The organism is Eubacterium sp. BL-380-WT-2B (genome assembly GCF_009696115.1).
Lineage (GTDB): Bacteria > Bacillota > Clostridia > Eubacteriales > Eubacteriaceae > Eubacterium > Eubacterium callanderi.
Window position 1 is genome coordinate 229967 of sequence record NZ_VUMP01000007.1, and the last position, 96026, is coordinate 325992.

Here is a 96026-nt window from a genome sequence, read left to right on the forward strand (position 1 = left end):
GTCATCCCCAGATCGCCGCAGGGTGACAGAACAGAGTGCATATGCAGATCAATGGCAACTGTGCTCATTTTCAGATGCCTTTTTCTCCCAGGAAGGTACAGACCTGATAGGCGTTCATTTCAGTGGTAATGATCGGAATATTTTCCTCCGTGGCCTTTGCCAGGGTATCTTCTTCAATTTCCGCGCCCTCGGGAATAATAATACAGGCCATTTCTAAAAGTGTGGCCACAGCGATGATGTTCATGTGCGTCTGGATGGTTACCCAAGCACAGTTGTTGTCCGCGTTGGCCATCACCCAGCTCAGCAGGTCGCCCACATAACCGCTCTCAATCTCACGGTCCAGGGATACAGTGTTGTTGGCGCAGGCAAAGCGTGCGTCCGCCAGCAGTTCTTTTACTTTCATTTTTCCTCCTCGGTTTCCTCATTGTTTTCATTTTTATTCTTCATGGGATGTCCCACTTGAAGCAATTCACTGGTGAGCTTTGAAAGCTCCAGAACACGGTCCTTCAGCACAAAGACACAGTCGATCTCACGGGCATTGCCCATGACGATGTCCTCGGCCAGCGCCCGGCAGCCCGGCGCGCCGCAGGAGCCGCAGTCCAGCCCCGGAAGCTTGGCCTCCAGTTCCTCGATGGCGTGCATTTTTTTGATGGCCTCCCCCATATCCTCGTCAAGAGGCTTGGGCCCGCGCGGCACCAGCTTTTCCTTCTGATGCATCATGCCGGTGTTGTACAGGTTTTTGATATAGGCTTCCTCCAGGTGCTTATGGGAATCCATGCGCTCCAGCTTGGCCCTTTCCTCAATGTACATTTTAGCCACAAAATTATTCTCTACGGTCAGGCAGCCGCCAACGCAGCCCCCGATACAGGCGAGCCCCTCGAAAAAGTCGATGTTGTCAAGCTTGCCATTCTCAATCTCCTCAAGCACCTTGATGACATTGGAGATCCCGTCCACATGCAGTACTTTTTTGTTCTTCAAATAGCTGCTCTCCCCACCGGACACTGCCCAGCTGAAGCCCTCAGCCGATGAATTATGAATCCCATCCTCCACCTCGACGGTTTTCATCGCGCCCATCAGCGGCGCGTAGATATCCTTGATGGCAATGGCGCCGTCAATGGTTGAAAACAGGTCGTCGCTCGGCAGCGGATTGCTCACCTCTGTGGCCTTGGCGGCACAGGGGGTTATAAAAAAGATACCGATATCCTCACTCTTGAGGTTTTTACTCTCAATCAAACGTTTTCGCGTAATCCTCGCGGTCAGCCCCATGGGCGCCTTCAGCCGGTTAATGTTGCCTGTAAGCTCCGGAAAGCGCACCTGGATCAGCTTCGCCACCGCCGGACAGGCCGACGAAATCATCGGCTTGGGATAGTGCTTGGCTGTAAACTCATACTTGATGGCCCGGCCGATGATCTCAGCGCCAAAGGCCACCTCCACAATTTCGTCAAAGCCCAGTGATTTGAGCGCTGATAAAATGCGGTCGATGGAGTATTTCATCTTAAACTGCCCCAGCAGTGTCGGCGCCGGAATGGCGACCGTGTACTTATAATCTTTGATTTTGGAGAGCGGATCGGTTTTTGCCATTTTCGCGTGGTGCGGGCAGACCCGGATACACTCGCCGCAGTCAATGCACTTTGACTCGATGATTTTGGCCTTGCCCTCGCGCACACGGATGGCGCCGGTCGGGCAGGATCTCAGACAGGTCGTGCACCCCAGGCACTTGTCTTTATCCAGATACACCGAATGCATTAATTTATCCATCAGTTTCACCTCATCCCCCAGATTTTACAATTTGAAATACATCTTTATTTTTGTTCCTTCTCCTACCTTTGAATGTATCTCAAAGTCATCTGCATTTTTTTCCATATTCGGCAGACCCATCCCTGCGCCAAAGCCCATTTCCCGGACCTTGTCACTGGCGGTTGACCATCCCTCTGTCATCGCCAGATCCACATTGGGTATTCCTGGCCCTACGTCCTCCAGACGCAGGGTTACAGCGTTTTCATCTACCTCTAAAATGATCTGCCCGCCGTCGGAATGGATGGCGATATTCATCTCACCCTCGTATCCGGCAATGGCGATATGGCGGATCACCTTGCTGCTGATGCCGAGCTGCTGGAGGCTCCGCTTTATTTTGCGCGAAGCCTCGCCGGCTTTTTCAAAATCTCCCTTTTCTACATCAAATACCATTTCATAGCTCATTTTTCGGTATTGCCCCCTTAAGTCCGTTGTGGTATAAGATTCCGCAGGATTCAAACAGCGGATAATCGGTGGTCATGATCAGCATGTCAATATCCTCGGCCATTTCCAGCAGTTCCTCACCTGGCACCTTGCTTCTGACAAAAACAATGCTGTGCATGTTCGCCATGTCCACTGTGTTAAAAACCTGTTTGTTCACAAGCCCGGTGAGCAGTATGCCGTCCTCCTTGGCATACCGCAGCACATCGCTCATGAGGTCGCAGCCGCAGGCCACATAGACATCCTCATCCAGATGTTCTTCTCCTGTTAAAACCCGTGCGTTCAGTAGTTCCTTGACTTCCCGTAACTTCATTTTTGTTCTCCCCTCAAAAATTACTTATAATATGATACCACTGTAGCAAAACTCATTGTGGTCCAGAATCCGTTTTTCATCGCCGCTGCAGGTAAACAGCAGGACCTGCTGCCCCTTGCTGATGTTCCAGAGAAAGCGTACCGCTTCGGTTTTTCTCGCCAGATCGTACTGCACAAACGGGTCGTCCAGCACAAAAGGCAGGGATTTGTCAAATTCAAGCATATTGCCCACGCCAAAGCGCAGCGCAAAGTAAATCTGGTCGATGGTGCCGCCGCTCAGCTTTTCGATATCCAGCAGATCGCCGTTTTCCGGGCTCACGACCTTTACCTGAAGCTTGTCGTCAATTTTGACTTCCTTATATTTGCGGGTAATGCTGTACAGCACATCGCCGATTTTATCATTGAGCACCGGCGCGGAATCGTAATGCGTTTCCTTGGAGAGCCGGCCGAAAATCTCAAGCGCCATATCACAGGCCCTGAGGTCTTCCTCATATTCACTGATCTGATTTTTAAGGGTTTCGATTTTTTCCCGGGTTTCCACCGGATTGCTCACACTGCTGATGAGCATGCTGTTTTCACCCTGAAGCCTGGAAACTTCCTGGTTAAAGGCCAGCAGCGCTTCGCGGGCACGGATCTTCTCGCCGTCCGGCGCCACCATGATGACAGGATTGTCATCCTCCCCGGCGTCGGGGTCTACCTTGATCATGTTGCCGCCGCCCAGCTCATCGTACAGGCGCTTGTTGGCCGCGAGCTCTGCCCGGACCTTTTCCAGCTCGTTTTTATACTGGCAGCCTTCGTTGTAGGCTTCGATGTTTTCTACCCCCGCCTTTTCAAGCTCTTCGCTCAGCTCCGTTTCAAAGCTTATCTGGTTGTGGGTAACCTCTTCCAGCTCTTTTTTCTTGTTCTCTACCTGGGTAAGGAACACATTCTCGTCCATGGTCAGTTTGTCAAGCCGGTTAAAGATTTCTTCGGCCTTGTCAACAAAGGCTTCGTATTCCTCCCGTGTGTTTTTGCCATATTTCTGTAAAATGGCTTCCACAGCAGTCAGCGGCATCTCGTCGTATTCCTCCTGCCCGTCCTCTGCGGTTTCCGGCTCCAGCCCGCCCGGTGATTTCATTTTATAGATCATCAGGGCCGCGCCGCCTAGTCCTAAAAACCACCCCAGAAAGTTCACAAACACCAGCACTGCGCCGGCAAGGAAGTTCCCCGGATTAATGGCGGTGACCAGCACCAGAATGGCGCCCAGCACCATGAGCAGGATAAGCATGCCGTTAGATACCCGGTTCAGGGTTGAGACCTGCACCTCAATATGCTCCTGCTCCCGCTCGATCACACTGGGGTTTTCCAGCGCATACTGGTACTTCTGATAATCCATCTGTACCTCGTTGCGGCTCAGCCCTTTCAGGCTGCGCTTGATGCGGTTGCACCGGCCGGTGATATCCCGGCATTTACCCTCAAGCGTTTCAATCTCTCGGGACAGGGTCTTGATGCGTTCTTCTGCTCCCTCCAGATTGCTCTGTAAAATTTTAAGACGCCCGTAGGTCCGGGTATCGAAGTCCCCGTATTTCTCAAGCTCTGCCAGGCGGCTGCTGAGCGCCTCGCCCTCGCTCTTGATCTGGCGGACCTTTTCCCGCATGTTTTTAAGCTCCTCACGGGTCTTGGCCTGTGTTTTTTCGGACTGGTTCCGGCACTTGCTCTGGGCTGCCTCAATTTTTTTCTTATACTGCTGGATGCGCTTCTGGTTTTTCTGGATCACGTTGTAGACGCGCTCGCCTTCGTCCAGTGCCCGCTCCAGATCCTTAAGCTCCCGCACCGCCATCCCATAGTTGGACTTGCTCTGCCCGTAGTTGCCGATGGATTTTTTCTTGTTCTCAAGATAACCAATGACACGGTTGAGCGAGACCTCTTCCTTCTGGGCGGTTCCCAGCTCAATGAGGCGGTCGTTCACTTCCTTTGCCAGGTCGGCGTCGGAGGCGGAGGCCATCTGCTTGATGTTTACAGTGTTGTTGTACACCACGGAGTTGACCTTCAGATCGCCCAGCGGCAGATTCTGCCGGGTGACATTATCGTAAGGATAAAGGGCGGTGATATCCTCCCCGGTGACATTGTCATAGATCTTTACCCCGTCCTGTTTTTTCAGAAAATCGCGCTCAATCCGGATTTCCCGGCCGTCGTCCTGCTCCATGACCATGGCGCCGCAATAGGTATCGCTGCCCCAGGGCTTAAAGCGCTCAAAATCCTCGGAGTAGGTCCGCTTTTTGCGGTAGGGTTTGTAAAACCCGAACAGCATTCCCTCAATGAAGTGCTGTACTGTGGATTTACCCGCCTCATTTTCACCATAGACCAGGTTAAACCCATCGTCAACCTCGATGACCCGGTCTTTGAATTTTCCAAAAGATGTCAGTATCAGTGTTTTTATTTTCATAGAATTACCTTTTCCTTTAAGATCCCTTCCAGACCGTAGTACAAGGCCTTTTTAGTGATGGGGGACACTTCCTCAAGAAGCATCTCCTGTATAAATTTACCGATCATGTTGTCCCTGTTTTCCTTGAGCAGCAGGTCGATGTCCAAGTCGACTTCGAGCGCCTTGTCGTTCAGTTCAAAATAGTAAAAGGACGGCTGTAATTCATCCTTAAGCCAGTCCACAGAAACCTCCGGATCCACATAGCCCTTCAAGGTGACCCGGTAGTAGTTCTTCATCCGGTTTTCCTCTGTATCGCAGGCGAGAATCTGTTCCTTGATCGTATCAAAGCTCATCTCAGGTGTTACCTCAAATTCCAGGTCCACGTAGCGGCGCTTCTGGATGGGGACAAATTCACTGACACATTTGTGCGCGTCAATCTTGCCGACAATGACGCCGTGGTCACCGCTCTCGCCAAAGCTCAGTCCCTCGGGGCTGCCGCAGTAGGCGGCGGTTTCACTCAGATACTCAGGCTTGTGGATATGGCCCAGGGCCACATAATCAAAATTGGAAAAGTCCGATACGTCAATGGGCAGGTAATCGGTCTGCCTGCTGTAGGCGTCGCCGTGGAGCATCAGAATATTGTTACACTCCGGATTAACGGCGATCCCCCGCGGAAAGGGCAGGTCGGTATAGGCCTTTTTCACCCAGGACATGCCGTAAACTTCGGTTTTAAGGTCTGGAAAATAGACAGATTCCAGCTTGCCGGTTTTAAACAGGGTCACGTTGTCCGGCCAGTCCACCAGCCCGAAAAGGGACAGGCTGCTGTAGCAGTCATGGTTGCCCGCGCAGATGACCACCCGGGTGGTGGTGAGGCGTGAGAACTTTTCTGCCACCCGCTCAATTTCCATAATGTCCACTTCATCGGAGTCGAAAAGATCCCCGGCGATCAGCAGCAGGTCGATCTGGTTCTTTTCTGCGGTGTTGAGTATTTTTTCAAAGGTCTCCCAGAGGTCCAGCCGTTTATTCTTCCCGTATATGTCTCCACGCCGGTTAAAATGGAACTGGCGGCCCATGTGCAAATCACCTGTATGTATGAAAGATACCTTCATCTAAGTTGCCTCCAATGCGAATATTTGTTCTTAAATTATATCATGATACAAGGCAATTGAAAACGAAAAAGTTCAAAATTGCCCAGGTTTCCGATGTTATTCTTTACTATTATAAAATAAAGCGGCTTTAAAGGCAAATTTCAACGCTATTTCCTTAGACTGGCCTTTGGCGCAACCGTCACTTTATTTTATATTTAAAAAAGTCTCCCGGTCGGGGAGACTCAGAAAAGGCTGTTGATGCTCAAAGCAACATGGCTGACGGCCGCTGCGCTCTGACCGTGACACGCCGTTTAGTCATACAGGGTTCCCAGCATCATTGCCAGGGCCATGGAATTGACCTTCGCGTCGGCGGAGTCGGCTCTTGAGGTGAGCACTGCAGGCTTGGATGTTCCCATGATGACCGCGCCGCTCTGGGCGCCGGCCATGTAGGTCATGGTTTTCCAGAAAATATTGCCTGCCTGCAGATTCGGCATGAGCAGGATATCCGCGTGTCCGGCCACCGGGCTGATAACGCCCTTATGTTTGACAGAATGCTCGGAGATAGAAAGGTCCATGGACAGGGGGCCGTCGATCACACAGCCTTTAATCTGGCCGCGCTCATTCATTTTTGACAGGATGGCCGCATCGATGCCGTCAGGCATATTATCGTTGACGGTTTCTACTGCGCTCACGCAGGATACCTTGGGGTGGCGGCAGCCCAGTGCGTTTGCCAGCCGGGTAGCATTGCCGATCATCTCGATTTTATCCTTCAGGCTCGGCTCCACGATCATGCCGCAGTCTGTTGCCAGAATCATCCGGTCCAGGTGCGGCGCTTCAAAGGCGGTTACCGCGTTTAAGAGCTTGCCGGTCCGCAGCCCGTGGTCACGGTTCAAAATCGCCTGCAAATAGGTTTTGGTCTGAAGAAGCCCCTTCATCAAAATATCGGCCTCACCGTCTCTTACCCTGGCCACTGCCAGCGCCGCGGCGCGCTTTTCATCCTTTTCGTCCACAATGGTGTTTTCACTGAGGTCACAGCCAACCTCCTTGGCATATTGCTTGATCTTATCGGCGTCGCCCACCAGAATCGCCCGGCCAAAGCCGTGGTCATTCATGATCTTTATGGTCTCCAGAACCACCTTATCCCCTGCGGCTGCAACTGAAACCACCTTTTTACGCACTCTGGCCATCTCAGTCAGCCGATCTTTTATTTCATCAAAACGGTACATTGTAAAACCTCGCTTTCATTCGATATGTAATGTCTTTCGATGTAAAAATTGAAGAGTCATGTTATAATGTAATCTATACCCAATTTTAAGCGAAAAAGTAAAAAAGACGCAAAAAAAATAAAACGAAGGAGCGAAAAATGCAATACCGACCATTTAAAGAACTCAAACTCTCCCAGCTGGGCTTTGGCACCATGCGTTTTCCCATTAAATACAACAATGAAAAGCTCATTGACGAAAAGGCAGCCGGCCAATGCCTTCAGACCGCCATCGACGCCGGCGTCAATTATTTTGACACCGCCTGGCCCTATCACAAGCAGGCCAGCGAGCCCTTTCTGGGGAAATTCCTGGCTGAGACCGGGCAGCGGGACAAAGTACAGCTTGCCACCAAGCTCCCCTGCTGGCAGTGCCACGACCCGGCCGATGCCGACCGATACCTGGATGAGCAGCTAAAGCGCCTTCAAACCAGCCACATTGATTTTTATCTGCTCCACGCGCTGGATGGCTATCGCTTCAAAAAGCTTCTTGAGCTCGGTATTATCGATTTTATGAACCGGGCCAAAACCTCTGGAAAGGTGCGCTATCTCGGGTTCTCCTTCCACGACCTGGGCGCAGAATTCGAACCAATTCTAGACGCTTACCCCTTTGATTTTGTCCAGATTCAGCTCAATTACATGGACGAAAACTTTCAGGCGGGACTCGCTGGCCTGAAGGCCGCCCATGAGCGCGGCATGGGGGTCATGATCATGGAACCCCTGCGCGGCGGCCAGCTGGCTGCAAAGCCAGAGGGCGATCTGGAAAGGCTCTGGCAGGGCTTTGACACCATCCTCACCCCGCCGGAGCTTGGGTTTAAATATTTATACAATATGCCGGAGGTCACCTGTGTGCTCAGCGGAATGTCGGACCTCCGCCAGGTACAGGAAAACATCGCCACCGCCGGAAAATACACCACTGGCTGCCTGACAGAGGACGAAAAGGAGATGATCCAAAAGCTCCGAAGCTTTTACAGAAGCCGAATGAGGGCAGACTGCACGGGCTGCCGCTACTGTAACGGCTGCCCGCAGATCATCCCGATCCCCTCCATTTTCAAATATTATAATGAAGCCTTTATGTACGGCGACGTGGCCGCCTGCCGGAAGAAATACCGGACCAATATCAAGAACAAGTTCAAGGCCGACCAGTGCACAGGCTGCGGCCAGTGTGAGGAGCACTGCCCCCAGAACCTTGAAATCCGGGCACTGCTTACGAAAGCCCATGCCTTTTTGATGGATGAGGGTTAAAATGGGATTTTTATTGCTGCTTCCCTTTCTCTTTATCCGGTTTGGGCTTTTGGCCCTGCTGGGTAAAGGCGCTGTGGCCCGGGCCGCCTATTTTGCGCCGCTCATAGGCAAGGAAAAAGCAGCCTATTGGATTTACCAGGCCTCTAACGCCGCCATTTTTCTTTACCTGTTCTTTCTGAAAATCACAGCGGCGCCGGTACCACTGTTTTACACCGGCGCTGTTGTCTATGCCACGGGTCTTATCCTGCTCGCTGTGTCCGTCATCAATTTTGCGTCCCCGTCGGAAAGCGGTATCAATCAGAATGGCCTTTACCGGCTGTCCCGCAACCCCATGTATGTGGCGTATTTCATTTTCTTTCTTGGCTGCGCGCTGCTCACCCAGTCCTGGCTACTGCTTGGCTTTGTCCTTATTTTCGAGGCTTCTTCCCATTTCATTATCCGTTCAGAGGAGCGCTGGTGTCTCGCGCAGTTTGGAGACGCGTACCGCCAGTATATGAAAAAAGTCCGGCGTTATCTGTAAAAAACCAACCCGTATCGCAGCGATACGGGTTGGTTTTTCTGAGGACGTAACTTTTGGTTGTGTCTTTGTTTTTTTATAAATGATAATCTGTATTTTGAAACAGTATCGTCTGCCAGTCCTGCCGGTCCTTTAAAACACGCAGAATAATAATCCATTCTCTATATCAACTGTAAAAAAGATATTGTAAGATTTAAAAGGCTTTAAGCGAATTTCATGCCTACGGTACTCAAAACTTACACTGCTATAACCAAAAGGAAAGGTTTTTAACGATTCTACAGATTTGTCATAATCTTTTAAAAAATCAATGACCGCCTTTTTACTTTTAAAAGCCTCCATCATATACATCACAAAATTTTCAACATCTCTGCCTGCCTCAATGGTTTCCACAATTTTACAGGTCGTGGCGCTCAATTTGCTTTCGGATCTGCTACATCAGTTCTTCGTACGGCATGGTGCGGCCATTTTCAGGATCATCGAGGCCTTTATCCAGCGCCTTAATAATTTTCTTTTCATTTTTCTTCCACTGTTTGCCAGTATCTTCAGATAACGATGTTGTTTCAGCTATTTCCCTTGCTTTTTTATTGATTTGACAGACGAAAATCATCTTATATCTTCTCGTAAGCCTTTAAACAAAAACAGTGAAATCCTTGTAGAATGGGGTCTTTGCCGCTTCTGTTATTGTTGACAAAAAGCGACTGGCTCTGCTGCTTCCATTGTATTATGTTTTCATTTTATTCGTCTGAGCAAACTCAAAACTTCCTTTTCATTTAACAAATCATAGTCACCCATAACCCCTGATCGGTGATATACGATTCCATCTTTTTCGTTTCGCTCCAGGTAACTGATAAACTTTTGAATGCCATCTTCTTTGATACACTGAATAAATGCCCGCATTTTGATTTTGTCAGGTGCAAGCATATCTTTATCGCAAGGAGAATCCGAACATTCCCAACAGCCTTTTATACCTTTTGCCGTGCAGCAATTATACTGATAACATCCTTGTGGAGATAATCTCTTCCCGCAACTATTTTCCGATTTACAACTGCACTTTCCGTCAGGAAAGCAAAAGCTGCACACTAAACCACAATATGCTATTGAATTTTCATTCATTGAAATAATCCCTCCTGTTCTTCAAAAAACGTTACCTCTCTGATACTCAAATTGTATCATATTCCACATTGCTTTTCTACATTATGTAAGCATCGTATGAGCACCTATTCAGAAAATTGGTAGAGGGCTTGGGAAGCTTCTCAACAAACATTTTTACGGAAAAGGGAAGCCTCTTTTTATGCTTCCACTTTCTTTTCTCAGACTCAAAAATCAAAATGGATGCCGCCGTTTTTTCCAACAAGGCGTTTGTATTCTTCAACGCCCCAATCGGAGCTCGGTTTGATTTTTGGCATCTTCACATCTCCATCTATCGTTATAATGCTTTTAGTATATCATAATACCGTCAAACAACATTGTTCTGGCGGTTCAGCTACAAATCCTTATAATCCAACCAACCCGTATCGCGGCGATACGGGTTGGTTTTCCCGGGACGTAAGGTTTCGTGACGCCCTTCAGCGTGTCAAAAAATTCAAGAGACGGAGCCTTTTACCTAAGGAAGAAAAAAGTGTCCTGCGGGCGCTGTCTTTACACCTGTATCTTCTTCAATAAAACGGGCGTCTGGTCTCTCCAGTGTCCGGCTTTTCCTTAAAAACGGCACGATTCCTGGCCGTTTGCCGCAGCGCCGGGGCTTTTTTTATCTGAATAAAAGGCATAGTCTCGGACTGCACCACTTTTCTGACACTCTGAGGACGTAACGTTTGGTTACACCCTTATTTTTTACCGGTCCACCTTTATCTGCTCTCCCATGGCCACCAGGCAGAGAATCCGCTCGGCAACGGGCATACCGGTCAGGTTTGCCAGGGCTTCGGCGTAGAAATTAATCTGAAGACGGTACTGGTCAATGAGCTGTTTCCGGCTGGCTTCACCAAAGTAGCGGTCAGTCTTGTAGTCTAACAAAATCCATTTTCCATTTTCCTCAAAGCAGCAGTCAATCATCCCCTGCACTACCAGCGGGGTATCAGCATGCTGCCAGTCCGGCAGCACCTTTCTGGGGTCATACTGGTAATTGAAGGGCACCTCCCGCCGCACACGCTCTGCGGCCAGCATGCGCCTTCCCAGCTCAGACTGGAAAAACCTGCGGATGACCTCAAGGTCGATGGTCTCAGCCAGCTCTGGCAGTAGGAGTTCTTCGGTGACGAGCCTTTGCCGCTCCTCCGTAAGCAATCCATCAAGGGCCCCGGTATCCGCTGCCACAGCGCGCAGTTTATCAAGGGGCAGGCTCTGCATCATAAAATGCAGGGCGGTTCCCTTTTCTGCGCCGGTAATTTCCCGGGCATCGGCCACCATAAAGGACGGCAGCGCCACACGTTCAGGGATTTCTGGAACGCCCAGGGCCTCGGCCTGGATTCTCAGCCGTTTGACCTCGGTGACGGTCATTTTACCTGGCAGCTCCTGTTGTCCCTCAAAGGGATAGCGGTAGCTCAGGCGGCGGCAGACCTCCTGCCACATGGCCTCTGAGGGCGCCTGGGCCTCCTCCATCAGCTCCTCGACCGTATCCTCTGAGACATGGTGCTTCAGGCTCTGCTCAGCCGTATAAAAATAGACATCGTAGCTTGGCAGACTCAGGTGGCGCCGTTTTTCCTCCCCGGCGATTTCCGGCGCGCTGTTTCTTAAAAGCGCCTGCATGATCCAATCCAAAAGCCCGCCCGCTTTCTTGAGGTGATACAGATCGCCTGGGCCTGACCAGGCGGTCAGCCTGGATTCCAGATTTTTGACCATGCCCACCACCACCAGGCTTTCACGGGCGCGGGTCATGGCGACATAGAGCAGCCGCATTTCCTCGGACAGGGTTTCCATCTCGTTTTTTTCAAGGCAGATGTTCTTGGCCAGTGTGGGCATTTTTGCCCTCAGCTCCAGATTAATGTAATCCGGACAGATGCCCAGATCCTTGTGGAACAGGATATCCCGGTTGCGGGTGCGCTTGTTGAACAGCTTGCCAGTACCAGACAGAAAAACCACTGGAAACTCCAGCCCCTTGCTCTTGTGGATGGTCATGATGCGCACCACATTCTCGCTCTCACTGAGCACACCAGGCGGCGACAAATCGTACTTGTGCTTTTTCATGCGCTCGATAAACCGGATAAAATAGAACAGGCCGCGCAGGGTGGAGCGCTTATAGTCTTCGGCGCGTTTCAGGAGCACCCGCAGATTATTCTGCCGCTGCTCGCCGCCGGGCAGAGCGCCCACAAAATGGTAGTAGCCTGTGTCCAGGTACAGCTTCCATAAAAAATCCTCGATGTCCATGACCCGCGAATCCCACTGCCAGGCGTCAAGCCTTTGGTAGAAGGCTTTCAGCTTGGCAGCCAGCGCGTCCTCGCGCTCATCTTTGTATTTTTCCGCTGCGGCGTAGTAGCTTCCCTCTTTTTGAAACAGGCGGATTTCGGTGCACTCTTCGGTGTCAAAATCGCCGATTGGCGAGGTCATCACGCTGAGCAGGGGCAGGTCCTGATGGTGGTTGTCAATGAGATTCAGAAGGTTCATGATCACACCGATTTCCATGGACTCGTAATACTGCTCGCCGCCGTCAAAATAGGCGGGAATCCCCAGCTCTGAAAAGATTTTGGCGTAGACATCGCCCCGGCCGGCCACTGAACGCATCAGCACGCCGATATCACGGTACTGAAGCAGGCGTTCTTCGCCGGTTTTGGTGTCATAAAAAGGCTTGCCCACCCGGCTCTGTATTTCCCGGGCAATGAACCGCGCCTCCATCTCCACTGCGGGCATCTCGCCCACAATGGGGTCGGTATCCTCATCGGTTTTATTTTCGATGACATGCACCTGGGTTTTGACATAGGGCCCCTCATTATCCAGTCCCTTGTAAAGACGCGCCCGTTCATCATACGCGATCTCGCCCAGCGCTGGGCTCATAATGGCCTCAAACACTGTGTTGACGCCGTCCACCACGCCCTGGCAGCTTCTGAAGTTCTGGCTCAGGGTAATGAGGTCGTTGAGCGCGTCGGTCTCCTGGCTGAAGGCGCGGTATTTTCCGATGAAAATCGTGGGGTCAGCCAGACGGAAGCGGTAAATGCTCTGTTTGACGTCCCCGACCATAAAGTAATTATCGTCCCGGACAATCCGCTTGATGATGGCCTCCTGCATATCGTTGGTATCCTGGTATTCGTCCAGAAATACGTACGCATACTGCTCGCGCACCTCGGCCGCAATGGCTGGATTCTCTAAAATGCGCAGAGTGCTCTGCTCAAGGTCGTTGAAATCCAGCAGGTTTTTTTCCGCCTTTTTAAACTGATACTTTTTCTGGAAATCCCTTGTCAGCCCCACCAGGTCTTCCATGGGGCGTTTCATCTCCGCCAGCTGGGCAAGAGCCTCTGTGAGGTCAAGATTCAGCCGTTTCTGCAGTCCCTGAATAATGCCCTTGGCTTCGTTTCGCAGATCCTTGATGTGGTCGCTGGTCTCGGCGTCGGCTTTTTTATTGCCACTGTAGCGGGCAAAGCGGATACCGGAAAGGGCGTTTCTAAAATCGTCATAACCCTCCTCCAGCGCGTCAATGGCAAGCCCCACCGCAAAGAAATCCTCCTGAAGCTGGGCGGCGGTTTTCTCAAAGCCCTCGGTGTCCCGGCACAGGGCGTATGCGCTCTCCAAAAGCTCATACGCCCCCTCCATATCGGTGCGGATCAGGCTGTCCAGCTCCCGCCCCCAGGGGCTTTGCCAAAAGCCCTCAGCGTCCAGCTCAAAATAGGACAGGGCCCGCGCGCACCACGCCTCAGAATCCGGCTGCGTCACGAGAAAATAGTGGAAATTTTCCACCAGACTCTTGAGCTCCCGGTCGTCCCGGTTGCCGGTAAACATATCCACCAGGCGGCTGAAGGGTGTCTCGCCATCTGCTGGTATCTCCTGGTATTTTTCCTCAAAGAGGTCCTCCAGGGCTTCCTGAACCATGATGGAGAGCTCGGTCTCGTTGCCCAGCTTAAATTCCGGGTCGATGCCGCCCTCCTGAAAGTAGTCCCTGACCAGACGGCTGCAAAAAGCATGAAGGGTGGAGATGGAGGCCGCGCCCAAGCGGCTGATCTGCGCGATGACAAAATCCGAATCCACGTCCTCCTTCTCAAGCTCCGCCATGAGAGCAGCGCTCAGCCGCTCCTTCATTTCCGCTGCCGCGGACCGCGTAAAGGTAAGCACCAGCAGGGCATCCACACTGGTCTTTTCCTCCACCACAATACGGCGAATACGCTCGATGAGCAGCGCTGTTTTGCCCGAGCCGGCCGCCGCGGATACCAGCAGGTTTTTTTTTCTGGTCTCAATGGCTCTCAGCTGATCCTCAGTCCATCTCATTGTCTTTTCCTCCTTCCTTTATTTTCTGGATAAACTCATCCCTCGGAATGCTGGTGCGCAGCACATCATAGGACGCCTTGCCGATGCTCTCATCGAACTGGCAGATACCCTTGTAAGGACAATACTCGCAGCCGGTTTCCTTGCCCTTTTTATAGGGGCGGACCGCAATATCGCCGCCCAGTATTTTTTCGGTCATCTCGATAATCACGCGCTTCACGTAGTCCAGCAGATCCTCAAACTCATCCCGGCTCAGCCTGGAGTTCCGGGATTTCAGGCTGATGACCTCAGAATCCTTATCGGCCTCTGCATCCATGGCCTTGGTGAAACGCGGGTCATCCAGATAGATGCCGTTAAGCTTAAAGGAATCGTTGAGGGCCGCGGTCAGTGTTTCCGGGTCGAGCTTGTTTACCTGGAGCATGGGATCGTCCACATGAAAATAGAAGGTGCCGCCTGGTATCAGGTTATCGCCCTCCAGAACCTCAAGCCCGGCCTCCATGTAGACAGCTAGCTGAAGCGACAGGCCGTAATAAATCTCCGCCAGATTCAGGGTCTTGTTGCCGGATTTATAGTCAATGACCTTCACAAAGGTGTCGCCCTCGCGCTGGTAGACGTCGATGCGGTCAATGACGCCGCGTACCCTAACAGTCTCCTCAAAGCTCGGCAGCTCCAAAATCTGGCTGAACTGCTGCTCACTGTATTTAAAGTCAAATTCACCGCGGCGCATATGGTCCACCAGCACACGGACCGTGCGCTTGCTCACCCGGCGCAGCTTGCGGCCGAGATACTGGTACTGGCCTGTGCTGTTAAACACCTGATGCCTTACCTGCGGCAGGGTTTCATCCAAAATGGCGTCCACCATGGCGTCGGTCTTTTCCTGACTCAGATCCTTGACGGAAACCTGCTCCCGCTCAGCCTCCTTATAGACCGCGTCGATGAGATGATGCAGCACGGTGCCGATGTCCGGCGGCTCGACCTCGTATTCCTGTCTGGGCACGGGCCTCAGGCCATAGGCCACATAGTGGGAGAAGGGACACTTGCGGTAGAGCTCCAGACGTGACACGCTGGCCTGAATGGGCGGCTCAAAAAGACGGATGGCCTGCCCCTGGCTCAGACGGTCATCCACACCATCGTAATCCAGAGCCTCCTGAATCTGCCGGAAGGCTTTGTGATAACGGGCGTCTTCATCATACCATTTACCGACAGCCTGCCAGAGACGCTTGGTCTCCTCTGGCATCACCGTGCCCTTTCCATAGCGCAGCTCCCGCAGATGGTCGATAAGGCTTGAGATGGTGCCTCTCGGGGTCGCCACGGCTTCCCATTCCTTTGAGAGGGTGTTTTCCAGAGCGCTTGTAACGGTCAGCTTTGGAAAAACCGCCTGTATCCTGGGGATGAGCGGCGATACCGGAATGGTGCTGCCCTCGGCGTCCGCCATGGAATAGGACAGGTACAGATAATCGCTGGGCGCGGCGAAAAGGCTGTAGAGCAGAAAATCCTCCTGGGCCCGTCTGAAATCACTGTTGTCCTGGAACACCATCTCCTGTTTTCGCAGCTGACTGCGCTCACGCTCCGACAAAAGGTTGAAGGAGGGGCTGTTGGCCGGGATGACGCCCTCATTCATGCCAAAGACCAGCAGGGCCTTCATCTCAGAATGGCGGCTGCGCATCAGGTCGGTGATGTTGACCACATCCTGGCGGTTTGGGATTACGCCCACGGTGTAGGACTGGAAGCCCCCGCTCAGCACCGAAATGTATTCCTCCAGGGTGGTGCTCTCACCACCCATGGTGCTGTTGATCTGGTCAAACACCTCCATGAGAATGTTCCAGATCTGGTTGTAAAGGCCCATGCTGTCAAAATCGCCCCGCTCCCGCAGCGCTTCGCTCAGACCGTCAATGGTTTCCGGCGCTTTGATATCCTCTAAAAAACGCACCAGACTTCTGGTCTTATCCGCATAGGTTCTTGATTTTCTCAGGCTTTTGCGCAGCGTCATAAAAGGGGCCATGAGCCGCTCACGGCTCGCGTTCAGCGCCTCCAAAGACACCGCCTCATTGGCGCTTGGGCGATCAAAGGGCTTCTCCCAGGCGCTTCCGCGGATGCCATACTCGATCACATAGTTCTCAAGCTCCTGGGCTTCCTCTGGCGTGATGGGCGCAAACCCGGTTTTGACAAAGGTGAAGATATCCTCATAGGCATAGTGGCTCCGGTTTGTCTCAAGGGCTGCCAGCACCGCCTCCAGAAAGTTGTTCTCTGTGACCTTTTTCACATCGTCCATAAAAAAGGGGATGCCATACTCCGAAAAGGCCCGCTTGATGGCGCCTCCGTAGGTCTCCATATCGCCGGCGAGCACCACGATATCCTGATAGCGGAAGTCCCGCTCCCGCACCAGCTCCACGATTTTCTGAGCGCCCTTTTCCACTTCGTTCCAGATGTTTTTACACTGAACCACCGCCAGATCCCCAGGCTCCTTTTTATAAGGCCGGGGCCGCAGTGCAAAGAGATTCTGCTCCAGATAGTCAAGACCTGAAACCGCCGGACGCACTGCTGCCTCCAGATTGACGATCTCCGCCTCAAAACCCAGATCATTGGCCATTTTCTCAATCCGCTTCAGCGTCTCGCCGGGCACATAAAAGGCCGGCGCATCCGGCGCATTCTTATCCGGGTCCAGGGTCAGGGTTATGGTCACACAGTCCGCCTTGGCGGCCAGGGCCTCGATGATCCGGAAATCCTGGTTAGAGAAGGTGTGGAAGCCGTCGATCCAGATCAGGGAGCGCTCCAGATAATCGGACTTTGGAATCTGGGCGCACAGAAGCTTTGCCCGGTCGTCACCGTCAATCCGCTCACCTCCCAGCAGCTTTGTGTAGGCGCCGTAAATTTTCCGGATATCCTTCAGCTTCTGGCTGAGAATCCGCCCTTCACCCACCTCGCTCTCAGCAGTCTCCAGATCCTCTGGCGTGATCTCACTCTGCTTAAGCTCGCTGATAAACGCGCAGATATTTTCCAGAAAGCCCAGCTTTCCCGCGCTTCTGCGGTAAACCGACAGCTCCTTCTGCACCTCACGGATGCTCTTCTGCAAAAGCATCTGCTTGCCGTGCTCGTCCACAAAGGTTTTGGCAATGCCGCCTACCTCACTGAGAACCCGGTATTCCAGACGCTTAAAGCTGAGCACATCCGCGCCCAAAAGCCCCGGAAGGCGGTTATAGGCCATGAGCTCCCGCTCTGCCCCCAGGGTAAACTGCTCCGGCACCACCAGGTACATTTTGCTCCTGCCCCGCTGCAGCCGGGCGCCGATCTCCTCATAAATATAGTCACTTTTATTAATATGCAAACGGCCTTCCCGGCCGACAATCACTCTGATTCGCATGCTGCACCTCCTGCGCAGTTAGTTTTACAAGTGGCTTTATTATACCATTTTAATATTAGGGATGTCCTAAAAAAATCCCGGGAGGTAACTTTTCGTTACGCCCTTATTTCTGAATTTGGATAAAAGAGTTGACATCGTTTAAAAAATCCGATACAATGAGAAAAAGAATCAATTAGGATTGTGCAGATGAGATAAATCCGTATTGCAGCTTTGCTTAAGAAACAGCAGGGTGTGATGCGGATTTTTTGTATTCATTTTATGGAGGAGTTAAAAGTGTTAAACCTGCAAACACCCCTGCCGGTCATTATTCCGGCCATTTCCAATACCGCCGACCTCGTTGCCTTTCTGGACAGCTACGCTGATCCCTGGGTCATGGTAAAACTTGGCGATATCAATACCCTGCCCAATATTGTCCGCCGTGTTCACGAAAAACGAAAAAAAATCATTGTGCATCACGATTCCATAAACGGCCTGAGCACAGACCGCACCAGTGTCCGTTACCTTGCCAATATCGGCGTTGACGCGGTTAACACAACCAGGCTTCACTGCATCAGCACCATACAAAGCGAAAAAATGCTGGCCGTTTTAGGGCTTTTTATCATTGACAGCAGCGCGGTCGCCAGCGCAGTGCGCGCCGTCAATGAAAATAAACCAGACTGCGCTCTGTTAATGCCCTCTTCTCTGCCAGGCCGCATTATCAGACAGATAAAATCAGAGACTGGCTGTCCCTTGTTCGGCGGAGGACTCTGTGCCAGCAGCGAAGAGCTGAACCTGCTCTTAAAGGCTGGCCTGGAAGGCGTTACCACCAGTGAGAAATCACTGTGGCATAATCAACAAAAGGAGGACTGAAAAAATGAATAATCTGGCCCTTATCGGCGGAAACATCATTACCATGGATGAACACCGCCCCTTCTGTGAGGCGGTTCTCATTGAAGATGGTAAGATTGCCGCCGCCGGCTGTTCCGAGGATATCAGGCGTCTGGCCGCAGAGCGGCATATTACCTGTATCGACTTAAAGGGGAAAACCGCAGTCCCCGGTCTCCATGACTGCCATGTACACGTCATGGGCACTGGACTCAACGCCATCGGCATCGACCTTTACGACTGCGCTTCGATCGCAGACGTCCTGGATAAAATTCAGGAGGCCTCACGGGACGGTGCTGCCGGCTGGGTTTACTGCACCCGGCTCGACGAGTCCCGTCTGGCCGAGAAACGGCCGCCGACCGCAGCAGAAATTGACGCGGTTGTCCCAGACCGGGGCGTCTACATTGTGGACCGCGGACTGCACTACACCCTGGTCAATACCCTGGCCTTTAACGAAATCGGTTTTGACGGAACCGAGCACGGCCTGGTAAAAGACCCTTCCGGCCGCGTTACCGGACGTCTGCACGACAAAGCCAACGGCAGAGCTCGCTCCTATTTCTATGAGAAAATGACCGACGCCCAACGGGCGGATATGCTAAACCACACGGCCTCTGAGGCTGTCAAAAAGGGGATCACCACCATTCACGCCATGGAGGGCGGCGATATGTTTTCGGATAAGGATATTCCTGTTTTTCTTGAAAACCAGAGCCGCTTTCCCCTCGATATCCGCATCTACTGGGATACCGAAAACATCCAGAATATTCTGGACCACCACCTGCCTGCTGTCGGAACCGATCTTTTGCTGGATGGCTCCATCGGCTCCCGGACCGCGGCCTTCACGCAGCCTTATACCGACGCGCCGAATACCTGCGGCGAAATTTATTTTACCGAGGACTTTGTGGTCAACCATATCACAAAAGCCCATCAGAACAAGCTTCAGACCGGTTTTCACGCCATTGGCCAGCGCGCTGTGACCTTTGTGCTGGACTGCCTGGAAAAATCACTGGCGCTGTGCCCCTGCACAGACCACCGCTTCCGCATCGAGCATTTTGGATTTCCAGACAAGCGTGATATTGAGCGCGCCGCCCGGCTGGGCGTTGTGATCTCAACTCAGCCCTCCTTTACCTATCTGCGGGGCGGCCCGGGCAGCGTCTATAACCTCCGTCTCGGCGATGAACGGGAGCGCCGGGGCTACCCGCTTTCCACCTTTGTGGCGGCAGGCATTCCCGTTGGCGGCGGCTCCGATTCCGGCGTCACGCCCATGGATCCTGTCTTAGGCCTCCACGCGGCAGTCAACCAGTCTTATCCTGAAAACAGCGTGGATATCCAGAGCGCGCTGCGGATGTTTACCCTTGACGCTGCCTACTGCGCCTTTGAAGAAAATCAAAAGGGCAGCATCACACCCGGAAAACTGGGAGACCTCACTGTTCTGTCGGGTAACCCTTACACCATAGCCTCAGATAAGCTCAAAGAGCTTGAGGTATGTATGACTATTAAAAACGGAAAAATTGTTTATCAAAAATAAAGGAGACCATGATGAAAAAGTATATTTTAGGCATTGACCAGGGCACCACCGGCACACGCGCCATCATTTTTGACCAGGATGTCAATATTATTTCCTCTGCATACAGCGAGTTTACCCAATATTTCCCACAGCCTGGCTGGGTAGAGCATGACGCCATGGAAATTTATGAGATCACCCTGAAAATGATGCGGCAGGCCATCTCAGAGGCACATCTCAAGCCCGAAAACATCGCGGGCATCGGCATTACCAACCAGCGTGAGACCACTGTATTCTGGGATAAAAACACCGGAATCCCCGCAGACCGCGCCATTGTCTGGCAGGACCGGCGCACCCTTCCGATCTGCGAAGCCCTGATCGAGAAGGATGGGCCGGCCATCGAAGACCGCACTGGTGTTACCATCATCCCCAATGACTCCGCCACCAAAATCCACTGGCAGCTGAAGAATAATCCCGAAATCCGCAGAGGTGTGGACGAAGGCAGGCTTATTTACGGAACCATTGATTCCTGGCTCACCTGGAAGCTGTCTGGCGGCAGGGCTCATGTCACCGACCCGTCAAACAGCGCGGTCACCCTGCTGCAAAACGCAAGAACCCTTGAGTATGATGAAGGTATCCTGAGCGAGCTGGAAATCCCACGGAGCATTCTGCCAGAAATCCGCAGCACCAGCGAAATCTATACCGCCACCGACCCAGCCCTGTTCGGCGGCGTTGAAATCCCCATCGCCGGGCTCATCGGCGACCAGCAGGGCGCAACCCTCGGCCAGGCCTGCTTTGAAAAGGGCATGGCCAAAAACACCTACGGCACCGGCTCCTTTATTCTGATGAATACCGGTGATGAGTACATACCGCCATCGGACGGGATCTTCTCGCCTGTGCTGTGGTCCATTGGCGGAAAGGCTGACTATGGGCTGGAAGGCCTGGTGGATGTCTCCGGCGCTGCCATCCAGTGGCTGCGTGACGGCCTGAACATCATCGAAGAAAGCGGTGAAGCTGAGGCCCTTGCCCGGCAGGTGGCAGACACAGCCGGCGTCTACTTTGTCCCGGCATTTGTGGGCCTGGGCGCCCCCTATTTCGATTCCTACGCCCGGGGCACCATCATCGGCATTTCCCGCGGCACCACCAAGCACCACATCGCCAGAGCCGCTCTGGAATCCATGGCTTTTCAGGTGCGGGACGCCTTTAAGGTCATGGAGCGCAAAGCCGGCATTCCGCTTAAAAAGCTCCGGGCCGACGGCGGCGGCGCCAAGAGCGATTTCATGCTTCAGTTTCAGGCCGACATTCTGGGAATTCCCGTTGAACGGCCAGCCATTACAGAAACCACCTGCCTCGGCGCTGCTTACTCCGCCGGTCTGGCCGTTGGCTATTGGGACTCCATTGAAGAAATTTCCAAATTCTGGAAAATCGACCGCAGCTTTGAGCCCGCCATCTCAGAAGAAGAGCGCGAAGAACGCTGCTTTAACTGGAACCGGGCCATTGAGCGCGCAGGCGGCTGGCTGAAACGCTAAATACTGAAAAATAGCCGGGACGTAACGAAAAATTACGTCCCGGCATTTGTTTTCTCAAAGATAATTTTTGTCTTATCGCCGTCAAAATTCGGTTTAAAAGGGCCAATGACAATGTACTTTACCTTTTCTTCGACAGGGCACTCAATGGTCAGCGCACATTCCTTTTCATCACCGTTGACGAAAAAGGTGCTGTCACTGTAGCCCCGGCCATCCTCGCTAACCGCTGTGATCTCTGCCTGGTCAAGAAAAGCCCTTGCCTGGGCCAGCTCACAGGCCATGGTGATTCTCAGGAAATCATCATAGATGCCGCGGCCGGATTTCTGCCCTTCCACAGCCGTCATATCATTAAACCGGATAGCGCCGCCGGTGCTGAAGGTATAAGTCTCATGAGTGTCGGCAGGAGCGGCGTTAAATTGCTCCGCAGTCCTCTCCAGATCACTCTGCGTTGTATCACCGCCGCAGCCGCCCAGAATCACAATGAAAAGCAGCGCAATGACGGCCAGAAGGCCCTGTTTTTTCCGCATGGTTTTTTCTCCTTCAGCTGTTTTTTTTATTCTATAATAGAAAAACCCCCAAATCAATACAGCTGTTTTGATTTTACCATAATAGCCTTTTATTTACGGTTTTATGCAGAGCGCCGGCTTTTTTCGGGTGTTCAGCACTCAGCACCCGTGGCGCTTCAGCCACTCAAGCTCCACCTCCCGGGCCTCCCGCATGCGGCGCCTTATAGTTCCGTCACTGTAGGGCACCGCGATGACCGCGCCGCCGTGATAGCTGATCTCATGGTCAAAGCGCCCGTTTTCGGGTTCCTTCATTGATTGAAAACCGATTGACAAACAAAGGACCCTCTGTCCGCTCAAAGACCATGAACGACAGACTGGGCCTGATGACAATCGGCAGCATGATTTTAGTCTCATTTTCAGGAACCAGGACCTCCCGCGCCATCCGCCTGCAATGCGGGACACTTACCATCAGGTGGGTCAGGATTGTTTCATAAAAGCTTTCCAGGTGGCCGTCAAAGAGCTGCTGTCCGCCGTCCGTCAAAGTGACGCGCACCCGGCTGGCCGGATAGCCCTCCACCTCCTCATAACAGGCAATCGGTCTTTCCAGAATGGCCGCACGCGCTTCATAGCTTGGTTCTCGCTTCATTTTCTTTACTCCTTTGCATTGTTAAAGTACTAACAGTAAAAAAGAACACGCGATATAATCGCATGTTCTTTTTTATTTTACAGATTAATAAACCCCGTTTTTTTACGAACCTTCATGAGGGTTTTATAGGCGATCTTTGAGGCTCTCTCGGCGTTTTGCTTCATGACGCTTTCCAGGTAGCCCTTATCGGCCAGCAGACGCTTGTACTCCTCCTGGATGGGGCGCAGGGTTTCTGCTACGCTCTCGCCCACAGCAAGCTTAAAATCGCCATAGCCCTTGCCCTCAAACTCCCTCTGGATTGCTTCAAGGCTGCGGCCAGTGGTGCAGTTATAGATTTCCATGAGGTTGGAGACACCGGGCTTATTTTCCCGGTCGTGGCGCACTTCGGTATCGGAATCGGTGACGGCGCGCTTAAACTTGCGGATAACCGTGTCGGGATCGTCTAAGAGCGAGACAAAGCCGTTGATATTCTCATCGGATTTGGACATCTTTCTGCCCGGCTCCTGCAGGCTCATGATACGCGCGCCCGTCTCCCCAAAATAGGGTTCTGGCAGCTTAAAGGTGGGGCTGAACTGCTGGTTGAAACGGAAAGCGATATCTCTTGCCAGCTCGACGTGCTGCTTCTGATCGTTGCCCACAGGGACCAGATCGGACTGGTATAACAAAATGTCGGCCGCCATGAGAACCGGGTAATCGAACAGGCCAACACGGATGTTATTGCCCTGTTTTTTGGATTTATCCTTGTACTGGGTCATACGGCTCAGCTCACCCATGTAGCTGAAGCAGTTGAGTATCCATGTCAGCTCGGTGTGGGCCGGCACATGGGACTGCACGTAAAGGATCGATTTATCCGGATCAATGCCCACAGCCATCAAAATGGCCAGGGATTCATAGGTACGGCGTCTTAAATCCGCCGGAACCTGCGGCACCGTGATGGCGTGCAGGTCAACCACGCAGTACAGGCAGTCGTAAGCCTCCTGCATGGGAACCCAGTTTTTCATGGCGCCAAAATAATTGCCGATGGTAAAGGTTCCTGATGGCTGTATGCCGCTGTATACAATTTTTTTTTCGGATGTTTCCATAGATGCTCCTCCTAATGGATTTAAAAGTTTTATTCGTCAATATCCAGCTGTTCCAGAGTCAGCTCGCTGCAGCCAAGGGCCAGCTGTTCAATCATATTCTCAAAGATCCTATAGTCCTTTTCCCCGCCAGTGGCGCAGATACGGGTCACGCCGTCGTACTTGCTTTCGTTAAAGGCATTGTTCTTCTCCAGATATTCCTTCAGCAGGGTGATCTGCTTGTCGGCCGGATCAATGATGCTGAGGCAGGGGTACATTTCCTCAATGGTTTTGCGGACAATGGGGAAATGGGTGCAGCCCAAAAGCAGGGCGCTGACGCGCTCCCTTTCAAAAATGGGATCGATGGCCTCTTTGATATTCTGGCGCAGCAACGCCAGCTCACCCGGGTGGTTATTAATCACATTGGCAAGGGTACGGGTCCCTTGGGTAATGTAGCGGAGCGCCTGCGTATGGCTGGACAAAATATGCTCATAGGTACCGTTTTTGACGGTGGCGGTGGTGGCAATGAGCCCAACCGCCCCTTCCTTCTGACGTTCGATGGTGGCCAGGCACCCGGCCTCCACAATACTGAATAAAGGCACATTTGCGTCGAGGCTTTCTATGAGTGAAGAAATGGTATTGCAGGCCAAAAGAATGGCCTTAACGCCCATATTCTCCAGAAAACGGATATCACTGTTGCCAAAGGCGATGATTTCCTCATTCTCCCGTTCTCCGTAGGGCATGCGTTTGGCATCGCCCAGATAGACGATGTTTTCTCTGGGCAGCTGCCGCTGCAGCTCCCGGAGGACGGTAAAACCGCCGATTCCTGAGTCGATTAAACCAATCGGACTGCTGTTTCCCATAAGCTTATCCCTTCAATTTAAGTATTAATCACGAAAGATAATGGTGCCATCCTCATGCATTTCATCGACAATGGCCAGTGATTCCAGCCGGATACCGGACGCGCGGATTTCTTTTCCGCCGTTCTGAAAGCCTTTTTCAATGGCGATGCCCACCCCCATCAACTGAGCGCCGGACTGTTTTACAATTTCCTCCAGCGCTTCTACGGCTTTGCCATTGGCCAGGAAGTCATCGATAATCAGAACCTTATCTTCGGGATTTAGATATTTTTTTGAAACCATGATCTGGTAGGTCTGCTGCTTGGTAAAGGAGTAAACCTCACTGGTATAGATATCCTTATCCAGGTTTAAGGATGCGTTTTTTTTGCCAAACACCACCGGGCAGTAGTCAAAATATTTGGCTGCCACTGCAGCAATGGCGATACCAGAGGTTTCGATGGTCAAAATTTTAGTGACTTCGACATTCTCAAACCGGCGCGCGAATTCCTCTCCCATGGCTTCAAAAAGCCGGATATCCAGCTGATGATTGAGAAATGAATCCACCTTCAATATATCTTTTCCAAGCGCATGTCCATCGTTCAAAATTTTATTCTTTAATAATTCCATTTACCCTTTTCTCTTTCTCGATTAACAAATCTTTTTTACATATTTATATATTATATCAATGACATGTACACATTGTCAAAAAAACTCTTATTTCATAAATTTTATGTTTTCAACCAGTTATCAACTATCAACTAAAAAAGCAGCGCATATTTCAGCGCTGCCTATAAATTCTAAATTTTATCTTACTTTTTTTCCTTCGCTGCCAATGCTTCGGCTACGACTTTTTCGGAGATGGTGGCCGGGGCTTCTTCGTAACGAACGTATTCCATTTCAAATTCGCCTCTGGCCTGGGTCATAGAGCGGAGCTCGGTGGCATATTTGAACAATTCTGCCAGCGGTGCTTCCGCGGTGATAACCTGTTTCCCGCCGTCGATGGGTTCCATGCCCATGATACGGCCGCGTTTTTTATTGAGGTCGCCCATGATATCGCCCATGTATTCTTCCGGAACGGTGATGGTCAGCTTGTAGATGGGTTCGAGCAGAACCGGTGAGGCTTCCTTCATCCCCTTGCGGTATGCCAGAGTGGCTGCCATCTTAAAGGACATTTCATCCGAGTCAACCGCATGGTAGGAGCCATCGTACAGGGTGGCCTTTACGCCGGTTACCGGATAGCCGGCCAGCACGCCTTCAACCATACAGTCCTGAAGGCCTTTTTCGACCGCCGGGATAAAGTTTCTCGGCACAGCGCCGCCAACGACCTTGTCGATAAAGACAAAATCATCATTTGGGGTATCGCCCGGTTCAAAGGTGACCCATACGTCACCGAACTGGCCGCTGCCGCCGGACTGTTTCTTATGACGGCCCTGAGCGCTGGCGGATTTACGGATGGTTTCACGGTACGGCACCTTCATGGGTTCAAGGTTTACGCCCACGCCGAATTTCTGCTGTAATTTATTGGAGATAACTTCCAGGTGCATTTCGCCAAGGCCTGAAAGCAATGTCTGCTTGGTTTCGTTATTGCGGTTAAAGCTCATGGTCGGATCTTCCTCGATCAGACGGTGGAGGCCAGTGGACAGCTTGTCGATGTCCGCTTTGGTTTTTGGTTCAATGGCCATTGAGATAACCGGTTTTGGGAATTCGATCTTGTCGTATACGATGGGGTCCTTGGGATCGCACAGGGTATCGCCGGTGACAGTAACCCCCAGCTTGGAGAAAGCACCGATGTCGCCTGCCAGTAAAGCCTCAATTTCGATCTGTTTGTTGCCGCGCAGCACATAGATGTGATTGGTCTTTTCCTTTGCTTCCTTGGTAGCGTTATAGACCTCGGTGGTAGCCTCGAGCACACCGGACATCACCTTAAAGATGGACAGCTTGCCGACAAACGGGTCAACAATGGTCTTAAATACCAGTGCTGAGAAGCTTTCGCTTGCGCCGCAGGCACGTTCGACTTCTTTTCCGTCTCTTGGGTCCTTGCCCATAACGGGCTTGGCATCTTTTGGTGACGGCAGATAGGCAATGATCATATTTTCCAGGGTTTCTACGCCGATATTCTGTACTGCGGAGGTACACAGAACCGGGATCAGGTCGCCGTCCAGCACGCCGGTGCGGATGCCGTGGTGGATTTCATCTTCGGTCAGCTCTTCGCCGTCAAAGTATTTTTCCATCAGCTCTTCACTGGTCTGGGCAACGGATTCCATGATCATTTCACGGAAAGGCTCCAGCTCTTCCTTCATATCTTCCGGTACTTCTACGTCAAAGCAGCGGTTGTCTTTTCTTTGGCTTCCTGTCATATCAACAATGTTGACGACGCCGCGCATGTCCTCACCTTCGCCCATGGGTAATTCAAAAGGAATGACCTTGTTGCCAAAGGCTTCCTTCAGGTTATCCATAACCTTGGCAAAGGTCGCGTTTTCGCGGTCCATTTTGTTGACCACAATGAAAGCGGGTACGTCAACCTTTGACAAAAGCTCAATAGCTTTTTCTGTACCTACCTGTACGCCGGCTAAAGCATCGACTACGATAACAACCGCATCTGCGACTCTCAGTGCTGCGTAGGCGTCCCCGATAAAATCAAAATAACCGGGTACATCGATGATGTTAATCTTGTGTCCACCATATTCTACTGGAATAATGGATGAAGAAATTGAGAACATTCTTCTCTTTTCTTCCGGATCAAAATCGGATAAGGTATTTCCTTCATCAACTCTGCCCATTCGGTCAATGGCACCTGCATTAAATGCCATTGCTTCTGTCAATGTTGTCTTGCCGCTTCCTCCATGTCCTAATAAAAGGATATTTCTGATGTTTTTGGTTGGATACGTTTTCATGCTTCTTCCCCCTTGCTAGATTCTTAAATGATTGCATTTTCTCGAAATCATTATTTTAAAAGGTTATTTTTCCCGAAAATGCGTTTGGTTTGTTGCATGTTACTATTTTATAATATTTTGCAGAAATTATCCACTAAAACTTGTAAAGAATTACAAAAAATTTTTAAAGGGGATCGAAATCCCCTTCTTGCCTTGTTTTTCTTAAGATTACAGGTTGGCTCTCAGCTTCTCCATAACCTTCTTTTCCAGACGGGATACCGTCATCTGTGATTTACCGATAATGGCGGCCACCTCCTTCTGGGTTTTTCCGTTATAATAACGCTCTTCGATGATCATCCGCTCGACTGGGTTCAGGCTTTCCAGGCGCTGGCGGAGGTCCTCGACATTTCCAATGTTTTCGATCCGTTCATCTTCTTCACCGATCAAATCTAAGAGCGTTGCTTCCTGTCCGTCTGCATTGCTTTCAAATTCTGTTGATAAGGATTTTGGATAAAAGACATTATTGCCTTCCATCGCTTCAATCACAGCTTCCTCAGTCACTTCCAGGTAGTCGGCTATCTCAGAGATTGTCGGTGTCTTCATGAGCTTATGCTCCAGGGTTGTCTTCGCCCGGTTAATCTCGCGGTTGAGCTCCTGAATCCTTCTCGGAACCCGGATAATCCACTGTTTGTCACGATAATATTTTTTAATTTCGCCGATGATGGTTGGTGATGCAAAGGTGTCAAATTCAAAGCCCCTGTCAGGGTCGTAGCGTTCGACCGCGTACATCAGGCCCAGACAGGCAACCTGATAAATATCTTCCACATCGTTGCTGCGGTAAGCGTATTTTTTGACCAGTAATTTAGGAATATACAGGAAATTCTCGATGAGGCGATCACGAATTTCCTTATCGCCTGTTTTCTTATATTCGATAAACAGCTTCTTTGATTCCTGTTTTGTCATTTGATTTGGATATTCCATCTTACGTCCTCAGGTATTTCACCATCGTGATACTGGTACCCATTCCTTTATTACTGACGATTTCTACCTCATCCATCAACGATTTAATAATAAACAGGCCAAAGCCGCCGGCCTGGTTGCCGGGCAGTTCCGGCTCACTGATGCTTTCAGGCTCATAGCCCTCACCACTATCTTCAACACGAATGGTAAGCTTGTCCTGATCAAGCTGATAATACAAGTCATAGCACTGCTCGCTGGAGCAGCCATGACGCAGGGCGTTCGTGCAGGCCTCAGAAACGGCGACCTTCAGGTCCTCTACCACATCGATCGAAAAGCCAACGATATTTCCGACCGATGCAACCGTCAAGCGCGCAAGGCTGACAAACTGCGGAAGACTCGGCAGGCTAATGTGAACTGTTTCTCCCTGCAAACTTCTGCATGTACTGCAACTCATTTCACTCATTGCTATTTTTCCTCCACAATACTAAAAATTTGATCGACACCGGTCAGCTGCAGCAGCTTGACAACATTTTTCTGGGGGTTGATCAGCGTCATGTTCAGATCTCTGCTCATGCTGCCCTTTCGCAGCTCAATCAGGATACCGATTCCTGTGCTGTCAATGTAAGACAGGTCTGTTAAATCCAGAAAAATATCTTTTGTATTTGCTTCGATCAATTTTTCGATGGGTTCCTTAAACTGCGTGGCAGTATAGATATCAACTTCTCCTGTAACACGTACACCTTCCCGGCCGTTTTCTAATTCACTTATTTCAAACATTATATCCTCCTCAACGAACATAGTCGAGCTGTTAACCAGCTCCTAATATGCATTCATTCAACATCACTGGGAATATTATACCCAAATTTCTCACTTTTTAAACTCAAAAATCAAAAATAATTCTTTTTTTAAAAGAAAAAGATCAATTTAAAAGCACAGGCTGCAGTACATTGATTCATTTTAACAGAAAAGCCTTAAAGTACCTTCAAGGCAGCAAAAAATACCCGGGACATAACCAGACGTTACGTCCCGGGTATTGGGAAGCGCCTTACGCTTCCGAAAGCCACTTTCCGCTCGATTCATAGAGAGCGTTCACCATTTCGGGCCGGTCGATCCCCGGCAGGTCATCGTAAAACGCCATGCCCGATTTTTCAAAGAAATAGCACAGAGCAGCATAAGACGGCCGATAGCCTTCCGGGTCAAAATCAAGGGGCTGCGGCGTACCAATGCAGTAAGCCGGCTCCACGGTGTCTTTCTCATAAATACCGGTCAACGATAAGATAAGCCAGCAGTCCCTCTCCCTTACCAGCCGGTAATGCAGCCGGGCGTAAGAGGTCAGGTCATACCACTGCCCCTGCAGCTTCTGGCGCATCTGTATACTGGTGATACATTCCGCCACGGCTCTGTCGCCATTGCAGCGGGCTACCAGATGATTGATTTTATGCGGTGCAAAACCTTTCATTTTTTCAGAAGCCTCAATAAAGCCCTGTCCGCTGCCCTTATACCAGGAAATACACACAGCTGATTCGGGGTGGAAGCATTTCTTCATCTCTATCCACAGACTCTGATCCCGACAGAACCGCTCAAAGATAACCAGCTCCTTTACCAAAAACAGATCTTTTTGCAGACTGTCATCCACATCATATAATCTTTTAAACATACATTTTACCTCATTTTGCTTTCTTTTAGTTTTTTGTAGATTAATTCCTAAATAATTCTATTTCCATCCCTGTTTTTATGCTATACTTTTGAGGGAGGGCGATAACTATGGCAATTAAACGAAAAGGAAATCTCACAAAAGAAAAGATTCTGCATTTTGCAAAGGATGCATTTTATCAGAACGGCTATCACGCCACACAGCTAAAATCCATTGCGGCACTGGCGGATCTGAGCCTCGGCAACTTAAACTACTACTTCAAAAAGAAGGACGACCTTGTCGAGGAAATCTATCGGCAATTCTTTACTGATATTTACCATTTTATTAAAAAAAGCGCAGTGATAAACCCGTTGGAACAGTTCTGCCTCTTTCAGTTTATGGTTTATACCATTGTTCTTACCGACGAACACAACAAGCGCTTTTACTGCGAAATCATCCAGGATAAGTCAAATTACCGGGTGATGCACGGGCTCATGCGTGAAAAATACCACGAAATGCTGGATGCCCTTGGCAGCAGCCCCGAGCACCTCGACTTTGAAATCATCCTTCTGGCGGAGTTTGGGACACGGCGCGAAATCTTTTTAAACTTTTTTGCTGGCGACCTGCATCTGACCCTTGATCAGCTTGTCTATTACCTGATCCGGAACACCTGTAAAAACCTGGAGGTTCCCCCCTCCGTTTTTGAAAACCTGATGACCTTTTCCCATCACTTTATAGCCGAAAAAGATTTTTCCCACTTAAAATTCCTTGCATAAACAAAACGCCTGCACTGTTCACAGGCGTTTTTTCATTCACTCCACTGCCCTACATCAGTGACAGAAACAAGACAAATCCTGCCAACAACCCATCCCTTGCTGCATCATCCGGCAAAAAATCAAGCATTGGCTTTAACGCTTCCACGCCGTCCGGATATTTGGTATAGTCCATCTCTTTTATATTTTCTTTATGATCAGCCATTTTTCTCTCCTTTATTGATATTGGTGCACAAACTCACTGACAGCCAGCAGATTTTCACGGTTACAGTCCTTTGGATGTGATGTGAACTTATTGGTACACAGCACCAGACCGCCATCCCTTCCAACTTCATCAATCACGCGTTTAGCGTAATCAATGCATTCCTGTTTTGTTCCTCTGGCGATGAGGGATACCGGCAGACCTCCCCACAGGCACAGGTTTGGGAGGCGTTTCCGCGTCTCAAAAATATCATCCATCTCAACATAAAAGCAAAAATGCCCCTTTGGCAGCTCCTGCAGGTATTCGGCCACATGCTTGAAGGAACCCTCACTCAAAACAAACATTGTATTGTCCGTCTCCACGATTTTATCGGCCAGTTCCTTAAACTGCGGCCAGAAGAATTTTTCAAACTGCTTTGGATTGATCATGTTATCGCTCAGCATGATGGTAAACGCGGTAAAGGCGCTTGTCTTTGTGTCTGCGTGGGTAATGCCGTCAATTAAGTTTTTGACAAAAACATTGTGGTAGACCTCGTTAAAGGCCAGCACTTTTTCAGGTATTTTGCGAAGATCCCTCGACAGGCCCTTCATACCTCTCAAAAAATTATACAGCGCTTCAAAGGCTGGGTAAATCCTGGCGCCGTGTACGCTGTCCAGAATAGGTGGTACGCCGCATTCCTCTGCCAGGCGCTTATTGGTCTTTCCCATGGCCTGATCATAGGCGAGAAATTCTCCGAGAGTCCTCTGAATGGTCTCGAGGGGCATCCCTTCTTTAAAGTAAGTGTACTTTCTCGGAATAATATTTTCCCATAGTGTTTTTAAAGGGTTTTTTACAAATGCATCATAGTCATCCTCAAGAAAATGCGTCTGTTCCTTCAGCATCAGTGTGTTGTTCACATCGTCGATGCCATACTCAAAGTTCCCCAGGCTCCTTGTCATAATCAGAGGATTGCGGTCTCCAATATCCAGCAGCGTGTCAAACTGGTAGCGCTTTTGAAAATCAATGTTAGCGTCTTCAACTTTCTGTTGATCCATCAGGGCATCACTCAGAGTGTATCCAAGATCATAATACCGCCAAAAGGCATCGTTTGTGACAAAAGGAACTCTTTTAGGACGCTTTTTCATCCGTACCGCGTCATCGAATATCTCGATTCTTTCCTGAAAAGCTTTTGTTTGATCCATTTTTTCCACCTTCTCCATTGTATTTTATTTGAATTATATAATCATTTCCTAAAAAAATCAACATCTTTTTAGGAATTTAAGGATTGATTCATATTTTTTAGCCTATATTCCCCGTAAACAAAAAAGAAACTGAAGGCATCAGACCTTCAGTTTCCCAGGGACAGTCTCTTTTAAATTTAAGCCGCCGTACTTTTCAAGTGTGCTGTCCGGCCATTTTTTACAGGGACTGCACATTTTTCTGGGCTCCCCAGAAGTAAATAATACTGATCATAAGATCAACAAGGCAGCCAATGACTACCGTCAGGCCGCCGCTGATGTAAATAATAAGCGAAGCGGCCGCTAAGACGAGCAGCACTACGCCCATAACACGCAGGGCCTTGGCCTTTCCGGCTTTGTCGCAGTTTTTAACTGCCATGATGCCGAAAATAAGGTTAAAAACAGCGGTAACCACCAGGATAACACCCCCTAAGACCGCGGTAGTCCCGGAAGCCGCCAGATTACTGCCGCCTCCTGCGTTGACTCCCAAAGCTGCGATCCCGCCGCCAGCAAAGGCAAAAAAGGCCAGCAGAAGCTGCGCGATACCAAAAATAACTAAAATAATACCTGAAAATTTTAAATATTTTTTTCCTTCCAAAATAACATCTCCTTTGTAATTATAACTTTATTATAGCAATTCAATTCTTTTTACTCAACGTATATGACAGTAATGTTCTTTCCACAATGGTAAAGATAAAATATCTCTTAACCAGCGTGTAAAACCGCCTGTTCTCTACCAAAGTCGTTCTGTTTTTACCGAAATCGTCTCTTTTTACCGAAATGAATCTTATTTTACTGTTATGCGGGTTGAACCCAATTCAGGGCTAACGTATACTTTTTATAGAGAATGGAGTAAATCAAAAGCAAATGAACCGATCTGAAAGCTTTAAAGCACTCCTTGAGGAAACTGAAAATATTTTAGAAAAACGGATGAATCCTCAGGGTGCCCGTAATACCTACCGCACCTATCGGCTCCACTGCGTCAGCTTTATTAAGTGGATTGCTGAAAATTACAATTGTACCACGCTTGCGGAGACGAAAGCGTATGTAACGCCGTGGCTCCAAAGCCGGGCAAAGCTAAGTAAAAACACCCGCATGGTGGACGCCAGCGCGCTGGCAAAGCTCTATGGCCAGGCGCGGCAATGCTTTTTACTGGATTCACCCTATATCCAGAGCCCCAGCCCCAGCACACTGCGCATTTTCTGCATGTCCACCGGGCTGGTCGGTCATGAGCTCGTCCACCTGAAAAAGAACTGTCTGGTGCGTTTTAACCACCAGTACTTTATCCGGCTGGAAATGCCGGGTGAGCTCCGCATGGTGCCAGTTGTCGATAACCGCGAAGCCGTCACCCGCATCATTGAAGGATGCAGCTCTGAGCCACTGTGGACAGCCCTGCCGGACTGCTTTGACTACGAGGCAGCGCGGGACCATTACATTGTGAGGCTTTACAAAAAGCTGGCGCGGCCTGTGCAAAGCCTGGCTGAGAGCGAGCGGTACTGCCTTCACAGCACAGCAGATGTCCTTGACAAACGCGCGCTGTTCGGGGTGGCCCAGTCAACCGGGATTTATGACTACCGGGCTCTGGCCCGAAAAATAGGCTGTCTGCCAGAACTGAACAGAACAAAACCATAAGAGGTATTTATGTACTTATTTTATAATGTCGCCCTTCCCTTTGCCGTCATGGCAGGCCTGGGCTTTAGCGTGTTTAACAAAAAGCTGCGGCTGTCCGACAAAAGAGAAATCCTGCTGACGGCGGCGGCAGTGATCATCAGTGTTATTCTGGACAAAGTGGTTACCATCCTCCATGCGACTGTGCTGCTCTCAGAACCATTTCTGATTGCACTGATTTTTCTTTACTACCATCTGGTTTTTCATCCCTCTGTTTATGAAACGGCCTTTGCCTTTTTCGTACTTGAGAGCTATGTGCATATTGTTTCTTTTTTCAGCAATATCCTGGCAGGCGCACTATCCACATCTCTCACAGCCATCGGCGCCAGCAGCCGCTTTCTCTTATGCTATGTGTTTGTGCTGGCGGTCACCCTGCCGCTTATGGTTTTCTTTGTGAAGCGGTTTATCAAGAGGCTCATTGAGGCCGCCTCCGGCATGCCCGCTGTATTCTGGAATTACCTCTGGGGCGTTCCGTTTGCTTTCTACCTCGTCACAACCATGAAGGTTTTCCAGAGACAGGCCTTTCCGGAAGAGCTCACACAGCTCAGTATTCTGGTTTCCATCGCCTGGGTCATCGGCATCTTTGCAGTCAATATCCTGGTGATCCGGATGGCTCTTGAAATCATCCAGCTGACCAGGGATCATGCGCAGCTTGAGCTGGCGTCCCGCCTTGTGGAAAAGGAAAAAGACCAGTACCGGCGCATTAAAAGGGATATTGAAGCCACCTCTAAGCTCCGCCATGACATGCGCCATCATCTGATGGGACTGGAGGGCTATCTTGAAAAGAACGATACCGACGGGGCGCGGGGATACCTGAGAAAGATTACGAGTGAGGCAGCGCCGGACGAAAAGGTCATCCTCTGTGATAACTGCGCTATCAATGCCATCGCCTGCCATTTTTTTGAGCGTGCAAGGCTGTGCGGCGCTGAGGTCTCCAGCACCCTGCTGATTCCAGACACTCTGCCCGATTCCGAAAACGACCTGTGCGTTATCCTCGGCAACCTGATCGAAAACGCGGTGGAAGCCTGCGAGCGCCAGCAGGACGGCGCGCGTTTTGTCCATGTCACCGCCAGCTTTACCAGCAAAAGAGACTTCTGTATAATGGTCGAAAACAGCTTTGACCACGAAATCCAGTACGATAAAAACGGAAACTGCCTTTCCTCCAAGCGCATCACAAGCGCCGCCCAGGAGGGGGGCATCGGGCTTTTATCCATTGACAGCATTGTAAAAAAATATAACGGCACGCTCCGCAGGGAAATTGAAAAGAACACCTACAAGGTTCTGATTCTGCTGGAACTGGAGTCCGGCCAGCAGCCCTCATACGAGAGCTTATGACATGACAGCTTAACACAAAGAGAGGAGGCGGCAATTTGAATATTGCCATTATCGACGATTTAAAAGAGGACGGTCTGCTTCTCTGCGCTTATCTGAAGCAGTATTGTGACGAAAACAAAACACTCGCAAATATTAAAAATTTTGAAAGAGCCAGTGATTTCCTGGCCTGTTTTATCCCACAGGTCTACGACCTGATCTTTGTGGATATTTATATGGAGGGCATGAATGGCATTGAGCTGGCCCAAAAGATACGGGAAGCCGACAAGGACTGCATCCTGATTTTCTCAACCACCAGCACCGAGCACACCCACGCGCTGGCGGGTTACAAGGTACGCGCAGCCGACTACCTCATCAAGCCCTATGATTATAATACCTTTTTTGAAACCATGCAGCGCTGCGGCGCTTCTATCCTTGAGAAAAACCATTTTATCGAAGTGAAGCAGAGCCGCAGAATCATCAAAATTCTGATCCGCAGCATCCTTTATACGGATTACTCCAATCATTATATCTATATCTATACCAAAACAGGAACCGTCAAAACCTATATGCCCTTTAAGGCCTTTTCTGAAATGCTCCTTCCCTACTCCAACTTTATCTGCTGCTACCGCAACTGCATGGTCAATCTGGATGAGGTCGATTTTATGGAGAACCGGGATTTTATCATGAGCAACGGTGAAAGAATTGCGATTTCCAAATCGGCGTACAAGGAGATTGCCGCGAACTACCGGAACTACCAGTTTGAAAAAATAAACCGTCTTAAAAGATAAAAAACCCCGGGCTGTAACAAAACGTTACATCCCGGGGGCTCTTTTTATTGAATCAAACTTTTTTAATCTTTTTTTCCTTCTTATTCGCCGCGCGTGCCTCACCCTTGCTGATGACCTGCATCACCTTGGCGATTTTGGCAAAAGCGCCGACTAACGGGTCCACCACATCCGATTTCAGATGGTTGACAGAATCCTCTACGCCGCCCAGCATATCGTTGGCCTTGTTTGTCATGTCATCGGCATTCTGCGTAATGCTGTCCACATTGTCCATAATATTATGGATCTGCGCGCGGTTTTCATCCATCAGCTTGGCTGTGGTTTCCAGGGTCGCACCCAGGTTTTTAAAAACCTTAATTAGATAAACCGTCCCAAACACAAAGGCAATGGCAATAATCAGGACCGCCAGCTCCCATATACTAAAACTTACAGTCATCATTTAACGGATACCAGTCCTAGTTCTTTGCAACGTCTTTGGCGGCGTCTTTAACACTGTCGATGGTGTCAGAAGCCTTGTCCGCTGCGTCAGCTGCTACGTCCTTGGCGTCGTCCGCCGCAGCCTTAGCCGCGTCGACGGTATCTTTGGCTGCATCGGCAACCGCTTCGCCATCTTCCTTCTGAAGGGCTTCCAGTTCTTCGTTTAATTCTTCGATATCCTGGTTCACTTCATCCTGGATTTCCTGGATTTTATTTTCAATCTGGTTTTTGTACTGGTTTACCTTATCGGTTACAGAATCGGTCATATCCTGCAGCTGTTCCTTCAGGTTTTCACCATACTCCACAGCCTGGTCATAAGCGTCACCAAATGTGTCCTGCGCACCGTCTTTAATCTTACGGCGTGTTTCTTCGCCGGAGCTTGGGGCAAGCAGAATACCTAAAGCACCACCAATGATTGTTCCGACGAACAATCCGCCTACAAAATAACCTTTGTTACAACTCATATTCTTTGTCCTCCTGGTTTTAAATCGTTTTTCATAGTAATATAATAATACCCCAAAAAGCTTAAATTGAACAGCCCTTTGAGGTATTATTGAAAATTTCTTTACTTTTTTTAATTACTTTTCACCAAAATTACTGTGCACCAGCTCGACCAGCGCATCCAGGGCATCCTGCTCGTCCTCGCCATCGGCTTCGATGGTGACCGTGGTTCCCTGCGCGATGCCGCCGGACATAATCCCCATGATGCTCTTGGCATTTAAACGCGCGTCACCCTTGACCACTTCAATTTTCGCTTTGTACTTACCAGCGGTCTGTACAAACATGGATGCCGGTCTTGCGTGCAGGCCGGTAGCGTTGGTAATGGTTACGACCTTACTGACCATTTTTCAGCTCACCACCTTACTAAACGATTTTAATGCCTAATTCTGCAATTTTTGCCTGAACCATTTCCTTGACTTCTTCGCCGGTTTCCAGGTTCAGGGCTTTTTCTGCAATGGCCTTTGCGTCTTCATAGCTGACACTGCGGATGATCTTCTTCACCTGCGGAATGGAGGAGGCGCTCATGGAGAACTCGTCCATACCCAGTCCCAGAAGGATCAGCGTTGCCATCGGATCACCGGCCATTTCGCCGCACATACCGGTGAACAGGCCTTCGCGGGCGTGGGAAGCGTCGATCACTGTCTTGACCAGGCGCAGGATCGCCGGATGCAGCGGATTGTACAGGTAGGAAACCTCCTGATTCATACGGTCTACCGCAAGTGTATACTGGCAAAGGTCATTGGTGCCGATGCTGAAGAAATCCACTTCCCTGGCAATGATGTCCGAGGTCACTGCTGCCGACGGGATTTCGATCATGACACCGACACGGATATTTTTGTCATAAGCCTGTCCCTTTTCGTCCAGCTCCTTCATACATTCTGCCAGAATGCCTTTGGCCTGACGCACCTCGGATACGCCGGAGATCATCGGGAACATGATCAGCGCGTTTCCAAAGGCAGAGGCTCTCAGAATCGCTCTCAGCTGTGTCTTGAACATGTCCACCTCGCGGAAGCATAAGCGGATGGCGCGGAAGCCCAGGAACGGGTTCATTTCCTCTTCCAGAGGCAGATACGGCAGCTTTTTGTCCCCGCCGATATCCAGTGTGCGGATGATAACCGGATCGCCGTCAAAGGATTCGATCACAGCCTTGTAAGCCTCGTACTGTTTTTCTTCATCCGGCATGGTGTCGCTGTTCATATATAAGAACTCCGTACGGTACAGGCCCACGCCGCGTCCGCCGTTTTTGTGCACGCCGTCGGTATCGTTCGGAGAGCCGATATTGCCGACCAGCTCTACCCTGTGTCCGTCGGTGGTGACCGCTTCCAGCTCCTTAAGCTCAGCCAGCTCTTTAATGTATGCCTGATAGTCTTCCTGCTGTTTTTTATATGCTGCCAGCTCGTCGTCGGTCGGATTGATCACCGCCTGTCCCTTTAAACCGTCAACCACAACGGTATCGCCGTTTTTTACAGCCGCGGTAATGTCACCCAAGCCCAAAACAGCCGGGATTTCCAGACTTCTCGCCATGATGGCGGTGTGGGAAGTGCGGCTGCCGATGTTGGTGGCAAAGCCTTTGACCCGTGCCTTATCCATCTGAGCGGTATCGGAGGGGGCCAGGTCATCGGCTACGATGATGGTGTCTTCATCCAGGCAGGAGATATCCACATTTTCAACCCCCATAACATTGTTGAGCACCCGGGTTCCCACATCGCGGATATCGGCGGCGCGCGCGCTGAAATAAGGATCGTCCATCATGTCAAACATTTCAAAAAAGCGGTCGGTGACGGTTTTAACCGCAAACTCCGCATTGACGCCGTTTGTGTTAATCTCAGCCGTGATGCTGTCCACAAATTCAGGGTCATCCAGAACCATGGCGTGGGCTTCAAAGATTTCTGCTTCTTCTTCACCCAGGTCACGGGCTGCTTTTTCTTTAATCTTTAAAATCTGCTCCTTGCTGTTTTCAAGGGCAGCCTGAAGGCGGGCAACCTCAGCCTCTGGATCGTCAACCTTTTTTTCGGTGACTTCCACTTCAACCTTGTCATATACAAATGCCTTTGCAATGGCAATACCAGGGGACGCAACAATTCCTTCTTTTAACATGAAAATATCCTCCACTTTCTATAAAGATTCTCTAAATCGTATTTCTACCTTCAAATGCTTTTATCAGTGTGATTTCGTCAATGTATTCCACATCGGCACCGATGGGAATGCCCTTGGCCAGGCGGGTAACCTTAACGCCCAGGGGACTGATGAGATTGCCCAGATACATGGCGGTCGCCTCACCCTCCGGGGTGGGGTTTGTGGCCATGATGACCTCCTCAATGTCATTTTCACCAATGCGCAGAAGCAGCTCCTTTGCCTTGATGTCCTGAGGCCCAATGCCCTCAAGGGGCGAGATAACGCCGTGCAGCACATGGTAAAGGCCGTTGTACTCTCTGGTCTTTTCAATGGCGAAAATATCCTTTGTGCTCTGCACCACGCAGATCACCCTGCGGTTCCGATTGGGGTCTGCGCACACATCACAGCGGTCACCGTCAGTGATGCTGAAGCACTCCGGACACAGCCGAATTTTATCTTTTACATTTAACAAGGCGTTTGACAGACCTTCAATCTCTTCTGCCGGAGCATCAATCAGATGAAAGGCCAGCCGCTGAGCGGTTTTTTCTCCAATACCCGGAAGCTTTCCAAGTTCAGTAACTAATCTCTCAATGGCCTTTGGATAAAAACCCATAATTCACCTCATATTCTGCTGTTTAAGCTTAAAATAATCCTGGAATGCCGCCGGTCAATTTGCCCATCTGGCTTTCGGTCATTTCTTCTACCTTTGACAGCGCTTCGTTGCAGGCTGCCATGATCAGGTCTTCCAGCATTTCAACATCGTCTTCATCTATAACATCAGGATCTATTTTTACAGATGTAACCATCTTCTTCCCTGAAACAGTCACTTTGACAGCGCCGCCGCCAGCGGTGGCTTCCACTTCTTTCTCTTCCAGCTCTGCCTGGGCTTTCAACATTTCGTCCTGCATTTTCTGGATTTGTTTCATCATATTATTCTTATTTCCCGGCATGCCTCCTGGCATTCCACCGGGCATTCTTCTACCACGACCCATTTTTACCTCCTAAAAATTTTTATCGTTTTAGACCAAAATATTATATCATTAAATTTTAATATTTCCATATAAATTTTTACATTTAATAAAAGCAGAAAGATATTTTACATAATTTCTGAAACAAGCCTATCCTTTTACCTCTACGACCTCCACGCTGTCGTCGTTGATGATGGATTTTGTCTTTTCAAGGATGGACATCTCATCATAATTTTTTTCCACAAGCTCAAGATCCAGCACGTACTGGTCCCCTCCCAGCTCACACAGCGTCTTCTTCACAAACTCAAACATGACCGGCAGCTTTAACATGCCCATTGCCGCCTGGCCGTCCTTGTCCGCGCTAAACCGGAGCGCCAGCTTTTTGTCCCCCTTGTGCGCCAGCTTACAGCACATCAGCGGTCTGACCAGCATCTGCTTCTGCTTCTGGCAGCTCCGGACCAGACCCGTGTACAGGTTATCGGTGTTGACGCCGCCATCGGCGGTTCGCACCTCTGCCGGAGGCGTTTCCTGCGCCGCCATATCCGCGCCGGAAGCGGGCAGTGCCGCCGTCTCCTTTGCGGATGAGACAGCTGTTGGTTCCCGGCCGGCTGCCCGCATTTCCTGAGCGCGGCTTTTTACCGCGTTATCCGCATGCTGGGGCGCTGCCTGCGCCGGTCTCGGCGGCATTCCCTGGACCGCGCCTGCCTGCCGCCCCTGCTGCCCAGCCGGTCTTTCCGGCTGCTCCTGCACCACGGTCTTCACCAGGCTGTCCGGATCGCAGAGCTTCAGAAGCGCCATCTCCACAATGACAGACGCCAGCCCGCTGTAGCGCAGCTTGTTCTTTTCCTCAATGAGGAAATCAATCATGCTGTAAAAACGCTGGTCGGGCACATCCTGTCCCACAGCAGCCAGGGCCTGGCTGGCACTCTCGGTAATGCCCAGTATCTCCTGGCTGGCAGCACCGGTGGTTTTAACGATGAGCACCTTGCGCAGGTAGTCGATGAGCTGGCCAAACACCAGCCCGCTGTCGCGGCCGGCTTCGCGCATGGCCTTAAATTTCAGCAGCACGCCGCCCTTGTCGCCGGCCACCACATCCTGCACCAGCCCGGCAATCTGATCCTCATCCACCATGCCCATAAAGGCCAGCACATCCTCGTAGGTGATGGTTTTATCCGCCTCTCGGATATCAATGACCTGATCCAGCAGACTCAGCGCGTCACGCATGGAGCTGTCCCCCCGGTAAGCAATAAAATCAATGGCCTCCCGGTCCATGGACACGCCGATGTCCTCCAGAATGTGCGCAATCTGCCCGGCGATCCGTTCCTGGGAGATCGGCTTGATGTCAAAGCGCTGGCACCTTGACAAAATCGTCATGGGGAGCTTGTTTGGCTCCGTGGTGGCTAAAATAAAGACGATGTGCTCCGGCGGCTCCTCCAGGGTTTTTAACAGGGCGTTAAAGGCTTCCTTTGTGAGCATGTGCACTTCATCAATGATGTATACCTTATACTTACCCATTGTAGGTGGATATTTCACCTTCTCACGGATTTCCCGTATTTCATCAACCCCGCGGTTGGACGCACCGTCGATTTCAATGATGTCCATAACGCCTGGCTTCTCAATGTTCAGGCAGGTGTCGCAGGCGTTGCAGGGATTGCCGTCCTCGTTGTGCTCACAGTTAATGGCCCGGGCAAATATCTTGGCGATGGATGTCTTGCCCGTTCCCCGGATTCCAGAGAACAAATAGGCATGCCCCACACGGCCCGATAATATTTGATTTTTTAAAATGCGCGTAACGTATTCCTGTCCCACAACACTGTCAAAATCCTGTGGGCGGTACCGTCTGTATAACGCTAAATATGCCATGATCTTCTCCTCTGTTTTTTCTTAACCTTATTATAATATAACGCGTGTTTTTTGTATAGGCCTTCCCTTTACTTGTCTGAATTTATCATGTATAATATTAAATAACAGCTGTATAAATATACATGAGAGGAAATGCTATGGAACACTCAAAAAAAATGAAAATTCTGGCAAAATGCGCTCTTTTCGGCGCTGCCATCATCTGGGGGAGCTCCTTCTTTGTGGTTAAAAATACCGTGGATATTTTTACACCCCACATGCTGCTGGGCTTCCGCTTTACCATCGGCTGTATTCTGCTGGCAGTTATTTTCCGCAAAAAGCTTAAGCTTCTGGACAAGGGCTATTTTATAAGCGGTGCCGTCATCGGCTTCTGCCTCTTTGCCGCCTACAGCCTCCAGACCATCGGCATCACCGATACCACTCCTGGAAAAAATGCCTTCTTAACCGCGATCTACTGCATTATCGTGCCCTTTTTATTCTGGGCGGTGGATAAATCCAAGCCGGATATTTACAACTACCTGGCCGCCATTATCTGCATTGTGGGCATTGGCCTAGTCTCCCTGACCGAGGGCTTTACCATTGGTTTTGGCGATGCCTTTACTCTGCTGGGCGGGCTGTGTTTTGCGGCGCACATGGTCGCCGTTGCCAAGCTGGGCCGTGACCGTGACCCCATCCTCATCACCATCCTGCAGTTTGGCTACGCGGCCATCTTTGCCTGGATTGTCGGCTTTGCTACTGAGTCCCTGCCCGCAGTATGGACCCTCGACAGCGTCCTCGGCCTTTTGTTTCTGGCCGTGTTCGCCACCGCGGTGGCCCTGCTGCTCCAAAACGTCGGGCAGAAATACACCCACCCCTCTGCCGCTGCCATCATCCTGAGCCTGGAATCCGTTTTCGGGGTTTTTTTCTCCGTCATCTTTTACGGCGAAGCCCTGACGCCCAAGCTGATCATCGGCTTTGTCCTGATCTTCATTGCCATCATCGTCTCAGAAACCAAGCTCTCCTTCCTGCGCAAGAAGGCGCCCGAGGGGGAGATGACTGAAAAAGCCTGCGAGTGAACTCGCGGGCTTTTTCTTTTTTCTTTTCTGGGTATAAGTATACTATTCTATGAGTATCCAGAAAGGAAAATTTCCATGTACAATTTATTGGTTGGCGGCGCAGCCGGTGACGGTATTGACACCATGGTGGCTGTGCTCGAAAAAGTTTTGAAAAAGTCGGGCTATTTTGTCTTTTCGGCCCGTGATTTCATGTCCCGTATCCGAGGCGGCCACAATTTCACACTGGTCCGCTTTGGCAAGACGCCCATCACCTCACATTCCCTCAAAGTAAACGGCATTGTTGCCATGGATGAGGAGACCATTTCCAGACACCAGGACGAGCTGGTGGACGGCGGGTTTATCCTGTGCGACATCGGCCTGAAAACCGATCATCCCCACGCATTAAAAATTGATATGCGTAAAAAAGCCAGCGAGCTTGGCAATCCGAAGGTTGCCGGCGTTATTGCCATGGGCGCAGTGCTCAGGCTCTTTGGTGAAACCTTAGAATCCGCCGAATCCGTTTTGAAGGATTCCATCAAGCCCGCGTTTCTTGAGATGAACCGCCAGGGGCTTCTGTTCGGCTACGACAGCGCAGAGGCCCGCTATAAACATCTGTCCTCAGGCTACAGCGATTACCTGCTGCTGAGCGGCAATGACGCCATCGCGCTGGGCGCACTGGCCGCAGGCCTCCGGTTCTATTCCGCTTATCCCATGTCCCCCTCCACCTCCATTCTCAACTACCTCGCCGATACCAGTGCGACGACCAGCGTGGTGGTGGAACAGGCAGAGGATGAGATCGCGGCTATAAACATGGCCATCGGCGCCTCCTACGCCGGTGCGCGCGCCATGACCGCCTCCGTGGGCGGCGGCTTCGCGTTAATGACCGAGGCTGTCGGCTTCTGCGGCATCGCCGAAATCCCACTGGTCATCGGCGATATTCAGCGCCCCGGCCCGGCCACCGGGCTGCCAACCCGCACCGAGCAGGCCGATCTGCGCTTCGCCATTGCCGCTGGCGCCGGAGATTTCCCGCACATGGTCATTGCTGTCAAAAACCAGGAGGACGCCTTTTACCAGACCGTTCGCGCCTTTAACCTGGCCGAAAAGTACCAGATGCCTGTGATTTTACTGAGCGACCAGTACCTGGCCGACGCCACAGCCACCGTGCTCCCCTTTGACCTGAACACGCTGGAAATCGAGCCTGTGGGTGCCGCCCTGACCGGCGCGCCCGAGGATTACCGCCGCTACCAGATCACCGAAAGCGGTATCTCACCGCGGCTCATCCCCGGCAAAACCAAGGCCATTGTCACTACCGACAGTGACGAGCATGACGAAATGGGCTACATCACCGAATCCGCTGAAATGCGCGACGCCATGGTCGAAAAACGCGCCCGAAAAATGGCCGCCCTGCGCTATGAGCTTGAGGAGCCTGACTTCCTGGGCGATAGGGACTTTAAGACCCTGCTCATCGGTTTTGGCTCCATGTGGGGGCCGCTGAAGGAAGCCGTGGAAATCCTCAACGAAAAAAATCCTTCCGGCTACGGGGCTCTGGTTTTCGGCGATGTTTTCCCACTGCCGCTGCAGGTGCTGCGCGGCTTTGCCGAACAGGCAGAAACCATCATCAACGTGGAACAGAACGCCACCGGTCAGCTGGCTGCCCTTCTTCGAGAAAAGGCCCTGCTGCGCTGTGACGCTTCCGTATTAAAATACGACGGCCGTCAGCTCTCCGGCGAAGAGATTGCCGACGCTGTCATGAAGGGAGAAAACAAATGAGTACCTATATCAAGCACGAAACCGCCTGGTGCCCCGGCTGCGGCAACTTTATGATCCTTGACACCCTAAAAAGCGTCCTGGAAGATCTGGATCTGCCCAATGACCAGGTGCTTCTGGCCGCCGGCATCGGCCAGGCCGCCAAAACCCCGCAGTACCTGAACGCCAATTCCTTCTGCGGGCTACACGGCCGCTCCCTTCCCGCAGCGCAGGCGGCAAAAATGGCCAATGACGATCTGACCGTCATCATCGACACCGGTGACGGTGACTCCTATGGCGAGGGCGGCAACCACTTTCTCCACGCCATCCGCCGAAATGTGGATATCACCCACTTTGTCCATGACAACCGCATCTACGGCCTGACCAAAGGGCAGATTTCCCCTACCACAGACGCCTGTACCGAACACAGCGTCAACAAAGTATGCAACCTCAACACCCCCTTCAACCCGCTGGCCATCGCACTGAGCGCAGGCGCCACCTTTGTGGCCCGCAGCTTCAGCGGCAATAAGGAGCATCTGGCCGAAATGATGAAGCGCGCCATCCGCCACAAGGGCTACGCTCTTTTAGACATACTCCAGCCCTGCGTCAGCTTCAATAAGGTCAATACCTTTAAATATTACAAAGAACATGTGGATATCTTGGACGAAAACCACCCCACAGACGACCGCATGGCCGCCCTGGAGCTGGCCCTGACCAACAGCGACCGGATTCCCATCGGTGTTTTCTATGAAAACAACCACCCTGCCTTTGCCGAAACCCACTCCGTGCTGTCCGCAGGGCCCGCCCTGGTGGACAGAGAGACCGATTTAGAAGGCATCACCGCGCTGATGAACGCCTTTGTGTGATCATAAAAACCCCGGGACGTAACGAAACGTGACGTCCCGGTTTTTTATGCGCGGTGGCGCTTAAGCCATTCGATCTCCACCAGCCGGGCTTCGCGCATCCGGCTCCTGATGGTTTCGTCGCTGTAGGGAACCCGGACCACCACGCCGTCATGGTAGGCAATTTGATGGTTAAAATCTTCAACGGCCCAAAAGCTCTCCCGGACTGAAAACCGGTTGACATACAGAGGCCCCTCTCTGCGCTCAAAAACCATAAACGACAGACAGGGCTTTATGACAATCGGCAGCATAATCTTTTTTTCATCCCCGCCCGACAGCACCTCCCGCGCCATTTCACGGCAATGGTGCACGCTGATCATCAGATGCTTTAAAATCATTTCATAAAAACGCTCCAGATGCCCGTTAAAAAGAACCTGCTCGCCATCTGTGAAGGTAACGCGCACCTTGTTATCCGGGTAATCCACCACCTCCTCATAACAGGCAATCCGCCTTTCCAGAATGGCCGCGCGCTCTTCATAGGTGCACTCCTTTTTCATGTTCTTTACTCCTTTGTATTGTTAAAGTATTGACGATAAAAAAACCGAAAGCTATTATTTAGCTCTCGGTTTTTGAATGGGTCACTGAGTCTGCCCCATGTTTGATATTTTCAAATTAATTCTGAAAGCAACTTATACTAGCAACGACGCCATTCTTAAAATACAAGCTCAATTTATCTTCATTGTTTCTTTTATTTTGATATCGATAATAAACAGATCCATCAGAATTTACCTTTTTTTCAATTTGATTCCAATCTAATACTAACTCTCTTACTGTTTCTGCTTCAGGATACCCGTACTTAATGCCATTAATTACACAGTTGCATTTTCCATTTATATCTATAAAATCAATTATTTCATCTCGAAATGCTCCAAAAATTACACTGTCATTTTTGTATTCTATACTGCCATCTGTTGGATATGCATCCCGCATGCCTTCAAAATCTTTTATCGAGTTATAGATATTTTCCCCTAAATAATCCGTCAATTCTTTTTCATTTTCATCGACTTTAAGGTATTTTGCATTGTCAATCATTAAGTACTCTGGAGAATGGCTCGCTTCCACATCGAAACCATGTGCTGCGTTTTTAGGATAAATCGTTCCAAAAACAGAGGTCTTTAAATCATAGGTGCATTCACCACTGTAGTCTATATTGCTGTTTACAAAACGATAGTAACCATCCGATAAAATATATTTTGATTGTCCACCTTCACTTCTCCAGGTTCCTGTAATTTTATTTGTAAATTCTGTTTTAATATCATTTTTTCCTAATAGTATCTCTAAATTTGTTGTCTGGCCATCTGTAATACTGACATTTTTTTCAGATGTTTTATAACCTTCTTTTGTTGCTTTTATTATGTAATCCCCAGGTACTAAACCATCGTATGAGAAATTCCCTTCAGAATTTGATGTTAGATTAAGTATACAGTCACCATTCGAATCAAACACTTCAATTTTTGTATCACCTATCGGTAATTCATTATTATACTCATATACGTAACCATTGATTTCTCCATATCGTATCATTCTCCATGTTGCTTCTCCAAATACATTGCCGACTGGCGTTGATGCAAAGTTCATCCAATGAAAATGGTCTTGCGCATTGGCGTAATTAACCGCTTGTCCTGCAGTTTCATTTTTGACAAGTCGATTAACTGCATCAACAATATAATCATCTCCTTTTTGCGCATCCGCTTCTCCTGTAAATGCTATAATTGAAGAAACTCCTTTTGTTAACAATACATCTACTAATGGATGAGATGGATCTTTTGAGCTATTGCCACCTGTATAACAAGATCCAAAATACCATAAAGTATCATTCGTAAAGCTATTATCTTCATAATAGTAATCCCAAAATTGAGGTTTCACACATATACGTACCTTTTGATCGTGCATTTTATCGGTCTTGCCTGCCAATTCTTTTCCAAAAACCGTATGATTATTTGCTGTCCCAACAGCATCTTGCCTGAATTGTTCAAAATTCTTTTCATTAACTTTACCATTTTTTTCAATATCAATCTGTTCATTTTGAGTATTTTGAGTATCAATAATAGTTCCAATTGCCAAAATACCATTTTCACCACCATGACCAGCCCAGAAAATAATAGAATAATCATCAAGATGTTTTAACGAGTCTAAGGTCACAGATTCATTCGACATCTCATTTGTATATTCATATTCTTCATGATTATCTGCTAAAAATTTTGCCAAATGATTCTGGTTATCTTTGTTTTGGTCAGGGGAAGTGCTGATACTCACAATTTTTTTGGTTTCTTCTCGCTTATCAGCATCTTCTATCACAAGCATTGCAGCACTTTCCGCTTCAGCTATTTGTATATTTGGGGTAGAATTGGACTCTACAGGCTCATCACCAGATGAACCACTCCATGTTTCATCATATAAATAATATTCACCAAATGTTTTAAGTGTGACAACTATTTCATGCTCTTGTTGTTTCCAATTCTGTATTTTATCTTCTTTTTTAAGTTTCTCTAATCCTTTAGTAATTGCGTTATGATATTGGCTTTTTGCTTCTTCTGTTAAAATACTGTCACTATCGAAATCTGCCTCAATTTTTTCTAATAATGCACTAACACAAACTGAGCTGTAGTAAGCGTCTTTGACATCTGCATCGTCATAAAAATGTATAGTAACAGCGTTGCTTTTTTTATTGTTAAAAACCACCTGATAAGTTTTGTCCGCTCTGTTATCATTCGTCACATTAGACGTTAATGTATAGCTTCCATCATCTCCATTTTTTTCAAATTCACCTAGCACTTTACCTGTATCATCTACTAATGTAAATGCATTTTCTATTGACAAATTCGTATTTAAGGAAAAATGTACAAGTGTCGTTTCACCAACAGGAGCGTACTGAATATCTGATTCCAATGTCATTCCAGCGGGCTGCTCCGGTTTTGTATAGATTACTCTAGCTTTTAGCTCTATGATTTTGTCAGCATATGTAATCTGTTTTGTCGCCTCAAAGGACAGTAAGTTTTCTTCTGCGTGCACATCATTTGTATACAGGCCAATCGCAGAAGTTGCTAAGCATAAACAGATAAAAACTGGCAGAATATTTTTTATCCGTTTTCTAAAGAAGATCAATAAAGAAATAACGATGATTGCAAGGATCACAATAACTCCAGTTAAAGAATCTTTTGACAAGCCCGTATTTGGAGTATTCGAAGTAGTGGTCATATTTTTTGTCGTTCCATTACCTTCTGGGGAATTCGTTAAATTTTTATCGTTATTGTTATTATCCGATGGTATGTTCCCATTTACAGGCACAAACTCTGTTTCAACGGCTAAGCTTTCGCCTGCTTCAAGAATGTCTGCTGTTTGGTCCGAAGTCATGCCGTCCTTTAAAACAAAGCCTTCTGGTACAAAAGACTCTAGCTTTATATTTTTAACTGAAAAATCATTATTATTGATTAATTTAATGTTTACTTTTATACTGTCTCCCTGGGCGTAAACCTGTTTATCAGGCGTAATCGTTACATTCAGACCATCCTGACTTTTATCTGCTGCAAATGCAGTTGATGGAATCAACATCAATAGCAACAACAACAAACCTAAAACAAAACATTTCTTTTTCATTTTTTACCTCACTCAAAAAATAATTATTTAAAATCAACTATCTGTCTTTAAACTAATAGATTAATGCCAGAAACCTAAGTTCTTATTTAAATAACTTCTTCCAATCGTTATATTCATCATAAAACTTTCGTGCACCTGCCTCTTCCCACTGTTCATCTGAACATACTTGTCCGCTATTATTTTTTCTAAAATCACGCGGTATTTCCTGATAAATTTTCCATTCAAAAAATTCAAAACACCATCTTCTGCTTTTAGCACCGACAAATCTCCATGTATTATTATCAAAAATATACCATTCTTTTTTAATCATCTTTCCGTTACTATAGACATTTTTTATATAAATAAACGGCTTTTTCTGTGGCCATCTCAAAATACAATTCTTTCCGTCTCCTCCCGCTCTAGGACAGGGTTCTCCAAATTGTTCTTCAAAAATTTTTCTTGCTTTATCTTCTTTTCCCATCCACATTTGTCCCCAAAAACCCATTTTAGTCACCTTTTACTTTAATAATTTGTTAATTGTTTTTTCTACAAAATCTTTTCTCATTGAAGCCACTTTACAGAAAAAGGGATCAACTTCTTCTTCATTTCCCGATGCAAGGGCAAAATTAGCTACACATTGCTCACAAAATCTAATATCGTCACAGGAACGACATTTGTAACGACTGCTCGATTTCTTATCTACAAATTCTTTTTGCAAGTACTGCCACCCTTCATCAAAGTTTCCTTTTCGTAAGTCGTATTTACGATACGATGCACGGACACATCCCTGCATTTTGTAGTCTGATGTTATAAAAACATGTTGATTTGCAATAGAACAGGGATATAAATAGCCTTGGTTAAAACGTTGCTCTGTTCTTTGCGGTCGCATATTAATTTCACCTGAAATCAGTTCCTTTGCTACATTTTCCCAAAAACATCTTCGTCCATCATCCTTTATATCAAATTCAAAAGCCTCTTCGGGTTCTAATCTTAATTTCATTGGCTCTGTCGAGCCGTCACTCATAGGATGGACATCCAAAATAATGACCATTGGCACACCTAACCGATTGCCAAATTCACGAACTTTGTATATCTCGTCAATATTGTGCTTCATAGCAATAAATTTCAATTCATATTTAATATTATTTTTTTGTAATAGTTCCAACGCAGCCATAAACTTTTTAAAGCTTCCTTTGACTCCAGTTATTTTTTCATATGATTCTTCGCTATACCCATACATTGAAGTGCTAACTACTTCAACCGGATATTCCAAAAATAAATCAATATGTTTTTGAGCTAACATTGTAATATTTGAAAGCAATGATATTAAAACACCTTTTTTCTTTGCATAAACAAATAACTCTTCAAAATCGGGGCGAGTAAATATTTCTCCTCCTGTAAAATAAGCATCTAACAGACCTTTGCTCACTAATATATCAAAAATATCCTTAAACTCCTCAGTTGACATATCCTTATGATTTCTATCTGGTTTGGCGTAACAATGAATACAATTCAGATTACATTTTGCTGTCAATTCAAAGCCAGCAGTAAAGGGAGCCCGAATATTTTCAAAATGCCCATCTATAAAGTCATTCATTAACTCAGAATGTATACAGTAATTATCACTCATGCTTTCACCTTTAAAATTCATAAATTAATTTCATTGTAATTAACTGATCAATGAAATACTTGACAGCGTTTTCTTCGGAAGATTTTTCAGCAAGGCTATAAATTTTGCATATACTTTCTGATAATGTTTCCTTATTAGTACATCGTTCAGCATTTTTCCATATCGTTGCAGCAACCTGATTTAAAAATATCGGTTCATTGCTTGCATCATTAAAACATATCGGCATCAATATTACCTTTTCATATATTTCTCTTAACACAAAATTAGTATTCTTTCTCATTTTTGACCTCTTATTTTGGGTTAATGAACTGCATCACTACAGTTCATTAACCATCTTCTGTTAACAAAAACTACTTCCCTTCATAACAACATGAATTAAATGTGCAATGATAAGGATTTTCTGGCCCGTATGCCACTTCTCTTTGTGAACGCTCAAGTATTACCATTTGAGGATATTCAAATTTCATGCTTTGCTTATCTCCTTTCAATTTTTTATAATAATTAATTTAATTATTATCATTGATATCATACTTTATCCTGATATTATTTTTGAATAAGCCTTATCATATTACATATCCCTCACCCCGTAGATTTTTTTGCATATTCATTAAGTTAGGAACTTAACGATAAAAAGCATCAAAAAATAAAAAAAGACTTGCCACACTTTTTGCCACATATTGCAAGTTTTAATAAAACATGATAAAGTTATATAATCGAGAAGTATAAGATTTTATGACAATAAAATCTATAAAAACAATTGCAGAAAATCAAATTATTGAAAATTTTATTGAAAAGGGGAATTTTTTTGTAGTTAATTTATCGTTAAGTTCCTAACTTAACGACCTCTATTTTACCAGCATTGCGCCATTTTTTCCATCTGCGCTCTTTTATGCTCTGTGGCGCAATGTCCGTAGCAGCTCAGGGTAAAGGCAACGCTGCTGTGTCCCATGAGTTCGGACAGGGCCTGCATGTCAACGCCTGCTTCCAGGGCTCGGGTGGCAAAGGAATGACGGAGGCTGTGAAAGGTCACCAAAGGGTCGAGCTGGTGGCTTTTTTTTAATTCTGTAAAATAATATTGAATGGTCCGTGCGTCAATGGACTTTTTTTCTTTCCAAGAGATCAGTGGCTTCTGGATATCTTTTTGGGTGCTGTGTTTCAGATATTCTTTTAAAATTTCTTTTAGCGGCGCGTTCAGCGGGATATCCCGGCGGCTTTTTCCTGTTTTCAGCGCTGTCTTGACCACGTTTGTTTTGTCTTCTTCCGCTGTTTTTACCCGCTGGCGGCTGTACCGGACGCGCAAAACGCCTGCCTCCAGGTCCACATCTCCCACACTTAATCCCATCACTTCGCCCAGTCTCAGCCCTGCGCCTATGGATAAAAGGACAGCCATTGATTTCGCATTCAAATCTTTTTTCAGCGTCTCGCACAGTATTTTCTGCTCGCTTTGGGATAAAATCGGCTTTTCTCTGGTCTTCAGCACCGCCTTGGCAGTCTCTGGCACGGCTTCGATATAGCCGTGTGATTTGGCATCCTTCAGGATTTTAATCAGGTGTCCCTGTATGTCTCGAATCGTCTTTGGCGCGAGCTTTTCCTTTCTTTTTAAATGCTCCCTGAATTCCAGCATATGCTGATTACTGATGCTTACAAGCCTCTGGCTGCCCAAAAAAGGAATAATATGCGCCCGCTCATAGCTTTCATAGGTTTTTAAGCTTGTGGGCCGAACCGCCTGCTGCCGCTTTCCGATCCATTCTGCTAAGGTCATTTCTGCTTTCATTTCTCTTCCCCTGTAAAATTTATCTCTCATCTAAAAAACCCCGGGACGTAACCTTTCGTTACATCCCGGGGCCTTTATGCTTACGCGTTTCTACCGCAGCATTTTTTATATTTTTTACCGCTGCCGCATGGGCATGGGTCATTGCGTCCGACTTTTTCTTTTTTAACAACAGTGTTTCTTTCTCTGGAGGCTTTCATCAATTCCCGTTTTCTCTGGGCTGTCAGGATATCATCCCACTGCGGCAGCTCGTAGAGCCACTGGGCCGGTACGCCTACCATGTTATAGTACAGCTTTTCAAAGTCAATTTCCAGGCGCACCTGGGTATCGGCTTCCAGTTCTTCAAGGTTATCCAGACCCGATTTCAGGCTCTGGCTGATGCCGTCCATAAAGCCTGCCATCATCACGGGTGTAACATCGTATTTTTCTGCCAGCTCATTGATGGTTCCCTCTACAATATCCTGTTTTTTACCCAGGATATCTTCATAAAAAGCTGTTTCCTTAGTCAGATATTCATTCCAAAGCTCTTTATAGCCTTTTTCATCCTCCGTAGGATCAATGTCTGAGACCTCTTTCCATTCTTCATATAAACTCATGGTTTTCTCCTTCTGTTCCTGTTTTGCTCAAAATATTATATCGCATTCCCGGTTTTATTACAATTCCTGAATGACAAAAATCCGAGTCTTTTATTTCAATTTCATCGGAATCCCTGAAACGGTAAAGTAGACCTCATCAGCCCGGCAGGCCACGTACTGGTTCATCCTTCCGGAAATATCTCTGAAATAACTGCCGAGCTTATAGGAGGGCACAAGTCCCAGCCCCACTTCGTTTGAGACCATGAACAAATGCTTGTCTCTGCATACCTCCAGCAGGGTTTTGACCTGTTCCCGGATCTTATCCTCAACCTCTGCGATGGTGTCCATGCCGCAGTGATCATAATCCACATCGTAATCCAGCATGTTGTTGGTGATCATAACGGTCAGGCAGTCAAAGAGAATGACGTCGGCCTCCTGAAAGGCCGGGTCCTCGGCCATGACCTCGTAATCCTTATAGCGCTCGATGGTCGCCCACTCTGACGGACGCTGTTCCTGATGTCTTCGTATACGGTCTTTCATGCCGTCATCAAAGGCAATGGCTGTGGCAATGTAGGCGACCCTGCCGCCCACTTCCTTGACAGCCTTTTCTGCAAAACTGCTTTTGCCGCTTCGGGCTCCGCCGGTTACAAATACTAAGCTTCCCATTTTCTTTTATCCCCTTAAAATATTATTTAAAGCTGCGATCAGCTGGTCGTTATCCTCATGCCGCTTGATGGCCGCTCTGAAAAACTGGGTTTCAAGTCCCGCAAAATCCTCACAGGTCCGGATATTGATGTGCTGCTCAAGCAGCTCCTTCTGAAGTGTCTGCGCGCTTCTCCCCTCTACCTTATACAAATGGAAATCTGCGCCGCTCGGATATACCTGCAGACCAGGCAGACCGGACAAGGCATCGAAAACACGCTGCCGCTCAGTCTGAATGTAGTCCCGCGTTCGCTTCATATAGGCTTTGTCATCGTAGATACACATGGCGGCTTCCAGCGCCAGGGTATTGATGGTCCACGGCTCTTTGTAAGCCTCCATGGCCCGGATAAGCCCTGCTGAGCCAACGCCGTAGCCGATCCGCAGTCCCGGCACTCCAAAAAATTTGGTCAGGGAACGCAGCAGGAAAAGACGTCGGTCGGAGTGATTCACATATTCCAAGCAGGTTTCGATGCCTGAAAATTCGATAAAAGACTCATCAATGAACCAGATAATTTCAGGGTCCATCCGGTCCATGAGTTCCTTGATAAAAGCTTTGCTGTAAAGACGCCCTATCGGGTTGGTCGGATTGCAGAGATACACTGCCTCCGGATGGCATTCCTCTGCCAGCCGGATGAGTCTCTCTGGGTCCAGTGCAAAATCATCCTCTGGCGATAAGGTAAGCTCACAGACTTCGCCGCAGCCGTTCATGCTGAGCGCCCGGCGGTACTCGTTAAAGGTGGGCACTGGAATGAGCGCCCGCTCCGGGTGAACGCCCCTTGCAAAGAGATAGATCAGCTCAATGGCGCCGTTTCCCAGAATCACGTTTTCCGGGGCAGCGCCGATATCCTCCGCGATTTTATTCCGGGCTGTCTCGCCGGTGATCTCCGGGTATCTGCCAAGGTCGTCCAGAGCTGCTTCCAGCCTTTTTCTCAGTCCCTCCGGCATGCCCAGCGGGTTAATGTTAATGCTGAAATCCAGCACGTCTTTTCTGCCGCCTCGATATCCGCCATGTTTATTCATTCTTTTCCTCACTATGAAATAATATAAATCCCAAAGAAAATCAGGCTCATAAGAACCATCATCACGACTTCACTGGAAAACATAATGCTGATGGTGTCCTTGATGTCCTCATAGGCCAGGCTGCGCCCGGCATCGCCGATGGTTGGTTTTTCAAGGGTCTGTCCAAAATACAGGTTGGTGCCGCCCAGCTGAACGCCCAAAAGTCCGGCTACCACGGATTCCGGATGCCCCGAGTTTGGGCTTTTATGGTTTTTCCGGTCACGCGCGTAAATCCGCTGCCCCTCACTGACCCTATAGCCCAGGAACAGGCCCCCAATGAGCATAAACCAGCTTCCGATACGCGCGATGGCAAAGTTGGCGATATCGTCAATTTTGGCAGAAAAATAGCCAAAGTCCTTGTAGGGCTCCTGAACGTAGCCGACCATGGAATCCATGGTGTTGACGGCTTTGTACAGCATGGCCAGCAGCAACGGGTTGACAACGGGTACAAAAACCCATAGGACAACACCGATAAACATGTAGAAAATCGGCGCGAGTACTCCGTCAATGGTGTTTTCCGCAGTGGTTTCCACTGTCGCGCGGACAATGCCGCCCTCCTGGAGCTCCTGAGTATCCCGCCCCACAAGGTAGCCGACCATGGTGCGGGCCTTTGGTATATCCTTGCCCCGCAGGGCGTCATAGACCTTCATGACCTCCTCCTGCAGGCATTTCGCCGCGATGGTGGTGGATAAAAGGTAAAGGTTCACCACATAAAACAACACGATATTGAGCCGGTATGTGATATACTGCACTGCCAGGACAGCGGCGCCGGTAATCACGATTGTCAATATCCAGAGAATGAGACCCTTAAACTTTCTGGCCTTGCCCTTATTTAATTTTTTTGTTAAAAATCCAACCAGTTTTCCAATGTATACAATTGGATGGGGAATCCATGCCGGATCGCCGATCAGGCGGTCCAGCACCACTGCTCCCACAATCAGACAAAACCAAATGCCAGCGCTCATTCCTAAAAGCATCTTATACTCCAATAATTTCCATTAATTTCTGCATGTCCAGATTATTTTCAACGGTTTCGGCCAGCAGATCGTATTGCTCTTCCTTAAAGGCTTTGAAATCGACCGCTTCGCTCTCTGCCGCGATGTTCTTTTTCTTTTTCAGGGTTTTAATTAATTTTTCACGGAACGCATCATTGTCAAACACGCCGTGAAGGTAGGTCCCCATGACCGTACCGTCTGCGGATACCGCGCCGTCCGAGCGCCCGTCCTCCAGCGTTGAAAAGCTCTTGGTGTCGTCGATGGGCGTGGTTTCACCCATATGGATCTCGTAGCCGGTGATGGCGCTGCCGCTCAGCCCCATATTTAAGAAATCTGCGTTGATGTGTCCTGCCACCCGTGTGGTGGTTTTTTCTTCCTCCAGCACAGTGCGCATGTTTAACAGACCCAGCCCCTTGATAGAACCGACCGTGGACTCGACGCAGTGCGGGTCACAGATCTCACCGCCGAGAATCTGGTAGCCGCCGCAAATACCGATTACCGGTACGCCGGCTGTATGCTTGGCCAGAATTTCTTCCTCCAGCCTGCTCTCCCGCAGCTTCACAATATCATCAATGGTATTTTTGCTGCCGGGTATCACAATGAGATCGGGATCGGCGCGGTGCAGCTCCCGCTGGTTCTCATAATATTCTACCTTAACATCGGGGTACATGTCAAAGACTGTGCAGTCGGTAAAGTTAGAAATATGACGCAGCCGCACCACGCCGATGGTGATGACGCCCTCGCGCTGTTCATCCCACCGCTCGGTCACGCTGTCCTCATCGTCAATGACAAGGCGCTGGTAGGGGATAACACCCAGACACGGAACGCCTACCTTTTCCTCAATCATCTCAATGCCTGGCTTCAGCAGCTCAACGTCGCCACGGAACTTATTGATGATAAAGCCCTTGATCCTTGCCTGTTCCTCTGGTTCAAGCAGCTTGATGGTACCGTAAATGGAGGCAAAGACCCCGCCGCGGTCAATATCGCCGATGAGGATAACTGGCGCGTCCACCATTTCTGCCAGCCCCATGTTCACAATATCGTTGTCACGAAGATTGATCTCCGCGGGGCTTCCCGCGCCTTCGATGGCGATGATGTTATGACTTTCTGCCAGCATATTGTAAGCGTCCATGACCACATCGGTCAGCTTTGCCTTATGGGCATGGTACTCGACCGCGTTCATGTTAAACTCAGCCTTTCCGTTCAGGATAACCTGGCAGCCCACGTCTGAGTTCGGCTTCAAAAGCACTGGATTCATCTCTACCTGCGGCTCAATTCTGGCGCATTCTGCCTGAACGACCTGAGCCCTTCCCATCTCTTTGCCATCAAGGGTTATATAAGAATTAAGCGCCATATTCTGAGATTTATAGGGCGCTACACGGTAACCTTTATTGTTCAGAATCCGGCATACTGCTGCGGTCAGCAGGCTTTTTCCCACGGATGAACCCGTCCCCTGAAACATGATATTTTTTGCCTTTTTCATTTTTTACTCCTAGCTTTAATTTTATGCGCACATTGATCTGCCTTTATTATTTATTTTCTGCCATCCAGCCGATTATTTCCTCCGCTGTATTGAATACGACCGGGTACTCAATCCTGGGGCGTTCGATAAAAATTACGCGCACGCCCATATCGGCCGCAGCACGCAGCTTCTCACTGACGCCGCCCACGTCGCCGCTGTCCTTTGTGACCAGAAAACGAATGTCGAACTGGCGGATGGTTTCCACGTTCATAGCGTAGCTGAAAGGCCCCTGCATGGCAATGATATTCTGCGGCTTGTAGCCAAGACGCTCACATTTTTCAAGCACCTTGCTCGTTGGCAGCACCCGCACGATCACACGTTCCCTGGGCAGAGGATCGTAAAACTCCAGCTGCCGGCTTCCTGTTGTCAGCAGGACATTGCCCTCCTGTTCCAAAAGGTAACGCACCGCCGATTCATAATCCGGAAACCCCAGGGTCTGCTGCCCGTCATCCATCATCCGCGGCCTTTCCAGGCGCACATAGGCGGCCCCTGCTTTATTCGAGGCCTCGATGGCGTTGAGCGAAACCTCCTTCGCGTAGGGATGGGTGGCGTCCACACAGAGCTCAATGCGCTTTTCAGCCATCAGCCCGGCCAGTCCGTCTGTCTCAAGGGCTCCGGTATGGATTTCCAGACGCGCGTTTTCCGGAAGGCTTCCGGTATTATAAGCGGTTACGGAGGAATAAAGAACGGCGCAGCCCTGTCCGAGCAGCGCCTCTGTCAGCTTGCGGCTGTCATACGTTCCTCCGAGGACCAGAATCACAGCTGGTACCCCCGCGGTGTAATCATTTTTAGATGGTCTTCTGTAATATAGGTTTTTGAATTGCCGATCACCACCATGGAAAACATGTCGATTTCTTCATCGCACATTTTTTCAAGTGTGGTGATGACGTAGCTTTCATTGGCACGCTTGGCGTTTCTGACAATGCCGACCGGTGTTTCCGGCGCTTTATATTCCAGCAGAATCTTCTGGGCTTCCACGATGTTGTCCGGACGCCCCTTGCTCTTTGGATTGTAGAGTGTCACGATAAAATCGCCTTCGCCAGCACAGCGCAAACGCTTTTTAATCATTTCCCAGTCTGTCAGCAGGTCGCTGAGACTGATGACACAGTAGTCGTGCATGAGCGGTGCGCCCAGGGTGGACGCTGCCGCATTGGCGGCGGAAATACCAGGCACCACGACCACTTCCACGTCGCTTTTCTGCTTTTCAACGATTTCCAGCATAATGCCGGCCATACCGTACACGCCAGCGTCGCCGGAGCTTACCAGTGTAACGGTTTTTCCCTGCTCAGCCAAATCCAGGCAATCCTGGCAGCGGTCGATTTCCCTGCGCATTCCAGAGGAAAGCACTTCCTTGTCGCTGATTAAATCTTTGATCAAATCAATGTAGGTTTTATAGCCTACAATTACATCCGCATCCTTCAAGGAATTTTTAGCAGCTTCTGTCATATGTTCATACAGACCTGGCCCCAGACCTGTTACGTAAATTTTTTTACTCAATCTATTTCTCCTATTAATTTTTTAGTTTCGATTATTTTAGTGCTTGATCTACAGGTCTAAAAGAAAGAAAACCGCAACGCCGTAATTCATTCTTTATTGACGACCTGCCAGACCGACAGGGTAATTCCCCCGCACTTCTGCTTCTCCAGCAAGCACTTGCCAAAGCCTGACGCCACATAGCCGCAGGGCTCGCTGACCGCGTAGAGACCTGTGGTTTTGAAAACAAAGTCCGAGCCTTCAAAACGGCTCTGTACCATTTTCACAAAATCATCCGGCACCACCTTAAGTTCTGTATCAAAGGTTTTGCAGGCCGCGTGGATGCCCCTCTCATCGGCTTTCAGGCCAATGGTGGCAAAGGCCTTGACGGACAGCGGATGGAGCGCAAGAGCGGCGAGCACCTGTCTCACCGCCTCCTCAATCCGCGCTGCCTCAGTATTCCTGCGGCAGCCGATACCGATCACGAATTTTTTCGGCACGATCTGAACAACAGGCCTCCCAGGCGGCCAGATAAACGGATCATCGGCTGAGACCACCACGCAGCCGCTGTAATCGCCGGAAAGGGCTTCCTGCTTTTCTGAAAAAACCAGATTCGGCGGTAGCACCAGCCCGGTGGTGTCACAGTTTTCCGCGTTGATAACAGCGACGGGTTCATCGTCCAGAATCAGGGCGGTTACATCCTTGGCCGCAGTGAAATCCGCAATGGTACAGCTCAGCTTTTCAGCCAGCACATCCACTGCCATACTGCCCTTTACATCGGTTCCGGTAGTAATGACGGGCTGGGCGTCCATACGCTTTGCCAGATATACGGCATTCTCATTGGCATGTCCGAGATGACCGGATAAAAGGCTGATAACATACTTCCCATCCGGGTCCATGACCAAAACGCCTGGATCCTTTGACTTATGGCCGAGATGGGGCGCAATGCTCCGAACCACAATACCTGTGGCCATGATGCATAAAACCGTATCATAGTCGGCCATGAGCGTTTTGAAAAATTCACCGATTTTTCCGCGGATCATCTGTGTGCCGGGGGCGGCGTATTTCTCCAGGGTAAAGATGTCCGGCGCTTTTTCAGGAATGTGCTCTTTTACCTCAAGGGCTTTCTGGACACCTTGTCTGGAAACAGCCACAACGGCCCATCTCTCTGTGCGCTTCATACCTTATTTTGTCGCGGTGCGGTATTCGTGAGTAAAGGACGGATCATACAGCTTGGAAAGGCTGTACTTGTCGCCCAGGAAGTCCCCGACCAGAATCTGAGCGGTTTTTGTAATACCGGCTTCCTTTACCTTATCCGCAATGGTTTCAAGGGTTCCCAGAACAACCTTCTGGTCTTCCCAGGTTGCACGCTGGATAACGGCAATGGGTGTGGTGGGCTCGTACTGGGTCATCAGGCGTTCTGCCACTTCGTCAATCATCTGAACGGACAGGAAAATGGCCATGGAAGCGTGATGCGCTGCCAGCGATTCAAGTTTTTCCTTTTCCGGCACTGGGGTGCGGCCTTCCAGACGGGTACAGATAACGGTCTGTGAAACGTCCGGCAGGGTAAATTCTTTTTTAAGAACAGAGGCTGAGGCGGTAAAGGAGCTGACGCCCGGCACCACTTCAAAGGGAATATCCTCTTCCTCCAGACGGTCCATCTGTTCGCGGATCGCACCGTAAATCGCCGGATCGCCGGTATGGACACGAACAACTTTCTTACCCTCGTTAACACCCTTGGTGATCACCTCGATGACGTCGTCCAGTGTCATGGAGGCGCTGTTGTAGATTTCAGCGTCTTCCTTGTGGCCTGCCAGCACTTCCTTGTTGACCAGAGAACCCGCGTAGATAATAATATCGGCTTCGCCAATCAAGCGCTTGCCCTTTAAGGTAATTAACTCCGGATCTCCAGGACCCGCCCCGATGAGATATACTGTGTTTTTCATTTGTACTCCTAGCTTTTATTTGATGTATTTGTTAATTTTTTTATCCGATGAATTGAAAATGGAAAATTATGGAACAAAATCGCAGAGCAGATTTGCTCTTAAATTTTCCATTTTCAATTATCAATTTTCCATTTTTCAAAGCAGTTCTTTAACGCTTGTGCCGTTCTTGGCGTGCTCTAAAAACATATCCTGAACGCCCTTAAACTGGCCGAGTCCCTTCAGAACACACTCCACTTCAAAGCCTTCGTTTTCGAGCAGTGTTTTCCATGAGTCTTCTTCGTCGCCGGCCATATCGTTGATGGCATGGTCACCGGCTACGATCATAAAAGGCGCCAGGTAAAGCTTATGGTATCCTTTTTTCTTAAGCTGCGGAATAATATCGCTCAGGCTCGGAAAACCCTCTACGGTTCCCATAAAGGCGTTTTTATAGCCTAAGTGCTTAAAGGTGTAATCCATGGCCGGATAAGTGGCATTGGCGTGATGCTCGCTGCCGTGTCCCATATAGAGCAGTGCTTCGCCCTCTTTCATTTCTGGCAGCTCACTGATGGCTGTTCTGGCCACCTGCTCATAATCGTCAATGGTTGTCAGAAGCGGCGCGCCGATGGTGAGCACATCAAAATCATTTTCAAATTTTTTGAGCTCGTTGATGGTCAAATCATATTCGTAGCCGTTGATGACGTGTGTTGTCTGGCAGACAACCTCGGTATAGCCTTCATTTTTCAGCTTTTCAAGGGCTTCGTGGGGAATGTCCACATATTCATTGTCACGCTCTCTGAGTTTCTTGATGATCATCCGCGAGGTAAAAGCGCGTCTGAAATCATAATCCGGAAAGCCTTTCTGCAAGTCTCTCTCGATGGCTCCGATGGTTTTTTCCCGGGTTTCACGATAAGATGTCCCGAAACTTATCACTAATAAAGCTTTTTTGGGCATTCTGCACTCCTTGTTCTTTTATTCTCTATGCAAGCGCCTTAAGCGCAGCCAGATTGTCGGCAATGGTCTTTTCAATATCGGCTTTGGTGTGGGCGGCTGAGACAAAAATCCCTTCAAATTGTGCCGGCGGCATCAGATTGCCGCGGTTCAGCATTTCGGCAAAATATTTTGCGTAGGTTTTTGTATCGCTGGTCATGACACTGCTAAAATCACAGATTTCCTGATCGGTAAAGAACAGGGCGCTCATTCCGCCAAAGCGCACCATCTTAGCCTTGACGCCGGTTTCCTTAATATTTTTGTTAAAACCGGCTTCCAGCTGCTTGGCGCAGTCTTCCAGATGGGTGTAAACCTCTGGGTGTTCCTTGAGATAGGTTAAGGTGTTGAGCCCCATTTTCATGGCGATGGGGTTTCCAGACAGGGTGCCTGCCTGGTAAACCGGGCCGAGCGGTGAGAGCTTTTCCATGATATCCCGCCGTCCGCCAAAGGCGCCTACCGGCATACCGCCGCCGATGATCTTGCCGAGCGTGGTGAGGTCCGGCTCAATACCCAGCACCTCCTGTGCGCCGCCAAAGGACAGCCTGAAACCTGTAATAACTTCGTCAAAAATCAGCAGAGCGCCTTCCTCCTCAGTCAGCTTTCTCAGGCCCTTCATAAAATCCGGATCCGGAGGCACAACGCCCATGTTGCCCGCAACCGGCTCGACGATGACGCAGGCGATCTCTCCTTTGTTTTCATCAAAAAGCTTTTTAACAGAATCCAGGTCATTGTAGGTTGCCACCAGAGTGTCCTTGGCCGTACCGGCGGTGACGCCAGGGCTTGTGGGTACGCCGTAGGTCAGGGTGCCGGAGCCGGATTTTACCAGCAGAGAGTCGCTGTGTCCGTGGTAGCAGCCTTCAAATTTGATGAATTTTTCACGTCCGGTATAGCCTCTGGCCAGACGGATGGCGCTCATGGTAGCCTCGGTACCAGAGTTGACCATGCGCACCATATCCATAGAGGGGTAGGCGTCAATGATCATTTCCGCCACGCGGATCTCAATTTCCGTGGGCGCGCCGTAGGTGTTGCCCTTTCTCAGCGCTTCATCAATGCCGTCGTAGTAGGCGTCCGCAGCATGGCCGAGAATCAACGGCCCCCAGGAGCAGATATAGTCGGTGTATTCATTTCCATCCGCGTCGTAGATCTTTGAGTCCTTTCCGTGGTCGATAAAGATCGGCGGCATACCCACTGACTGAAACGCGCGGACGGGGCTGTTGACCCCGCCGGGAATAACACGGTTCGCTTCTTCAAAAAGTGCAGTCGACTTTGTATGCTTCATTTTATTCTGTCCTTTACTGATATTTTTCAATCAACGCTTTTAAATCTTTTGCGAAATAGGTAATAATAATTTTGGCTCCCGCGCGTTTGATGCACAGCATGCTCTCATAAATGGCCTTTTCATCTAAGAGGCCGGCGTCCACCGCATTCCGGATCATGGCGTATTCGCCGCTGACCTGGTAGGCTGCCATTGGCAGATAAGACAATTCCCTGGCCTTTGCAATGATATCCAGATAAGGCATTGCAGGTTTTACCATGACAATGTCTGCGCCCTCCTCAATATCCAGCACGACTTCCTTCAGCGCTTCCTCGCTGTTAGCCGGGTCCATCTGGTAGCTTCTGCGGTCGCCAAAGGCCGGAGCGGAATTTGCCGCATCGCGGAACGGTCCATAGAAGGTAGACGCAAATTTGGCAGAATAGCCCATAATCGGAATGCTTTCAAATCCTGCATCGTCCAGTGCTTGACGCATGGCTTCGATATGGCCGTCCATCATGTCTGAGGGCGCTACCATATCCGCGCCGGCTTTCGCATGGCTCACGGTTACCTTACACAGGGTTTCCAGCGATTTGTCACGCTTAATATCGCCGTTGTCGTGGAAGAAACAGCAGTGTCCGTCGCTCTTGTATTCGCAGAGGCAGACGTCAGTGATGACATACATTTCCGGGTCTTTTTCCTTGACAATGCGGATGGCTTTCTGGATAATCCCATCATCCACAAAGGCTGGTGTTGCTTCCGCGTCCTTTTCATCCGGCACGCCGAACAGGATAATATAACGGATACCCAGCTCCTTCAGCTCATCCAGTTCCTTTGGCAGCATATCGAGCGACAGGTGGTACTGTCTCTTCATGGACGGGATTTCACGCTTAATATTTTCCCCGTCAACCACAAACAACGGGTAAACCACATCGCGCATGGATAATTCTGTTTCGCGGATCAGATCACGAACCGCTGCGTTTTTTCTCAATCGGGTTGGTAACATAATAATCAACTTCCTCTCTTTATTTTTCCATATTCAGAATCGCTTCAATCATTCCGGCAATGGTGTAAACCTCTGCCTGGACATCGACCATTAAACCCAGCTCTTTCATTTTGTCTGAGGTTACAGGTCCAATGGAAACGCATTTTGCATTTTTAGTATCATCCACATTTTCACTGCCAATTTTTTCCACAAAATACTGTACCGTTGTGGAGCTTGTAAAGGTGATGTAGTCAATCTCTTTATTCTTTAACATCTCCGCCACATCGACGTCGGTGTTGTCCTCGCGGACTGTTTCGTAAATCTGGTATTCATCCACCGGGCAAACCTTGCGGAGCGCCTCAACCACGTAAATCCGCGCGTTTTTGGAGCGCGGGATCAGTACCCGCGACGTTTCTGTCAAAAGCGGCATCAAACCGTCAACCAGCTCTTCACCGACATATTTTTTCGGCACAAAATCCGCGGTGATCCCCTGCTCGGCAAGCAGCGCCGCTGTTGCCGAGCCAATGGCTGTCACATGGATACTCCCGAGGGCTCTGGTATCTCTGCCCGAGGCCTTCAGCGCGTCGAAGAAAATTTCAACGCCGTTGGTGCTGGTAAAAATAATGTGGCTGTACCTGTCCAGAGATCCAAAGTTCTCGGCCAGCGCGTCGACATTCTCCGGAATCGGCTCGATTTTGATGGTCGGGTACTCAATGGCATTGCCGCCGAGCTCGGCGATCTGCGCTACCATTTTAGAGCTCTGTTCTCTGGAACGGGTTACCACGATATTTTTTCCAAAAAGGGGCTTGCTGTCAAAGAAGCGCAGCTTCTCACGCTTGGTCACCACATCGCCGACTACGATCAGGCTTGGCGCTGTGATCCTGGCTTCTGTGGCAATGCCGTAGATGGTTTCCAGTGTGCCTTCCACCACTCGCTGATAAGGGGTGGAAGCGCGGTGCACCACAGCCGCCGGCGTATTTTTATCCATCCCGTTTTTCATCAGCTCTCCGGTGATTTTTTCAAGATTTTTGACGCCCATCAAAAACACAATGGTCCCTTTGGATTTGGCCAGTACCGGCCAGTCCAGCTCAGACTCCTCAGATTTCAGATGCCCGGTAACCACCTGGAAGGAAGAGACACAGTCTCTGTGGGTAATGGGAATGCCTGCGTAAGCCAGGCCGCCGATAACCGAGGTAATCCCCGGGATCACCTCAAAGGGAACCCCGGCGTCGTAGAGCTCCTCGCCTTCCTCTCCTCCGCGTCCGAAAACATAGGGGTCGCCGCCCTTAAGGCGGACAACATTTTTTCCTTCCCTGCCCAGCCTGATCAGCAGGGCGTTGATTTCATCCTGGGGCAGCGCGTGGTTGGCGGCTCTTTTGCCCACGTATATTTTTTCACACTCGGGTTTTGTCCATTTCAGGAATTCCTCATTGACCAGCGCATCATAAACCACCGCGTCACAGGTCTTTAATTTTTCCATGGCCTTGACGGTGATCAGTCCCTTATCACCGCAGCCGCCGCCAGCCAGATAGACGGTGCCCGGTTTGATTTTTGCTTCTACCATTTCTTTCAGTTCCTTTGCCAGACGGTCTCCCATTTTTGCTTCCTCGCCCATGGCTCCCTCTGTCTGTCCTTTGTATAGAATTGTGCCGTCTTCGTTGCCGAAAAGTCCGTAAAGGGTCAGTTTTTCACCCTCCACATCACAGTATGCCCCGATAGGGATATGACAGCTGCCATTTAGACTGATCAAAAACTGGCGTTCCGCTGTCATCTGCGCCTTGGTAACCGGGTTGCTGACAGATTCCATGAGTGCCTTGACAGTTTCGTTATCCTCACGGATTTCCACTGCCAGAATCCCCTGGGCTGGGGCCGATACAAACTGGCATGGATCAAGGGGAAGGCAGGTATAATCCCCGCTCTCATAAGCACCGATGCGTTTAAGTCCCGCCGCCGCCAGAATAATGCCATCCAGTCCCTGCTCTTTCATTTTCCGGATACGGGTATCAATATTTCCGCGGATTCCCACCACTTCAAAATCCTTTCGGATATTTTTCAGCTGATAAATCCGGCGTTTGCTCCCGGTACCGATGACTGCATTTTCGGGCAGCTCCTGGATGGCGCTGATTTTATGCGGTGTCAGCAGCACATCTCTCGGGTCTTCCCGCATGGGCGGCACCGAAAGTGTGAGCCCATCGGGCAGCGCAGAGGGCATATCCTTCATGCTGTGAACCGCCATATCGATTTCACCGCTTAAGAGGGCATCCTCCAGCTCTTTGGTAAAAATACCCTTATCCCCAATTTTATCAAGGGCTTTGTGCTGTATCTTATCGCCCTTTGTCTTGATGATTTTGAGTTCAAAATCGACCTCCGGGTTTGCTTTTCTTAACTCCTCAAGAAGCCAGTTGGTCTGGACCACTGCCAGCTTACTGCCTCTTGAGCCTACAATTATTTTCATATTTTCTCCACTTCTCTCTGCAATTCTTCAATGGTTAACGCTGTCAGCCCCTTGAGCTGTCTTTTTTTTTCATCCGGTGAGGTTTCCGTTTTCAAAATATGCAGCCTCAGCTGCTTAAGCAGCCTGAGACGCTCTGCATAGCTTTCATCATATTTTTCTTCCAGCTCCCTTTTTATCTGGGTGGTCAGCGTTGGACTGGCCCCATCGGTACAGACCGAGATCGTCAAATCCCCGCGCTTTACCACTGAGGGAAAAATAAAGTCCGAATGCTCGGGGTCGTCTGAAACGTTGCACCAGATACCGCGTATTTTACAGTTTTCAAGAATCCGGGCATTCAGCTCACGCTGGTCTGTCGCCGCCACGACAAGATCCATGCCGTCAAGGGCTGTCTCGATCCGGCAGTATGCTTTGACATAACGGATGTTCTCAACCGGCTTTTCCGGAACCTCCATGTTTTTATCCACGCAGGTCACAGAACACCCATACCCGGCTAGGGTTTCCGCGCGCCGCATTCCTACCTTCCCGCCGCCGATTACAAGGGCCCTTTTCCCGGTAAAGTTGAGCAGAATCGGCCCTTTCATTGGGCCGCCTCCGCATTGCCACCTGAAAATAAAAAAGCCAGTGTTTTCTCAAAGCGCAGAATATCGTCCTCGCTGTCCAGTGTTTTTAGCTGCCTGATGGACGGCATTACCATTTCACGGAATTTTGAATGGACGATTTTTTCAAGAAATTCCTTGTCCTTCCCCTCAAACTGATAGCGCTTGTTGAGAATCTCAATGGTTTCGTCCGCCAGCTGTCCGGAAACCTGGTTAAAATGTGCCACCATGTTGTCTACCTTGGACTTGGTAATCCAGACCATGAGGCCATCGATTTCCTCTTCGATCTCAAGGGCGATCTTTTCTGCCACCCGCTCACGGTAGTGCATTTTTTCATCAATAATATCTTTAAAATTGTCAATGGTCAGCAGCTCAACCTGATCCATCTCCGAGATGGCTTCCTCAATATCCCTTGGCAGCGCCAGGTCAATGACCATGAGCGGCTTTTTGCGCTCGGGCATGAGCTCCCGTTTTAAGACCACGTGGGGTGAGGCTGTCGCCGAGATAATTACATCGATATCCCCAATGGCTTCATAGCGGTCCTCGTAGCGGATCATGTTAACACCCTCATAAATATCACGGTATTCATCCCCCGGATGATAGGTACGGTTGGTCATATAAACGCTGTTAAAGCCCTCTGCCGCCATATAACGCAGTGCCAGAAGCCCCATTTTTCCAGAACCGATGATCAGCACCTTTTTATCCGCATAGTCCTCATAACTTCTTTTAACGTGCTTAACCGCTGTCGAGCTCAGGGAAAGCGGGGTCTCGGAGATTTTATAAACGGTTTTAACCTTCTTGGCAAAGGTGACGGCTTCTCTGAAAGCCTTGGTTAAGTATTTTCCGCAGCCGTGAACAGACTGGGATAATTCAAGGGCATCCTTTACCTGGCCCAAGATCTGGTCCTCACCCAGGATCATTGAATCCAGCCCGGTCACTACCCGGTAAAGGTGAAGGATGGCTTCTCTGCCCTTTTCACAGAACAGATAATTTTCGAGATCGCCGGATTTCTCCTCGATGTAAAAATTTCTCAGCGCCTGGTCCGCTGCTTCAACGTCGCGGGTCGCCACATAAATTTCGCTTCGATTACAGGTAGAAAGAATGATCACCTCTTCGATACACGCCTCTTCCAGAAGGCTTGCAATACCCTCTTTTACGGTCCGCTTGATAAAAGCACCCTTTTCCCTGATTTCCAGAGGTGTGTCTTTATGATTGATTCCCACTACAACTAATTTCATTTCAATCCTTCTCCTTCAATCAAACATTCATTAAAAACAAATAAAAACCTCTTCATTACGTCTCCGTAAAAAAGAGGTTTGTCAACAGAATTATTTATCCACGCTGTCTATTGCGGATACTACAATTAAATTAACGTTACTAAGTTCCCTTTTCCCTGGAGGTAATTATTAGCACTCTGTCCAGTAGGTTTCCTGACTCATCGCATTATATTCTCCTTGCCTTCCCGGTTTTCATTCCAGTGGCATCATAAGGAGACTTAACGAATTACAGTGACCGGATCGCTCTGGATTTTCACCAGATTCCCTTTATCCTTTGTTTTTACCAGGGCAAAAACGAAAGAATCCAAAACAGATTTTACATTAGTCTTTCCTATTTAATTTTCGTTTCCAATTATATCACCAATCCGACTCAGGCGCTACCCCTTTTTATGGGAAATAAGCAGTTTTTTGCCAATTCCACCGAATATTTTACATATTTTCTGTAATCGGATTACAGGCAATAAAAAACCGGTCTCTTTTCCTGAGTCCGGTCATTTTATACATCCATGCTAGTTTTCTGTTTCATGGCTCATTAAAAAGAGCATCATCATTCTTTCTGCGTATTCCTTTTTTTCATCGGGGCAATGCTCCAGAATATCAAGCAGTGCAGTGTTTTTTTCTTTTTCATCCAGACTTTTGCCAAACAGGATGCTATCTGAAGACATTTTTAACGCTTCACAGAAACGTTCAAGACTCTTTAGCGAAAAGCCTTTGGTTCCCAGCTCGATGTCCGTTAAAAAAGTCTGTGTAATCCCTATTTTTCGCGCCAAATCCTCACGGCTCATGTTTAAAAAAGTTCTACGCTGCCGGATGCGCTGGCCAATTGCCTTTTGATCTAACCTTGATTCCATTGTCTTCTCCTAAATTTCAGGGAAAACCAAATAAAAAAACTGTGCAGGATAAAACCAACCATGCACAGTTATATGACACTTTTATAAAATGCTAACACAAATAAGCCCACTTATTTATAGGGTGTCCTCTTGTTTTTAGCACAAAAATAGCCTATAATAAGTAATGCGGTACGTGCCCCCCAGGGCCGTTGTGTATGGTGGTTGTGCACCTGCGCAAGCCGGATAAGTGTGCCAGCACTTTCCGGATGCCGCAATTTCTATTTAGTTTTCCCAATATATATACTTTATTATAAATCGAATCTCCTGTCAAAGCAATCTCTTTATTTAAAAACTTTTTATCTGCAATTGAAGTTATCATTTTAATTCAACCAATTATATCCTTTTTATTTGTTTTCTTATTTTTACCCGAATTTGCAATGTGAAAAACCCATTTTAAAATATTTTCAAATTTCTGTTACCTTAAAAATATTTTTCATGTGTTTAATTCTCTTCAAAATGGGTACACCTCATTCAGAGGAACACACATCTAATTCCGATATGGTAAAGGCTGACCGAAAAAGAATTTCTTTATAATTTTTTCTCAATTTAGATGTAAGTTTTAGCAAATGATGTTATACTGTTAAAATACCCCCAAAAGGAGATTGTATTTTGAAAAAAGAAATTCCATTGTATCTATTTATTTGCAGAAAGATTGAGGATGATATTTACAACGGCAAATTAAAACTGGGTGACGCCCTGCCATCTGAACCAAAAATCAGCAAACAAATGGGTGCCAGTCGTAATTCCGTTCGAAAAGCCCTGCGTCTGCTGCAGGACAACAATCTTATTTTCTGCTCCCACGGTAAAAATGCTCAGGTAATCTTTGACAGCCGCCTGCCGGAACACCGTGAGGCTTATGAAAAGCGCTTTGAAAACCGGCGTCACGGCATCAGTGATACATACCGGATGCTCTCTATTCTTTTACCCAGCACCATCACATACGGCGCTTCCAAATGCAGCCGTGAAGATTTCATGACCCTATACGAAATGACCGACAACCTGGATTCTTCCAACCCGATCGAAATGTTTGCCTTCCACTGCCGCTTTATCCGGAATATCCTGAGAAGAACAGAGAACCCCTTTGTCATCGAGCTTTTTGAACAGATCTGCGATTTTGTCCGGATCGATTCCATTCACAGCAATATTACCGGCCATACGCTCCATGAAGACCTCTCAGAGGAAGCGATCAAGGGATGGTATAAGGAACTGCTGGACCACGCCGCCAAGCAGAATTTCAAACATTTTCATCACTTACTGCTTCAGGGGCTTAATGAAATCAGCCAGCGCTTTGATGCGGCCTATATGGTGAACGCACCGGCGGCGCCTTCCGAAGCTGAAAGCTTTAACTGGTTTATTGACAATGCCCCGACACCGCTCTACCTGAGAATTGCCAGTGATATTATGTGGGAGAGCGAGAAATCCGGCAACGTGGCCGGCGATTTTCTCCCTTCCGAATCCGAACTGCGCAGAGTTTACGGCGTTTCACCGGTAACCGTCCGAAAAGCCCTGTCTATTCTGAATTCCCTCGGCCTGACCAGAACCTTTAATGGAAAGGGTACTCAAATCGTTTTTGAACGTTCCCATTCCCCGGAAGTCCTCGGACAGCTGGACGAATACCTGAGCAGTCTCCAGATTCTGCGTTATTCATGCAAAGCCATCGCTTTTGACGCTTTTAAATCCATGAGCGAAACGGACAAAAAACATATCCTTGAGCTTCTGGAAAGCAAGCGTTACAGCCGCGGTATCACCACAGCCTTAACCGATATTCTGATCTCATCAATCCAGTCCCCGGCCATGCAGAATATTTATGAGCATCTGAAAATCAAACTGGCCTATGGCGTCATTCTTAAAACCTTTGTCAGCAATGATGATTATGACCGTGTTGACCGCCTTCTGTACGGCGATATGGACAAGCTCACAAAAGCTGTCACAAACAATGACACTGCCCTGCTTGGAAAAATCATTGAAAACACTTACAGGCAGACCTACGAGTACTCAGAGCAAAAATTAAAGCTTCTCTACTCAGAGCAAATTGAAGAAATTAAAGAAAAGACCCTCTGATCCCCAAAAATGAAACCGCTTTAATAAAATCTGCAAATGATTAACCCGGGTTTTAGTACTGGAAAAATTGGTATGGGTCTTGAGACTTTTTTGCACTTAATATATAATTTAAACAGTTAGTTAAACTCAAAATTTTAGGAGGATCATTCTATTATGTTAGTATCAGCAAAAGAAATGCTTAATAAAGCAAAAGCAGGCCATTATGGTGTGGGACAGTTCAACATCAATAATCTTGAATGGACCAAAGCGGTTCTTCAGACGGCCAATGAACAGAGATCACCTGTTATCTTAGGGGTTTCTGAAGGTGCTGGAAAATATATGTGCGGCTACAAAACAGTCACCAATATGGTTAACGGAATGCTGGACGAATTAAATATCTCTGTTCCGGTTGCCCTTCATTTAGACCACGGCAGCTACGAAGGCGCAAAAGCCTGTATCGCAGCTGGCTTCTCATCCATCATGTTTGATGGTTCTCATCTGCCTTTTGATGAAAACATCGAAAAAACAAAGGAACTGGTTGAAATCTGCCGCGGCAAGGGCTTATCCCTGGAAGCAGAAGTAGGCGCCATCGGCGGTGAAGAAGACGGCGTTGTCGGAACTGGCGAATTCGCCGATCCTGAAGAATGTAAAAAGATTGCTGATTTGGGCGTCACCATGTTAGCTGCCGGAATCGGTAATATCCACGGAAAATATCCTGAAAACTGGCAGGGCTTAAACTTCGACGTTTTAGCTAAAATTCAGGAAAAAACCGGCGATATGCCCCTCGTTCTCCACGGTGGCACCGGTATTCCAGATGAAATGGTCAGAAAAGCCATTGATTTAGGCGTAGCAAAAATTAATGTAAACACCGAATGCCAGCTTGTATTTGCCGAAGCGACCAGAAAATACATTGAAGCCGGCAAAGACCTTGAAGGCAAGGGTTTTGATCCTCGTAAATTATTGGCACCTGGCACACAGGCCATCAAAGATATTGTAAAAGTAAAAATGGATCTTTTCGGTTCCACCGGAAAAGCAGACGCTTAAACAGCGCAAAAAAAGTCCGGGACGTAACTTTTCGTTACGCCCCGGTTTTTTATTTCCTTTGATTTAGAGCTCTTCGAGGTCTTCCTGAGTCAGCAGCTTCACGCCGTTTCTGGAAAGCGCTTCAATGGCTTTTTCATTGTCTTCAACCCTTAAGATCATATAAGCCAGATCCTTTTTGCGGGTAATAAAGGCATAGGTGTATTCCAGGTTGATGTTGCTGTCGCCCAGAATCTTCAAAATATTTTTCAGCGCTCCCGGTTCATCGGGCACAGCTGCTGCCAGCACTGGCGTCAGCTTAAAGATGTAACCAGCCTCCTTGAGGACTGTCGACGCTTTATAAGAATCATCCACAATGACGCGGACAATGCCAAAATCCTTGGTTTCGGCAAGGGAGAGGGCGCGCATGTCAATATCGTTTTCTGACAGCACATCCACAAAGTTCGACAACTGGCCAGCTTTGTTTTCCACAAATACGGAAATCTGTTTAATAGTCATCTTTCACACCTCATTTAATATAGATTACGTTTATCAATGACGCGAACGGCCTTGCCTTCGCTGCGGGTAATGGACTTCGGCGCAACCAGCTGAACATTGGCATAGATACCAAGCATGGCCTTGAGCGCGTCTACCAGTTCTTTTTCTCTGGCTGAAACCTCTCTCAGATTATCTGAGAACATTTCAAGGGTCATTTCAACCTGAACATCCAGCTTATCGCTGTTGTTTTCGCGGCTGACAATGATCTGATAATTTGCCGGATACCCCTTGTTTAAGAGCACTGTCTCAATCTGAGACGGGAATACATTAACGCCTTTTACGATGAGCATATCATCGCTGCGGCCCATTGGCTTGGTCATCTTGACATGGGTTCTTCCGCAGGAGCATTTTTCGCGGCTCAGAACACAGATGTCACGGGTGCGGTAGCGGAGCAGCGGGAATGCTTTTTTGGTAATGCTCGTGAATACCAGCTCGCCCTTTTCGCCATCTGGCAGCACCTCGCCGGTATTCGGGTCGATGATCTCTGCGATAAAGTGGTCCTCATTGATGTGCATACCGGTCTGTTCGCTGCATTCAAAGGATACGCCCGGTCCAGAAATTTCTGTCAGACCATAGATATCGTAGGCTTTGATGCCGAGCTTGTTCTGGATATCCTGGCGCATTTCCTCACTCCAGGCTTCCGCGCCGAAGATACCAGCTTTCAGCTTAATTTCATCCTGAAGGCCCATTTCACAGATGGTCTCGCCCAGGAACGCGGCATAGGATGGCGTACAGCAGAGAATCGTGGAGCCCAGATCCCGCATAAACTGAATCTGGCGTTCAGTATTTCCCGAAGACATCGGCAGTGTCAGGCAGCCCACCTTGTGAGAACCGCCGTTCAGGCCAGGGCCGCCGGTAAACAGGCCATAGCCGTAGGAGACATGCACTACGTCTTCCTTGGTTCCTCCGGCTGCCACAATGGCACGGGCGCAGCATTCATCCCACAGGTCAATGTCATCCTGGGTATAAAAAGCAACGACCCGGCGTCCAGTGGTGCCACTGGTAGACTGGATGCGCACACAGTTTTCCAGCGGCTCTGCCAAAAGGCCATAAGGATAGGCCTCTCTCAGGTCATCCTTTGTCAAAAACGGCAGCTTGTGTAAATCGTCCACACCCTTGATATCGTCAGGGGTCACATTTTTTTCTTCCATCAGATTTCTGTAATAAGGGACGTTTTCATAAACATGCTTAACCGTCTCCACCAAACGTTCATCCTGCCAGGCCCGGATCTGTTCCCGTGAGGCACACTCGATTTCAGGCTGGAAATAATTCTCCATAATTTTCAATTCCTCTCTGTTATTCTAAGCAGACGGCCGCTGCCGCATACTTTATTAATAATAATCTTTAATATATCATACCATTTTGGCGCTTCACCGTAAACATAAATTCTTTTGTTCCTGTGTATTAAAATTTATACTTTTTGGCGAAGAAGCAGCACCTATTCCACACTTCCGGTAATAATAAAAATCGGGTTGGAGGCTTTCAGCATGGTGAGGCCGCCGATAAACTCACCCCGGCTGACGCCCACCTGGATCATGTCCACATCGGTAAAGTACTTGCGCATCAGGGTTGTGGCCAGGGATGCGTTTTCCATGGTGACAAAGTTGGCTGCCAGCCTGCCGCCTGGGTTTAAATGCTCCTTGCACCAGATAAAAACCGCCTCAAGCTGTCCGCCGGTACCGCCGATAATCACCTTATCAACTTTTTCTTTGATTTCATCAAGCACTGCCGGCGCTTTTCCAGGAATAATGGTCACATTGCCTGCACCGAATTTTTCAATGTTCTGTTTTTCAAGCTCCAGCGCCGCGTCTTTGGCTTCGACCGCATAAACCCTTCCCTCATTTGCCGCGTAAGCCGCCTCCATAGTCAGACCGCCAGTGCCGGCGCCAATGTCTACCACAACGTCTTTTTCCTGAATGCCTAATAAAGAGATTGTCAGAATACGGACCTCTCTCTTTGTCATCGGGGCCTTTCCCCGGATGTAATCTTCATCTTTATAACCAGCTACTCTACTCATCTGCAATCACCACTACGGCCATACCTTTTTCCTTAAAGACAAGGCCTTCCTCCACTGTTAATCTTGTAATCCGTTCATCTGAATAGGAGAGATCTTCCCCAACATAGAGGAATTTTTCCCCATACCTGTTCTCCATCAACATTTTGGCAATATAGGCTGTATTATGCTCTCCGTCTGTCAGAATGCCAACCTTGTTTCCTGTTGCGACCCGCTCCAGCAAATCCTGATCCCTGCCGTGCAGGCTCATCATCTCTGCGTCCTGCCAGGTCATGCCGATTTTAGCAAAGAGATACTGCAAGGAGGATATCCCTGGGACCGCTTCGATATCCTCTGATGGAATCCTCTTTTTCGTGTAGGTTAAGAGACTGTAAAAGCCGCAGTCACCCGACACAACAATGGCTGTTTTCCGATCGGCATAGCATTCCTTCACACGCTGCATCAGCTCAGACAAGGGCGTTCCCCTGCCAATAATCATAACCTCTTTATCGGCAGCGTCAAAGCTTTCCAGGTGCCGTTCCCCGCATAAAATGACCTCAGCCTCGGCGATTTCCTTCTTAGCGATGGGGAGAATATAATCAGGATGTCCCGGCCCAAGGCTTATTACTTTTAATTTATACATAGTGCTTTTACCATATCCTTTGCCCCGGCGCTTTCACCCAAAAGACCATGTGCCTTTGAAAAAATAATGGTCTCAATTTCAATATTATCATAGACCTTTGCCTCGCAGCGCCTTTTTACCGCTTCGGCCAGATGATCAAAATATCCCGGTATTTTTTCCTCCAGCAGGTAGTCCGTCGCCTCATCGGTGGTGGTGCTGTTCATAATTTTTTCGACACATGCCTGGCTGCCGCCAAGAAGTGCGCAGTGAGCGGCCAGAATTTCCATCCGCCCGTCAGCTACTGCGCTGTGCGTGTTGAACAGGCCGCCTGCCACCTTTACCAGTTTTCCCAAATGCCCGACAAAGAGAATCTTTTTAAAGTCCATCCGCTCTGCTTCCTCAAGCATAAAGCCGATAAAATTGCTGGTTTTCACAAGCACCTCTGTATTCAAATGGATTGACTCCACAAAATCCTTGCCGTAATTGCCCGGAACAAAGATAACCGCATCAACTTCTTTTGCTTTGAGCATGGAGAGCTCCAGCCGCATGGATTCTTTGAGCGCATCCTCGCTCATGGGCTCAACGATACCGGAGGTGCCCACTATAGACAAGCCTCCGACAATACCCAGCTTGGGGTTAAAAGTCCTTTCGGCAAGAACCTCACCGTCTGGAATGGAGACCTCTACCTCATAGCCGCCTTCTGCCCCGTATTCCTTCATAACCTTCATAATTTCGCGGGTGATCATCTCCCGCGGAACCGGATTGATGGCCGGTTCCCCCACTGGCAGGCTCAGGCCTTTCAAGGTAACCTTCCCAACGCCCCTGCCGCCTTTAAAAGTAATACCGGGCTCCGCCTTTTTGGTCACCTTCACAAAAATTTTAACGCCGTTTGTAATATCCGGATCGTCGCCGCCATCCTTGATCACTGAGCAGGAAGACCACTGATCACCAATCTCACAGTCAAACAGCTCGATGGTCAGCGGCCACCCCTTTGGTGTGTCAATGCCGATGCTCTCCAGCTTCTGACCGCTAAGCAGCATGGATACCGCGCCCTTTGCCGCCGCTGTGGCGCAGGAACCTGTTGTATAGCCGTAGCGCAGCCGCTTGCCGCCTTTTTCTATATATTTTTCCAGCATATTATCCTCGCTAAAAGAGGCCTTTGCAGCACCGTTTGTGCCCCGGGCACCCCGATTTCTGCATCGGCCTCCATTTTCTTAACTCTTTTTATAATGTGATGTCATAATCCTTTTTGATCAGCAGGGTAGAAAGATAAGGAATATCACCTTTGAGCACCTCAATATCACGGATCATGCTCTGGTTTTCCATACCGATATTAGATACCAGCACAAAGGAATTTTCCAGTCCGCGTTTTTCCAGCTCCTCTGCCAGACGTTTGTTGTCCGCGCTCACCTTCATAATAACAATGTTGCGATGCGCATCCAGAATCTGCTGTACTTCCTCAATGGGCTGTGTCATTGCCACGATGCCCAGTGATTCCTCACCCTGGGTCAGCGGAACATTGATCTGCGCGGCCAGGTTACAGAAGGACGGCACGCCGGAAAGGGTCACCACCTCGACGCCCCGCTCCAGAAGGTATTCCATCACATAGGAATAGGTACTGAATACCATTGGGTCTCCAAGGGTTAAAAAGACAACGCTTTTTCCTTCTTCCAGAATTTTTTCAATTTCATCTGCGTTTTCCTTCCACTGCTTTTCCAGCGTTTCGCGCTCTGCGCTTAAGGAAATCATCGGGAAAGACATCTCCACAACGCGTGTGCGATCCGTAATGTGGCTTTCCACAATACGATATGCGATGCTTGGTTTTCCCATTTTTTTAGTCGGTGTGATGATCACATCTGCCGACTGCAGAATTTTATGTGCCTTTACTGTCAGTAAATCCGGATCTCCAGGGCCGACGCCCAAACCATAAAATATACCTTTCATTCTTCCTCTTACCAATCCCGTCCTAATTTATAAAGCATAGCGTTTAAAATCGCCGCAACCACCGGGCTTCCGCCCTTTCTGCCGTTAATGCGAATGTATGGGACCCCCAGGGCGTCCAGCTCGTCGAGTGCTTCCTTGGATTCTGCCGCACCCACAAAGCCGATGGGCGCGCCCACAATTAAATCGGGCTTTGCTTTTCCGGCCTTGATAAATTCGATGAGCTTGTACAGCGCGGTAGGCGCGTTGCCAATGGCAAAAATACCGACGGTGTCGTCATCCAGGGCTTTTTCCATGCCTACGGTCGAGCGGGTAACCCCCCGTTCCTTGGCGGCCTTTGCGACATCCTCATCGTGAACATAGTTGACAATTTCGAGCTGATGGTCTGCCAGTGCTTTTCGGTTGACCGCAACCTTGATCATGCTGGTATCCGCGTAGATTTTTTTGCCGGCCTCAAGGGCTTTCAGTCCGCTCTCAACCGCGTTGTTCTTAAATTCAATCAGGTCTGCGTACTCAAAATCAGCGGTGGTGTGAATCACACGTTTTACAATATCCGCGATCTCCGGCGGAAAGGTCTTTCCGCCGAGCTCCTCGGTAATAATTTCAAAGCTTCTCTTTTCAATTTCTTTCGGGTTGTTGATATAAGCTGTCATTTAATTTTCCTTTCGTTGTTTGCGCGGTAAATCCGCCGCTTCTCCGGCTGTGGTCTAAAAGAAAGGCCATGCTCAGTTTTCTATGGAAACCCTCAGGCCGCCGGGAATAATATTCTTCAAAAACAGCGCGTCGTAATCCTGCTTGGGAACAACGTCTAAAAATCGCTGCATAAAGGCAGTGTAGTCAAAGGCCTCCTCGCTGTAAAGCACGCCGATCACCGTGCCGCTGTGGCCGGTGATGACCCCATGACCGCCGAACGCCTCAGACAGGGCCGCCAGCGCTTCAAGATGGGGCTTGTATAAAATCTTCTGGTTTAACCGGGCGCTTTCGGTGCAGGCACGGCCAATGGCGTCGAGGTTTTTATCCTGCAGCCCCTGCTTAAAAAGGTCCAGAACCGCTTCAAACCGATCGACCTCCTCGCGCGTATAGCCATCCTGCTGACGATGAAAATTCATGGTGTTGACGGCTCCCTTGAACTCCACAATCAGAATCTGCGCTTCAAGCTGTGCCTCAAAATTTATGAGCACATCGCCGCACACATGGTTGAAAAGATTCAGCCGTTCAAACATGATATTATCGGTCGGCTCGATAAACACACAGAGCTCTGCAATGGTTTTGTCGCTGAGCCCCAGATCATAGTAGGCGCTCAGCCCCCTGGCAATCCCAGCGATATCCGCAGTGCTGCTGGCCATGCCTTTTTCAATGGGAATTTCTGAGGACATCTGGATATTAATATGATGCTTTTCCTCTCTGGGAATGCTGTATTCTGAAAAGATCAGATCAAGCATCTGAACCGCCTTGGTATCGAGCATACGGGTAGCCGGCCCTTCCACCATACGGATATTGGAATAAAGATCGACGGGACAGGATACAAGGCATGGCTGTTCCTGATAGATTCCCTGGATAAATTCTCCGCAGGAGCCGGGTGATTTAACCGTTACTGTTCTCACTATCCTGTTCCTCCAACCTTTTGATTTCTTCGGCTTTATCAAGGAGTGCCAGCAAAAACTGCGGGTTGCTGTAAAAATGGATGTGCGGGTACCCGGCAAGGGTATTGCCCTTGCAGAAGCCGCAGGTCCATTTACGGTCACCCTTGGTGATCTTGTAACGCGTGGGGATCGGCTCCTTCTCATGCACCAGGCTGTGATGGAACTCATGCCCCTTAATATGTATGGGCGTATGGTTAATCACGGTATCAATATCGATATAGCCAAAGCGCTGAAGCCGCCTGGTCATTTTGGTGTCCGCCTTAAAAAAGCCCGCCGCCTGATACTTTTCTCCATCAAGCATTTCCATACTTTCTGTCAGATACATCAGACCGCCGCATTCTGCAAAACAGGGAAGGCCGTTTTCTAAAGCCGCCCTGATGCTTTCCCTGAAAGCCTGATTCTTCTCAAGGTCTCTTCCGAACATTTCGGGAAAGCCTCCTCCGATATACAGGGCGTCCAGACCTTGCGGCAGTTCACAATCCTCAAGAGGGCTGAAGGGCACCAGCCTGACCCCCAGCTTCCTGAGGGCATTGAAATTATCCTCATAATAAAAGCTGAACGCCTTGTCCTTTGCAAACCCTATGTTCAGATCGTCATAGTGTCCTGCACAGGCGTCAAACGGATCTTCCTGAACCTGCGGTATGGCTTCTCTCCGGCTGAGCAGAAGAATCTTATCGAGGTCAATGTGTTCCTCTGCCAGCGCCGCTGCTTTTTCCACCTGCTCCCGAAGCCCCTGAAGCTCATCCACTGGAATGAGGCCCAGATGCCGGCTGTTTATAACAATATCCGGGCAGTTCGGAAAATAGCCCACGCAGGGAACTCCTGTATAGGTCTCAATCATTTTTTTTAAAAGCTGGTAGTGGGATTCCGAGGCGATCTTATTGATGATCACGCCGGCAATCCGGGTATCCGGGTCAAAATCGACATAGCCCTTTACCATGGCCGCCGCGCTTTTGGACATACCCCGGCCGTCAATAATCAAAAAGACCGGCGCGTCCACAACCTTTGACAGGTAAGCGCTGCTGCCCACATCGGTCTCCAGGCCGTGTCCGTCATAGAGCCCCATGACGCCTTCGATCACAGCGACCGAATCCACCGACAGCTTGTGGTAAAACAAAGACCGGATTGTCTCCCGATCCACCATCCAGGTATCCAGATTGGTAGATTTTTTTCCAGTGACAAAGGTGTGAAACATCGGATCAATGTAATCCGGTCCGGTTTTAAAGGGAACAACCGGACAATTCCTTTTACACAGGGCTGCCATCACCCCCATGGTTACGGTTGTTTTCCCAACATTACTGCTGACTCCTGCCAGCATAAAAGTATTCATAGCACAATCTCCCAGGTATCCCAATTTCTAACGCTGCTGAAGTATTTCCAGAAACTCGTCGTGGTCTCCGATTTCGACCACTGTTTTCTTTTCGCGTATCTTATTCAGACAGGCTTTCAGCCTGCCCTCGGTAAAATCATTATTCAGACAGTTTGCGTGCAGGTAAATCTCTGCATCCAAAGTTTCCAGACCTTCCAGATTATTGACATTGCCAAGCCCAAAGGGCACATCCGCGATCAGAACGATGTCTGCATCCTGCATCAGTTTTAAATTTTCCTGCTGCTTTTCCATGGAAATGGTGGTAAAGGGCCGCTCCCCGACAATATCGAGGTTCAGCGATTTGCAGACCAGCCAGTCATCGCTGCCCTCATTGATGACACCCGCGGTTACACGGTGTCCCATGTCGTCCAGCTCCTCAATGACCTTTGAAGCCCCGCTGCCGCCGCAGATTACATGGATATGCAGCGGATTCCGGGCCTCCTCGCCCTCCAGGACACGGATAGGCACAATCTCCGGTTTCTCAAAAACCGCGTTCTCCCGCACCAGCATTTTCATATTGTAAAGCTGTTTCAGATTCCGCTCAATGACCACATCGGCCGGCGGCCCGTCTGCTACCACCCGGCCTCCCTGAATCATGATCAGGCGCCCACAGTAGCGCGACGCCAGGTTAATATCGTGAAGGACAGCCACTACGGTCATATGGTCGTTTTTATTGAGCTGGTCGATAAGCTCCATGACCTCAATCTGATGATGCACATCCAGCGCAGAGGTGGGCTCATCCAGCAGAATAATATCCGGCTCCTGGGCAATGGCCCGGGCGATGATCACACGCTGCTTCTCACCGCCGCTCAGTTCATTGAACATGCGGCCTCTGAAGCCAAGGGTTTTGGTCATCTTCATGGCCTGCTCCACAATCCGGTAATCCTCGGCGCTCTCACGGTCCTTATAGCTCAGATAAGGATTTCGGCCCATGAGCACAATGTCCTCAGCTGTAAAATCATAATCGATGTCAAAGGACTGCGGTACCACTGCTACCATCTGAGAGCGCTCGCGCTGCTTGAGACCAGCGTTATCCCTGCCGCCCACTACGATCCGGCCGCCTGTGATGGGGAGAAGACCAGAAAGGCATTTGAGCAGCGTGGATTTACCGGTACCATTTGAGCCGATAAGGCCGACAAACTCGCCTTTATGGATATCTGCTGTAAAGCCCTTGATCACCTCTTTGCTGCCGTAACCGGTATGAACGCCTTCAAATTTCAGCATAACAGAGTCTTCCATTAACGGGCGCCTCCTCTCTTCGATTTACGCAAAAGATAAATAAAGAAAGGCCCGCCAAAGGCAGCGGTGATGATTCCTACCGGAATTTCCTGTGAGGAAACCGTCCGGGCCAGCGTATCACAGATAATGAGGAAGGTTCCTCCAAATACCAGTGAAAAGGGCAGCAGAATCCGATGCTTCGGGCCGGATAAAATCCGGACAATGTGCGGCACCACTAATCCGACAAAACCGATAATCCCTGTCACAGAAACCACCGCTGCGGTGATTACCGAGGAGACCACCAGCACCTTTTTCTTCAGGTGGTCGGTATTGACCCCAAGCTGTGTGGCGGCATCCTCGCCGAGAAGCATAATATCCAGCTCCCGGACGGTTGTGAACAGGATCAGACAGCCCATGACAACGTAAGGTAAAACAGTGATTACCTGGTCCCATCCCTTACCGTTCAGACTGCCCATGGTCCAGAACATAATCTGATTCATACTCTGGACATTGAAAATCATGAGCAGAGACATAAAAGCCGTCAGCGACTGGCTCACGGCAATCCCGCTCAGCAGCAGGGAAGCGACCGGCACTTTTCTCCCGACCTTTGAAATGTTGTACACTAAAAAGATCGCCAGAAAGGCACCAGCAAAAGCTAAAACAGCCGTTCCGTTTAATCCTAAAAAATCTGCTGAAAAGTGCATGACAATCCCGATGGACGCGCCCAGCGCCGCGCCGGAGGACACCCCAAGAATAAAAGGGTCTGCCATGGGGTTCTTGAAAATCCCCTGGTAGGCAGCGCCGCAGACCGCCAGCGCTCCGCCTGTCAGAAAGCCCAAAATGACTCTTGGCAGCCGGACATTCCAGATAATCGCAATATTACCGGCGGATATTCCCTCCATATTAACAGGCAGGTGCAGAACCTCGTGCAGTAAAATCCTGTTGGCTTCGCCAAAAGGAATGGAGGTAATGCCTACAATGGTGCATAAATAAATTAAGATCAGGCACCCCACAATGGATAAGGGCATCGCGTATCTTTTCAACTTTGTTTTCATCCGTCCTCTTCCTCAACCGTCTGTTTAAAACCTCCGCAGGCGGCAAATGCCTGCCTGCGGAGAAATTTTTCTACTTAAACTGATCCGGATAAACGGCTGCAGCCAGCAGCTCCAGCCCATCCACAACGCGGGGTCCCGGACGCTGGATCAGGTCGCTGTCCGGAGAGAGCATTTCATAATAGACAATGGCGTCATTCTTAACCGCATTGACCTGGTCAAAGCCCGGTACCTTTTTAATTTCATCCGGTGTGGTGAAGAAAGACACATAGACGTCCGGATTCTTTGCGATGATCTGCTCAACGCTCAGCTGCGGCCAGTCTGTGCCGGCATCGGAGGCAATGTTCTTGGCATTGATATCCTTGAGCATGTTACCCAGCAGCGAGTTGTCCCCAGCGCTGTAGTAGCCGCCGATATCAATAAAGACCGATTTCTGCGGATTGGCTGCCGCGGCCTTTTCCTTGATTTCATCGTATTTCTTAGTCATGCTGTCTGTGATTTCTTTAGCCTTGTCATTGGCATTGACCACTTTGCCGGTATTGATGATGGTGCTTTCCACCGCGTCCACAGACATGGGTGTAAAGGTGATGACCTTCGCGCCGGTGGCTTCAATCTGACTGCGGACATCGTCGCTGATCAGATCACCTGCCAGAACAACATCCGGGGCAAGGGAAATGATCTTTTCCACATTGGGATTATTGTAATCGCCAATGGCCGCTACCTGAGCGGCTTCCTCTGGATAATTGCAGTAATCGGTCCGCCCGACAACCTTGTCTCCCACACCCAGCGCAAACAGAATTTCTGTATTCGCAGGCGACAAGGACACGATCTTTGCAGGTTCCTTTTCGATTTTTACATTGTTGCCCAAATCGTCAGTAATGGAGACGGGATAAGCGGTTTCTCCGGTAACTGCGCCGGAAACTTCTCCGCCCTCCTGACCTTTCTGAGCGCAACCTGCCGCGCCAAGCAAAAGCGCCGCGCAGGCCAGAGCCATCAGCAAACTTTTCAATACTTTCTTTTTCATTGGTCCCTCCATAAAATAAATTTAAAACAGCTTAAAACAAAGAAAACCGGCTCCATGAGAGAGACCGGATTATGATAATATACAATCCTCTACTTCCCTCCGAAGTGATTATATTGCTTTGCTTCAAGTGTCCTGACTCTTGCTTCCTTCTCCATCCTCCCTTCCCGTCAGGATACGCCTGACAGTGGTCTATGAGGATCTTGTCTGCAATTACAGTAGCGGGGGCTGTAGCGGATTTCAACCGCTTTCCTCTAACAAAACAGCATCATTAAGTTATTAATTGAAGTTTAGCACAAATCCCCGAATTGTGCAATTAGAAATTATTGTTATTCAGATCCAGACTGTTCCGAACTGCGTGGCAGAAGTCAAGGGGCTCCCGCTTTTTCCATTCGTCATTCGCGATAACCTCATAGGATATAAAATCCACACCCGTACTCAGGATCTCAGACATGACCTCGCCAAAGGGAATCTTCCCCTCGCCCGGTATCCAGTGCCTGTCAATACGCAGGTCATTGTCGGACAGGTGCAGTGCCTTGATGCGGTCCTTGTATGCCTCCAGAATTCTTCCCCTGCCGCAGGGCAGCATATAGTCATGGGAGCTGTCATAGCACATCCCAAAATGATCGGCATGGATGGCGTCCAGCAGCCCCTTCAGCAAAAACGGACGCGACACATTTTCAACGGCGATATTGACACTGTACTTCTCTCCGGCCTCCGCCAGCTCGGAAAAAAAGGCCAGCCCGTTTTCCCATTTATAAGGACCAAGATCCAGATCATTGGTGTGCACCACCACCGTCGGGATTTCAAAGATATGGCAGTCCCGCACAAAGCTGACAAAGGTGTCTAAAAGCGCCCGGGTTTCCGCAGGTCCTTTTTCCCAGATATCGTTATAGCCGATAAAAGGCGCGTGAATGTTGGTGATCCCAAGCCCCTTGCTCCGCACAATGTCCGGGAATTTTTCCTTCTCCAGATAATAGGGCTCACATTCGTCCTCCCAGGAAATCATCACCTCGTCAAAGCCAGCTTCTTTGATCACGTCAATACGCTCTTCAAAAGGCATGAAATAGCCAAACCACGAAAACATACTGTATTTCATCAGCTTCCCCTATTTGTCCTGAAGCCTGGGTATGCTCAGGTCAAAGGGCGGATACACGACGCCCTTTTCTGTGATGATCGCTGTGACATTCTGATGCGGGGTAACATCAAAGGCCGGGTTTTCCATGCGCACACCGTCCGGCGCAATCTGCTGCCCCTTGATATGGCTGATTTCCCGGGTATCCCTTTCTTCAATGACAATATCATCGCCGGACCACATATTAAAATCAATGGTTGAGGTTGGCGCTGCCACATAAAAGGGAATACCGTGGGCCTTTGCCAGAATGGAGACGCTGTAGGTTCCGATCTTATTGGCCACATCACCATTTCGGGCAATACGGTCTGCTCCCACCACCACACAGTCGATTTTTCCCTGTTTCATCATCCAGCCGGCCATATTGTCGGTAATCAGTGTGACAGGAATACCATCTTTTTGAAGCTCATAGGCGGTCAGGCGGGCTCCCTGCAGGAAAGGCCTTGTCTCGTCGGCATAGACGGAAATCTCCTTGCCTGCCTCCCAGGCGGCGCGCACAACGCCGAGCGCCGTCCCGTAATCCGCAGTAGCGAGGGCTCCGGCGTTGCAGTGGGTCAGAATGGTGTCCTTTCGGTGGATCAGCTCCGCGCCATATGCGCCCATATCCCGGCACATCTGGATATCTTCACTGCAAATGGCATCTGCCTCGGTTTTCAGAAGTGCTGTGATCTCTGCCGGTGTTTTTTCCGCGTTGTTTTCGATCACACCTTCCATCCGGTCCACTGCCCAGAACAGGTTGACTGCAGTTGGCCGTGTTGCCCGGAGCACCTGGCAGACTGTCTCCATTTCCTTTAAAAAAGCCCCCCGCGGCAGTCCTTCAAATTCCAGGGCACCGAAATAAACGCCATATCCGGCGGTAACACCAATGGCCGGCGCGCCGCGGACAATCATATCCACAATGGCTGCTGCAATCTCACGGTAGTCAGTGTAACTGTGCGTTACCTCCTCGGTTGGCAGCAGCGTCTGATCAAGCATTTTCAAAGCGCCATTTTCATAATAAACAGGTTTCATGGTTCTTCCTTTCTCGATATCTGAAAAAGCCTCCCTTGGTTAAGGGAGGTAACTTTTTCTATATGCGTTCAATCATCTTAAAAATCAGCTGTTTTACCCGGTCATTGTTATCTTCGAGCACACGCACTACATCCTCGGCCTGCACTGGCTTGATGTCCGGGCGGCCCTCGAGACCAGCGTCATAGTCGGTTATCAGAGCAATGTTGACAACTGGAATCCCCTTTTCCAGACACAGGTAACCCTCGGGATACTGGGTCATATTGACGACATCTGCGCCCATCATGACAAACATGCGGCTTTCGGCACGGGTCGAGAAGCGCGGGCCGTTAACCACCACAACGGTGCCGCCGTCATGGGTTTTGATCCCCAGTTTTTCCGCTTCCTCGAGGGCAATCTGACGAAGACCAGGATCGTAAGGATCTGCCGAGCTCAGGTGCACCACATTGGGGGATTCGTTAAAGGTATCCTTGCGGCCCGAGGTCATATTAATGAACTGGTCTGTGACGACAAAATCGCCAGGTGCGATTTCCGGACGCAGCGAACCTACGCAGCAGGGTGAGATCAATGCCCGGATTCCCAGCTGGGCAAAAGCGTCGATGTTGGCCCGGTAATTAATTTCGGACGGGTTCAGGGTATGGTCCTTTCCGTGTCTTGGCATAAAAGCAACCTTTTTGTCCCCGACGGTTACCAGGCTGATGGCATCGGAGGTTTTGCCGTAGGGTGTATCCACATCAATTTTTTTAACGTCCGGGTACAGCTCATAGAGGCCGGAACCGCCAATCACGCCGATATCTGCTTTATAATATAACATTGCTTATCTCCTTGTTTCTTTATACTACTGTAAATCCCAGTGATGACTTAAAATGCTCCAGGGCCCATTTGTGGCCCTCGGCATTAAAGCTTGCCACACGGTTTTTGTGAACCGTGACCTCATAACCCAGATTATAAGCGCTGATGGCAGTGTGCAGTACACAGATGTCTGTGCACACACCGGCCAGCTCCAGCTTCTGGATATGGTTCTGCCTGAGCAGGATATCCAGCGCTGTCCCGGCAAAGGCCGAATAGCGGAACTTATCCATATAGAAAACCTGTCTGTTTTCAAGTGTCTGGTACGCCCGCAGCTTTTCAGCGGTTTTTCCATACACCGCTCTGCCCGGACTCCCCAAAAGGTTGTGGGGCGGAAACAGCGCGGTTTCGGGGTGGCTCCCGTCGTTTTCCAAATGCAGGTCATTCACCACAAAGACCATGCCGCCCGCCTCAATGGTTTCACCGATGGCGGCTGCCAGATTTTCATCAATGGCCTGGGCAGGCGCCCCGGCGGTCAGCTTACCGTCAGGCGCCACAAAATCATAGGTATAATCAATCAGAATGAGTGCTGGATTCATATGACCACTCCTTCAGCTTAATAATTTTTCTTCCAGCCGCCCTTTTTCAAGCCGTCATCCTCGTCCAGATTCGTGGCTTTAAAGCCCAGCCATTTATATTTGGAGTCATCCTCCTCATCGGCCTGCGCCGGCTCTGCGGCTGTGGTCTGCGGAGCGGGCGCAGACTCGTTAAATACCGGGGCTTCCCCAGGGATAAAGTCGTCGCCGACAACATCCTTGGCGATTTCAATGGCGGCACTAAGCACATTGGCCACACTGGAGGCGTCCAGCAGTTCAATTTCTTCCTCAACAGGCTCTGGAACTGGTGGTTCTGGCGCTGGTTCCGGCTGAGGCTCTGGTGCTGTCTGTACAGGCTCTGGTTCGGCCGTCGGTGGTTCTATAATCTCCGGCACTGTCTCTGCCGCCGGCACTCCCGCTTCTGGCTGTGTTGCCTCAGCAGCGCTTTCTTCAGGCTTTTCTTCTTCCTCAGGAATATTAAATTTGGGAATTGGACGCTTTTTTAATTCCTCTTCCGCTTCCTCAACACTCCGTTTAAAACCGAGCCATTTGTATTTGGAATCTTCTTCGTCCTCTGAAACCGCCTCTGGCTGAGCTGGCGGCTCCGGCACATTGGTTTCCGGTTCCACCGCCGGTTCGGTCTCCGCACTGGACTCAATCATTTCCTCTGAAAAAGCGACGGTTTCTTCAGGAGCTGCCGGAATCGCCTCGGGCTCTTCCTCCCGCCAGGGGCGCTCTTTGACATAGTCGCCGCTGTCTAAAGCTTCGCTTTTAAAGCCTATCCAGCTCTTTTGAGGCTTGTAGGCAGGATCTTCTGCCTTTTCCTGGTTCTGCTTTTTCATATTGTCGAGCCAGCTTTCCTGGCGCTTAACGCTTGGGCGCACCTCATTCCGTGCCTCAGGCGCTGTGTCCGAAAAACGCAGCCAGCTCTTTTGGGCATCTGGAAAATGGGCCTTGATGGCATCCATCGGGATCTTCTCATTGCTCATAAGAGCCATCACTGCGCATAGTTTTTCGGGCAGATGACCTTCCTTTGGCCAGAGCAGGAGTACGCCAATTTCATACTTGCAGATGGCGTCCACGTCAAAGCCCAGGGACTCGAGCGAGAACCGCATGAGCTCTGGATGGCGGCATTTCTGTCCTTTTGGCTTTGCGCAGCCTTCTCCAGAAATGTCGCAGACATGGCAGTTGCCCGGCATTAAGGACAGTGTTCCCGGAAATTCTGCCTCCAGGTCCAGAAGATCTTTCCAAGATTCAACCTTCATGGCCTGCATAACCTGCTTGCAGTATTCGGCCACAGGCTGAATACCAAAGATTTTCTGGCGGTCTTCCCGTGGAATTTCGTATTCCCGGGCAATCAGGTACATATACTTAAATTCCTTTAAAAACAAAGCCTCATCGAAGGCGTAGTCCGGGCAGGACCAATATTTGTTGTAGTTGGGACATGCCGCGCAGTAGCGGCGGGTTTTTCGCAGTTGATGATACTCTTCGAGCATTTTGTCCATTTCTACCGGACCGATGCTAAATTTGTGAATATAATCCATCCCATTACCTCTTTTCATCTATACAAAATTTCATCTCACTAAACACAACGTTCGGGTAAATTTTAGCAAATTTACATTTAGATTCATTGTACCTTACCTTTAAACGAACATCAACCCAACTTTTTGTCTATTACAGATAACTTTTCACAAAAAAAGTTCAATTTTCTAAGAATGGCTAAATTTTACTCTATTAGCCGTTTTCATTTTCTACATTTTTGTCCCAGCGGGACAAAAAATACAAAATGACAAAAAATTACCATATTTTTTTTGAGACGCCCATATTATAATAGCTGTAGGAAAAATTTGAAGGGAGTTTAGCGAATGGAATATTCTCATGAAGTAAATAGTATGTGCTGTGTAGCCAGCAATGCAAACCACGGCTGTGCCCCAATCCCTGAAGAAGGCAGATGGGTACAGGCAAAAGAAGTTAAAGACATTTCCGGTTTAACACACGGTGTAGGCTGGTGCGCCCCTCAGCAGGGTGCCTGTAAATTAACCTTAAATGTAAAAGACGGTATTATTCAGGAAGCCCTGATTGAAACCATCGGCTGCTCTGGTATGACCCACTCTGCCGCCATGGCATCTGAAATCCTGCCGGGTAAAACAATTCTTGAAGCCCTGAATACGGACCTTGTCTGCGACGCCATCAACACCGCTATGCGCGAGCTGTTTTTACAGATCGTTTATGGCCGTACTCAGACAGCTTTCTCTGAAGATGGTCTTCCGGTCGGTGCTGGCCTTGAAGACCTGGGTAAAGGCTTGAGAAGCCAGGTTGGTACTATGTACGGTACACTGGCCAAAGGCCCGCGTTACCTGGAAATGGCAGAAGGTTACGTCACAAAAGTCGCCTTAAACGAAAAAGACGAAATCATCGGTTACGCTTTCGTACAGCTTGGCAAAATGATGGAAAACATCAAAAAGGGCATGGACCCGAAAGAAGCCATGGACGCAGCTTCCGGCCAGTATGGACAGTTCGATGGTGCTGCTAAGTACATCGATCCGAGAAACGAATAGGAGGTTCTGAGATGCCATTATTTGAAAGTTATGAAAGAAGAATCGACAAAATCAATGAAGTCTTAAAAGCAAACGGCATTGCCTCTTTAGAAGAAGCAAAGGCCATCTGCGATGAAAAAGGCATTGACGTTGCAGGTATCGTAAAGGGTATTCAGCCAATTTGTTTTGAAAATGCCTGCTGGGCTTATACACTCGGCGCCGCACTGGCCATCAAACGCGGTGCAAAAACAGCGGCTGACGCGGCTGAAATCGTCGGAGAGGGCTTACAGGCTTTCTGTATTCCAGGCTCTGTTGCTGAACAGCGTAAGGTTGGTTTAGGCCATGGTAACCTGGGGGCAATGCTGCTGCGTGAAGAAACCGACTGCTTTGCTTTCCTTGCTGGCCACGAATCCTTCGCGGCTGCCGAAGGTGCCATCGGGATTGCCAGAAACGCCAATAAGGTTCGTAAAAAACCATTGCGCGTTATCTTAAACGGCCTGGGCAAAGACGCGGCTCTGATTATTGCCCGCATCAATGGTTTTACCTATGTAAAAACCGATTATGACTATGCGACTGGTACCCTTAACATCGTGGAAAAGACCGCTTATTCAGACGGTGAACGCGCCGCGGTTAACTGCTACGGCTCTAACGACGTTCAGGAGGGTGTTGCCATCATGCACCATGAAGGCGTGAATGTTTCCATCACTGGGAACTCCACCAACCCGACCCGTTTCCAGCATCCGGTTGCCGGCACTTATAAAAAAGAAGCCCTTGAACAGGGTAAAAAATACTTCTCTGTTGCTTCCGGCGGCGGTACAGGGCGTACACTCCACCCGGATAACATGGCAGCTGGCCCGGCTTCCTACGGTATGACCGATACCATGGGACGTATGCACTCCGACGCTCAGTTTGCCGGTTCCTCCTCCGTTCCAGCCCACGTTGAAATGATGGGTCTGATCGGCATGGGTAACAACCCAATGGTTGGCGCTACCGTATCGGTTGCAGTTGCCATCGAGGAAGCTATGAAATAATCTCAAAACAGCTAAACCACGTGTCTATGCGGGTTTCAACAATTTTAAGACTGAGTAAAAATAAGTAAAAATGACATGACAAGACACAAATAAGACACGCGCAAGACACACACTTAAGACACAAATTAAGCCGTCCTTTTAGGGCGGCTTTTGTAATTTCTCAGTTTAAATATTTCAGCTCTTCAAGGACGCGCTGAGGCCCATCGGTTTCTCCGTACACCTGTGGATCGTGTATAATGACAGTCCAACTTTTTTCGGTATTATCGAAAAGTAGTTCTGTTTCTTTCCCCTGCGTTTTCACGAAATACCGCAGTCCCGGGGTTCCACACTTTACCATACCCTTCCGGATGCTTAAAATCTCCTCAATTATAAATACCTCTTTCTCGACATGAAAAGCACAAGGGATGTATTTCCCCTTGATCTTTACTAAATCGACCTTTGCATTGCCATATTTTCGCCGCATAGTATCACCTCATAAAGAACGTTTGTATTTATATTATAGAACTTTTGTTTTCTTTTTGCAATAAAAAAATAAAACTCCCGATCCAAAAGACCGAGAGCTCTAAAAAAGTAAAAGTTAGTTGGGAGAGTAATTTATATTTTAAAAAAGTAAGAGGTATGTGTGTTCAGAATTATTTATACCACTGCGAAGTGGATTTTAAACAATAGAAATGCCGCCACCAGGGGAGTTCGGCAGCGGCTTACCAGTAAAGAGATTCTTATAGAAGAGTCCTCTCGATATAAAATAATACTACAATTTCCTAAAGTTTACATAAAAAAAACCCCTCGCTGAAGCAAGGGGTACCTCCCGATAGGCCGTTTGGGCTCGGACAGGTCTGTTTATATGCTCAATATTAAATCGTTTGTAATATTTCTACAAAAAATGATTTTGATTACAGATTTATTTGTACAAATCTACGCTGAAAATATGGTATAATAACTTTGGGTCGTTTTCAACACCGACCCTGTCGTCTGTTCGCCGCTTTCACCCGTAGAAAGGAGGTGAAGTAATAATGTTAGACGCGAACAATCTAGTACAACTCGCTATTGAACTTTTGAAGGCTTTGGCCGTAATTGTTCCAGCTGTCTTGGTCTACAAAAAGTCTAGATAACGAGCGAACCCCGGGGATGGCCGTCCTCGGGGTTCTTTGTCGTCTTTAGTAATAAATGTTTTCCGCAAACCTAGTACAATTTGTGGGTTGACGATTGTAGACGGGATTATAGGGTCTAAATTCTTTTCGTCTACTCCTATTATAGCCCTCGAGTTGTCGAAAATCAAGAAAATTCTCGGTATTTTCTACAAAAAAACATTGACACATAAACATTGTCCCGCTGGGATCACATCTATATTATACCCAATTCTCTCCAAAAATACCTTAAAACAAAAAAACAGCCGCCCCGAAGGACGGCCTGAATACATGAGATTTGCACGAGAAAATTCAAAGAATCGGCTATTCAAAGCCATTTTATCGCGAGATTTGCACGAGAATTAAATCCCTAAAGCAGCTCTGGTCAGATCGCCACAGATGCCGTCCACTTCCAGTCCATTTTTTGCCTGGAAATCTTTCAGCGCAGCAATGGTGACCGGTCCCGCACCGCCATCAATGGCAATGTCATAACCGTAACGTTTTAGCGCTTCCTGAATTCGTGCAATCTCGGTCATGAGCGCGATATCCGTTTTGATCCCATACTCACCGTCAACGGTTAAGCCATGGAACCGCTGGATGCATTCACAAGCGTATTGGCTTTCGGATCCGTAGAGTGCATCTTCGGTTAGCGGACCGTTCTCACCTTGGTAGCCGCAGAAATTGCAGTCTCTCTGGAACTGGCGGATATTTTCGTCTGGGCCATCACCGTAAGAGAGGTAATAGCCGCCGCTGAAGATGGACGTAAAGCCATACGGGTTATCATTGCTTGGCTGCGGGTCTGGCGTCGGTGCTGGTGTGCTACCATTATAAGCAATCCCCATTGCGCTTAAAATCCCTTTCGCAATCCCGGTTCCTGCCAGTTCTGGATTCGTCAATACCCCAATGTCTGCCCGGATGGACCCTGTTTCAAAAATACAGGCCGTCATATCTGTTTGGGCGACTTCGTAATCATCCCGATATAAGATGCCGCGTGTTCCAAGCCCTGTCACAGCCATATACTCCCGATTAACGGTTTCTGCAAAAGCTGGACCTCCGGCAGATCGCGGATCAACAATCGGAAGTGTTCCGCTCGGTGCTTCCCTGTAGTCACAATGCACTGACATGTAATAATCATAACCGCCGTTGTTTGCATCCCGAACGGTATAAGTCATGTTCCGATCGTTTCCGGTATCCCAATCCGTCCCAACAATAACGCCATGCTGACGCAGGATTCGAACCGCAACGCCGACAATATCAAACATTAAGGCCGCTTCGGTGTAAGGATCATCCACACAGCCAGAATCCCAGTTTCCATTAGTAGAAACACCGTGTCCTACTGCTAAAAAAATACTTGCCATTATTCTTTGTCCTCCTTGTGTTCGCTTATTCCATTCACTACTTGCTTCCACAGCTGGTTCCCATAAACCGCCGCTGCGGCTGCCAGTATGCCCTGGATCGCCGCTGCTACGTTAAACCCGCCGATACCAAAGCCCAAAGCAACGCCTAAAAGGCCGATTATCCAAGGAATTAACCAGTTGGGTACTTTGGGTGTACCCTTTAAAAAAAGCCCCAGCACGTAAAGCACAGGGACTAAAATTAAGAAGTCTTGTACGATGTATTCCATATAATAACCTTCTTTCTAAATCAGATCCCGGCACCGGTTATACAGCTTCTCGCAGACCCCATTGCCTCCAAGGTCGCGATATGCCCGGTACAGGTAATCTAAATTTTCTAAATCATCAATCGTGATACTGCCGTCGTTGATATGCTTGTTGCACAGGTAATAAAGCTTGTCATGCAGCAAGGCTAAATCTGCTGCGTCGTGTAGCCTTTGCCTTTCTTCCATGGCGGCAATGCGGTCATCCTGCTGCTTGTCTGGCGTTACAAATCTATTTTTGAACCAGTTTCTAAGCGGCTTACAGACCGCGACTAAAAAACCGCCAAGAATCACAAGCCCAGATGCAATCTCCACAATTAATCTAAAATGCTCCACTCGGTTGTCCTTTCAAATGTCAATGTTCCATGATCCACACCCGCCCTGCCATCGCTGGCGTTGGCTTTGTCTTTTGTGCTTTTGGCAGGCGGTTGATCAATCCGGTGTCGATTTTATCCATGTTGCTGTTAATGGTATCGACGCTTACCTTTTCTGTCTTTGCTGGCTTTACCAGCGCCAAATTGCTTGTCTGTGTTGCCATTAAGCTGTTCCCTCCACTTCATTCCAGGTTTCGTTCTCCAGCTGCTGCCAGGTGCATTTCTCAGCGTCTGCCCATGTCAGGTAGCTGGATGCCGAGACTTTTATGGTTACTTGCGACCCGGTGTTTACGTTATTCGGAGAAACCTCCACACTGTTGATACTGATCATCGTCTGCCTCCTTACGCGTCAGTGACGGTTACTTTGATGGTGTAGGTGGCACCGGCATCCGCAGGATTCGGAATCAGTTCAACAGCTGTGATGACAGGGGCAACGGTGTCAAGCGTTACGGTACGCGTTACGGTGCTGGACTTCCCGGCTGCGTCGGTTGAAACCACAACAATTGTGTTTGACCCCTCGACAAGGGTCAACGCCTTACTGAAAGAGCCATCCGAATTCACGGTCACGGCCTGGGCGGCCCCGCTGTTCAACTTCACGGTCGCAGTACACGGGCTTGAGGTGGTATCATTGGTTGTCCCGGTTACCGTGCAGGCGGGGGTTTTGGTCACCAAACCGTTAGCAGGCGCGGTCACGTTCAGTGTTGGTGGGACGGTGTCAATTTTGAAAGTAGCGCTTTTCTGTGTCCCCGCGTTTCCGTCATTATCGCTCGCATCAACCTTAATGGTATGGCTGCCGTCGGACAGGGCCGTCGTTGGCGTATAGCTGCACGAATACCCGCCGGTGATGGCGGTCTTGGTAATACCGGAAGTGATCTTGCTGCCGCTGTCAATGGTGATTCCAATGGTTCCGGAATTGACGCCGGAGTCATTGTCCGTCACCGTCCAGGTGATCGTTGGCTTGCTGTCAGTGAGAATGGCCCCGGTGCCCGGTGATGTGATGGCGATGACGGGCGCAACCTTTTCCTTGACCGTCAGCCTACAGGCGGTTCCAATCGCACCAGATGTTTGATCGTTGACGGTCACGCTGTTCCCGGCCACATCGGTTGCCACAACGGTCACCGGATAATATTTATTGGCCTGGTTAAAGCTCGACTTTGCCGGCGCGGTGGTTGTCCCTTCATACTTCTTGCTGGTCGCATTGTAGGTAAGGGTGACCTGCTGCCCGTTAATCGTTGCTTTTACGGTATTTACTGCCATTTGCTTTCCTTTCTAAAATAAAGAAGGAAAAGGCGCCAAATAAGCGCCTTATGAATCCTACTTTACAATGAGTTCTTCTTTGCCCTCTGCGATCAGGATTGCGTCAACATCGTCCTGGTAACGCTGGTACATTTTAATACTAAATACCTTCGCGTAGGACTGTTGACCGTCCATGATCTTGGCTGCCATGTACATTGCCATATTCTTTGCACCTCCTTCCATTAGATTTCACCTCCCTGTATTTCCGGGAGAATGGTAAACAATACTTCATTTAGAGCACCGTCAAGCATTTCGACTTGTTCTTCGAGCAGTTCTGTTTTACTCGGCGGTAAATCCGGAATCTCTGGTGTGTATTCCTCAATCATGTCAAAAAGACTGCCAGTATCGGGCATGATTTCTTTGCAGCGAAAGTTCTTGCCTTTGGCTTCCTCTTCAAAATATCTTTCGTATTCTTCATCTGTTACAAGTACATCTGAAGGCATAATTCTAAAGAGATCCGGGATAACAAACCCAAAAGTCCTTTCATCTCCGGCTCGAAAATAGCGTTGGTTTCGATCAAAAATCTCTAAATAGCCAAAAAGCC

98 protein-coding genes and 2 riboswitches (1 of these 100 cut by a window edge) are annotated in these 96026 nt (G+C 49.0%); of the genes, 16 read left to right on the top strand and 82 right to left on the bottom strand.

Annotation, left to right across the window (positions count from 1 at the left end):
- From FYJ53_RS15530 to FYJ53_RS15565, 8 genes are all read right to left on the bottom strand, one after another.
- A protein-coding gene (locus tag FYJ53_RS15530; RefSeq protein WP_013379178.1) for a PHP domain-containing protein crosses the window boundary here: on the bottom strand, window positions 1-68 show its beginning. 655 nt of this gene lie to the left of the window's left edge; 68 of the gene's 723 nt are visible here — the first part of the coding sequence; its start codon is at window positions 66-68; its stop codon lies off the left edge, out of view.
- Window positions 69-70: 2 nt separating this feature from the next.
- Window positions 71-403, bottom strand: coding sequence for a DRTGG domain-containing protein (locus tag FYJ53_RS15535; RefSeq protein WP_013379177.1), 333 nt, complete (start codon window positions 401-403; stop codon window positions 71-73).
- Complete coding sequence (locus FYJ53_RS15540; RefSeq protein ID WP_013379176.1) at window positions 400-1758, bottom strand: [Fe-Fe] hydrogenase large subunit C-terminal domain-containing protein; 1359 nt, start codon at window positions 1756-1758, stop codon at window positions 400-402. The genes FYJ53_RS15535 and FYJ53_RS15540 overlap by 4 nt, the downstream gene beginning before the upstream one ends.
- Window positions 1759-1782: 24 nt before the next feature.
- A complete protein-coding gene (locus FYJ53_RS15545) occupies window positions 1783-2199 on the bottom strand; it encodes an ATP-binding protein (RefSeq protein ID WP_013379175.1) in 417 nt (138 codons plus the stop codon).
- The gene (locus FYJ53_RS15550; protein WP_013379174.1) at window positions 2189-2548 is read right to left on the bottom strand and encodes a hypothetical protein; all 360 of its coding nucleotides are present in this window, start codon (window positions 2546-2548) and stop codon (window positions 2189-2191) included. The genes FYJ53_RS15545 and FYJ53_RS15550 overlap by 11 nt, the downstream gene beginning before the upstream one ends.
- Before the next feature lie 24 nt (window positions 2549-2572).
- Window positions 2573-4972, bottom strand: coding sequence for an ATP-binding protein (locus FYJ53_RS15555; RefSeq protein WP_148427421.1), 2400 nt, complete (start codon window positions 4970-4972; stop codon window positions 2573-2575).
- Window positions 4969-6060, bottom strand: a complete 1092-nt coding sequence (locus FYJ53_RS15560; RefSeq protein ID WP_013379172.1) for a DNA repair exonuclease — start codon at window positions 6058-6060, stop codon at window positions 4969-4971. Before FYJ53_RS15560 ends, FYJ53_RS15555 begins: the two co-directional genes overlap by 4 nt.
- 290 nt (window positions 6061-6350) lie before the next feature.
- Window positions 6351-7265: a bifunctional enoyl-CoA hydratase/phosphate acetyltransferase gene (locus FYJ53_RS15565; RefSeq protein WP_133964519.1), complete on the bottom strand. Its 915-nt coding sequence runs from the start codon at window positions 7263-7265 to the stop codon at window positions 6351-6353.
- Between the two features lie 137 nt (window positions 7266-7402).
- Between FYJ53_RS15565 and FYJ53_RS15570 the strand changes: the two genes are divergently transcribed.
- Window positions 7403-8542: an aldo/keto reductase gene (locus tag FYJ53_RS15570; RefSeq protein ID WP_148427419.1), complete on the top strand. Its 1140-nt coding sequence runs from the start codon at window positions 7403-7405 to the stop codon at window positions 8540-8542.
- Window position 8543: 1 nt separating this feature from the next.
- Window positions 8544-9062: an isoprenylcysteine carboxylmethyltransferase family protein gene (locus FYJ53_RS15575; protein ID WP_148427417.1), complete on the top strand. Its 519-nt coding sequence runs from the start codon at window positions 8544-8546 to the stop codon at window positions 9060-9062.
- Between the two features lie 129 nt (window positions 9063-9191).
- Here FYJ53_RS15575 and FYJ53_RS15580 read toward each other — a convergent pair whose 3' ends face one another.
- The 5 genes from FYJ53_RS15580 to FYJ53_RS15600 form a co-directional block, all read right to left on the bottom strand.
- Window positions 9192-9449: a type II toxin-antitoxin system RelE/ParE family toxin gene (locus FYJ53_RS15580; RefSeq protein WP_227930100.1), complete on the bottom strand. Its 258-nt coding sequence runs from the start codon at window positions 9447-9449 to the stop codon at window positions 9192-9194.
- A 40-nt stretch (window positions 9450-9489) separates the two neighbouring features.
- On the bottom strand, window positions 9490-9666 hold the full coding sequence (locus FYJ53_RS15585) for a hypothetical protein (protein WP_013379166.1): 177 nt from the start codon (window positions 9664-9666) through the stop codon (window positions 9490-9492).
- Window positions 9667-9788: 122 nt separating this feature from the next.
- Window positions 9789-10172, bottom strand: a complete 384-nt coding sequence (locus tag FYJ53_RS15590; RefSeq protein ID WP_013379165.1) for a DUF3795 domain-containing protein — start codon at window positions 10170-10172, stop codon at window positions 9789-9791.
- A gap of 717 nt (window positions 10173-10889) precedes the next feature.
- On the bottom strand, window positions 10890-14462 hold the full coding sequence (gene addA, locus FYJ53_RS15595) for a helicase-exonuclease AddAB subunit AddA (RefSeq protein WP_154557464.1): 3573 nt from the start codon (window positions 14460-14462) through the stop codon (window positions 10890-10892).
- The gene (locus FYJ53_RS15600; protein ID WP_148427411.1) at window positions 14449-17820 is read right to left on the bottom strand and encodes a PD-(D/E)XK nuclease family protein; all 3372 of its coding nucleotides are present in this window, start codon (window positions 17818-17820) and stop codon (window positions 14449-14451) included. Before FYJ53_RS15600 ends, addA begins: the two co-directional genes overlap by 14 nt.
- A gap of 273 nt (window positions 17821-18093) precedes the next feature.
- Here FYJ53_RS15600 and FYJ53_RS15605 point away from each other — a divergent pair, with 273 nt between their 5' ends.
- The 3 genes from FYJ53_RS15605 to glpK are packed head-to-tail and all read left to right on the top strand — an operon-like array spanning window position 18094 to window position 21714.
- The gene (locus FYJ53_RS15605; RefSeq protein ID WP_187367884.1) at window positions 18094-18669 is read left to right on the top strand and encodes a glycerol-3-phosphate responsive antiterminator; all 576 of its coding nucleotides are present in this window, start codon (window positions 18094-18096) and stop codon (window positions 18667-18669) included.
- Window positions 18670-18673: 4 nt separating this feature from the next.
- Window positions 18674-20209 carry an amidohydrolase gene (locus FYJ53_RS15610; protein ID WP_154557465.1) on the top strand — a complete coding sequence of 512 codons (1536 nt, stop codon included), beginning with the start codon at window positions 18674-18676 and terminating at the stop codon, window positions 20207-20209.
- A gap of 11 nt (window positions 20210-20220) precedes the next feature.
- On the top strand, window positions 20221-21714 hold the full coding sequence (gene glpK / locus FYJ53_RS15615; protein ID WP_154557466.1) for a glycerol kinase GlpK: 1494 nt from the start codon (window positions 20221-20223) through the stop codon (window positions 21712-21714).
- Between the two features lie 32 nt (window positions 21715-21746).
- Here the strand turns inward: glpK and FYJ53_RS15620 are convergent, their stop codons facing one another.
- The 11 genes from FYJ53_RS15620 to FYJ53_RS15670 form a co-directional block, all read right to left on the bottom strand.
- Window positions 21747-22238: a hypothetical protein gene (locus FYJ53_RS15620; RefSeq protein WP_154557467.1), complete on the bottom strand. Its 492-nt coding sequence runs from the start codon at window positions 22236-22238 to the stop codon at window positions 21747-21749.
- A gap of 138 nt (window positions 22239-22376) precedes the next feature.
- On the bottom strand, window positions 22377-22529 hold the full coding sequence (locus FYJ53_RS15625) for a hypothetical protein (protein WP_154557468.1): 153 nt from the start codon (window positions 22527-22529) through the stop codon (window positions 22377-22379).
- Window positions 22501-22863 (bottom strand): hypothetical protein, encoded by a 363-nt coding sequence (locus FYJ53_RS15630; RefSeq protein WP_148427402.1) that lies wholly within the window; start codon window positions 22861-22863, stop codon window positions 22501-22503. Before FYJ53_RS15630 ends, FYJ53_RS15625 begins: the two co-directional genes overlap by 29 nt.
- Before the next feature lie 77 nt (window positions 22864-22940).
- Window positions 22941-23945, bottom strand: coding sequence for a tryptophan--tRNA ligase (gene trpS, locus FYJ53_RS15635; protein ID WP_148427400.1), 1005 nt, complete (start codon window positions 23943-23945; stop codon window positions 22941-22943).
- A 29-nt stretch (window positions 23946-23974) separates the two neighbouring features.
- Entirely contained in the window at window positions 23975-24784 is an 810-nt protein-coding gene (gene murI, locus FYJ53_RS15640) for a glutamate racemase (protein WP_148427398.1), read from the bottom strand.
- Window positions 24785-24808: 24 nt separating this feature from the next.
- Window positions 24809-25387, bottom strand: coding sequence for a xanthine phosphoribosyltransferase (locus tag FYJ53_RS15645; protein WP_148427395.1), 579 nt, complete (start codon window positions 25385-25387; stop codon window positions 24809-24811).
- A gap of 182 nt (window positions 25388-25569) precedes the next feature.
- The gene (gene fusA, locus FYJ53_RS15650) at window positions 25570-27654 is read right to left on the bottom strand and encodes an elongation factor G (RefSeq protein WP_013379149.1); all 2085 of its coding nucleotides are present in this window, start codon (window positions 27652-27654) and stop codon (window positions 25570-25572) included.
- 207 nt (window positions 27655-27861) lie between these two features.
- Window positions 27862-28614 carry a SigB/SigF/SigG family RNA polymerase sigma factor gene (locus tag FYJ53_RS15655; protein ID WP_013379147.1) on the bottom strand — a complete coding sequence of 251 codons (753 nt, stop codon included), beginning with the start codon at window positions 28612-28614 and terminating at the stop codon, window positions 27862-27864.
- Between the two features lies 1 nt (window position 28615).
- Window positions 28616-29056: an ATP-binding protein gene (locus FYJ53_RS15660; protein ID WP_013379146.1), complete on the bottom strand. Its 441-nt coding sequence runs from the start codon at window positions 29054-29056 to the stop codon at window positions 28616-28618.
- A 2-nt stretch (window positions 29057-29058) separates the two neighbouring features.
- Complete coding sequence (locus FYJ53_RS15665) at window positions 29059-29370, bottom strand: STAS domain-containing protein (RefSeq protein ID WP_013379145.1); 312 nt, start codon at window positions 29368-29370, stop codon at window positions 29059-29061.
- 268 nt (window positions 29371-29638) lie between these two features.
- Window positions 29639-30250, bottom strand: a complete 612-nt coding sequence (locus FYJ53_RS15670) for a bile acid 7-alpha dehydratase (RefSeq protein WP_148427393.1) — start codon at window positions 30248-30250, stop codon at window positions 29639-29641.
- A 107-nt stretch (window positions 30251-30357) separates the two neighbouring features.
- Between FYJ53_RS15670 and FYJ53_RS15675 the strand changes: the two genes are divergently transcribed.
- Entirely contained in the window at window positions 30358-31002 is a 645-nt protein-coding gene (locus tag FYJ53_RS15675; protein WP_148427391.1) for a TetR/AcrR family transcriptional regulator, read from the top strand.
- Window positions 31003-31051: 49 nt separating this feature from the next.
- Here FYJ53_RS15675 and FYJ53_RS21200 read toward each other — a convergent pair whose 3' ends face one another.
- From FYJ53_RS21200 to FYJ53_RS15685, 3 genes are all read right to left on the bottom strand, one after another.
- A complete protein-coding gene (locus FYJ53_RS21200; RefSeq protein WP_187367883.1) occupies window positions 31052-31204 on the bottom strand; it encodes a hypothetical protein in 153 nt (50 codons plus the stop codon).
- Between the two features lie 11 nt (window positions 31205-31215).
- Window positions 31216-32382, bottom strand: coding sequence for a uroporphyrinogen decarboxylase family protein (locus tag FYJ53_RS15680; RefSeq protein WP_227930099.1), 1167 nt, complete (start codon window positions 32380-32382; stop codon window positions 31216-31218).
- A 217-nt stretch (window positions 32383-32599) separates the two neighbouring features.
- The gene (locus FYJ53_RS15685) at window positions 32600-33016 is read right to left on the bottom strand and encodes a hypothetical protein (RefSeq protein WP_148427387.1); all 417 of its coding nucleotides are present in this window, start codon (window positions 33014-33016) and stop codon (window positions 32600-32602) included.
- Between the two features lie 269 nt (window positions 33017-33285).
- On the opposite strand from FYJ53_RS15685, the gene FYJ53_RS15690 reads away from it, so the two are divergent.
- The 3 genes from FYJ53_RS15690 to FYJ53_RS15700 are packed head-to-tail and all read left to right on the top strand — an operon-like array spanning window position 33286 to window position 36188.
- Entirely contained in the window at window positions 33286-34050 is a 765-nt protein-coding gene (locus FYJ53_RS15690) for a hypothetical protein (protein ID WP_148427385.1), read from the top strand.
- A gap of 9 nt (window positions 34051-34059) precedes the next feature.
- Complete coding sequence (locus FYJ53_RS15695; protein ID WP_148427383.1) at window positions 34060-35421, top strand: sensor histidine kinase; 1362 nt, start codon at window positions 34060-34062, stop codon at window positions 35419-35421.
- 35 nt (window positions 35422-35456) lie between these two features.
- Complete coding sequence (locus tag FYJ53_RS15700; protein WP_148427381.1) at window positions 35457-36188, top strand: LytTR family DNA-binding domain-containing protein; 732 nt, start codon at window positions 35457-35459, stop codon at window positions 36186-36188.
- 52 nt (window positions 36189-36240) lie between these two features.
- Here FYJ53_RS15700 and FYJ53_RS15705 read toward each other — a convergent pair whose 3' ends face one another.
- From FYJ53_RS15705 to dnaX, 7 genes are all read right to left on the bottom strand, one after another.
- Entirely contained in the window at window positions 36241-36624 is a 384-nt protein-coding gene (locus FYJ53_RS15705; protein ID WP_013379136.1) for a DUF948 domain-containing protein, read from the bottom strand.
- Window positions 36625-36640: 16 nt separating this feature from the next.
- Window positions 36641-37126 (bottom strand): YtxH domain-containing protein, encoded by a 486-nt coding sequence (locus tag FYJ53_RS15710; RefSeq protein WP_148427379.1) that lies wholly within the window; start codon window positions 37124-37126, stop codon window positions 36641-36643.
- Between the two features lie 114 nt (window positions 37127-37240).
- The gene (locus FYJ53_RS15715; RefSeq protein ID WP_013379134.1) at window positions 37241-37507 is read right to left on the bottom strand and encodes an HPr family phosphocarrier protein; all 267 of its coding nucleotides are present in this window, start codon (window positions 37505-37507) and stop codon (window positions 37241-37243) included.
- Between the two features lie 19 nt (window positions 37508-37526).
- Complete coding sequence (gene ptsP, locus FYJ53_RS15720; protein WP_148427378.1) at window positions 37527-39260, bottom strand: phosphoenolpyruvate--protein phosphotransferase; 1734 nt, start codon at window positions 39258-39260, stop codon at window positions 37527-37529.
- Between the two features lie 31 nt (window positions 39261-39291).
- The gene (recR, locus tag FYJ53_RS15725; RefSeq protein WP_013379132.1) at window positions 39292-39891 is read right to left on the bottom strand and encodes a recombination mediator RecR; all 600 of its coding nucleotides are present in this window, start codon (window positions 39889-39891) and stop codon (window positions 39292-39294) included.
- 28 nt (window positions 39892-39919) lie between these two features.
- Entirely contained in the window at window positions 39920-40270 is a 351-nt protein-coding gene (locus FYJ53_RS15730) for a YbaB/EbfC family nucleoid-associated protein (RefSeq protein WP_013379131.1), read from the bottom strand.
- A 126-nt stretch (window positions 40271-40396) separates the two neighbouring features.
- Window positions 40397-42109 (bottom strand): DNA polymerase III subunit gamma/tau, encoded by a 1713-nt coding sequence (dnaX, locus tag FYJ53_RS15735; RefSeq protein WP_090410920.1) that lies wholly within the window; start codon window positions 42107-42109, stop codon window positions 40397-40399.
- Window positions 42110-42246: 137 nt separating this feature from the next.
- Between dnaX and FYJ53_RS15740 the strand changes: the two genes are divergently transcribed.
- The 3 genes from FYJ53_RS15740 (at window position 42247) to FYJ53_RS15750 (ending at window position 45752) form a co-directional block, all read left to right on the top strand.
- Window positions 42247-43161, top strand: a complete 915-nt coding sequence (locus tag FYJ53_RS15740; protein ID WP_148427375.1) for a DMT family transporter — start codon at window positions 42247-42249, stop codon at window positions 43159-43161.
- Between the two features lie 75 nt (window positions 43162-43236).
- Window positions 43237-44910 (top strand): 2-oxoacid:acceptor oxidoreductase subunit alpha, encoded by a 1674-nt coding sequence (locus tag FYJ53_RS15745; protein ID WP_154557469.1) that lies wholly within the window; start codon window positions 43237-43239, stop codon window positions 44908-44910.
- Window positions 44907-45752, top strand: a complete 846-nt coding sequence (locus FYJ53_RS15750; protein WP_148427370.1) for a 2-oxoacid:ferredoxin oxidoreductase subunit beta — start codon at window positions 44907-44909, stop codon at window positions 45750-45752. The genes FYJ53_RS15745 and FYJ53_RS15750 overlap by 4 nt, the downstream gene beginning before the upstream one ends.
- A 44-nt stretch (window positions 45753-45796) precedes the next feature.
- On the opposite strand, the gene FYJ53_RS15755 is transcribed toward FYJ53_RS15750, so the two are convergent.
- The 22 genes from FYJ53_RS15755 to FYJ53_RS15860 all read right to left on the bottom strand — a co-directional run bounded on the left by FYJ53_RS15755 (window position 45797) and on the right by FYJ53_RS15860 (window position 69419).
- Window positions 45797-46285 (bottom strand): hypothetical protein, encoded by a 489-nt coding sequence (locus tag FYJ53_RS15755; protein WP_148427368.1) that lies wholly within the window; start codon window positions 46283-46285, stop codon window positions 45797-45799.
- A gap of 115 nt (window positions 46286-46400) precedes the next feature.
- Window positions 46401-49385: a carboxypeptidase-like regulatory domain-containing protein gene (locus FYJ53_RS15760; protein ID WP_148427366.1), complete on the bottom strand. Its 2985-nt coding sequence runs from the start codon at window positions 49383-49385 to the stop codon at window positions 46401-46403.
- Window positions 49386-49467: 82 nt separating this feature from the next.
- On the bottom strand, window positions 49468-49869 hold the full coding sequence (locus tag FYJ53_RS15765; RefSeq protein WP_154557470.1) for a hypothetical protein: 402 nt from the start codon (window positions 49867-49869) through the stop codon (window positions 49468-49470).
- 12 nt (window positions 49870-49881) lie between these two features.
- Window positions 49882-50994, bottom strand: a complete 1113-nt coding sequence (locus FYJ53_RS15770) for a radical SAM protein (RefSeq protein ID WP_187367882.1) — start codon at window positions 50992-50994, stop codon at window positions 49882-49884.
- Window positions 50995-51004: 10 nt separating this feature from the next.
- Entirely contained in the window at window positions 51005-51274 is a 270-nt protein-coding gene (locus tag FYJ53_RS15775) for a hypothetical protein (protein WP_148427360.1), read from the bottom strand.
- 570 nt (window positions 51275-51844) lie between these two features.
- Window positions 51845-52768, bottom strand: coding sequence for a site-specific integrase (locus FYJ53_RS15780; protein WP_187367890.1), 924 nt, complete (start codon window positions 52766-52768; stop codon window positions 51845-51847).
- An 80-nt stretch (window positions 52769-52848) separates the two neighbouring features.
- A complete protein-coding gene (locus tag FYJ53_RS15785; protein ID WP_148427553.1) occupies window positions 52849-53361 on the bottom strand; it encodes an SEC-C metal-binding domain-containing protein in 513 nt (170 codons plus the stop codon).
- Between the two features lie 90 nt (window positions 53362-53451).
- On the bottom strand, window positions 53452-54006 hold the full coding sequence (gene cobU / locus FYJ53_RS15790; protein WP_090410904.1) for a bifunctional adenosylcobinamide kinase/adenosylcobinamide-phosphate guanylyltransferase: 555 nt from the start codon (window positions 54004-54006) through the stop codon (window positions 53452-53454).
- Window positions 54007-54012: 6 nt separating this feature from the next.
- The gene (locus FYJ53_RS15795; protein ID WP_148427555.1) at window positions 54013-55062 is read right to left on the bottom strand and encodes a histidinol-phosphate transaminase; all 1050 of its coding nucleotides are present in this window, start codon (window positions 55060-55062) and stop codon (window positions 54013-54015) included.
- Window positions 55063-55073: 11 nt separating this feature from the next.
- Window positions 55074-56078 carry an adenosylcobinamide-phosphate synthase CbiB gene (gene cbiB / locus FYJ53_RS15800; protein ID WP_090410901.1) on the bottom strand — a complete coding sequence of 335 codons (1005 nt, stop codon included), beginning with the start codon at window positions 56076-56078 and terminating at the stop codon, window positions 55074-55076.
- A 1-nt stretch (window position 56079) separates the two neighbouring features.
- Window positions 56080-57579 carry a cobyric acid synthase gene (locus tag FYJ53_RS15805; RefSeq protein ID WP_148427557.1) on the bottom strand — a complete coding sequence of 500 codons (1500 nt, stop codon included), beginning with the start codon at window positions 57577-57579 and terminating at the stop codon, window positions 56080-56082.
- A gap of 46 nt (window positions 57580-57625) precedes the next feature.
- Entirely contained in the window at window positions 57626-58378 is a 753-nt protein-coding gene (gene cobK / locus FYJ53_RS15810) for a precorrin-6A reductase (RefSeq protein WP_013379115.1), read from the bottom strand.
- On the bottom strand, window positions 58375-59115 hold the full coding sequence (cobJ, locus tag FYJ53_RS15815) for a precorrin-3B C(17)-methyltransferase (protein WP_013379114.1): 741 nt from the start codon (window positions 59113-59115) through the stop codon (window positions 58375-58377). Before cobJ ends, cobK begins: the two co-directional genes overlap by 4 nt.
- A gap of 86 nt (window positions 59116-59201) precedes the next feature.
- On the bottom strand, window positions 59202-60245 hold the full coding sequence (locus FYJ53_RS15820; RefSeq protein ID WP_148427920.1) for a cobalt-precorrin 5A hydrolase: 1044 nt from the start codon (window positions 60243-60245) through the stop codon (window positions 59202-59204).
- A gap of 30 nt (window positions 60246-60275) precedes the next feature.
- Entirely contained in the window at window positions 60276-61037 is a 762-nt protein-coding gene (gene cobM / locus FYJ53_RS15825; RefSeq protein WP_148427559.1) for a precorrin-4 C(11)-methyltransferase, read from the bottom strand.
- Between the two features lie 135 nt (window positions 61038-61172).
- Window positions 61173-61967: a sirohydrochlorin cobaltochelatase gene (locus FYJ53_RS15830; RefSeq protein WP_148427561.1), complete on the bottom strand. Its 795-nt coding sequence runs from the start codon at window positions 61965-61967 to the stop codon at window positions 61173-61175.
- A gap of 25 nt (window positions 61968-61992) precedes the next feature.
- The gene (gene hemL / locus FYJ53_RS15835; RefSeq protein WP_148427563.1) at window positions 61993-63282 is read right to left on the bottom strand and encodes a glutamate-1-semialdehyde 2,1-aminomutase; all 1290 of its coding nucleotides are present in this window, start codon (window positions 63280-63282) and stop codon (window positions 61993-61995) included.
- A gap of 13 nt (window positions 63283-63295) precedes the next feature.
- On the bottom strand, window positions 63296-64261 hold the full coding sequence (gene hemB, locus FYJ53_RS15840; RefSeq protein WP_148427565.1) for a porphobilinogen synthase: 966 nt from the start codon (window positions 64259-64261) through the stop codon (window positions 63296-63298).
- A gap of 19 nt (window positions 64262-64280) precedes the next feature.
- Complete coding sequence (hemC, locus tag FYJ53_RS15845; RefSeq protein ID WP_148427567.1) at window positions 64281-66695, bottom strand: hydroxymethylbilane synthase; 2415 nt, start codon at window positions 66693-66695, stop codon at window positions 64281-64283.
- Window positions 66692-67276 (bottom strand): bifunctional precorrin-2 dehydrogenase/sirohydrochlorin ferrochelatase, encoded by a 585-nt coding sequence (locus FYJ53_RS15850; protein ID WP_013379106.1) that lies wholly within the window; start codon window positions 67274-67276, stop codon window positions 66692-66694. Before FYJ53_RS15850 ends, hemC begins: the two co-directional genes overlap by 4 nt.
- Window positions 67273-68529 carry a glutamyl-tRNA reductase gene (hemA, locus tag FYJ53_RS15855; RefSeq protein ID WP_148427569.1) on the bottom strand — a complete coding sequence of 419 codons (1257 nt, stop codon included), beginning with the start codon at window positions 68527-68529 and terminating at the stop codon, window positions 67273-67275. Before hemA ends, FYJ53_RS15850 begins: the two co-directional genes overlap by 4 nt.
- A 164-nt stretch (window positions 68530-68693) precedes the next feature.
- A riboswitch (cobalamin riboswitch) is annotated at window positions 68694-68882 on the bottom strand.
- A 195-nt stretch (window positions 68883-69077) separates the two neighbouring features.
- Complete coding sequence (locus tag FYJ53_RS15860) at window positions 69078-69419, bottom strand: helix-turn-helix domain-containing protein (protein ID WP_013379103.1); 342 nt, start codon at window positions 69417-69419, stop codon at window positions 69078-69080.
- 648 nt (window positions 69420-70067) lie between these two features.
- Here FYJ53_RS15860 and FYJ53_RS15865 point away from each other — a divergent pair.
- Window positions 70068-71519, top strand: coding sequence for a GntR family transcriptional regulator (locus tag FYJ53_RS15865; protein ID WP_148427572.1), 1452 nt, complete (start codon window positions 70068-70070; stop codon window positions 71517-71519).
- Between the two features lie 153 nt (window positions 71520-71672).
- Entirely contained in the window at window positions 71673-72542 is an 870-nt protein-coding gene (gene fba, locus FYJ53_RS15870) for a class II fructose-1,6-bisphosphate aldolase (RefSeq protein ID WP_013379100.1), read from the top strand.
- Between the two features lie 63 nt (window positions 72543-72605).
- On the opposite strand, the gene FYJ53_RS15875 is transcribed toward fba, so the two are convergent.
- The 17 genes from FYJ53_RS15875 to FYJ53_RS15955 all read right to left on the bottom strand — a co-directional run bounded on the left by FYJ53_RS15875 (window position 72606) and on the right by FYJ53_RS15955 (window position 89004).
- A complete protein-coding gene (locus tag FYJ53_RS15875) occupies window positions 72606-73037 on the bottom strand; it encodes an acetolactate synthase (protein ID WP_090411122.1) in 432 nt (143 codons plus the stop codon).
- A gap of 14 nt (window positions 73038-73051) precedes the next feature.
- The gene (locus FYJ53_RS15880; protein ID WP_013379098.1) at window positions 73052-74353 is read right to left on the bottom strand and encodes a phenylacetate--CoA ligase family protein; all 1302 of its coding nucleotides are present in this window, start codon (window positions 74351-74353) and stop codon (window positions 73052-73054) included.
- Between the two features lie 161 nt (window positions 74354-74514).
- Window positions 74515-75093: a precorrin-6Y C5,15-methyltransferase (decarboxylating) subunit CbiT gene (cbiT, locus tag FYJ53_RS15885; protein ID WP_013379097.1), complete on the bottom strand. Its 579-nt coding sequence runs from the start codon at window positions 75091-75093 to the stop codon at window positions 74515-74517.
- On the bottom strand, window positions 75086-75712 hold the full coding sequence (gene cbiE, locus FYJ53_RS15890; RefSeq protein ID WP_148427574.1) for a precorrin-6y C5,15-methyltransferase (decarboxylating) subunit CbiE: 627 nt from the start codon (window positions 75710-75712) through the stop codon (window positions 75086-75088). The genes cbiT and cbiE overlap by 8 nt, the downstream gene beginning before the upstream one ends.
- Window positions 75700-76827: a cobalt-precorrin-5B (C(1))-methyltransferase CbiD gene (cbiD, locus tag FYJ53_RS15895; RefSeq protein ID WP_148427576.1), complete on the bottom strand. Its 1128-nt coding sequence runs from the start codon at window positions 76825-76827 to the stop codon at window positions 75700-75702. The genes cbiE and cbiD overlap by 13 nt, the downstream gene beginning before the upstream one ends.
- 88 nt (window positions 76828-76915) lie before the next feature.
- Window positions 76916-77635, bottom strand: a complete 720-nt coding sequence (gene cobI, locus FYJ53_RS15900; protein WP_148427578.1) for a precorrin-2 C(20)-methyltransferase — start codon at window positions 77633-77635, stop codon at window positions 76916-76918.
- Between the two features lie 8 nt (window positions 77636-77643).
- Window positions 77644-78285, bottom strand: coding sequence for a precorrin-8X methylmutase (locus FYJ53_RS15905; RefSeq protein ID WP_148427580.1), 642 nt, complete (start codon window positions 78283-78285; stop codon window positions 77644-77646).
- Between the two features lie 72 nt (window positions 78286-78357).
- Complete coding sequence (locus tag FYJ53_RS15910) at window positions 78358-79236, bottom strand: GHMP kinase (RefSeq protein ID WP_148427582.1); 879 nt, start codon at window positions 79234-79236, stop codon at window positions 78358-78360.
- Window positions 79217-80605 (bottom strand): cobyrinate a,c-diamide synthase, encoded by a 1389-nt coding sequence (locus FYJ53_RS15915; RefSeq protein WP_148427584.1) that lies wholly within the window; start codon window positions 80603-80605, stop codon window positions 79217-79219. Before FYJ53_RS15915 ends, FYJ53_RS15910 begins: the two co-directional genes overlap by 20 nt.
- 27 nt (window positions 80606-80632) lie before the next feature.
- Window positions 80633-81883: an ABC transporter ATP-binding protein gene (locus FYJ53_RS15920; protein WP_013379090.1), complete on the bottom strand. Its 1251-nt coding sequence runs from the start codon at window positions 81881-81883 to the stop codon at window positions 80633-80635.
- A complete protein-coding gene (locus FYJ53_RS15925) occupies window positions 81883-82917 on the bottom strand; it encodes an iron ABC transporter permease (RefSeq protein ID WP_148427586.1) in 1035 nt (344 codons plus the stop codon). The genes FYJ53_RS15920 and FYJ53_RS15925 overlap by 1 nt, the downstream gene beginning before the upstream one ends.
- A gap of 70 nt (window positions 82918-82987) precedes the next feature.
- Window positions 82988-83938, bottom strand: coding sequence for an ABC transporter substrate-binding protein (locus FYJ53_RS15930; RefSeq protein WP_013379088.1), 951 nt, complete (start codon window positions 83936-83938; stop codon window positions 82988-82990).
- A 104-nt stretch (window positions 83939-84042) separates the two neighbouring features.
- Window positions 84043-84218, bottom strand: a riboswitch (cobalamin riboswitch).
- Between the two features lie 33 nt (window positions 84219-84251).
- Complete coding sequence (locus FYJ53_RS15935) at window positions 84252-85034, bottom strand: sugar phosphate isomerase/epimerase (protein ID WP_073383081.1); 783 nt, start codon at window positions 85032-85034, stop codon at window positions 84252-84254.
- 9 nt (window positions 85035-85043) lie between these two features.
- On the bottom strand, window positions 85044-86078 hold the full coding sequence (mtnA, locus tag FYJ53_RS15940; protein ID WP_148427588.1) for an S-methyl-5-thioribose-1-phosphate isomerase: 1035 nt from the start codon (window positions 86076-86078) through the stop codon (window positions 85044-85046).
- 58 nt (window positions 86079-86136) lie between these two features.
- Window positions 86137-86889 carry an MTAP family purine nucleoside phosphorylase gene (locus tag FYJ53_RS15945; RefSeq protein WP_148427591.1) on the bottom strand — a complete coding sequence of 251 codons (753 nt, stop codon included), beginning with the start codon at window positions 86887-86889 and terminating at the stop codon, window positions 86137-86139.
- Window positions 86890-86908: 19 nt separating this feature from the next.
- The gene (locus FYJ53_RS15950) at window positions 86909-87463 is read right to left on the bottom strand and encodes a cysteine hydrolase family protein (RefSeq protein ID WP_013379084.1); all 555 of its coding nucleotides are present in this window, start codon (window positions 87461-87463) and stop codon (window positions 86909-86911) included.
- Window positions 87464-87480: 17 nt separating this feature from the next.
- The gene (locus tag FYJ53_RS15955; RefSeq protein ID WP_013379083.1) at window positions 87481-89004 is read right to left on the bottom strand and encodes a DUF2284 domain-containing protein; all 1524 of its coding nucleotides are present in this window, start codon (window positions 89002-89004) and stop codon (window positions 87481-87483) included.
- Between the two features lie 321 nt (window positions 89005-89325).
- Here FYJ53_RS15955 and FYJ53_RS15960 point away from each other — a divergent pair, with 321 nt between their 5' ends.
- On the top strand, window positions 89326-90018 hold the full coding sequence (locus FYJ53_RS15960) for an iron-sulfur cluster assembly scaffold protein (RefSeq protein WP_013379082.1): 693 nt from the start codon (window positions 89326-89328) through the stop codon (window positions 90016-90018).
- A gap of 11 nt (window positions 90019-90029) precedes the next feature.
- Window positions 90030-91028, top strand: a complete 999-nt coding sequence (locus FYJ53_RS15965; protein WP_013379081.1) for a GGGtGRT protein — start codon at window positions 90030-90032, stop codon at window positions 91026-91028.
- Between the two features lie 160 nt (window positions 91029-91188).
- Here FYJ53_RS15965 and FYJ53_RS15970 read toward each other — a convergent pair whose 3' ends face one another.
- The 9 genes from FYJ53_RS15970 to FYJ53_RS21205 all read right to left on the bottom strand — a co-directional run.
- Window positions 91189-91491 (bottom strand): hypothetical protein, encoded by a 303-nt coding sequence (locus FYJ53_RS15970; protein ID WP_073383078.1) that lies wholly within the window; start codon window positions 91489-91491, stop codon window positions 91189-91191.
- Window positions 91492-92517: 1026 nt separating this feature from the next.
- Window positions 92518-93513, bottom strand: a complete 996-nt coding sequence (locus FYJ53_RS15975) for a peptidoglycan-binding protein (protein WP_154557473.1) — start codon at window positions 93511-93513, stop codon at window positions 92518-92520.
- Window positions 93513-93779 carry a phage holin family protein gene (locus FYJ53_RS15980; protein ID WP_154557474.1) on the bottom strand — a complete coding sequence of 89 codons (267 nt, stop codon included), beginning with the start codon at window positions 93777-93779 and terminating at the stop codon, window positions 93513-93515. The genes FYJ53_RS15975 and FYJ53_RS15980 overlap by 1 nt, the downstream gene beginning before the upstream one ends.
- A 15-nt stretch (window positions 93780-93794) precedes the next feature.
- On the bottom strand, window positions 93795-94148 hold the full coding sequence (locus FYJ53_RS15985; RefSeq protein ID WP_143074414.1) for a hypothetical protein: 354 nt from the start codon (window positions 94146-94148) through the stop codon (window positions 93795-93797).
- 19 nt (window positions 94149-94167) lie between these two features.
- Window positions 94168-94350, bottom strand: a complete 183-nt coding sequence (locus FYJ53_RS15990; protein WP_154557475.1) for a hypothetical protein — start codon at window positions 94348-94350, stop codon at window positions 94168-94170.
- Window positions 94350-94517, bottom strand: coding sequence for a hypothetical protein (locus FYJ53_RS15995; protein WP_154557476.1), 168 nt, complete (start codon window positions 94515-94517; stop codon window positions 94350-94352). The genes FYJ53_RS15990 and FYJ53_RS15995 overlap by 1 nt, the downstream gene beginning before the upstream one ends.
- Before the next feature lie 11 nt (window positions 94518-94528).
- Window positions 94529-95443: an Ig-like domain-containing protein gene (locus FYJ53_RS16000; protein WP_154557477.1), complete on the bottom strand. Its 915-nt coding sequence runs from the start codon at window positions 95441-95443 to the stop codon at window positions 94529-94531.
- Between the two features lie 57 nt (window positions 95444-95500).
- Complete coding sequence (locus tag FYJ53_RS16005) at window positions 95501-95665, bottom strand: hypothetical protein (protein WP_154557478.1); 165 nt, start codon at window positions 95663-95665, stop codon at window positions 95501-95503.
- On the bottom strand, window positions 95665-96026 hold a 362-nt coding region (locus tag FYJ53_RS21205; RefSeq protein WP_195840261.1), incomplete at its 5' end, for a hypothetical protein. The genes FYJ53_RS16005 and FYJ53_RS21205, both read right to left, overlap by 1 nt.

Coding starts and splice junctions, on each gene's coding strand:
- FYJ53_RS15565 (WP_133964519.1), bottom strand. CDS start 7,265: ATGTACCGTTTTGATGAAATAAAAGATCGGCTGACTGAGATGGCCAGA.
- FYJ53_RS15630 (WP_148427402.1), bottom strand. CDS start 22,863: ATGAAGCGAGAACCAAGCTATGAAGCGCGTGCGGCCATTCTGGAAAGA.
- FYJ53_RS15905 (WP_148427580.1), bottom strand. CDS start 78,285: ATGACAGCTTATATCAACAACCCGAAAGAAATTGAAAAGAGAAGCTTT.
- FYJ53_RS15625 (WP_154557468.1), bottom strand. CDS start 22,529: ATGAAGGAACCCGAAAACGGGCGCTTTGACCATGAGATCAGCTATCAC.
- FYJ53_RS15760 (WP_148427366.1), bottom strand. CDS start 49,385: ATGAAAAAGAAATGTTTTGTTTTAGGTTTGTTGTTGTTGCTATTGATG.
- FYJ53_RS15695 (WP_148427383.1), top strand. CDS start 34,060: ATGTACTTATTTTATAATGTCGCCCTTCCCTTTGCCGTCATGGCAGGC.
- FYJ53_RS16000 (WP_154557477.1), bottom strand. CDS start 95,443: ATGGCAGTAAATACCGTAAAAGCAACGATTAACGGGCAGCAGGTCACC.
- FYJ53_RS21200 (WP_187367883.1), bottom strand. CDS start 31,204: ATGGCTGATCATAAAGAAAATATAAAAGAGATGGACTATACCAAATAT.
- FYJ53_RS15680 (WP_227930099.1), bottom strand. CDS start 32,382: ATGGATCAAACAAAAGCTTTTCAGGAAAGAATCGAGATATTCGATGAC.
- mtnA (WP_148427588.1), bottom strand. CDS start 86,078: ATGAAACCTGTTTATTATGAAAATGGCGCTTTGAAAATGCTTGATCAG.
- FYJ53_RS15950 (WP_013379084.1), bottom strand. CDS start 87,463: ATGAATCCAGCACTCATTCTGATTGATTATACCTATGATTTTGTGGCG.
- FYJ53_RS15745 (WP_154557469.1), top strand. CDS start 43,237: ATGTACAATTTATTGGTTGGCGGCGCAGCCGGTGACGGTATTGACACC.
- FYJ53_RS15930 (WP_013379088.1), bottom strand. CDS start 83,938: ATGAAAAAGAAAGTATTGAAAAGTTTGCTGATGGCTCTGGCCTGCGCG.
- hemB (WP_148427565.1), bottom strand. CDS start 64,261: ATGTTACCAACCCGATTGAGAAAAAACGCAGCGGTTCGTGATCTGATC.
- cbiB (WP_090410901.1), bottom strand. CDS start 56,078: ATGCTTTTAGGAATGAGCGCTGGCATTTGGTTTTGTCTGATTGTGGGA.
- cbiT (WP_013379097.1), bottom strand. CDS start 75,093: ATGAGTAGAGTAGCTGGTTATAAAGATGAAGATTACATCCGGGGAAAG.
- FYJ53_RS15980 (WP_154557474.1), bottom strand. CDS start 93,779: ATGGAATACATCGTACAAGACTTCTTAATTTTAGTCCCTGTGCTTTAC.
- FYJ53_RS15535 (WP_013379177.1), bottom strand. CDS start 403: ATGAAAGTAAAAGAACTGCTGGCGGACGCACGCTTTGCCTGCGCCAAC.
- FYJ53_RS15645 (WP_148427395.1), bottom strand. CDS start 25,387: ATGGAATTATTAAAGAATAAAATTTTGAACGATGGACATGCGCTTGGA.
- FYJ53_RS15830 (WP_148427561.1), bottom strand. CDS start 61,967: ATGCCCAAAAAAGCTTTATTAGTGATAAGTTTCGGGACATCTTATCGT.
- FYJ53_RS15920 (WP_013379090.1), bottom strand. CDS start 81,883: ATGGAAGACTCTGTTATGCTGAAATTTGAAGGCGTTCATACCGGTTAC.
- FYJ53_RS15955 (WP_013379083.1), bottom strand. CDS start 89,004: ATGGATTATATTCACAAATTTAGCATCGGTCCGGTAGAAATGGACAAA.
- FYJ53_RS15675 (WP_148427391.1), top strand. CDS start 30,358: ATGGCAATTAAACGAAAAGGAAATCTCACAAAAGAAAAGATTCTGCAT.
- FYJ53_RS15715 (WP_013379134.1), bottom strand. CDS start 37,507: ATGGTCAGTAAGGTCGTAACCATTACCAACGCTACCGGCCTGCACGCA.
- ptsP (WP_148427378.1), bottom strand. CDS start 39,260: ATGTTAAAAGAAGGAATTGTTGCGTCCCCTGGTATTGCCATTGCAAAG.
- FYJ53_RS15965 (WP_013379081.1), top strand. CDS start 90,030: ATGCCATTATTTGAAAGTTATGAAAGAAGAATCGACAAAATCAATGAA.
- FYJ53_RS15960 (WP_013379082.1), top strand. CDS start 89,326: ATGGAATATTCTCATGAAGTAAATAGTATGTGCTGTGTAGCCAGCAAT.
- FYJ53_RS15765 (WP_154557470.1), bottom strand. CDS start 49,869: ATGGGTTTTTGGGGACAAATGTGGATGGGAAAAGAAGATAAAGCAAGA.
- FYJ53_RS15990 (WP_154557475.1), bottom strand. CDS start 94,350: ATGGCAACACAGACAAGCAATTTGGCGCTGGTAAAGCCAGCAAAGACA.
- FYJ53_RS15850 (WP_013379106.1), bottom strand. CDS start 67,276: ATGAAAGGGCCGATTCTGCTCAACTTTACCGGGAAAAGGGCCCTTGTA.
- cobI (WP_148427578.1), bottom strand. CDS start 77,635: ATGAAAGGTATATTTTATGGTTTGGGCGTCGGCCCTGGAGATCCGGAT.
- murI (WP_148427398.1), bottom strand. CDS start 24,784: ATGGGAAACAGCAGTCCGATTGGTTTAATCGACTCAGGAATCGGCGGT.
- cbiE (WP_148427574.1), bottom strand. CDS start 75,712: ATGTATAAATTAAAAGTAATAAGCCTTGGGCCGGGACATCCTGATTAT.
- FYJ53_RS15770 (WP_187367882.1), bottom strand. CDS start 50,994: ATGAGTGATAATTACTGTATACATTCTGAGTTAATGAATGACTTTATA.
- FYJ53_RS15945 (WP_148427591.1), bottom strand. CDS start 86,889: ATGTTATATTATAAAGCAGATATCGGCGTGATTGGCGGTTCCGGCCTC.
- hemC (WP_148427567.1), bottom strand. CDS start 66,695: ATGAAAATAATTGTAGGCTCAAGAGGCAGTAAGCTGGCAGTGGTCCAG.
- FYJ53_RS15665 (WP_013379145.1), bottom strand. CDS start 29,370: ATGTTTGAAATAAGTGAATTAGAAAACGGCCGGGAAGGTGTACGTGTT.
- FYJ53_RS15780 (WP_187367890.1), bottom strand. CDS start 52,768: ATGAAAGCAGAAATGACCTTAGCAGAATGGATCGGAAAGCGGCAGCAG.
- FYJ53_RS15730 (WP_013379131.1), bottom strand. CDS start 40,270: ATGGGTCGTGGTAGAAGAATGCCCGGTGGAATGCCAGGAGGCATGCCG.
- recR (WP_013379132.1), bottom strand. CDS start 39,891: ATGGGTTTTTATCCAAAGGCCATTGAGAGATTAGTTACTGAACTTGGA.
- FYJ53_RS15555 (WP_148427421.1), bottom strand. CDS start 4,972: ATGAAAATAAAAACACTGATACTGACATCTTTTGGAAAATTCAAAGAC.
- FYJ53_RS15550 (WP_013379174.1), bottom strand. CDS start 2,548: ATGAAGTTACGGGAAGTCAAGGAACTACTGAACGCACGGGTTTTAACA.
- FYJ53_RS15540 (WP_013379176.1), bottom strand. CDS start 1,758: ATGGATAAATTAATGCATTCGGTGTATCTGGATAAAGACAAGTGCCTG.
- FYJ53_RS15970 (WP_073383078.1), bottom strand. CDS start 91,491: ATGCGGCGAAAATATGGCAATGCAAAGGTCGATTTAGTAAAGATCAAG.
- FYJ53_RS15570 (WP_148427419.1), top strand. CDS start 7,403: ATGCAATACCGACCATTTAAAGAACTCAAACTCTCCCAGCTGGGCTTT.
- FYJ53_RS15915 (WP_148427584.1), bottom strand. CDS start 80,605: ATGAATACTTTTATGCTGGCAGGAGTCAGCAGTAATGTTGGGAAAACA.
- FYJ53_RS15585 (WP_013379166.1), bottom strand. CDS start 9,666: ATGATTTTCGTCTGTCAAATCAATAAAAAAGCAAGGGAAATAGCTGAA.
- FYJ53_RS15705 (WP_013379136.1), bottom strand. CDS start 36,624: ATGATGACTGTAAGTTTTAGTATATGGGAGCTGGCGGTCCTGATTATT.
- FYJ53_RS15795 (WP_148427555.1), bottom strand. CDS start 55,062: ATGAATAAACATGGCGGATATCGAGGCGGCAGAAAAGACGTGCTGGAT.
- FYJ53_RS15670 (WP_148427393.1), bottom strand. CDS start 30,250: ATGTTTAAAAGATTATATGATGTGGATGACAGTCTGCAAAAAGATCTG.
- FYJ53_RS15975 (WP_154557473.1), bottom strand. CDS start 93,513: ATGGCAAGTATTTTTTTAGCAGTAGGACACGGTGTTTCTACTAATGGA.
- FYJ53_RS15590 (WP_013379165.1), bottom strand. CDS start 10,172: ATGAATGAAAATTCAATAGCATATTGTGGTTTAGTGTGCAGCTTTTGC.
- cobM (WP_148427559.1), bottom strand. CDS start 61,037: ATGAAAAACACAGTATATCTCATCGGGGCGGGTCCTGGAGATCCGGAG.
- FYJ53_RS15925 (WP_148427586.1), bottom strand. CDS start 82,917: ATGAAAACAAAGTTGAAAAGATACGCGATGCCCTTATCCATTGTGGGG.
- FYJ53_RS15690 (WP_148427385.1), top strand. CDS start 33,286: ATGAACCGATCTGAAAGCTTTAAAGCACTCCTTGAGGAAACTGAAAAT.
- FYJ53_RS15875 (WP_090411122.1), bottom strand. CDS start 73,037: ATGACTATTAAACAGATTTCCGTATTTGTGGAAAACAAAGCTGGCCAG.
- FYJ53_RS15600 (WP_148427411.1), bottom strand. CDS start 17,820: ATGCGAATCAGAGTGATTGTCGGCCGGGAAGGCCGTTTGCATATTAAT.
- addA (WP_154557464.1), bottom strand. CDS start 14,462: ATGAGATGGACTGAGGATCAGCTGAGAGCCATTGAGACCAGAAAAAAA.
- fusA (WP_013379149.1), bottom strand. CDS start 27,654: ATGAAAACGTATCCAACCAAAAACATCAGAAATATCCTTTTATTAGGA.
- FYJ53_RS15785 (WP_148427553.1), bottom strand. CDS start 53,361: ATGAGTTTATATGAAGAATGGAAAGAGGTCTCAGACATTGATCCTACG.
- FYJ53_RS15935 (WP_073383081.1), bottom strand. CDS start 85,034: ATGAAATACAGTATGTTTTCGTGGTTTGGCTATTTCATGCCTTTTGAA.
- hemL (WP_148427563.1), bottom strand. CDS start 63,282: ATGAAGCATACAAAGTCGACTGCACTTTTTGAAGAAGCGAACCGTGTT.
- cobU (WP_090410904.1), bottom strand. CDS start 54,006: ATGGGAAGCTTAGTATTTGTAACCGGCGGAGCCCGAAGCGGCAAAAGC.
- cbiD (WP_148427576.1), bottom strand. CDS start 76,827: ATGCTGGAAAAATATATAGAAAAAGGCGGCAAGCGGCTGCGCTACGGC.
- FYJ53_RS15755 (WP_148427368.1), bottom strand. CDS start 46,285: ATGAAAAAGGAGTGCACCTATGAAGAGCGCGCGGCCATTCTGGAAAGG.
- FYJ53_RS15545 (WP_013379175.1), bottom strand. CDS start 2,199: ATGAGCTATGAAATGGTATTTGATGTAGAAAAGGGAGATTTTGAAAAA.
- FYJ53_RS15655 (WP_013379147.1), bottom strand. CDS start 28,614: ATGGAATATCCAAATCAAATGACAAAACAGGAATCAAAGAAGCTGTTT.
- dnaX (WP_090410920.1), bottom strand. CDS start 42,109: ATGGCATATTTAGCGTTATACAGACGGTACCGCCCACAGGATTTTGAC.
- FYJ53_RS15610 (WP_154557465.1), top strand. CDS start 18,674: ATGAATAATCTGGCCCTTATCGGCGGAAACATCATTACCATGGATGAA.
- FYJ53_RS15660 (WP_013379146.1), bottom strand. CDS start 29,056: ATGAGTGAAATGAGTTGCAGTACATGCAGAAGTTTGCAGGGAGAAACA.
- FYJ53_RS15775 (WP_148427360.1), bottom strand. CDS start 51,274: ATGAGAAAGAATACTAATTTTGTGTTAAGAGAAATATATGAAAAGGTA.
- FYJ53_RS15575 (WP_148427417.1), top strand. CDS start 8,544: ATGGGATTTTTATTGCTGCTTCCCTTTCTCTTTATCCGGTTTGGGCTT.
- glpK (WP_154557466.1), top strand. CDS start 20,221: ATGAAAAAGTATATTTTAGGCATTGACCAGGGCACCACCGGCACACGC.
- FYJ53_RS15710 (WP_148427379.1), bottom strand. CDS start 37,126: ATGAGTTGTAACAAAGGTTATTTTGTAGGCGGATTGTTCGTCGGAACA.
- FYJ53_RS15560 (WP_013379172.1), bottom strand. CDS start 6,060: ATGAAGGTATCTTTCATACATACAGGTGATTTGCACATGGGCCGCCAG.
- FYJ53_RS15740 (WP_148427375.1), top strand. CDS start 42,247: ATGGAACACTCAAAAAAAATGAAAATTCTGGCAAAATGCGCTCTTTTC.
- FYJ53_RS15880 (WP_013379098.1), bottom strand. CDS start 74,353: ATGGAGAATTATTTCCAGCCTGAAATCGAGTGTGCCTCACGGGAACAG.
- FYJ53_RS16005 (WP_154557478.1), bottom strand. CDS start 95,665: ATGGAAGGAGGTGCAAAGAATATGGCAATGTACATGGCAGCCAAGATC.
- trpS (WP_148427400.1), bottom strand. CDS start 23,945: ATGGAAACATCCGAAAAAAAAATTGTATACAGCGGCATACAGCCATCA.
- FYJ53_RS15860 (WP_013379103.1), bottom strand. CDS start 69,419: ATGGAATCAAGGTTAGATCAAAAGGCAATTGGCCAGCGCATCCGGCAG.
- FYJ53_RS15805 (WP_148427557.1), bottom strand. CDS start 57,579: ATGAAAAAGGCAAAAAATATCATGTTTCAGGGGACGGGTTCATCCGTG.
- FYJ53_RS15620 (WP_154557467.1), bottom strand. CDS start 22,238: ATGCGGAAAAAACAGGGCCTTCTGGCCGTCATTGCGCTGCTTTTCATT.
- FYJ53_RS15750 (WP_148427370.1), top strand. CDS start 44,907: ATGAGTACCTATATCAAGCACGAAACCGCCTGGTGCCCCGGCTGCGGC.
- FYJ53_RS15995 (WP_154557476.1), bottom strand. CDS start 94,517: ATGATCAGTATCAACAGTGTGGAGGTTTCTCCGAATAACGTAAACACC.
- fba (WP_013379100.1), top strand. CDS start 71,673: ATGTTAGTATCAGCAAAAGAAATGCTTAATAAAGCAAAAGCAGGCCAT.
- hemA (WP_148427569.1), bottom strand. CDS start 68,529: ATGAAATTAGTTGTAGTGGGAATCAATCATAAAGACACACCTCTGGAA.